Here is a 112,775-nt window from a genome sequence, read left to right on the forward strand (position 1 = left end):
TTCCGCTAAGTGTGGGTAACACTTTAACTTTGGCACATAGATGCCGTTAGGAAGGGGGCGTCCATTCCATTACCACAAAAGGTCTGTTCACCACAGAAGGCCTGCTCACAACAAAAGTTCTGTTCACCACAAAAGGCCTGCGCGGCAAAAGAAACCGCTCAGCACAAGAAACCACTCAGCAAAGATTGGTGGCACCGCGCTTCCCTGGTGGTGAGCAAGCTTGCTTGCGCTGGGCTGCGCAGCGGCCCCAAAGCCAGGCGGTGGGTTTGACCTGAAAGGACGCGGTGGATGGGCGAGGGCTGCTGCGCAGCCCAGCGCGGGGCAAGCCCGCTCACCACAAAAGGTCTGTTCACCACAGAAGGCCTGCTCACAACAAAAGTTCTGTTCACCACAAAAGGCCTGCGCGGCAAAAGAAACCGCTCAGCACAAGAAACCGCTCAGCAAAGATTGGTGGCACCGCGCTTCCCTGTGGTGAGCAAGCTTGCTTGCGCTGGGCTGCGCAGCGGCCCCAAAGCCAGGCGCTGAAGTGTTACCTGTTATTCGAACTTATCGATGCGTGTATCGGCGTAGAAAAACTCGTTCTTGTCCGTGCTCGATTCGTAGAAGTAGGCGTAATCACTCAGGTAGTACACATGTTCGACGCGGTTGTACTTATCGTCATCGGTGCGGCATGCCAAGGCCTTGGCATTCCCCAGCAGGTTGGGGTTGAGTTCGCGGGCCGGCAATTCGCGTTCGACGACGCAGCGGTTGATCTGCACCTTGTTATAGCTGCCCACCAGGCTGTTGAGTGTCGAGCGGGTGGTCTGGTAGACCACGGTTTCGCCGACCGGCAGGGCCTGCCAATTGCCGGTCAAGCTTAACTGCGTCAAGGTCGAGCTTTCCGCCATACCGGTGCCGCCGTACGTTGTCTTCGACACCAGCGATACCAGGTTGCGCCAGCTCACCGACTGGGACTCATAGCCGTCGCCGCGATGGACGATCTGCAGTTGACCACTGGCCTTGTCCTGGCTGATGAAGTGCTCGCTGGTGCTGTTGGACGTCTTGCCTTTGAGGGTCGATGTGCCGGTGAAGTGCACATACTTCAAGGTGCGCGCGGGCTTGTCCTGGTTGAAGGGCGCAAGCGCGGCCAGCACCTGGGGCTGCACCGACGACAGGGCGATGACGGCCGGCGCTTTCAGGCGCGGCTTGAAGGGGTCCAGCTTGGCGATTTTTTCGGGGGTGACGCATACGGTGTGGAACAACAGCGCATAGTCGGCGTCGCTGCCCGCGATGGGCTGTGGCGTTGGGAAACTGTCGACCCGGCCATCGCTCACGCGGTTGCGCACGTCCAGATCGTAGCCGGCCAGTTCCTTGTACGTGCCGTTGGAGCAGGACACCGCGAAGTGCTGGCGTTTTTGCGCATAAGGTGCGTCGTAGGGCAGGTCGTTGAGCACCGTCGGGTTATCGAAGGCGGCCCAGAAACGGGTTTCACCCTGCACAGTCTTGACGCTGGCGGCGTCGAGCAGTACCCAGTTATCGCGCGCATCTTTGCTGACCAGGCGCCAGTCGGGCTTGGGCGTTTCAGCACAGGCGCGGACAAATGTCTGGTTGGCGGCCAAGGTGGTATACAGCGTGTCAGACAGCTTGCGCGCCTCGGTATAGCGCCCGGCTTTGAGCGGGTACACGCGTTGGGAACCATCGAGGTACAGCAGGTGCAATTGCTTGGACGAGCACGCCGCTTCGAACTGCATAGTGCGCCGCACGCCGCCGGTAGCGTCGTGCATCAGCAGCTCGAAGCTGAGCAAGTCGCCTTCGCGCACGATGCTGTTCTCCACCAATGGTTGAGCCAGGGTGTCGGCGAGCATCTGCTCGACTTTGCCGGACTGGGTGGCACAACCGGACAGGGTGGCGATGCCACCGGCCAGCAACACAGAAGTCAAAACGCGCACAAGAACCTCATTGAGTCCATTCGGGGATGCCAGGATGACGGCCGCCGGGGGGTGATCTTTAGGATTTTTTCACTGGGGCTGGGCCTTTATGGCGGCTTCGATGGCCGCTATGTCGATCTTGCCCATGCTCATCATCGCGTCAAAGGCACGCTTGGCGGTGGCCGCGTCGGGGTGGGCGATCGCCTGGGTCAACGCCCGCGGTGTGATCTGCCACGACACTCCCCACTTGTCCTTGCACCATCCGCAGGCACTGGCCTGACCGCCGTTGTCGATGATCGCGTGCCAATAGCGATCGGTCTCGGCCTGATCATCCGTGGCCACCTGGAACGAAAATGCCTCGGTCTGAGGAAATATCGGCCCGCCGTTCAGCCCCAGGCACGGGAGGCCAATCACGGTGAACTCTACCGTCAGCACATCGCCTTGCTTGCCCGACGGGTAGTCGCCCGGCGCTTTGTGTATGGCGTCTACGCTGCTGTTTGGAAACGTCTTGGCGTAAAAGCGCGCCGCCTCTTCGGCCGTGCCGTTGTACCAGAGGCAGAGGGTGATTTTGCTGGGCATGCTCGTTCTCCAAGGTGAAGGGGTGGAGATAGTCTAGGCCACGCGCTTCAAGCCTAGCGTGCCATCAGCAGCACGGATGCCGCCGCCGACAACAACCCCACACAGCGGCGATTGAACAGCGCTTGCCAGGCGTAGAGGCAGATGGAGATCCATTTCAAGCGCAGGGCAAGCCTGCAAACCACAAATTTATAGTGCGGGTAAGGACAAGCCGTACCTCACCTCTCCCAGTTTGACGCCACCCCGCTCAAGCGGACGCTGGCTGCCGATTTCCTCTATACAGCCCACCCGGCGATAAAAACGCCGAGCCCGTTCGTTACCGCTCAGTACCCAAAGTGTCAGGCGCTCAAACCCCTGCGCCTTCAGCGCTCGCACACCGGCGTTCCACAAGGCCTGCCCGACGCCGGTGTGCCAATGGCCGGCGGCGACGTAAAGGGCTTCGACCTCACCCACATTGCCCCCGACACAGTCTTCGTCACGACTGGCGCCCACGCAGATCCAACCAACAACCTGCTCGTGCAGTTGCGCCACCCATACGCTCGATTCTCCCAACTCAAGCGCGCGCCGCCAGTTGGATTCGCGATGAGCCAGGGTTGCGTCCAGTGAATCCAAGTAGTGGGCAGGCATCAGGTCACGATAGGCGTGCTGCCAACTGTTGATATGCACCTGGGCAATGGCCCGAGCGTCGGAAGGCAGTGCTTTGCGAATCATTGATCGGCTCCTGGTGCGGACACGTATCACTAGCGGGGTATTTCAATAGGCCGTCCGTTGACGACGGAATAACGCGGGCTTGGGGCAAGCACGACGCGCAGTTTCAGGACTGTGACGCTGCTATCAGTACGGCAAATTTGCCTGGTTATCCTCCCACTTGGGACGCGGTTCAGGGTATCGTGCCGCCAACTTAACGAAGGGACGCGACGTTTCGATGAACAATAAAATGGTTACTTATGCCGCTGCAGCGGTGGGTTTGGTCGTGGTGGTGTCTCTGGCCACCAGTTGGTTCACGGTCGATGAGACCGAGCGGGGTGTGCTGTTGCGTAACGGTGCGATGGTAGGCGTGGTGGAGCCGGGCCTGTCGTTCAAGCTGCCGTTCATTGAGTCGGTACGGTTTATCAGCATTCAAAGCCAGGCTACCCAGTACGCCAATCTCCAGGCGTACAGCAAGGACCAGCAGACCGCCAAGTTGCAGGTCTCGGTGTCCTGGCATATCCCTACCAGCGATGTCGCCAAGGTGTACACCAGTTACAAGGACTTGGATGGCGTGCGTGACCGCCTGATCGCTCGTCAGGTGCCGACCCAGGTGGAAAACGTATTCGGCCAGTACAACGCGGTGTCGGCGGTGCAAAACCGCGGCAAGTTCGTCGCGGATGTGACCAAGGCCATCCGCGATTCGGTGGTCGGGCCAGTGGTGATCGACGGCGTACAGATCGAAAACATCGACTTCAGCGATGACTACGAGCGTTCGATTGCCTTGCGCATGAAAGCCGAAGTGGAAGTCAAAACCCGCGAGCAAATGCTGCAGACCGAGCAGGTGCAGGCGCAGATCCGGGTGACCCAGGCCCAAGCCGAGGCCGACTCGCAATTGGCCCAGGCCAAGGCGGATGCCGAGTCCACGCGCTTGCGCGGCAACGCCGAAGCCGACGCGATCCAGGCCCGCGCCAAGGCTCTGGCCAGCAACCAGAACCTGATCGAATTGACCAAGGCCGAGCGCTGGAACGGCGTACTGCCGACCACCATGCTGCCAAACAGTACGGTGCCGTTTATCGACGCCAAGCAGGTCGATCGATAACGTTTTGAATGTGGGAGGGGGCTTGCCCCCGATGGCGCCCGGACTGCCGACCACGCTCACGAATCAGCTGCATTCATTCAGGGAAACCCCTCACATGACCTTGCTTGCCCGGCCTATCGATCCACCGCCAGAAAGCCTGATCCGTGACTGGTACGCGAACGCGCAGTTGCTTGATAGTTTTGTCGTGCCTATCGACGCGGCTGACGTCTCCATCAATGACCTCGCCGTACGCGCCTTGGGTTCGCCGCCTGTGTGGTTCAAGGTGCTGATCGCGATCCGCGATGCTGTGATGGGGCCGTTGGGCGTGCGGACCTCCGGCGAGGTGCGTCGCGCCCATTTGGATAAAGCCCATATCGACTTTTTCCCCGTGCTGGAGCAAAGCGCTGACGAGATGGTGCTGGGGGAAAATGACAGCCACCTGGATTTTCGTCTTTCGCTGCTTCGACGACGCGACGAGAAGGGTGAAGTGCTAATTGCCACGACGGCGGTACACACCCACAACCGGCTGGGGCGTATCTACATTCTGCTGATTCGCCCGTTTCACAAGCTGGTGGTGCGGGCAACGCTGATGCGTTGCCGCCGTCAGCGCTAGCGCCGGCGGGGGGCCGTCGACGCGTGTTGCATGGAGCCTCAGAAACTGTACTTGGCCGTCAGCATCATGTTGCGCGGGTTGCCGTAGGCATCGCCGCCGTAGCTCGCCGAGTTGGCGATGGTGGAGTAGTAGCGCCGGTCGAAGATGTTGTTGGCGTTGACCTGCAGGTCGAGGTGGTCGTTGACCTTGTAGCCGGCCATCAGGTCGGTGACGGCGTAGGCGCCTTGTTGCAGGCGGTAGGTGCTGCCGTTGGCCAACGGGATATCGTTGTACAGGCGGCTCTGCCAGGAAATGTTGCCGCCCACCCGCAGTTTTTCCAGTGGGCCCTGGAAGTTGTAGCGGGTGGTCAACTTAAACAGGTGTTCCGGGACGTCGGTATCGAACTGCTTGTTGACCAACTGCGGCTTGGCGTCGTCCTTGATGGTGTGGGTGCGTGCGTAGGTGTAGCCACCACCGACCTGCCAGTTTTCGGTCAATGCGCCTTGCAGTTCGAAGTCGATACCCTGGCTGCGGATCTCACCTGATGCCTGGGAGCACGAAGCCTGCGGGCAGTTCGGAACCACCACCTGCACAGCACGGTTTTCCTGGTCGATGCGGAACAGCGCAACGCTAGCGTTCAGTGCGCCGCCCAGGTATTCGCCCTTGATGCCGACCTCATAGTTCTTGCCAACGATGGGCTTGAGCGGCGCGGCGCCGGTGTCCTTTTCTTTTTGCGGGGTGAAGATGTCGCTGTAGCTGACGTATACCGAGTGGTGATCGTCCAGCTCATAGATCAGGCCGGCGTAGCGCGTAAGGTTGCGGGTGACGTGGAAGTCGCCGTCGCCATCGCGGTTATCGTAGTCGTACCAGTCCAGGCGCCCGCCGAGGATCAACTTCAACGGGTCTGCCAGGCTCAGGCGTGTGGTGACGTAAACGCTGTCCTGGGTGGTGACTTCGCGCTGGTTGTTGGTATGGACGAAATCCGGCTTGCCTGCGGTGAGTGGCCAGTTGAGGTCGTAGGGGCTGTAGTTGTGGGTGGTCATGTCGTAGATGCGTTTGCTCGCGCCGACCACCAGTTCATGGTTGCGCCCGAATGCCTGGAACGGGCCGCTGACAAAGGCGTCGACCCCGGCCTGGTTTTCGTCGTACTTGGCCTGGTAAACCGTACGTGCCAGGGAGTTGTTGACCCAGCGCGATTGGTACGAGCCGGAAAACAGCGCGTTCTGTTCGGCGTAGTTGGCGTTGACTTGCAGGTTCCAGTCATTGGCCAGGCGCTGGCGCAGTTCGGCGAAGACTGTGTTGATTTCCTGATCCTTGTTTTCCCAATCGGTGCCGGGGTTGTAGGAGCGCGGCAGGTCGAGGTGATGGCCGTCCTGGCCGATCATCGAGGCGCCCCAGAAGTAGTTGGTTTTGTCCTTCTGGTTGGAGAAGCCCAAGGTCAGGGTGGTGTCTTCGCTCAGGTCGGCTTCGGTGACAGCGTAAAACAGGCCGTGACTGTTTTCGGCTTTGTCGATAAAGCTGTTGGCGTCGCGGTACGACGTCACCACTCGGCCGCGCAGGGTGCCGCTGTCGTTGAGCGGGCTGGACGCGTCGAGTTCGCCGCGATAATCGTCCCAACTGCCGGCTGCGCCGGTGAGGGTGACTTTCTGCTCATCCAGCGGGCGCTTGCGCACCATATTGATGGCGGCCGACGGGTTGCCCGCGCCAGTGACCAGGCCGGTGGCGCCGCGCACCACTTCAACGCGGTCGAACATCGCCAGGTTCGGCTGCGCACCCACCGACGCGCCGTTGTAGCCACTGGGGATACCGTCATACATCAGGTTATCGATGTCGAAGCCCCGGGAGGTGTAGGTCTGCCGACCAGGGCCGTCGGAGTAGTTCAGAAACAGACCAGGCGTGGCGTTGACCACGTCGTTGATGCTGGTCATCGCCTGGTCGTCCATGCGCTGACGGGTGATCACGGTCACGGCCTGCGGGGTTTCGCGCAAGGTCAGTGGCAGCTTGGTTGCGGTACTCATCGAGCCGGTGGTGTAGGACTGGGTGCCTTCGGTGGTCTGGCCCAATTGGCCTTCGCCGGAAATTTGCGTGGCGCCCAGTTCCAGCGTGGTGGCCGGTGCTTCTGCATCGGCGGCGTAAGCCAGGTGGGTGGTGGCCAGACAGACCGCCAATGTCATCAGACTGAGTGAAAAACCATTGCCGCCGTGTGATTGCACAGACATGAAACTGACTCTCCCCGAGCGCCGTCCGTGGCTAATAAGAAATATGTTGAGAACTATTCGCGTTAGTCTGGCAGATTCAGTCTGTAGGAAAAAGCCTTAGGGAAGAATTAGTTAACGAATTTTTCACATCGGCGCATGTGGCGTTTGGCCGCTACTTAGACGAAGAGGGCACGAAGTGAAGGGGCGCACACTCGTCCGAAAGGGTTGACCCCAACCGTTGGCCGGCACTGCGCCGGCCAGCGCCGCCGGTTGGTCAAAACTCCATGCGCAGGCCCAGCGTGCCTTGGCGCCCGTTGAAGGTATTGCTGTCCAGATTGCGGTTGTAACCGACCTCGCTGTACAGGCTGATGCCTTTCGCCACCTCCAGGCTCGCGCCGACGCTGAGGCCCAGGGTGGTGGACTTTTGCTCGGTGTCGATGTCCGTCAGGTGGTCAAAGGTGACGGTGTTCTGCCCCGCACTGGTGTGCCACACATTGGCCCTGGCATAGGGTTCGAACGGCATACCGCTGACCTGATACTCACCGCGCAGGCGCACGCCCAGGCGCGTGGTGACGCGGGTGTCGGCGTTGAAAGATACATCGGAAACCCCGTCGTTCTGCCGTTCCAGCTTGGTCTTGCCGATGATCACCTGAGCCTGGGGCTCTGCAATCCAGGTGTCGTTGATCGGCAGCGGCCAACCGACTTCGGCGGAGGCGGTGACGTCGTGCCCGCGGGTCTTCATCTTCACGCCATGGTCCGATTCATTGTGACCGTCGAAGCGCGTGCCCATCAGCACCAGATCCAGATATGCCTGGTTGGCGCCGATCAGCGTCCAGTACACGCCCAGACTGTCGCCGCGCAAGGTGGTGTGACCGGTGTCCTGGTCCTGGCGCGCGTCACTGAAGCCTTTGACGTCGCCCTTGAGGGTGCTGTGTCCGACGAAAAAACCGGCCCGCTGCTGCAAGCCGTTGTCGAGGACGCCGGCGTAGACATCGGTGCCCACCTGGAATCCGGACACGGAACTGTCCAACGTTGGGCTGACGGTGCCGGTGTAGCTTTGTCGGCTGCTGTTGCCATATACCCGGCCCCAACCGGCCGCGAAGGCGCCGGTTTGCTGTTGCTGAAGTTGGTCGCCCAGGCGTTCGTGATAAGTGCCCAGCATGGCCTGAACGACCTGTTGCACGGCTGGGAACAACACGGCATAAACCGACACTTCCGGGCGGTAGATGGGCAGTGGGTCGACTCCGGGGTTCGGCGGCAGCGGCGGTTCGCCAGGGATGATCCCCGGCAACGGGCCGATAATCACCGGGTCGATCGGTACGGGTGGGATGCTTGAGCGCAGGTAATAGTTTTCTGAGGTTCCCGCCGTGACGCCGCCTTTGAACAAGTAGTAATCAAAGGCGCCAGCGGACACCGGTTTGCCCAGTGTGAAGGCAGTATCGCTGCTGGTGGCACCGTTGAGGGCCTGCACCACCTGGATGCCATCCTGTAACGAGGCCGCCCCCGTGCCGCCCAGGTTAGTGACGTTGATCAGCGTATTGCCCTGCATCGTGCCCTGGCTGACCACCAGTTTGTCGCTGGGCGAACCGTCGCCGTCCAGCTTGCTTTGCAACAAGAGCTGCCCACCATTGCCGGTGTAATTGCCATTGATGGTCAAGCTGTCGGCGGTACTGGAACTGCCGGTGGTCATATCGATGGTGCCGCTGTTGGTGACGTTGACGGCTTGGCCGTCGGTGAACGGCGCGATCACACCGGTGTTCACCAACAGTTGACTGGCGCCGTCGATTGTCAGTTTGCCGGTGCCTGTGGCGCTGTCGCCCAAGGTGAGCGTGCCGCCCAGTGTCAACTGCGAGCCGTTGTCCAACTGGATGGTTTCCCAATTGGGAAACAAGCCCGGATCTGCGGCCTTGGTGTTGTCCAAGGTCAGCGTGTCATTGCCAAGGCCACCGTCGATCAGTTGGGCAGGGGCCAGTTGTGTGTTGACCAGACCTTTGAGCAGGGCTTTATCGTCGCCATCGGCCAACAGTACGAAGGAGTGCAGGTTGCCTCCCGACCACTCGAAAGTGTCATTACCAAAGCTCAGCAGTATGCGTCCGTTGACGTCGCCACCTGAGACTTCCACCCTGTCATCGCCGCCGCTGACGCTGATATTGCCCCCTACGAAGGCCGTACCCGAAATCAGAATGGTGTCCAGGCCGAAACCGGTCACCAGGTTGCCTATGATTCTGCCCCCGGACATATCGAACGTATTGTTATCCAGCTTCATGTCGACGCGGCCGATGGTGCCGCCGGACATCTTGGCGTTGTCCCCATCTTCGAAGGCGCCGGTGATGGTGCCGCCACTCATGCTGAACGTGTCGAGTCCGTCGCCCTGAGCGAGCGACGCGACAGTGCCACCGCTCATTGCAAAATCGTCGATACCGGCGCCCTGAGTGAAGGCTCCACGCACGTTGCCGCCGCTGATCTGCGCTATATCCCGGCCCCCGCCCTGGCTGACCGAGCCGGTGATATCGCCGAGGATGGAGCGGAAGATATTGCTGCCGTCACCCATGGAGAGGTTGCCCGTGATACCTGCGGTAGGTCCGTTAATGTCCACTAGATCGTTGTTGGCGCCGAACGTCACGTTACTGGTGAGCCGACCCGAGCCGCTGATATTGAGGGTGTTATTACCCCCGGTGTCGGCAAAGCCTGGAGCGGTACCGCTGTCGCAGGTGGAGATATCGTCGCCCGCCGTGTTGTTGATTGAGCAGGCGCCGTGAGCAGGCGGGGGCAAGATGATCAGGGCAAAGGTTGAGGCAATGCCCAAGTAAAACCAGGAGCGTTTCCATGTGCGCATGATCCGACCTCATTCGAGAGGGGCTTGCCCCAGTCGCCTGAAGGCTAGGGGCGGGTCATGCCATGACAACGTGATGAGCGATACGAGGCAGGGAATACGGGTTACCTGTTCGAAAACACCGGCCAATGCAAAGGGTTGGCATGGCTTTCTCGACTGCATCTGAGCCTGTGCAGTTTTTTCCACCTTAGTCACACGTCGCCTCAGGCGCCACTGTCAGAAATAACAGGTATAGACCAGTCAGTAGCTGTCTTCGGTTGGCTATGCTCATTGGCGTACGAGCGCGGCGGTATTAGGTGAATGCAGCAGTCTGGGTCCTGTGGTCGACGTGCCCTGCAAACCCATCATTTCCCTCATTCACAAGGAGAACGTCATGAGTATTCAGAAATTTTCAGTGTTACCCCTGGCCCTGATCTTGCTGGCTGCAACCTCTCTGAGCTGGGCGGCGACTTTCGATTGCGCGGTCTACGATATGAAAATCAACAACGGGCAAGGCAGTGCTGCACGCCAGGCTGATATTCCCGTTGACGCCGATACGTCCGAGGTTGCCGAGGCCTCTATTCGGGCAGATAACTCGATCTGGCAGGATGCCAGCCAGTACGTCGTCAAGTGCCGTGAGGTCAAGGAAGAAGAGTAAGCGCGATGGGAGCGGCTCGTTATGCGCTCCCGTCCCGTTTGACGATTCAGGCAAACACGATCTCAAAAGGCTCGCGCATCCGCTCCAGCAGCACCTGCGCCAGCATCGGTGCCAGGCCGATCTGCGGGTCGCCTGCCAACTGGCTGGCATAGGCGTGGGCGGCATGGAGTTTGCGCGCCACGTTCCAGGTGTCCAGGCGCACTTTGCGCGCACGCTGCCAAGGGATCATCGCGCTTTCACAGGCCGGCCAATGCCAGGCCCAAACGGGCACCTCATACAATCGCGCACCCACCAGGTCGCAGGCTCTGGCCGCGGCGCGGCCGACGCTGTCGTGGTCGCTGTTGCCATCGTTGCACCAAGTGGTGAACACCACGTCGCCAGGGTGCAGGTAACGCGCGATAAATTGGCTTAGTTGCGGTTCACGGGCGGCCAGTGCGTTGTCGCTGAAGCCGCCACGAATCCACTTCAGGCTGTGCAATGGCATGCCCAAGCGGCGCAACGCTTCAGCGCTTTCCTGGGGCCGCACCACGCTCAAACGGCTAGCCGGCCATACTTGGGAGCCAGGATGGCTGGCGCTGCCGTCGGTAATGGAAATGAGTTGCAGCGGGTGTTCCAGGTTGCTGAACAGTTGCAATAAACCACCGCAGGTAAGAACTTCGTCCCCAGGGTGGGGCGCGATGATCACCACGCGTGCGCCAGGCGGCACCAGGGTGGACGGCGCGACCGGGGCGAGCAGCGCCAACTGAGGCGCACTGTTCCAGATTTGCGGAGGGCCGCGACGGCCTTCGCTCAGAGAGGCAGGCTTCATGGATGTCACATCCTTGTCGGTTGATGCGCGGTCGTCAGCCGTTGACGGCACGACTCTTTTATCCTCACCACAGACTCCGCCGTGATGGGTGCTTGGCAATCCAACCTTGAATTACCAGCAAGGCGTCATGAGCATAGACAAGGTTGCGGCGGTTTTCAGGCAGGCCCGGTTTTTTTTTCAAGAAGCCAGCACCAGGCTCTTCAGAAAGTCGCCGAAACCGCCCCTGGCACGGGCGTCCAGGCGTGCACTGGTGATCACTTGCGGGCGGTGGCTCCACGCGATGGATGCCCCGCAGCGCTCAAGTTCGCGTACCAGATGTACGTCTTCATGACAGGCCAGGGGCTCGAACCCACCGGCGCGCACATAAGCACCGGCGCTTACCCCAAGGTTGGCGCCGTGGATATGCCGATGGCCGTCCCGTGCTTCGTAACCCTGGTGATAACGAATCTGGGCGGCCGGATCGAAACCCTCGCTCCAGGCATCCACCGTGACCGTGCCGCATACCGCGTCCACGTTCAACGCCAACTGCGCGGCCAGCCAGTCCGGTGCCACGCGGCTGTCGGCGTCGGTGCAGGCGATCCAGCGTGCGCCTTGATTCAACAAATGCCGCGCGCCGACGCCACGGGCATGCCCGACATTGCGCGCATGCACCTCCAGAGACTGCACGGGGTACGTCTGGGCGATGGTGGCGCTGGCGTCGCTGCAGCTGTCGAGCATGACCAGCACCTGCACGGGTTCGCCCAGCAAGTCCGGGTGCCGCGCAGCAACCAATGCGGCATCCAGGCACTCGGCCAACAGCGCTTGTTCGTTATGCACCGGGATCAGAATGCCGATCATCGCAAGCCCTCGAGGGTGGCGACCGAGGTACCGTCGCGGCTCCACAGGTCGAGGAGAAAATCCTGTTCTGGGTGGCTGGCCACACGGGGCATGCCCAGGCGTTGGTCCAACATGGCATGCACCTGCTCGGCGGTTAGCGGGCAACCGTCGATGGGCGGGCGCCAATGGCAGGCGAGGATCTGCCCGTCGGCAGTCAGGCTGGCCAGCGCGCACTCGATCAACCGACCCAAGTCATCGGCGTCCAGGTAGTAGCACAGTTCGCTGAGCACGATCAGGTCGAATCGGCCCGTGGGCCACTCTTGCGGCAAACGGCTCTGGTACACCTGGGCATGGGTAAATCCGAGCAACCGAGTACGCGCCAGCGTCACGGCGGCTGCGGCGGTGTCGCAACACAACAAACGATCGCCGCGAGCGGCCAGCTCAACGCTCAGCTCACCATTGGCACAGCCAGGTTCGAAGATCGAGGCGTAGCGCGGCTTGGTCAGCAGGGCCAGGGTGAGGGCGCGTTTACGCCGCTCGTACCAACGCTGACGAAAGGCCCAGGGGTCATCGTTGTCGGCGAACAGTTGATCGAAATACCGTGTGGCCACACTCATACGAATACCACTTCAAAGGGTTGCAGCAGGCGTTCCACCACATAGGGGGCCAGGACCGGCGGCAAGCCGATCTGCGGATCACCCTCCAGTTGGCTGGCGAACGCATGGATGGCGTGACGCTTGCGCGCCACCGCTGCACAGGTCAGGGGGATTTTGCGCGCGCGGTGCCAGGGCACCAGGGCGTCTTCGGCGGTTGCCCAGTGCCAGGTCCATACCGGCAACTCGTACAGCCGCGCGCCCACTGCTTCGGCGGCTTTGGCGCTGGCGCGGCCCACCGCTTCATGATCGCAATGGCCGTCTTCGCGCCACGTTGTGAACAGCACGTCGGTGGGCTTGAGGTAGCGCTGAATAAACCCCACCAACTTGTCCTCCCGCGCCGCCACTTGGCTGTCGCTCAAGCCTGCGCGCAGCCATTTGAGACTATGCAGCGGCACCCCCAAGCGATGCAGGGCCTGGGCCGACTCCTGCGGGCGCACCACGCTCAATCGCTCCACCGGCCAACGTTGCGAGCCAGGGTGGCTGGCGCTGCCGTCGGTCACCGAGATCAATTGGATCGGCCGCTCCAGCGCCGCCAGGCCTTGCAACAGCCCACCGCACCCCAGCACTTCGTCGTCCGGATGGGGCGCGATAATCACCGCGCGATGGCCTTCCGGGACCAATTCCTCAACGCTGATAGAGGGCAACGCCGCCAGGCGCGGTGACGTCTGCCAGTGCTGCAACGGCGTGCCCTGGCCGACGATCGGGTTGGCTTTCATAGCTGCCACCTCTCGTTGGATTGGCCGGCGACCCATTCGCCCAGGGCTGCCAGGTCGCGTTCGGCATGACTCTGGCGCACATACACCGGCAGATCCGCCATCAATTGAGCCATGTGCGGGTCCTGGCAATACGGCCCGGCACCGACTGCACGGCCGACATGGCGGATCACCTGCTCGACGGCGTCCTCGATGCAGGCGCGTGCCCGTTGGGCTAGCTCCCTGGCGTCGGCCTTGGGCGCGCGGTCGATGCGTTCGGCAGCGTCGCGCAACACGCAGGCGGCGGCGTGTAGCGCACTGTCCACTGCGCCCAAGTGCGCCAGGGCATGGGGCTCGGCGCGCCGCGCACAGTGCTGCTGCAGCACTTGGCCCAGTTGCTGCGCCGCGCCATACCAGCACGCCGCGATACCGACGCCGCCTTGCCAGAAACCGGGGCGGGCGAGGTAGTCGCCAGGCCCACCCACGGCCACACCGCTGGCATTGTCGAAGACAATCTCGACACTGCCGGTGGCCGCCATGCCCACGGCATGCCAGCCTTGATCGGTCACACACACGCCTGGTTGTTGCATGGGGACTGCCACCAATTGCTGGCGGTCCTGCTCATCCCAGGCGGTCAATAATCCATGACTGACCACCGCCGCGCCGGAGCACCAGGCTTTACGCCCGTGCACCCGCAAGCAATGGCCGTCGTGTTGTACACGCACCTTGGCGGTGGGCGGTTCGGCGGCCCATGTGCCCCAGGTACTGCCCTGGGGCATCGGGGGGCTGCCGAGTTCGGCCATGATCGCCAAGGCATCGGTGTGGCCTTCGAACAACTTGCACAGGCGCAAGTCGTGCGCGGCCACATCGGCCAGACGCCTGAATCGCTCCAGGGTCTGGCCGCGGCCGGGTAGCGGCAACCGGTCCAGCCCTTGGGCCACCAAGGCCTTCAGGGCTGCGCCGAGCGCCTCGGTGTCGGCGTAACCACGCCCGCCATCCAGGCTTCCCTGCCAGTTCATCTCACACCTCGTCGTCGCGCTGCAATTCGAACAGCAGCAGTGAGCGGCCGGTTACGGCGTACTCGTGATCGAAGTTAAAGCGCTCCTGAGCCTTGATCGTCGTGTCGTTGGTGTCCAGCAGGCAGGTCCAGAACTCACCTTCGGGCACTGGCGGCAGACGGAAATTGACCATGTCATGGTGGGCATTGACCATCAGCAACAAGGTGGCGTCTGCGCCAGCGCGGCGGATACCGGTTTCCTGAGCGCGGCCATCCATCAACATGCCCAGGCAACGACCATTGCTGTCTTGCCATTGCTCGGTGCTCATTTCGTTGCCATCCGGCGCCAGCCAAGTGACGTCCTTCACGCCGATGTCTTCGTTGTAATCGCCCACCAGGAAGCGGCCACGACGCAGGATCGGATAGGCCAGGCGCAGCTTGATCAGGCGCTTGACGAACTTCAGCAGGGCTTTGCCGTCGTCATCCAGGTCCCAGTTGACCCAACCGATCTCGCTGTCCTGGCAATAGGCGTTGTTATTGCCGTGCTGGGTGCGGGCGAACTCGTCACCGGCGACGATCATCGGCGTGCCTTGGGCCAGCAGCAGGGTGGCGAAGAAATTACGCATCTGGCGCAGGCGCAGGGCGTTGATTTCCGGGTCGTCGGTAGGGCCTTCGACGCCATGGTTCCAGGACAGGTTGTTATTGCTGCCGTCCTGGTTGTTTTCGTCGTTGGCTTCGTTGTGCTTGTCGTTGTACGACACCAAATCGTGCAGGGTGAAACCGTCGTGGGCGGTGATGAAGTTCACCGAGCTGTATGGCCGGCGCCCGCGATGGTTGAACATTTCGCCCGACGCCGTCATACGCCCGGCGAAGTCCGCCAATTGGCCGTCATCGCCTTTCCAGAAGGCGCGCACGGTATCGCGGAAACGGTCGTTCCATTCCACCCAGCCCGGTGGGAAGTTGCCCACTTGGTAGCCGCCGGGGCCGCAGTCCCAGGGTTCGGCAATCATTTTCAGCTGGCGCAGTATCGGGTCCTGACGGCAGGCCACAAGGAAGCTGTGGCGCTCGTCGAAACCGTCGCGATAACGCCCGAGAATCGTCGCCAGGTCGAAGCGGAAACCGTCCACATGCATTTCCGTGGCCCAGTAGCGCAGGGAGTCGGTGACCATTTGCAGCACGCATGGGTGGCTGAGGTCGAGGGTGTTGCCGGTGCCGGAATCATTGATGTAGAAGCGCTTGTCATCGGGCATCAAGCGATAGTAGGAGGCGTTGTCGATGCCGCGCATGGACAGGGTCGGGCCACGCTCGTTGCCTTCGGCGGTGTGGTTGTAGACCACGTCCAGGATCACTTCCAGCTTCTGCTCGTGCAGGTGCGCGACCATCTCCTTGAACTCGGCGATCTTGCCGCTGGCCAGGTAGCGTGGGTCGGGGGCGAAGAACGCGATGCTGTTGTAACCCCAATAGTTGGTCATGCCTTTTTCCAGCAGATGCTGGTCATTGACGAAGGCGTGCACCGGCAGCAGCTCGACCGAGGAGATCCCCAGTTGGCGAATGTGCTTGAGCACATCGTCTTCCATCAGGCCGGCGCAGGTGCCACGCACCGATTCGCCCACGGAGGGATGACGCATGCTGATGCCGCGCAGGTGGGTTTCATAAATGATCGTGCGGTCCCATGGCACCCGCACCGGCTGGTCGTTGCCCCAGGTATGGGCCGGGTCGATCACCTTGCACTTGGGCACGAAGGGCGCACTGTCGCGTTCGTCGAAACTCAGGTCGTCATCCGGGTGGCCGATGGTGTAGCCGAACAGCGCTTCGGACCATTTGAGTTCGCCCACCAACTGCTTGGCGTAGGGGTCGATCAGCAATTTGTGGTGGTTGAAGCGGTGACCGTTGGCCGGATCGTAAGGGCCGTATACGCGGTAGCCGTAAATCAGCCCAGGGTGGGCGTCGGGCAGGTAACCGTGGAAGATTTCATCGGTGTATTCCGGCAGCTCGATGCGCTCCAGTTCGACTTCGCCGCTGTCGTCGAACAGGCACAGTTCGACCTTGGTGGCGTTGGCCGAGAACAGCGCAAAGTTGACGCCCAAGCCATCCCAGGTGGCGCCGAGGGGGAAGGGCAAACCTTCACGAATCCGCGACGGCTCACTGCCCGGCGTCGATGGGGTTTTATCCGGTTTGCTCATGGTGGTGTTGCTCCTGCAAGGGGTTTTTTTTCGGGCCGAGAGCGGCCGTGCTGACGAATTTTCAGCGAACGAGATCGAGTGTGAAGTTAAACCCCCGCCGACAGCGTCGGCGGGAGGGTTGGGCGTCGAAAGGCTGGTTACGGCTTGGGCTTTTTCGGCGCCGCAGGTTTCTTGGTCGCCGGTACGGCGGGCTTGCTTGCTGCCGCAGCGGGCTTGGGCTTTGCCGCAGGCTTGGCGGTGGCTTTAGGCTTGGCGGCCGGCTTGGGTTTGCTCGGCGTCAAGGCTTCGGATTCGGCAAGCTTGCGCGCCATCTCCCAATGACGTGCGTCCTGACCATGGGGCTTGCCCTCGGACTCCCAGATCTGATGCGCCAATTCGCGGATACGTTTGTCTTCAGTGCTCATCGCAATGCTCCTCACAGAAAATGTTCAGCTTTCTTGATCATCAGAATTGATAAAGACATTGACCGGGAATTCCCCCAGGGCAGTGCTGATCAACAGCTCCTTGTTTGGTGTGACTGCGCCTGTTTGAAAAAGTCCCTTCCAGTTTTGCGTTGACGCGGCGAACGGTAATTTCACCCGGGTATCGCCCCAAACCTGCGCAGGAATCAGAGGCTGCACACCGTTTTCAAGCAGCGCATGGGACCAGCGTGGTACCACCACCACCAGCTGTTTGCCCTGGTGTTCGCGGCTGAATGCAACCACGCGGTCGGCGTGTTGACCGAGTACCTCCAGCGGTGTGTAGCTGCCGTGGCGGAACAGTTCGGGCTGGGCGCTGCGCAAGCCCAACACCTGGGCAATCAACGCCTGTTTGATGCGCCCGTCGTGCCAGTGGGTCAGCAGTTGATCGGTGCCCGGCGGGGTGTTCAGCGCTTGTTGCCGTGCGTTGAAGTCCACCGGACGACGGTTGTCCGGGTCCACCAGGCTGAAGTCCCAGAACTCGGCGCCCTGGTACAAGTCCGGTACACCCGGCACCGTCATGCGAAGCAAGGTTTGCGCCAGTCCATTCAGGGCGCCGGCCGGAGCGATGGCTTGGGCTGCGGCGGCAATCGCGGTGCGCAACGGGCGACCGGCTTCGGTCAACAGCAGGCGCGACAGGAAGGCTTCGACCGCTTGTTCATAAGCTTCGTTGGGCGCGCTCCAGCTGCTTTGCAACTTGGCTTCGCGCAGGGCTTTTTGCTGCCACTGCCACAGGCGTTGCTGGTAAGTCTCCAGCGACGCGCCAGGGTCCAGATCCAGCGGCCAACTGCCCACCAGCACTTGATAGAGGATCAGCTCATCACCGGCCGACGGCGCGCAGGCATCGTCGCGCAGCGGGGCGGCCAGACTGCGCCACTGTTCAACTTGAGCCACATACCACGGCGCGCACTCACTGAGCACCGCCAGGCGCGCGCGGGTGTCTTCGCCGCGTTTGTGGTCATGGGTCGCGGTGGCCAGCAGGTTGTCCGGGAACGCCAGCAGGCGCTGTTGGTTGACCTGATGGAAGTCGGCCAACGGCGCACTGAATTGCTCGGTGCTGAAACCCACATCGTTACGCGACAGCAGCACCGCCGAGCGATAGAACGCGGTGTCTTCCACGGCCTTGGCGGCGGCCGGGGAAGTGAGCTGCTGGAAGCGCACGCAGGCATGTTTGAGAATCTTGCGCTCGCGCCCCACTGGGCGATCACGCCACGGCTGGCCGCCGAGCCATTTTTGCAGGTGGTCGAGCACTGGCCAGTCGCCTTCGCTCAACGTGCTGCGCGCGCCGTCCATGGCCTGTTGGAACACCTTGTCATCGGCGGCGCTACGGCCACGGGCGCTGATGTAGGTGCGGTACACCGGGAAGTGCACGATCAACTCCTGCAATGCACGGCGGATGGCGCCGAGGGTCAGGTCGCGGGTCATCACGTCGTCGCGCGCCACTTGCAGCAGCGCCTGGGCCACGCTTTCGAAATCGCCGCCCAGGGAGCCGTTGAGGATCTGTTGGCGCGCCAGGCGGGCCTCTTCGATAAAGGCCGAAGGCCGCTCGCTCAGGCGCGTCCACAGCTCGGCCAGGGGCTCAAAGCCTTCGGGCTGGTGCTGCAACAGCGACAGCTGATTCATGAATTCGTAGCCCGTGGTGCCGTCCACTTGCCAGTCTTCGCGCAGGGTTTCGCCTTCGCCGAGGATCTTCTCGACAAAAATCGGCAGGTGCCGCTCGGGGGACAACGTATCGACCCGGCGGCGCAGCTTGCGGCAATAACCGCGCGGGTCGGCCAGGCCATCGATATGGTCGATGCGCAGGCCATCCACCAGGCCTTGGCTGATCAGCTCGAAAATCTTGCCATGGGTGGCTTCGAACACCGCGCTGCGCTCTACGCGCAGGCCGCCCAATTCATTGACGTCGAAGAAGCGCCGCCAGTTGATATCGTCCGCCGCCGTGCGCCAGCTGGCCAGGCGATAGGCTTGCTGCTCCAAGAGTTGATGCAGACGTTCGAAGCCCTCGGCTTGGCGACCGTCAAACTGGGCCAAGCGCTGCTCAATGGCCGGCAGTACCTCGGTGGCGCGCTCGGCCAGGGCCTGTTTGAGCCAGGCGGCTTCGGCGTAGGCATCGTCCTGATAGGCCAGGGCAGCGAAACGGTCCGCCAGTGGTTTGAGCGGTTCGTCGTTGCCCAGGATCAACGCGTAATCCCGTGGGCAGATCGGGAAGCGATGTTCGTAATGCTCGACGTAGAACGATCCGTGGTCAGCATCGAAGTGCAGGGTCAAGGTGCCGCTTTGCAGGGCTTCGCCGTAGTCGCTGCCCAGGAACGGCATCAGCAATTGGCCTTTGAGCAGCGGGTCGGGAGAGTGCCACTGGATATCGAAGAATTCGCTGTAGGGGCTCAGACGCCCCCATTCCAGCAGGTCCAGCCACCAAGGGTTATCGGCGCCGCCCACGGCCATGTGGTTAGAAACGATATCCAGGATCAGGCCCATGTCGTGTTCACGCAGGGCCGCGACCAGACGGCGCAACGCGTCCTCACCGCCCAGTTCAGGGTTCACCCGGGTCGGGTCGACCACGTCGTAACCGTGCATGGAGCCGGCGCGCGCGCTGAGCAACGGCGAGGCATACAGGTGGCTGATACCCAGTTGGGCAAAATACGGCACCAGCGGCACCGCGTCGTCCAGGGTGAAACCTTTATGGAATTGCAGGCGCTGAGTGGCGCGCAAGGGCAGTGCTTTCATCGGTCACGCTCATAGGCTTGGTTACGCGCGACCGCCAGCAGTTCGAGGCGGCGCGCGGCGTCGGCGTTGTCGAGCAGGCTCGCGGCCTCGCCCGGCAGGCGGCGGCGCCAATTGGGATGGGTATCGGTGGTGCCGGGCAGGTTGGCTTGTTCTTCGATGCCCAGGGCATCCTCCAGCGGCAACAGCACCAGCGGCGCGCGGGTGTGGCCCAGGTAGCGCACGCTGGCGTCGATCATATGGTCGGTTTCGTTGCGGATCTCATCGACGAAGTTCTGCGGGTCCTGGCTCAGGGCTTGGCGCAGCGCCTGGCGTTCGCGCAGGCGATGTTCGCTCCATTGCTCCACGGTGGGCGCGTCGATCAGGCCGAGCTGGATGTTCCAGTCGATGTCGCGGCTGTGCCACCAACCGTTGAGGGTCGGCAGGTCGTGGGTGCTGGTGGTGGCGAGGGCGTTGTCGGGCCAGTCGAGGATCGGCTTGAACTGGCCGTCGTGGCCTTGTTCGAACAGCAGCACGCGCATACCGAGTATGGAGCGGCCGATGAGTTTTTCGCGCAGGCCGTCCGGCACGGTGCCCAAGTCTTCGCCTAGCACAATGGCTTGGTGACGATGGGACTCCAGCGCAAGCAGACGCAGCATGTCGTCCACAGGGTAATACAGGTACGCACCTTCTTTGGGCGAAGCGTCCATGGGGATCACCCACAGGCGTTGCAGGCCCATGACATGGTCGATGCGCAAGCCGCCGGCATGGGCGAAGTTGGCCCGCAGCATTTCGATAAACGCACGGAAGCCATGGCGCTTGAGACCCTCGGGGGAGAACGCGGAAATCCCCCAGCCCTGGCCAGCACGGTTGAGGATGTCGGGCGGCGCCCCCACGGTGAGGTCGGCCAGCAACTCGTCCTGACGACTCCAGGCTTGGCTGCCGCCGCCGTCGGCGCCCACCGCCAGGTCAGCGATTAGGCCAACCCCCATGCCGCTGCCACGGGCGGCTTGTTGGGCGCGCTCCAGGCAACGCGCGATCAGCCATTGGGCAAAGGCGTAGAAGCCGATCTCCTCACGGTGTTCCTCGGCAAATTTTGCCAATGCCGGGCTTTGCGGGGTGCGCCACTCTGCGGGCCAGTGGCGCCAGTCGAGGCTTTCACCAGCGGCGGCGCGCATGGCTTGCACTGCTTCGAAGCGGCAATGGTTTTCCAGGGCCTCGCCGCCGGTCTGACGGAAACTCAGGAAGTCAGCATGTTGCGGGTGATGGCCGTGGCGGAAATCTTCATACAGCGCACGCAGCAAACGCTGCTTGGCCTGGGCGGCGGCAGGCCAGTCGATCAGGTCGAGCTGTTCGAGGTCGTGCAACTGATCGGCGATGCCCAGGGCTTCGATGGCATTGCGCACTTCGCGCTCGCCGAGGATACAGGCCGGTGAAGCGTACAGGCTGTTAAGAAACAGCCGACTCGATGGCGAATACGGGCTGTAACGCTGCGGGTCAGCGCTGAACATCGCGTGCATCGGGCTGATGGCCAGGGCATCGGCGCCCCGTTCGGCGGCTGCGCGGGCCAGGTGTTCCAGGGCCAGGGTGTCGCCGAAACCGCCATCGTTAAGGCGGCGCAAGCCGTAGAGCTGCGCACTGATGCCCCAAGCGCGGGCGGGTTGGCTGTCCACCGCTTCGGCCACGCTGTAGCAGTGGGTGGGGGCCACGGCCAGGGTGAACGTCTGGTCGTTGATCTGCACTTGGTGATAACCCAAGGCAATCACGCCGGGCAGCACGGCGTTGCCGTCCAGCCGCAGCTCCAGGGTTTCGCCTTGCTCCAAGTGCACGCGGCACAGGGTGTCTGGTTCGAAATAGCGCGACAGGTCCAAGCTCTGGCCGCTGTCGACGGTCAACAACGGCGGCAGGTGTTTATCGAGCTGAGCTTGTTCCAAGTCACGTAGGCTAGCGTCAACCTCGGCATCAGTGTCGGCCGGATGGCCAAGACCTTTGAGCACCGCGCGCAGGGCGTCGGGATGTACGTGTTGCGGGCGGCCGTTGGCGTCGATCCAATCGACGGCCAGGCCCGCGCGGCTGGCGAGGATTTCCAGTTTCGCTTCGCTCAAGGGTGTTCTCCGGCAGGGGATAGGGTGACGCGTGCGCTGTACGGCGGCAGGCGTGTGCCGTCGCCGGCGGGCGTTTCAAAAATAATCGGGTGCGGCGGCGTGGAATGTTCCAAGGCAGTGGCACTGAGGTTCAGATCGATCTGCAACACACTGCCGTTACCCAGACGCCAACGCGCGCTGACCGCTGCGTCGCCAAGTACCTGGGCACCCAGCGCCACACTGCCAGGCAGGTGCGGGACGATATGGCGATGACGCAGGCTTAACAGCTCGCGGTAAAACGCCACGTGGTCTTGGTCGGCCAGGGTTGGCATGGACTGTTGCAAGGTCGACAGCGCATTCGGGTCCGGGATGTGTTCGCGGCGTTCAGGGTCCTGGAACGCGGCAAAGTCGGCAAATTCATTGCGCCGACCTTCACGCACCGCTTCGGCCAGCTCGCCGTGATGGTCGGTGAAGAACAGGAACGGCTCGGCGGCGTTGGCTTCGTCGCCCATAAACATCAAAGGAATCATTGGCGACAGCAGCAGCAGGGCGGTCGCGGCCTTGAGCGCCTGGGGCGGGCAAAGCTGGTGCAGACGTTCGCCGAGGGCGCGATTGCCGATCTGGTCGTGGTTTTGCAGAAACGCAACAAAAGCAGTCGGCGGCAGACCACCGCTCGGCTCGCCGCGGGCATGGCCATGGCGAGTGGTGTCGCCCTGGTAGATAAATCCTTCACCCAGGCACCTTGCCAGTTTGGCGGTAGGGTCTTGGGCAAAGTCGCTGTAGTAGGCATCGGTTTCGCCGGTCAGCAGGACGTGCAACACGTTGTGGAAGTCGTCATTCCACTGCGCATCGAAGTCGTGCTTGAGCAGGCTGGCCTGGTTCAGTTCGTTTTCCAGCACCAGCCACACATGACGGCCGGTATCGACCTGCTGGCGCACGCGCTGCGCCAGTTCCTGCAAGAAACCGGGGTTGTCGATGGCGTGCACGGCGTCCAGGCGCAGGCCGTCGAAACGGTATTCGAGCAACCACATCAAGGCGTTATCAAGAAAGAAATCCCGCACTTCACGGCGCTCGAAATCAATGCCAGCGCCCCACGGGGTGTGCACGTCTTCCTGGAAGAAACTTGCCGCGTACTGCCCCAGATAGTTGCCATCGGGGCCGAAGTGGTTGTAGACCACGTCGAGGATCACCGCCAGGCCGTGTTCGTGGGCGCTGTCGATCAGGTGTTTGAGTTGTTCCGGGGTGCCGTAGGACGAGTGCGGGGCATACGGCAGTACGCCGTCATAGCCCCAGTTACGTTCGCCAGGGAACTGCGCCAAGGGCATCAGTTCAATGGCGGTCACGCCCATCTCGGCCAGGCGCGGCAGGTGTTGCTCAACGTTGGCGTACCCCCCCAGGGCGCCGACGTGCAATTCGTAGATCACCGCCTCGTGCCAGGGGCGGCCTTGCCAGTTGGGCTGGCGCCAGTGGTAGGCCAGCGGGTCGACCACCAGGCTCCAACCATGAACGTCCGAGGCCTGGGCCCTGGACGCTGGATCGGGCACATCCTGCTCCCCGTCGATGTTGTAGCGATACCGGGTGCCCGCCGGGCACTTGAGTTCAACTTCGAACCATCCATCGGCCTGGGGCAGCATGGCGATGGATTTACCGTTTTCCAATTCAACGCTGACATAAAACGCGTCTGGCGCCCACAAGGCGAAACGCGTGTGTTGCGCGTCCAGCATGATTGCGCCGTGGGGCCAGGTTTCCAGAGTCCGTAACGGCATCTATAGAGACCTCCCTTGATTATTTAGCTGATTTCCCCAGGGCCTTGGCCACCAGTTGTTCGTAAAGCTCGGCGTAGGGTTCGACCGCCTGGGTCCAGTTGAACGGCTGGGTCATGGCGCGGCAGCGCATGGCGTTGAGCAGGCCGGGGTAGGCGAACACGTTGAAGGCGCGGGTGAGGGCGGCTTTGTAGCTGTCCACCGTGGATTCGTTGAACAGGAACCCAGTGACGCCGTCTTCGATGGTGTCCGCCAGCCCACCGGTGTTGCGCGCCACCGGCAGTGAGCCGAAGCGCTGCGCGTACATCTGGCTCAGGCCGCATGGCTCGTAACGCGATGGCATCAGCAGGAAATCGCTGCCGGCGAACATGCGCCGTGCGTCGGTTTCGTTAAAGCCGATGCGCACGCCGATCTGGCCGGGGAAACGCAGGGCCAGCTCGCGCATGGCCTGTTCTTCTTCCGGCTCGCCGCGCCCAATAATCGCGATCTGGCCACCGTTCTCGACGATAAAGCTGGCAACCGCTTCGGTAAGGTCCAGACCTTTCTGGTACACCAAGCGCGAAACCACGGCGAACAGCGGGCCGGTGGAGTCGTGCAGCCCGAACAGATTGCGCACATGGGCGGCGTTGATCGCTTTGCCTTCCCAGTCACCGATATTGAAGTTGTGGGTCAGGTGCGTGTCGGTGGACGTTTCCCAGCTCTCATCAATGCCGTTGGGAATGCCGCTGAGCAAGCCTTGCTGGGTCTTGGCGGCGAGGAAACCGTCGAGGCCGCAGCCGAATTCGGGGGTGGTGATTTCCTGAGCGTAAGTGGCACTCACCGTGGTGATGTGGCTGGAGTACGCCATGCCGGCCTTGAGGAACGACATCTTGCCGTAGAACTCCATGCCTTCCTGCTGCAGTGCGTGGGGCGGAATCCCCAGCTCCGGCGTGGAAGCCAGACTGACCACGCCCTGGTAGGCCAGGTTATGAATGGTGAACAGCGTCGGCGTGCGTGAACCACGCCAGTGCATGTACGCCGGGGCCAGGCCAGCGGGCCAGTCGTGGGCGTGCACCAGGTCCGGGCACCAGTGGATCTGCGCCAGGTTGGCGGCGATATCGGCGGCGGCCAGGCCCAGGCGGGCGAAACGGATATGGTTGTCAGGCCAGTCGCGACCGTTGTTGGCGCCGTAAGGCGTGCCCTCGCGCTCGTAGAGCTCGGGGCAGATCAACACGTAGATGACCAGGCCATCCTTGAGGTCCATGCGCCCGATCTTGCACGGCGGCAGCGCGGCGTGGCCACCCAATTCGCCGATGATATGGATCGGGTTATCGCTTTCCATCACCTGCGGGTAACCGGGGATCAACACGCGCACATCATGCAGATGCGCCATGGCGCGAGGCAGGGCGGCGGATACGTCTCCCAGGCCGCCGGTCTTCACCAGATCGGCGAATTCCGAGGTTACAAACAGTACTTTCTTTCGATTGGGGTTAAAACTGGACACCGGCCGCACCGTGTTGAGGTCGACCAAAGAGGTCGACCCGCCAACTGGCTGACTAACACGCTCTCCCTGAATACTTACTGCGGCACTGATCATAGTTCTCTCCACGTGTTGGTCGGCTAATGGCCCGCTGCCATTAGCTCCGATGACCGCATCCTGCGGCCAGGCGCACAAGCGCATGACAAATCTGGCAAGGCGTATGCCAGTTGCACGGTTAGCGTTAAAAAGTTGGATAGACGGCAACCGGCGTAAACCGCACTGGCGCGCCTTACCTAAACCTGACCAATGGCAGAGTTGGAAAGTTTAGATTTTTTTCGCGGGGTTTTTGTTTTGGAAGGGACCCATCGGTCATCAGTCTAGGACAGATCCCAGGCAGCGTAGGGTTTCTACATGAATTTTGTAGGACAAAAAACTTGTAACCTTATGCGATGCGGAAAAACCGTTGGCGGCCGACGAGAGTGAAGGCACTTTGCACTTGTTTGCCCCAGGCAATACCGCACTCATTCAGTGGTGAGCAGGCTTGCCCTGCACTGGGCGACATCGTCGCCCCAAGAAAGGACCTGCGACCTATCTGATGCACCCTGTGCACCATTGGGGAGCGCTGCACAGGCCTGCTCGCTCCACGACGCAGTCAACCCAGCAACCGTATTGGCGCGCCCCCGGCCCAGGCGATGATGTCTTCAATCATTTGCCCATAAAACTGCCGGTAGTTCTGCTCGCTGACATAACCCACATGCGGTGTGGCCAGCACATTGGGCAGGTGCCGGAAAGGGTGATCGACGGGAAGTGGCTCCTGGCCATATACATCCAGTGCTGCGCCGGCTAAGCGGCCGGATTGCAATGCCTGGATCAGGGCCTGTTCATCGACGATCGGCCCGCGTGCGGTGTTGACGAGGCGCGCGCTCGGCTTCATCCAGGCCAAGGCTTGGGCATCCACCAACCCCCGGCTACGTTCGCTGAGCACCAGATGGACGCTGAGGATATCGGCCTGCTCAAACAACTGCTGCTTGCTGACCCAGGTCACTCCCGCCGCAGCGGCGCGTTCCGGCGTGAGGTTCTGGCTCCAGGCGATCACGCGCATGCCGAACGCCTGGCCGAACCCGGCGACCTTCTGGCCGATGCTGCCCAGCCCGAGAATCCCCAGGGTCTTGCCGTGCAAGTCGCCACCCAGACCCAACTGCCAACCCCCGGCGCGCAGGGCATTGGCTTCGGCCAGCAGGTTGCGGGTGCAGGCCATGATCAGCGCCCAGGTCAGTTCCGGTGCGGCGTGTTTATAGCTGTCGGTGCCGCACACCTGGATGCCCAGGGCCTGGGCGGCGCCGATATCAAGAGCGGCATTGCGCATGCCGCCGGTCACCAGCAGCTTGAGGCGCGGCAGGCCTTGCAGCAGGGCTTTGTCGAACACCGTGCGTTCGCGCATTACGCAAATCACTTCGAACCCTTGCAAGCGCTCGATCAGGGTCGTGGTATCCGCCGGGTAATCGTGGAGGAAATGCACCTGGCCCACGGTTGCCAGGGCCGACCAATCCACCACGCCAGCGGCGACTTGCTGCCAGTCATCAATCACAGCGATCTGTAGCGCCATTTACGCGTGCCTCCGAATGTTGGATTAAAGGGCGTTCAAGCCCTGCAACAACGCTTGATGAAACCGCGCCGGTTCTTCCATTTGCGGCGCGTGCCCCAAGCCGGGGAATTCGACCAGAGTAGCGTGGGGCATCAGCTTGGCGACCTGCTTGCCCAGCACGGCGTAGTTGCCGAGTTTGGCCTTGACCTCGGGCGGCGCCATCGCCTTATTGATCGCGGTGTTATCGGCGGTGCCGATCAGTAGCAGGGTCGGCACCTGTACGTCTTTGAATTCGTAATACACCGGCTGGGAATAAATCATGTCGTAGATCAGCGCCGAGTTCCACGCGACGCGTTTATGCCCGGGGCCGTTGCTCAAGCCGGCGTACATATCGACCCAACGCTCGTATTCCGGCTTCCAGCGCCCGACGTAATAAGTGTTGAGCTGGTACTGGCGGATGCTTTCGGCGCTGACTTTCAGCTCACGTTGGTACCACTGATCAACACTCAGGTACGGCACGCCGAGGGCTTTCCAGTCTTCCAGGCCGATGGGGTTGACCAAAGCCAGTTGCTCGGTCTGCGCGGGGTACATCAGCGCATACCGGGTGGCGAGCATGCCGCCGGTGGAGTGGCCGAGCAGGGTGGCCTTGGGGATGCCGAGTTTTTCCAGCAGTTGATGGGTGTTGAGCGCCAACTGCTGGAAGCTGTATTGGTAATGCTCCGGCTTGCTGGAGGTACAAAAGCCGATCTGGTCCGGGGCGATCACGCGGTAACCGGCGTCGCTCAGGGCCTTGATCGAGCCTTCCCAAGTGGCCGCGCAGAAGTTCTTGCCGTGCATCAGCACCACGCTGCGCCCGTTGGGCTTGCCGCTGGCCGGCACGTCCATGTAGCCCATTTGCAGGGTTTTGCCTTGGGATTCAAAGCTGAAATGCGCAAGCGGATAGGGGTATTGAAAGCCTTGTAACTCGGGGCCGTAAGTTGCGGCGAGGGCGGGGACGCTGCTGGCCATGAACAGGCCGGCGATATAAAGGACGCGGTTAGGCGGCATGGTGTCATCTCCTGAAACAGGTTTTGGGATGCTGTTGCGAGAGGATTAACGCGGGATTAACACCCACTGCAAGGTAATTGCCGCCAGCACGCCATAGCGCAGACCTTTGGCCAAAGTGACCACCACCAGAAAACGCCACAGCGGTTCGCGCATCACACCGGCCACCAGGGTCAGCGGGTCGCCGATGATCGGCACCCAACTGAGCAGCAGGGTCCAGTGCCCCCAGCGTGCGTAGTGGCGACGGGCCGTTTGCAGTTGCCGCTCGTTGACCGGAAACCAGCGCCGCTGTTTGAAATGCTCCACCCAGCGGCCCAGCCACCAATTGACCAGCGAGCCCAGTACATTGCCCAGGGTGGCGACCGCCAACAACCACCACACGCTGTAGTGGCCGCTGAGCAGCAGGCCCACCAGCACGGCTTCCGATTGCAGGGGCAGCAGCGTCGCCGCACCGAACGCGGCGACGAACAGCCCCAGGTAACCCATCAGCACCGATTAGTGTGCCGGGTAATCGGCCACCACCTCATCCGTGCCGTCACGGCGCAGTCCGATGATCTGGTAGGCATCGGCATGTCCGTCCATTTCCATGCCCGGCGAGCCCATGGGCATGCCCGGTGCGGCAACGCCTAGCAGGTCGTCGCGCTTGCGCAGCGCCAGCACCTGCTCGGCGGGCACATGGCCCTCAACGAACTTGCCGTCGATCACAGCGGTATGGCATGAGCTCAGGCGCGGCGCCACGCCGAGGCGTTGTTTGACGGCGCTCATATCGGTTTCGACATGGTCATTGACCTTGAACCCATTGTTTTCCAGATGGCTGATCCACTTTTTGCAACAGCCGCAGTTGGCGTCACGGTGTACATCGATGGGGATCAGGTCGGCGGCTTGGGCCAGGGTAGTGGTGAAGAGGGCGGACAGCAGGGCCAATCGCAGTGGGGTTTTCATCGGAGTCTCATCCAATCGGGGCGATAAGCCCGGCATTCTCCGCGCTTTTACGGACGGGACGACAGTGTAATGTTTCTAAATTATACAAAGGGCGGATGTTCCAGGCGCTGCTTCAGACGGTCCAGGGCGATGGCCGACAGTTCGTGCATGCGCTCGTGCAAGGTCGCCAGTTGCAATTCGGTTTCGTAGGTCAGCACCCGTTTAAACAGCGTGCCGTCGCGAAACGGTTGCAGGAAGTAGTGGATCGAGCCGTCAACGACCAGGGAGGTGAACACGCATTTGAATTCGTCGGGGCGCCGGGCGATCTGCACGCGGTAGCTCATGGGGACGCGTACGCCAAGCAGGTCGATCATCTCGGTAAAGCGTGAACCGGCACCCAAAGAGCCGCTGGTGCCGGTCTCTGCACCGAGGGAAGTGGGGTGCCATTCGTGCCAGCGGTCCGGTTGGGTTATGTAGTCATAGACAGTTTCAAGGGGGGCATTGATAAAGCGTTCCTGACTGATCCGCTCCAAGCGGACCGACTGCTCGACAGCGCGCATGACACACCTCCTGTGTGGCGGGAAGAAGTATCTCGAGCTGTCAGAATAGTCTGACTCCCGTGCTTTGCACGGGAGTTCTCAAACGCTGTTCAACGGACTTTGAAGCGACTCATCAGGCTGATAACCCGGCCATTGGCTTCCAGCAGGCTCTGAGTATTGTTTTCGGTGGCGTGACCGCTCTGCACCAGGTCTTCGACCATTTGTCGGATCTGCACCATGCTGCGGTTGATCTCCTCGGTCACCGCGCTTTGCTGTTCGGCGGCGGTGGCGATCTGGGTGCTGAGGCTGTGGATATGGCCGACGGAACCGGCCATTTCATCCAGGCCGGTGTTGACCCGCGCCGTGGCGTCCGCCGCCGATTGGCAGCTGGACTGGGTATTTTCCATGGCGGTGACTGAGGAACTCACCCCCGTGGTCAATCGAGCGAGCATCTCGTTGATCTGGGAGGTGCTGGCCTGGGTGCGCGCGGCCAGGGCCCGCACCTCGTCGGCCACTACCGCAAAACCACGGCCTTGCTCGCCGGCCCGCGCTGCTTCGATGGCCGCGTTGAGCGCCAGCAGGTTGGTCTGGCCGGCAATCGCGCCGATCACTTCAAGGGTTTCGGTGATGCGCGCGGCGTCCTGGCGCATGTTCTCCACCGTGTGGGTGGCGCTGGCGACCTCGCCGATCAACGCGCCGACGCTGCTGGACGCTTCTCCCACCACCACACGCGAGCGGTCGGCGTGTTCGTTGGCGCGCTGGGTGAACGCGGCGGTTTCGGCAGCGTTCTGTGCCACGGTCTCGGCAGTGGAACTCATCTCAGTGATGGCCGTGACGGTCTGATCGGTTTCCGAGGCATGACGCACCAGGATCTGGTTGGTCTGTGCCGAAGTCTGCTGCAATCGCTCAAGCCCCGTGGACATGGCTGCGGTGGCCTGGGTCACTTCGCCGATCATGTTTTGCAGGTAGACGATAAAGCGGTTTACGGAATGGCCGATGGCGCCCAGTTCGTCTTCGGCGCGGATGGTGATGCGCCGCGTCAGGTCGGCATCGCCGGTGGACAGTGCGTCGATATTGGCTTTCAGCGTCTTCATGCGCTGCACCAGTTTGCGGATCGCATACGCGGCCAGCAGCACCAGCAGCAATACCATGGGGATTTGCAGCAGGGCCAAAGTGCCGAGTACGTCATCGCGCTGCGCGGTGATCAACGAGGTGGGCAGGGCGGTGGCGAGGAACCACGGCGTACCCTCGATTGGGCGCATATAAAAGGTGCTGGCCACCCCGCCGTTATCGAACTCGCTGCGCTGCAAGCCTTGGTCGCGATGGGCCAGGGCTTTGCTGACCTGGGTGGCGAAGGCTGAGGAAGCAGTCAGTTCGCTGATGTTTTTCAACACCACCGGGCTGTTCAGGCGCGTGCTGTTGCTGATGATCTTGCCGTCGCCTTCGACGATCAGCATCTGCCCGCCGATGTCTTTTTCCTTGCTGGCCACCAGCTCGTTGAAGAAACCGAGGGTGACGTCAATCGTGGCCACGCCATAGGCCGCGCCATCGCGCTGGATCGCCATGGCGCAGTTAGTGCGTGGCTCTTGGCTGGCGTCGTCCTTGTAAGCCGCGGCCCAGGCGCATTGGCCACGCGGCGAGGCCAGGCCGCCCTTGTACCAGCTCTGGTCGTAATAGTTGGGGGCCGGGTCGCTGTTCCAGAAGGTATTGACCATCAGCTTGCCCGAGGCATCACGGTGCCAGAACGTGCTGTGCTTGTTGCGCCCCGGGGTGCGCTGGTTTGGCAGCGGCCAGATACCGCCGCCGAACACCTTCAGCTCACCGTACTGGTCGACCAGGCCAGGCAAGACCTTGTCGATGGCATCGCTGTCCAGCAGCGGGATGGTCTGGGTGATGCTGCGTTGCTGGGCCTGAACCTTGTTCAGCTCGCCCTGGATGGTTTTCGCCACCTCGTCGATGCGGTTGAGCACCACCTGCTCTTCGGTGTGGCGCAATGTCGGCGCGACCAACTGGCCGATGCCAACGATGGTCAACACGAATAACACTAGGACGAACAACACTAGAAACAGGGTATAGCGGGCTTGGATGGAGCGCAGTGGGGGCATGGGATCGTCCTTACGAAGCGTTTATTGTCGACGTGGCTTTGTTGGAGCTTCGTAGGGGTATCGGCTTGAGTAGGGCAGGCTTTAGGTACGAGGGTGCCAATATCTGCGTGCGCAAGCAGCGAGGCTTGGCGGGCCTCGCTGTTTATGTCAGATCTCCAGCATCGCCATCACCGCCTCTGGGTAGCGCAGACCGGCAGTGGCGTCGGCGGGGAAAATCCCATCCAGGGCCGACCGCTCGGACGGGCTGAGCACGATGGAAACCGCCGCTGCGTTTTCTTCCAGGTATTTGCGCTGTTTGGTGCCTGGGATCGGGATGATGTAGTCCCCTTGGGCCAATACCCAGGCCAAGGCCAGTTGCCCGGCGCTTACACCCTTATCGGCTGCCAGGCTGCGCACGCGCTCGACCAATTGCAGATTCTTCGCGAAGTTATCCCCTTGGAAACGCGGGTTGGAGCGGCGGTAGTCATCTGCGCTGAAGTCATCCGCGCTTTGCAGCGTGCCGGTGAGAAAACCGCGACCCAGCGGGCTATAAGGCACGAAGGCAATCCCCAGGTGCTGGCAGGCGGCGAGACAGCCGTTGCTTTCCTGGTCGCGGCTCCACAGCGAGTACTCGCTTTGCAGGGCGCTGATCGGGTGGACCTTATGTGCACGCTCCAGAGTGGTGGCCGACGCTTCGCTCAGCCCCAGGTAACGCACCTTGCCTTGCTTGACCAGCTCGGCCATGGCGCCGACGCTTTCCTCGATGCTCACCTGCGGGTCGATGCGGTGCTGGTAGTAGAGGTCCAGGGTGTCGACGCCCAGGCGCTGCAAAGTGCCGTCGATGGACGCGCGGATGTACTCGGGGCTGCCGTTCACACCGCGCGAGGCGGGGGTGGCCGGGTCGCGGATGATGCCGAATTTGCTGGCCAGGAACACTTGGTCGCGCTTGCCGGCGAATGCCTTGCCCAGTAATTGCTCGTTGGTATGCGGGCCGTACATATCGGCGGTATCGAAGAAGTTGATCCCCAGTTCCAAGGCGCGGTGCAGGGTGGCGATGGCTTCGCGGGTGTCGCTGCCGGGGCTGTAGAAATCGCTCATGCCCATGCAGCCAAGGCCGATGGCAGAGACGAGGGGACCGTGTGTGCCAAGTTGACGAGTGTGCATTTGTGGGACTCCAGAGTTGGGAAGGACTTCATTGTTATCCTCGACAAAACCGAGATAAAGCGGCTAAAAGCACTATCACTGTTTGTAATTTCTAAATAATCCGCACGGAGCCAGCCCTTGGATCGTTTCAACGCCATGCGTGTGTTCACCCGTATCGTCGAACTGGGCGGCTTCGCCAAAGCCGCCGACAGCCTGCAACTGCCCCGCGCCTCGGTGACCATCCTGATCAAACAACTGGAAGCGCACCTGGGGGTGCAACTGTTGCAGCGCACCACGCGGCAGGTCAGTCCCACCCCGGACGGCACCGCGTACTACCAGCGCTGTGTGCAATTGCTGTCAGACCTGGAAGAAACCGAAGCGGTGTTTTCCACCCGCCGTCAGAACCCGCGCGGCACCTTGAGCGTGGACATGCCCTCGGGCATCGGCCGCTTGATCGTGATCCCCGCACTGCCGGCCTTTACCGCGCGTTACCCGCAGATCGAACTGGACATCGGCTTGAACGACCGCCCGGTAGACTTGATCCGCGAAGGCGTGGACTGCGTGCTGCGCGGTGGCCTGGCCCTGGACGAATCCCTGGTGGCGCGGCCCCTGGCGCAGATGGACCAGTTGACTCTGGCAAGCCCTGCCTACCTTGAGCGCATGGGCATGCCCGCTGATCTGGACGATCTGGCGCGCCATCACATGGTCGAGTACGTCTCCAGCGTCAGCGGCAAGCGCTTCGGTCTGGAATTTCTGATTGACGGCCAAGTGCGCCCGTTTGACCTGCCCAAGCGCGTCGCGGTCAACAGTTCCGACGGCTACTTTGCCGCATGCGAGGCCGGTTACGGCTTGATTCAGGCGCCCCATTATCACGCGATGCGACAACTGGCCGAGGGATGCCTGGTGGAGGTGCTGCCACATTGGCCAGTGCCGAAAATGGCCCTGACCGCGCTGTACCCGCCCCATCGCCAGTTATCGTTGCGGGTACGGGTCTTTGTGGATTGGCTGGTGGAACTGTGCGCTACGCCTGACACCGGTTTGCAGCGTCAGCCCCTGAGCTTGGGGTGATTGATGGGGGCCCAGCCTGATTTTTCGGCAGGCTGGGGCGTGTGCGTTTTCTACGGTTTGACGAAAATCTGCAAGTCGCCGGGCGCATCCTCGGGGCGCAGGGGAAGGGCGGGGTCGGGGGTATGGCCTTTGACCTTCAAGCCGATCTGTGACTTCACGTGGGAGTTGTTAGAAACACCAACGCCGATGCTGCCCGTCAACTCCGCGAGACCCGGGATGCCTTCGCTGGTGTTCATGTGCGCATTGCCGACCAGCGCCACCCACTTTTCCGTCCCGGAGTTGGCCTGGATGGTTTCTGCGGCGTAATAGTTGAACTCACGTAGCCGGGTCGTTGAGCCGTTGCCCGCCGTGGTGGCCAGGTTGACGCCGCGTAGATCTTTGTGGCGCGTCAGGTAGTAGTGATCAAGGGGTAAGACTTCGATGCCGTGGGCCTTCAGCTTTTTGCACAGTTGCTCGAAGGTCGGGTTGGTACGCGGTTGCCGGGATCGACCGAGGAGGCCGATGCCGTCGTCCATCAACCCTTGGGGCATATCGATCAATCCTTCGAAATAGACCTTCGTGACACCGGCGCTCTTGAGGGTAGTGACGTTGTCGTAAAGCACCCTGAAACTTGCCATCTGACTGTGGGACTCACCCAATACCACACCGGGCGAGACCTTGAGGGTTTCCGTCAGCAGCTCGGATGCGGGGACCTGCTTGGGCACCTGTGGAATGGCAGGGCGAGGTGGCAGGCCGTTTTGGTCGATTGCCTCGTAATACTCAGCCATCTGTTCGTTGAACCGTCGCACGGTCTCTGCCTTGGTGTCCGGCTTGAAATGGTCGGCTTCCAGCCTGCCCCGCATGCTTTCCACATAGTCACCCGAGGGCAAAGGTTTTCGCGGCCGCACAGGGCGCCCATCGGTGCCCACCAGGTTATTCCGATGGCCGTGGAAATGTTTGGGCGGGTGCACGGGAGCCAGGGTGTCCAGGGGGTTGAAGCCTTCCAGGGGAGGGCCGTAAGGCGTGGCTTTGGCCGGGTCGTACGCGTAGCGCTGACCGTTGGACACAATGGTATCGGCTTCATAGACGTGGTCGTCGATTTTGAAAGTGCCATACGTGACCGGCCCGTGTTCGGCGCTGACCCGCTTGGTCAAGTCGTACCCGCCGCTTGCGCCCCTGACGCGTTTGACCCCATTGCCGATCAGCCGCGAGCCTTCCTCAACCAGGCTGCCCAGCCCGCTCAATGGATTCAATTCACTGACGACAGTGGTTCCGAGAATCTTTGCCACCTTCGCGGCTTTGCGGGTGGTGTTGGCCGCGCTGGCCGCGACCTTGGTGACCCTGCTGGCGGCCCCGGCAGCGCCGGTGACGAAACCGAAAATATCCATGCCCAGATCGAACGTCCCTTCCAGGTAATTGCCGTCACGAAAGTTCACGATGGCCGAGCGCAGCGGCACAAGGTCGAGAAAAAAATCGGCCAGCTTCCACTCGTTTTCCACGTGCTGATCGTGGCGGGTGGTGCCTTTGGCGCGCTTGACCGCATCCTCGCCATCTATGTCCAGATGTTCGACGAATACATCCGCAATGGCCTGGGTTCGCGCGCTTGAAAAGCTGGCGGGGATGGGTAGCGGAGTGCTGACGCCCTTGTTCAAGTCCAGGGCCGATTGGCTGACGTGGGCGGGGGTGAAACGCTCTATCGGATACACCAGGCTGCCGTTACGTGGCCTTGGTTGGGTCAACACCGTGTCGCGGACCCGGCTGATGGCGCCCTGTTTCAAGTCAATTTCGTAGACCTTTTCTCCATCAGCGCTTGTGGCTTTGATCAGCAGCTTGGGGTTTTTGCGCTCAAGGGTGCGACCGGTGAAGCCGGTGCTCAGCCTATAGGTCGGGTTCTGGTAGAACTCCAGTTTTGCGTATTCCAGAGTTTGCCTGTCTTCTAAAGGCAGCCGAGCGATCAGCTGCTTGACCGTTGTGGCAATGCCCTTTTTGCGCAGATCGACGGCGTGGGCGAACTGCTCGTTGAACACACTGTTGACGTCAAACGCCAGGGATTTGCCCCGTGTGGCCTCGATCACACGCGGGTCTTCGCTTTCCCACTGGTAGGCGTGCAGCCCGCTCATGGCGATATCCAGCAGCGAATGGCGGCCGGCCGGGGTGCGATTGGGGTTATACAGCGGCTCGTCATGGGGCTGGGTAGTGGCTTTGACCGTCAGCAGTTTTTCTTCAAATGGCACGTCTTCACCAAACCGCTCCTTGAGCTTGGCCAGGGCAATCGCGCGACGGCTTGGGATTTCGGTGTCGATTTGCACCGAGGCTTCTAGGCGTTCGTTGGCCTGCGCATTGAACGCGCTGCGGACCTTCTGCTTATCCGCGGGGCCGTAACGGTCAGCTTCTTGCGCCGACAATGTGCCGCTGACCAGCCCCCAGACCCGCAAGGCATCGGATTGGGCTTGTTGGGTGACGGTCAGGTCCTGCAGACCGGCGCTTTCGGCCTCCATCATGACTTGGGTAAAGGTCATGTTGGGCACCTTGCCCGGCGTCTGCGCTTCAATCGTGGCCGCCGCGACCGACAGGCTGACCCAGGCCGGGCTGCCGTAGGTGACGCTGTCGGGGATGTCTTTGATCAACAACTCGGGGGCCTTTCTGGCCAGTAACAGGTGAGCGGCAACTTTTGCCATGGCAGGTGTGGCATCGCCTTGCTCGACCAAATGGGCGCTCAACCCATCGCGTATCGCCGACGCCGGTTTGCCCCAATGCTCGGTTTGCGTCAGGTCGAAATCGGCCACCTTGTTCCACGCGGGTGCGTCGAGGGATTGCGGGTCCAGTACCAGATTTATGGCTGCCAACACATAGTCGCTTGCGCTGGTGGCGGTGGCGATGCCGTTGAGCTGAGTCTGCAGCGCTTGCCCCATGGCTTGAGCGCGTGGCGTGCTCAGGAGGGTTTCCAGCGCATTGGCCGGATCATCCATGGCCTGGGCGCTGAGCGGCTGGTTGCTGTTCAGGTATTCCAGAATTCCCAGACTCGGCCCCATGCGCGGCGGGTTTGGGTGGCGCATGGCGTAGTCCCTGGCGCTCGCCAGCACGGTGCGCTGCGCCTGTACGCTGAGTTCAAGCGGCCACGACAAGCTGCCGCCGAAGTTGCCCAAGGGATGCTCCCGAGCCCTGTCGAGCACCGCATCGGCTAGGGCGACGAGGCTGAAGTGGTCAGTGGGTAGGCGCAAGCCATATGCGGTGATGAAGGCTTCAAGCGTGAGAGGGGAGTCTCCCGGTGGGGGAAAAGCGGATGCAGGATGCGCTTGCATCGTGCTGGTTTTCAGCGCCGTGCGCACGGCCTGGGGCGTCGCCTGCGGCCCAAGGTTCTTCGCGGTTTCGTTGAGCTGTTGGCCCAGCGTCCTGAGGTTGTGCCGGTCTGCCAACGCGTTCGCCAGGGCACCTCCGGCAGGCGCGGCGCTCGATGGGGCCTGTTGTGCGATGGCTGCGGATTGAACACTGGCCAGCGGCTGCAATGGAGTTGTCTGAGGGTAGAGGGGCGGTGAAATACGCTGAGGGTTGAGGTGCAGTGCAGGAGCGGATGAAAGACTGTTCATATGCGGGTACCTTTTCCAGACATATCAAGAAAAAGCGCCTGTCTTTGGGAGGTTCCCTGTTCCCCAGGCACCCCCGTTGGTTGCGGAAAAGGCCCGCGCAAGTTCCGCCTGTGCTGCTTGCACTGTGTATGCCTTCGTGTCCGTAGCACATGGAAAAGTTACCCGGCCCCACGTAATGCCAGAGGTCACCGCCTCGAACAAGCCAAAGCCTCTCATCGTCTGTAACATAGACGCCCACCGCGCCCTGTCCGGCGCAAGGCCGTAAATACAATCTTCAGATTCAGGAAGTCGTGATGACGCAAAAGCAACGTTTGAAATATTCGATACTGATTGTCTTGGTGGTGCTGGCGACGATGTTTGGCCTGTCTTACTTGCAGAGCATCGGGTCTATCAGTGAAAAAACGTTCCAGACCATCGCCATTGCCGTCGCAGTGGTCGTGGTGGTGCTCAACGGCATCATGCGGCGCAAGGTCAAGCCGTAAGTCAGGCGTTGTTGTCGAGCACCTTGGCAGCCTCTTCGTGGAGGCTGTAGCTTTTGTCCGCATTGAGGGTGATCACGCCCTCGCTGCATAGCCGTTTGAGTACTTCGCGCACGCTGAGAAACGACAATGGAATGCCCAGCGCCAGCAAGTGGCTGTGCACGCCGCGTACCCCGAGGGTGCGCTGGTTGTCGGCGGCGGTGAGCAGGGCGTCGATGACCTTCAGCCTGATCAGGCTGGTGCGCAGACCGAAACATTTGAGCAAATGACGAATACGCTGGTTGCCTTGCTCCGGCGTCTTGCCGAAGGCGGTCGTGCCGCTGCCGAAGTTGGCATCGGCGGCCGAGAGATGTCCTTCCGTGGGCACTTGCGGGTTGTACATGCAGAAAACTCCTTATCAGAGCCTGATCAGGAAAATGATGGCGCTCTTATTCAATAAGACGAACGAGCGAGCGAAATCATGAAGCGCCGAATGTAGAAATTTCGTCGGTATCGGTTTTGTCACAAGCTGCGCGCTAAATTCCGCGGGCCGATGTGCGTTCTTACGGTGGGGTGGTCGCCCCGCGTAAAGACGTTCCATTTGACGGCGGAGTCGGTGTGATTATTAACAACAGGTTGTCCAGGGTATGTGCGCTCGGAGTATTGCTGGGCGTCAGCCTGGCCGCATCGGCGCGCGAGCAGGCCACGCAAGCCTCTGCCGAGATCCGGCGCACCGGTTTCGGCGTGCCGCATATCCGGGCCAGTGACGAGCGCGGTCTGGGCTATGGCATCGGATACGCCTATGCCCAGGACAATATGTGCCTGCTGGCTAACGAAGTGGTGACCGTCAACGGCGAGCGCGCTCGTTACTTCGGGCCCGAGCAGGCCACGCTGGAGGAGCGCAATAACCTGGCCAGCGATGTGTTCTTTCATTGGCTGAACACGCCTCAGGCGGTTGCCGCGTTCTGGAAGGCGCAGAGCCCGCAGATCCAGCAACGCGTCGAAGGCTACGTGGCCGGCTATAACCGTTATCTGCAAGAGCGGGGCGCGCCCGCCCAGTGCCAAGGGGCGTGGGTCCGACCGCTGGTGGCCGAGGACTTGGTTAAACTGACCCGCAGGCTGCTGGTGGAGGGCGGTGTCGGCCAATTCGCCGAAGCCTTGGTGGGCGCAACACCGCCCCAGGCTAGCGCCAGTGTGCAGCCCGACGTCAAGGCTTTCGCACTGGCCGCCGCGCAGCAGCAACGCTTCAGCCTGGATCGCGGCAGCAACGCCGTGGCGGTGGGGCAGGAGCGTTCGTTCAACGGGCGCGGCATGTTGTTGGCCAACCCGCATTTTCCGTGGGTGGGCGGTATGCGTTTTTACGAGATGCACCTGACCATCCCCGGCCAGTTGGATGTCATGGGCGCTGCGTTGCCGGGGTTACCGGTGATCAATATCGGTTTTAACCAACGTGTGGCGTGGACCCACACGGTCGATACGTCCAAGCATTTCACCTTGTACCGCCTGACCCTGGACCCGAACGATGCCACGCGCTATCTGCTCGACGGTAAATCCATCGCGCTGGATAAAACCTCGGTGGCGGTCCAGGTCAAGCAAGCCGATGGCAGTGTCAAAGAAGTGAACCACACGCTGTACAGCTCCCAGTTCGGCCCTGTGGTGCAATGGCCCGGCAAACTCGATTGGGACCGGCGCTATGCGTTCAGCCTGCGCGACGCCAACTTGGGCAACGACCGCGTGCTGCAACAGTGGTACGCCATGAACCAGGCCAGTAGCGTCAAGGCGCTGCAAACCTCGGTGCAGAGCTTGCAAGGCATCCCATGGGTCAACACCCTGGCCGCCGATGACCAGGGCCATAGCCTATACATGAACCTGTCGGTGGTGCCCAACGTCAGCGCGGCCAAATTGGCCCAGTGCAGCGACCCGCGCGCCGGTTTGCAGATGATTGTGCTGGACGGCGCCCGTAGCGCCTGCGCCTGGGATATCGATCCGAAGGCCGCTCAGCCGGGTATATTTGCGGCCGATCAACTGCCGCAGTTGCTACGCAGTGACTACGTGCAGCACTCCAACGACTCGGCCTGGCTGGCCAATCCGCAAGCGCCGTTAAGCGGCTTCTCGCCGGTGATCAGCCAGGACCGCATCGGCCTTGGCCCGCGCGCACGCTTCGCCTTGCAGCGCTTGCACAGCCTCAGCAACCGGCCGATCAACGCCGCTGACTTACGCAATATGGTGATGGACAACGAGGTGTACCTGGCCGGGCAGGTCATGCCGGACTTGCTGGAATTCTGCGCCAACCACCTCGCGACTGACGCGCAGACCCTGCAACCGCTGTGCGACAGCCTTAAAACCTGGGACCGCCACGCCAACCTCGACAGCGGCGTGGGCCTGGTGCACTTCATCAATCTGATGGAGCACCTGCAACAAATACCCGATGCCTGGCGCGTCGCCTTCGACCCTAGCCAACCCCTGACCACCCCACGGGGCGTAGCTATCGAGCGTCCAGCGGTTGCTAAGGCTGTGCGCGAAGCGATGCTGGCTTCCGCCGCCGACGTCGCCAAGCGCGGGCTGACGTCCACAAGTACTTGGGGGGATGTTCAAGTCTCCGGCCAAATCCCGATCCACGGCGGCCCTCAAGAACTGGGCATCTACAACGCCATGCAAAGCGTGCCCCGCAGCGACGCTAAACGTGAAGTGATCAGCGGCAGCAGTTACCTGCAGATCGTCACCTTCGACAACCAAGGCCCCCATGCTGAAGGTGTGTTGGCATTCTCCCAATCCAGCAACCCTGCCTCCCCATATTCCAAGGACCAAACCCAAGCGTTTTCCAAGAAAACACTCAGCTCGCTCCCGTTCACCGACGCCCAAATCCAGGCCGACCCACAGTACCGCCAGCAAGTCATCAAGGAGTGAACCCAACCTGCAAGCCCTTGATGCCAATGCGAAATATTTTTGAAATCAAGGGGTTGCAGGCCCCGGCAAATGAGTACATAATGGCGCCCATCGAACGCATCGAAGCTTTAAAAACTTCAATGTATTCAATGAGTTAGAGTAGAGGCAGGCTTTACACAGGCCACTCAAGTTTGCATACGGTGAGTGCCAGCAATCAGGGCATTGATCGTCTTAGGCCGAGTAGCAAAATGGTTATGCAGCGGATTGCAAATCCGCCTACGCCGGTTCGATTCCGACCTCGGCCTCCACTCTTGAAAACCCCGTAGATTAACGTCTACGGGGTTTTTTATTGCCTGCGATTTAAGAACCGTTCCGCAAGATTTGACATGCGTTCCGCAACCGCTATGGCCAGCTCAATCAGCACGTCGCCGGGGCGCTGGGCAGTCAAGTAAGCCACCTTTCTCCATCACTTTCGGCGAACGATAGGAGGTCTAGGGGTCAGTACATATCCTTCGCGTCTCGCACGAACGCAACAGACCGAATTCCCCCTTATTCTTCAATTATGACTTCGTCGTTGCTGATAACGGCTATCAAATTGGTAGAGGAACGAGGTATCGTTACCGTTTCAGTAACTGAGCTCTGGCAAAACTTTCCAATGAAAGAAAAACATTTGTGGGCTATTTGTTTAGTGGTTTTAATCGGTGGATTTGCTGTGGGCAATATTGACTTCGGACATAAATTTTTTGAAGTGCAAAGCATTCACGATCTGTTTGAGATTTTCTCTTCTGCGGCAACGGTGTTTGCAGTTTTTATAGCTTGGCGGGGAATCAACGCATGGAGGCGACAGGCTAGCGGCCAAGCTGACTTGGAGCTGGCTAGAAGATTGGCTGTGGGTGCACTTGCAGTAAAAGAATCTGCAGTTCCAGCTTGGGTAGATGCGAAATTTTCTATAAATCAATTTCCTTTTGGCGCGCAAAGTCTAAATCCTCCGTTGATGGAGAGTATTCGTGTTTCAATGGGCGCAAGAATAAAAAGCAGAGAGCAGTCTAGGCTTGAGTTTGGGGCGTTATTGCAAGAAGCAAAAGCTATCTGGGGAAGTGCTTTTACAGATAAATATAATCAATTGATTGAGTTGTGTGTGATATGTGATAGATGTGCTCAAGATTTTATAAGTTGGGCTGATCCAAACGTGGGGCCCAATGTGTACTTGAAACACCAAATGAACATGCAACAGGCTGAGGACTATTTGCGTGATAGTAATTGTCTTGATGCTGGGGGCGAAATTGGAAAAATTATTAAAAAGATGACAGAAGATGCAGACGCTGAGTTAGAGCGGCATATGCTTCGTAAATAGCACTCTGGGGAGACCCGTCTGAGAGTATTTTATTTCCTCAACCGCCCAGTTCCCAGTTGTGCCGCCCGTTCGAGTCAAGACCGACTGATACGCTGCTGTTTCACCTCCTGCGCATACCCCTTGAGCTTGCCCTGCTGGGCCGCGAGCAACTCACAAACCTTCTTCAGCACCGCTGCCTGTTTGGGCAACGCGCCATCTGCCGCCAGGGTCGCTAGCTCCACCACCGACCAGCCGATCACCGCCGCTGCATCTTCCAGGTCATAGAACAGTTCCTGCTGGGCGGTTCGAGGGCCATCCAGATCATTTATTAATTCCGCCATCTGCTTCTCCGTAATTGCGCAATAAACCGTCGGTAAAACTCAGGCAAAGAAAAGCCCGCGATGGGGAGTGCGGGCTAAAAGGGATGTTCATTAGGAGCTGCTGAATTCACCTTAGGCGATCATCTGTGAAAGGTTTGTGAAACTGCATGGCAATGTGCGCCAAAAGTGTATGCCTCGATCCGCGCCTGGCTGTACGGGGCATTCGCCGGGATAAATCACTAGTGTTCCAGGCTTGCCCCATCTTTGTTCGGATACCTCGCGATGGTCATGTCTACCAGTTTGTTGTCAGCCTTTGTGCTGTTTGCCTTTGTCTCTTCGATAACCCCCGGCCCGAATAACACGATGTTGCTGGCTTCGGGGGTGAATTTTGGTTTTCGCCGCTCCATACCCCATGCGCTGGGCATCAGCATCGGCTTTATGCTGCTGGTGATTTCAGTCGGCTTGGGGTTGGGCGAGGTGTTCAAACTGCTTCCCTGGGCCTACACCCTGCTGCGCTACGTGGGAGCGACGTACCTGCTGTATTTGGCTTGGAAGATCGCCACGGCAGGCGGTATGTCCGATAGCACGGACGAGCGCGGCAAACCCATGACGTTCCTCGCTGCCGCCGCGTTCCAGTGGGTGAACCCCAAGGCCTGGATCATGGCGTTGGGCGCGATCACCACCTATACCCCCGCTGAAGGCTATGTGACCAACGTGCTGGTGATTGCATTGGTGTTCGCCGTGGTCAATCTGCCCAGCGTGTGTGTCTGGTTGGGCTGCGGCACGGGGCTGCGCAACTTGCTGCGTGAACCGCGTTGGGTGCGTCTGTTCAACGGGGTGATGGCCAGTTTGTTGGTGTTGTCGCTGTACCCGATGTTCTTGGCAGGGTAGGCGTTCAGACCGGCGAGATGGTCGCCAACAGGCCGATGCCGATGGTCAATACCAGAAAACCGAACAGGAAGAGTGCCATCTTGGTCATAGGACCTCCGAAGGGAAGGGGAGTGGGAACGCTGGCCATTGTCCGCCCGGGCAGGTTTTCGGTACAGACGCAGATAACAAAGAAAAAACCGTATCAGATGCATCAGTCGCGCGGCTGCACCGGGCTTTGGAGGGCGTCGGGTTTTTCCAGATCAGTGCTTGAGACAGACGACGCTTTTGCCCCTAAGATGGCGCCCACGGCATCAACACAATAAGAGTGGGCCAACCCTCGATGGAAAGACGTCAATTCAGCGGTGGCATGAAGGGCAAGAACCTGCGCTACCTTAACGAAACCTCTCAACAACTGGCGTCGGTCACTCGCGTCGGGTTTCTGTTGCTCGAACATTTCTCCCTGCCGGCTTTCACCCAGACCCTCGACACCCTGGTCACCGCCAACCTGCTGCGCCCCGAGCTGTTCGCCACGCGCACCTTTGGCTGTGACGATGGCGAGGTTATCAGTGACCTGGGCCTGGTGATTCGCCCTGACGCATGCTTGGACGCGTCAGTGCTGCACGAACTGGACCTGCTGGTGATCTGCGGTGGCTTTCGCACTGAGCTCAAGGCCAGCGAAGACTTCATCCACCTGTTGCGCAGCGCCGCCGAGATGGGCGTGGGCTTGGCCGGGTTGTGGAACGGGTCTTGGTTTCTTGGGCGGGCCGGGCTGTTGCAGGGCTATCAGTGCGCCATTCACCCGGAACATCGCCCGGCCCTGGCCGAGGTATCCAAGGCCGCCAAGGTCACCAGCGAACCCTTTGTGATCGACCGCGACCGCCTGACTGCATCGAGCCCCTCGGGCGCGTTCCATATGGCGTTGGACTGGATCAAGAGCCTGCATGGCAAGGCGTTGGTGGAAGGCATCGAAGACATCCTCGCATTTGAGGAGTCACGCTACCGGCGTATCAAGCCGACTGAGAACATCAGCGTCAGCGCCCCGCTACGGGAAGTGGTCAAGCTGATGGATGCCAACCTCGAAGAACCGCTGGAACTCGACCAGTTGGCGGTCTACGCCGGCCGGTCGCGGCGGCAGTTGGAGCGCCTGTTCAAAGAGCAACTGGGCACCACGCCGCAGCGCTATTACATGGAGCTGCGTGTGACTGAAGCGCGCCGACTGCTACAGCACACCGAGCTGTCCCAAGTGGAGGTGCTGGTGGCCTGCGGGTTCGTATCGCCGAGCCATTTCAGCAAGTGCTACAGCGCCTACTTCGGCTACCGCCCCTCGAAAGAGAAGCGCCTGGTCAAGTAGCATGGGCACCGTCTGGAATTTTTCCGAGGAGTGCCGATGTCGATCACCTTGAAGGACCGCTACCGTGGCAGCTTGCTGGGCCTGGCCTGCGGCGATGCTGTGGGGACCACCCTGGAATTCAAACGTCGGGGCAGTTTTGCGCCGATCACCGATATGGTCGGCGGCGGGCCGTTCAATCTCAAGCCGGGGCAGTGGACGGACGATACATCCATGGCTCTGTGCCTGGCCGAGAGCCTGCTGCAAAAAGGCGGGTTCGATGCCCGTGACCAGATGGGGCGCTACCTCAACTGGTGGCAGTGGGGCTATTTGAGTTCAACCGGCGACTGTTTCGATATCGGCATGACCGTGCGCGAGGCGCTGACGCTGTTCCAGAACACCGACAACCCGTTCGCCGGCTCAACCGATCCCTATTCGGCCGGCAACGGCTCGATGATGCGCCTGGCGCCCGTGGTGTTGTTTTATTACCCGGACCTGCAAAACGTCCGCACCTTCAGCGTCGACAGTTCCCGCACCACTCACGCCGCCCAGGAAGCCATTGACTGCTGCCTGGTGTTGGCACAGGCCATCTGTAATGCCCTCGGCGGCGCGTCGAAAGCGCAAGTGCTGGAGTTGGCCGATGTACCGTTGACGGCACCCAAGGTGAAGGCCATTGCGGCAGGCGGGTACCGTGACAAACCCTGCGCCGAGATTGTCGGCTCGGGCTATTCGGTGGCCTCTCTGGAAGCAGCGCTGTGGTGCTTTGATCACACCGATAGCTTTGCCGATGCGGTACTGGCGGCGGCCAACCTGGGCGATGACGCCGACACCACCGCCGCCATAGTTGGTCAATTGGCCGGTGCCTATTACGGGCCAGCGGCGATTCCCTCCGAATGGCTGGGACGGTTATGGATGGCGGATGAGATCCAGGGGATGGCCGACGGATTGTGCAATGCCGCAGGTCATGCGGCCTGACACGCGCCGCTAAAAACGCTCCAGCCGATAAGGCGCCAGTGCCGGCAACCCTGCTGGCATTGGCCCGTCTGCCGCCAACCCGGCGACCATCTCTGCCGTGATCGCTGCCTGGGTCAAGCCCAGGTGCTGGTGCCCGAAGGCTAGGAGTACCTTGCCTTCAGCCACCCGATCGATGATCGGTAGCGAGTCGGGTAGCGACGGTCGAAAGCCCATCCACGGCGTGGCGTCCCTGGCGTCCAGTTCTTCGCGGAACAGCCCATGGCTTAACCGCTGCAGCTGCCACGCGCGCCGCATATTGGCGGGGCGTCCGAGCCCGGCGAACTCCACCGTACCAGCCAGGCGCAGGCCGCCGGTCATGGGGGTCATGATGAATTTGCGCTCCAGGGAGGTCACGGCGAACGGCAGGCGCTGGTGCTCATGGGGCAGCATCAGGTGGTAGCCGCGTTCGGTGTCCAGCGGGATGGCTTTACCGGTCAGGGTCGCTGTCAGCGCCGCCGAATGCGCGCCGCAGGCGATCAGCACCTGACGCGCCAGTAGCGGCGCGTGGTCGGTGAACAAGCAGACGCCCTCCGCATCGGGTTGCCCGCTGACCACACGATGCCGAAGAAACTGCACGCCCGCAGCTTCAGCGGCGCTGACCAGTTCGCCCACCACGTGGAACGGGTCGACAAAGTGCCCGGTGGCCGGGAAGAACAGCCCGCCTTGTAGGCGTTCGCTCAAGTGCGGCGCCGCCGCGCGAATCGCCTCGGCAGACCAGTATTCCACCGGCACGTTTTGCTGCTGCATGCGGTGCTGCACCCCCTGGATATCCGCCCGCGACTCGGCCCGTTCGAACACCAGCAGCGAGCCGTCCTTGCGCATCAGCTGCGGCCGATTCAGGCTGGCCAGCAAGCGTTGCCAGGCGCCCAGGCTTTGTTCGTTAAGCGCACGAAGGCCGGCCACCGTGCGCTGGTAAGGCGCCGCGCGCAGGTTGAGCAGCAGACGCGTAAACCAGGGCAGGGCGCGGGGCAGGTAGCGCCAGTCCAGGCGTAGCGGGCCCATGGGGTCCATCAGCATGGCGGGCAGACGCTTGAGAATCGAATAGTCGGCGATCGGGAATACCTGCTCGGTGGCCAGGTGCCCGGCGTTGCCATAGGAGGCGCCCATGCCCGGGGCTTGCGAATCGATGACCACCACCTGGCGGCCCTGGCGCGCCAGCTGCAACGCGCAAGCCACGCCGATAATGCCGGCGCCGACCACCACGATATCCCTACGGCTCATCGGCTATGCCTCTCTCTGTGCGTCGGCCAAGGCTTTCACGTTGCGCCGGTTGACCATCGCGGCGATCACGGCGGCGCATGCGCACTCAGGCACAATGCTGTTCCGCCGACCAGTTGGCATACCACTGGCGGAACAACGCGAACTGCTGCTCGGCATAACGCCGCTGGGCGTCACTGAGCACGTCGGTCGCATTGAAGTGCAGGTCGTAGCCTGTGTCGCCGTTGAGCACCATCAAATATTTGTAGTACAGCACCAGGTCGCAGCCCTCATCGAACGACGACAACACCGCCAGCGCGCTTTCCAGTTCGCGGGCCAGGCGTCGTGCCTTGGCATCGCCCTTGGCTGCCTGTTGGCTCAGCGTCACCAAGTGCAGCACTTCCCGCGGCAGAGCATTACCGACGCCGGTGATGGCGCCGGTGGCGTTGCAGTTGACGAAACCGTGCACCACCTGGGTGTCCACACCCACCATCAGAGTCACGCTATCGTCCTGGGAGGTGATGTGTTCGGCGGCGTAGCGCAGGTCGGCGCCACCGCCGAATTCCTTGAAGCCGATGAGATTCGGGTGCTCGCGGCGCAGTTCGAAGAACAGCTCGGCGCGGGTGGCGAAGCCGTAGTAGGGGCTGTTGTAGATCACCGCCGGCAGCTCCGGCGCGGCATTGAGGATGGCAGCGAAGTGCGCCTTTTGTGCGGTGACGGACGCACCACGGGACAGCACCCGAGGAATCACCATCAGGCCATGGGCGCCGACCTTGGCAGCATGGGTGGCGTGGGACACCGCTTCACGGCTATTGACCGCTCCCGTTCCGACAATGGTCGGCACCCCAGCCGCTACCAACCTCGCCACGCCTTCCTGGCGCTGGGCTTCGGTGAGCAACGGCCAGTCGCCCATGGAACCGCAGTACACCACTGCGCTCATGCCGGCTTCGATCAGTTCGCGGCCCTTGGCGACCAGCGCATCGAAGTCCGGTTGGCGCTGGGCGGTGCAAGGGGTCATCAGGGCCGGGATGCAGCCGGCGAAAACGCTGTCGCTCATAGTCGTACTCCTTCAAGTCAAATGGGGGTGGGCTTAAATGCCCCAGGCGAAAGGGTCTTGCTCGTCGATCAGCAGCACGCTGTCGGCGGTCATATAGGCGCGGCCGGTAATGAAGGGGATGACCCGCTCGCCGTCCCATTCGTAATGGCCCGTGAACTGGCTGCCGGTGATGCTGGCCTGGGTCCATGTCTGGCCGGGCGCGAGTGTTCCATCGGCGGCCAGGCACGCGAGTTTGGCGCTGGTGCCGGTGCCGCAGGGCGAGCGGTCGTAGGCTTTGCCGCGGCACATCACGAAGTTGCGGCTATCGGCGTCGGGGTCGCTGGCGAACAGTTCGATATGGTCGATCAGCGCGCCATCGGCGCCATGGATACCCTGGTTTTCCAGGGCCTTGAGCATCGCCCAGGTGTACTCGGTGAGGGCGTCGACGTTGTTCATCTCCAACGTCTTGCCATGCTCGGAGACCAGGAAAAACCAGTTACCGCCCCAAGCGATATCGCCCTTGACCACGCCGTGGCCGGGCACGTCCACCGCCACCTGGTGGCGAAAACGGTAGGCCGGTACGTTGCGCAGGGTGACCGCGCCGTCCTCGTGCAGCGTCGCGGCCACCGGGCCCACCGGCGTGTCAATCATGTGCACTCCCGGTGCGATATGCCCCAAATGATGCAGCGAGGCGACCAAACCGATGGTGCCGTGACCACACATGCCCAGGTAGCCGGCGTTATTAAAGAAGATCACCCCGCAGGTGGCGCCCGCTGTGACCGGTTCGCAGTACAGCGCGCCGACCAGTACGTCGTTGCCACGGGGCTCCAACAGGCAGGCGCGGCGCCACTGATCGTGTTCGTTGCGCAAGCTATCCAGTTGCGCGGCAATGCTGCCGCCGCTCAGGGCCGGGAAGCCGCTGAGGATCAGGCGCGTGGGTTCGCCGCCGGTGTGGGAGTCGATCACATGCAATCGTTTCATCAGACGCTCCAATCAATGAGTGGCCGAGGGCGGTTGCCGCCGAAAGAAAGCGATTCACAGCAGCATGTAGAGGGCGGTGGACAGTAGCGCCGAGAAGATCAGCGCAATCGGTGGGTTACTGGAGCGCCATCCACGGCCCTACAGTGAACTCACCGGCGCGCAGGCGATTGATGGTTTACGCGGCCATCGATGACGAAATCGGCACAGTTTTACCTGGCTCGACAGTGCGGCGGGCATCATGCAATCTGCTACGCGAAAAGGCTCAACCGGGGAGGCGATCATGCTGCACAGCGTATTTGCGGGCCTTTGCCAGGGGGAGGCAGCCGCTCGCCCCGACAGCCTCGAACAGCTGGTAAGCGCCGTCGCGCAGTTGCTGCCGATGCTGGATGTGATCCCCAACGCCGCGATTTTCATCAAGGATATGCAAGCTCGCTACGCCCTGGCCAACCGCACGTTGGTGCAGCGCTGTGGCCTCAAACAGCTGCAACCGCTGCTGGGCAAGACCAGCGCCGAGGTGTTCCCCGCCCAACTGGGGCCGGGCTATACCGAGCAGGATCGACGGGTGCTGGAGGAGGGCTTGGTGCTGGCAGATCAACTCGAACTGCACCTGTACGGCAGCCGCGAACCGGGATGGTGCTTGACCCACAAATGGCCGCTGTACAACCGTGGGGGCGCGATTATCGGCCTGGCCGGCATCTCGGTGGACCTGCAATCGGCCAGCGAAACCCACCCGGCCTATCAGCGCCTGGCCGCCGTCGATGAGCATATTCGCCGCCACTTCAACCGCCGCGTCACCCTCGGTGAGCTGACGCACATCGCCGGCATTTCCGTGGCGCAGTTGGAGCGTTACTGCAAGCGCGTCTTCAACCTGACGCCGCGCCAGATGATCCAGAAAGTACGCCTGGAACACGCCCACCGCTTGCTGCACAGCGAACTGCCGATCACCGAGGTCGCCTTGCAGTGCGGCTATACCGACCACAGCGCGTTTACCCGGCAGTTCAAGGCGTCCACGGGGTTTACGCCGCGCCAGTACCGGCAGGCGACGGGGGGAGGGCCCGCGTTGGCGTGATTGCGATGCAACGAATGGCGCCCGCGCCCCTCATATGCTTACGAGTCACTTTTTACGACGACAGGTATCAAGCTTATGACGGCGGCGGACAACACCCATGTGAACTGGCTGGTGGAACAATCGATGCTGCACGCGGCGCGTCAGCGCGCCAAGCTCTATTCGGGGCAGGGTCGGATGTGGCAACAGCCGTACGCACAGACGCGGCCGCGGGATGCGTCGGCGCTGTCTTCGGTGTGGTTTACCGCGTACCCGGCGTCCATCGTGACCCGCGACGGCGGCACGGTCCTGGAGGCGTTGGGGGATGAAAGCCTGTGGCACGCCTTGTCGAAAATCGGCATCCAGGGCATTCATAACGGCCCGCTGAAAAAGTCCGGTGGCCTTAACGGCACGCGACACACCCCGACCATCGACGGCAATTTCGACCGCATCAGTTTCGAGATCGACCCACAGCTGGGCACCGAGGCGCAATTGCAAGCGCTGACACGCATGGCCGCTGCCCACAACGCGGTGATTATCGATGACGTGATCCCGTCCCACACCGGCAAAGGCGCGGACTTCCGCCTGGCCGAGATGGCTTATGAGGATTACCCCGGCCTCTACCACATGGTGGAAATCCGCGAGGACGACTGGCCATTGCTGCCCGACGTGGCCGAGGGGCGCGACGCGCAGAACCTCAGCCCATTGCAGGTGGACGCGCTGCGCGACAAGCACTACATCGTCGGCCAGTTACAGCGAGTGATCTTCTTCGAGCCTGGCGTCAAGGAAACCGATTGGAGCGCCACCCCGGTGGTGGTCGGCGTCGACGGCAAGCCGCGCCGCTGGGTGTACCTGCATTACTTCAAGGAAGGCCAGCCATCGCTCAACTGGCTCGACCCTTCGTTTGCCGCGCAGCAAATGATCATCGGTGATGCGCTGCATGCCATCGACGTGATGGGCGCGAAGATTCTGCGCCTGGACGCCAACGGTTTTCTCGGTGTGGAGCGCAAGCTTGAGGGCGGCGCATGGTCCGAAAGCCACCCGCTGTCGATCACCGGTAACCAACTGATCGGTGGCGCGATTCGCAAGGCCGGCGGTTTCAGCTTCCAGGAATTGAACCTCACCGTGGATGACATCGCCTCCATGTCCCACGGCGGCGCCGACCTGTCCTATGACTTCATCACCCGGCCGGCGTACCAGCACGCCCTGTTGATGGGGGATGCCGAATTCCTGCGCTTGATGCTGCGCGAGATGCACCGCCAGGGCATCGACCCCGGCTCGCTGATCCACGCCCTGCAAAACCACGATGAACTGACCCTGGAGCTGGTGCACTTCTGGACCCTGCATGCCCATGACAGCTTCCTCTATCAGGGCCAGACCTTCCCCGGCAACATCCTGCGCGAGCACATCCGCGAGCAGATGTACGAGCGCCTGACCGGCGAACATGCGCCGTACAACCTCAAGTTCGTGACCAACGGCGTGTCCTGCACCACCGTCAGTATCATCACGGCGGCGCTGGGTATTCGTGACCTGGACGCCATCACGGCGGCCGATATTCAGCAGATCCAGCAGATCCACCTGTTGCTGGTCATGTACAACGCCATGCAGCCTGGGGTGTTTGCATTGTCCGGTTGGGATTTGGTGGGGGCGCTGCCGCTGGCGGCGGATGAGGTTGCGCACCTGATGCAGGACGGCGACACGCGCTGGATTCATCGCGGCGCTTACGACCTGGTGGACTTGAACCCGGAAGCGGAACTGTCCGCCGGTCTGATGCCGCGCTCAAAGAGTCTATACGGCAGCCTGAACCAGCAATTGCAAGACCCGCAGTCGTTCGCCTCGCAACTGCAGAAGATTCTCGCCGTGCGCCGCGCTTATGACATTGCCGCCAGCCGCCAGACTCTGGTCCCGGATGTGGAGCATCCAGGGTTGCTGATCATGGTCCACGAACTGCCGGCCGGTAAGGGCACGCAAATCACCGCGCTGAACTTCGGCGCCACGCCCATCACTGAAACCTTGCACTTGCCCAACATTGCGCCGGGCCCGGTGGTGGACATTATCAATGAGCGGGTCGAGGGTGACCTGACCGAAGACGGCGCCTTTACCATCACCCTGGATGCTTACGAGGGCCTGGCGCTGCGGGTGGTCAGCAGCACGCCGATGTAGGGGAGAGGGCCGCTTCGCGTCTCAGCGCGGGGCAAGCCCTAATGCCAGTCAGCTAAGGCTCAGTTGATCCAGCCCAGGCAATGGCTATCAAAAGTTGGAGGGGGCTTACGCCCGATGGCGGTGTGTCAGTGGCAGAGGGGCTGATTGACCCAGCGCTATCGGGGGCAAGCCCCCTCCCACATTCCCGCTCACCACAAAATACGCCCAATGGGCCCGCAGGCACCGGGGCGATGGGGTCTTCCGGAGGGCATCAGACCACGAAGCGATTGACCAACTGGTTCAGGTTCGCCGCCAGCTTCGACATCTCGCCACAGGCGCTGGCCGTCTGGCTGGCACCGGCGGCGCTTTGGGTGGCCAGTTCGCGGATGCTCACCAAGTTGCGGTCCACTTCGCGCGCGACGTGGGATTGTTCTTCCGAAGCGGTGGCGATCAGCATATTGCGTTCGTTGATCTGGATAATCGCCGCTGCAATCTGATCCAGCGAACTGCTGGCTTCCTGGGCCACGCCGAGGGATTCGGTGGCCAGCTCCTTGCTGGTGCCCATGGCCTTGACCGCGTCGTCGGATTCGTTCTGGATCGCGGCGATCATCTGCTCGATCTCCTGGGTCGACACCTGGGTGCGGTGCGCCAGCGCGCGGACTTCATCGGCAACCACCGCGAAGCCACGGCCCTGCTCACCGGCACGCGCGGCTTCGATGGCGGCGTTGAGGGCCAGCAGGTTGGTCTGTTCGGCAATGGCGCGGATTACTTCCACCACTTTACTGATGCCCTGGGCGCGGTTGGACAGGCCCTGGATCTGCTCGCTGGTGTTTTCCACATTACCCGACAGTTTTTCGATGGAGCGCAGCGTCTGCGTGACGCGCTCCAGGCCCACTTCGGTGAAGCCCTGGCTGCGTTTGGATTCCTGGGCGGCGGACTCGGCATTGCGCGCCACTTCATCCACGGCCGCGCTCATTTCGGTAACGGCGGTGGCCGCCTGATTCACTTCATCGTTTTGCGATACCAGGCCACGGCTGGACTGTTCGGTGACGGCGGTCATTTCTTCGGAGGCCGCGGCCAGCTGTGCGGACGAGTCGGAAATCTGCAGGATGGTGTTGCGCAGGTTGGTCTGCATCTGCGCCAGCGCTTTCAACAGTCGACCGGCTTCATCCGTGCCATGCACACTGACTTCTTTGGACAGGTCGCTGTTAGCAATACGTTCGGCCACCGACAGGGCATCGCCAATGGGCGAGGTGATGCTGCGGGTCAACAGGAACGCCAGGCCGGCGGTCATCGCGATCACCAGTACGATCAAGCCAATTACCAGCCAGGTGCCGGCGTTGAAGGTGTCCGTGGCGGTTTGGCCGGCTTTCGCTGCACCTTCGTTGTTGAAGTCGGTCAGGGCCTTGATCTGGCCTTCCATGGCATTGGTCAGCGGGCGGATGCCGCTGGCGACCAATTTGACGACGCCAGCGGTGTCGCCCTGCTTGAGCAGCGGCTCCAGCGCGTCCAGCTGCTTGGAATAACCGTCAGCCGAGGTTTTCACGGCGGTGAACAGGGCTCGTTCCTGATCGCTTGCAATAAGTGGTTCATAGTTGGATACCGCATCGCTGAATGCTTTGCGATAGCCCGGAAAATCCGCCAGCGTCTTCTGAATCGTTTCAGGGTCGGCGACGGCCCGCTGGGTTTCCAGGCGCAGGCGCAATACCGTGGCGTTCATCAGAGCGGTTTGGCGGATGCTCGCCATCCAATTGAGTTCCACATCCTTTTCCGAGTCACGCAACTTGCCCATTTGCAAAATGGCAATTACGCCGAGCACCAGCACTAAGGCGATGATCGCGGAAAAAAACAACGCGGCACGGGGGGCAAGGTTCAGGTTTCTCAGGCGCATGGGGCGTACTCATAAGGAGGAAAGCGAGCAGTTCTTACAAGCTATCGGCCAGACGCCGCAAAATTGAATACCCACGGGCAGCAGCGGACGACTGGTAGGGAAGAGGGTAGTCTGAAAAACCCAATCGCCATGGCGTCGACGTGAGAGCAGTCAAGGCGCCGTTTCACCCAAACCGGGGTCCACGCGCTCGCCGATATCCTTGAGGCGCGCCAGTTGGTCTACTACGCTGGGCGCTTCGTCCAGACAACTCACGAAGGTCCACAGATAAGTCATCACCGCATACACATGCCCGGCCTTCACCGCAGGCGAGAGCGCCAGCTGGGTAATCGCGACCACGAACAGCAAGGCCGCCAACAGCCCGATGGTGAGAAAGGCGATGGCCTCACGGTCCGACAAGCGAATGCGCAATCGCGACAGCACCCGGTAATGACGGCGTAGCGTATGAGCGCCGACTTGCTCCACTAGGCTGATTTCCTTTTCCAGGCGGTTGTTCAGGCGCTCATGCAGTCGTTGATTGCGCCGCGCAAAGCCTGGCACCACCATCAGACACAGCCCCAGTGCCCCAAGGCATGCCAGCCCAACCCAGGGTTCGATCGCCAGCAGCATGGCGGCGGCGCCAACGATGGAGACCAATGCGGTGGCAATCGTGGGCACGTGCTTCTCAAAGAAGTCCACAAATTCCCGTGCCAGTACCACTCTCGCGGCTGACTTGGAGGTGCTGTGGCGTTGCAGGCGCTGATTGAGGATCACCGGCACCGCAAGGTCAGCATAGATGCGGGTAAATGTTCGCGTATCCAATGCGCGTCTCGCCGCGCCGACTACCCAGAAACCCAGGACCACGGCGGCATAAAGCAGTGCGCTATTGCCATCGCCACGAATAATGGCGTCCACGGCAAACCCCGCGAACAAGGGGTAAGCCAGCAGTAAGGCATTTTCCAGCGCCACCAGGGACAGGGTGCAGAACAACTTGCCGGGGTAGGCTTTGGCGATGGCTTTGAGCGTCTGGCTGGCCGATTGTTGGCCGATCTGGCGGCTGGGTTCGTTCAGTAATGGCGGTGTGACGGACGGCATGGGGCACCTGGTGTGCGTAACGTACGGTGTTGAGGCATGGATGTACCGGCATACAGGCCGCGCGTGATGTCGAGCAGGTAGCGCGTCTCTGCGGTCATCAATAACAGGTCGGTTTGCACTTCTTCGATCACCATCTCCAGGATGATCAAGATGCAAATGGCCGGCGCCAGCAGCAGCCAGTGGTAGTAGCACTGGGTAAACAACGAGGCCACAACCCCGATGATCCACAGCGACAGCACCAGACGCGGCGCGTGTTTTTGCAGGGGAATCCAGAAGCGCTGTAGTTTCCTGAGCTTAGCGCTGCAGCGCTTTATGGAGTCTTCCAGTTGCGTCAGGTCAAGCATGGTCCGGTCGCGAATAGAGTTAGACATGGATGCAATCCGTGGGTGAATTACAACGGTGGTGTAGTTGGCCCGCTCAGCGCCCGCGCAGGTAACACACGGTTCAGCCAGGCCAGATTGATATGTTTGACTTGCACCCATTTGCCGTTCTGGGGCGTTCCTTCGCAGCTTTTAAAAGCGATACAGCGTCCTTGTGTGTCCAGCAAGGCGAAATGGCGATAGCGTTCAACGCCCTTGAATCCGAGGACAAAAAAACACATGCCTGCACCTGGGGCGGTTGGGTTTCAGATAGCGACCGGTCGTTCTGGCCACGTCAATTCGAACAGGCTGCCGCCACTCTCCAGATTGCGGCAGGTCACGCGGCCCTCGTGGGCCATGGCAATGGCGCGCACCACCGCCAGCCCCAGGCCGCTGCCGCCCTGGGCGCGGGAGCGAGAGCTTTCCCCACGCTGGAATGGCTCAAAGATATGCGCGGCGAACGCTTCGTCGATGCCCGGCCCTGCATCCGCGACGCTCAAGGTATTGACGCCGTCCAGGCTGCCCAGGCTCACCGTGACGGTGCCTGGAGTGGCGTGCCGCTTGAGGTTGTCGAGCATGGCTAGCAGGGCCTGACGAATGCGTGCGGGGTCGCAATGCACCGGTTGCCTGAGCAGGTCCATATGCAGGGTGAATCCGCAGGCTTGCAGGCCCGGTTCGAACAGACGCGCGTCAGCCTCAATCTCGTCGGCCAAGTCGGCCCGTTGGATATGCACATCCAGGTAACCATTGTCTGCCAGGCCCACGACCCGCAGGTCTTCGATCAGTCGGGTCAGGCCCTCGACCTGGCCCAGCAGGCTGTAGAACTGTGCTTGATCCGGAGGAAAGACCCCTTCGGCCAACCCTTGCAGGCGACCGCGCAGGATAGTCAGCGGGGTGCGCAGTTCATGGGCAATCGCGGCGTTCCAGAATGACTGCTCTTGGGCCATGCGCTTCAAACGTGCGGCCATGCTGTTGAAGTCATCCACTAGCACGCTGGCCTCGGCCAATGCGCGATCGGACGCCGTCGCCCGGGCATCCAGGTCGCCGTCGGCAAGGCGGCGAAGGCTGGCCGCCACCGAGTTCAACGGCATCAGAATGCGCCGGGACAATTTGATTGCCACCACCGCACCCACGGCCAAGCTGATGGCGGTGACCAAACCCATCCAGAGCCACTCGACACCGGTTGGCAGCCACTCGTCCACATCGATATCCGTGGGTGGCCAGAACATCCAGAGCAGCGCGTAAAACACATAGGAGCCGACGACCGCGAGGGCGATCACGCAGAGCACCACGGCAGACATCGACAGAATAATCTGCCGGCTCAAGCTATTGGCGGTCCTCATGGGTGGCTCCCAAACCGGTAACCCACCCCGCGGATGCTCGCCGGCACACCTTGCAGGCCCAGGTCTTCGATCTTGCGGCGCAATTTGCTGATATGGCTGTCCACCGTACGCTCCAGGCTGTCGCTCTCTGGCGAGCACAGCGCGAGCAACTCGGCGCGACTGAATACGCGCCTGGGGGCTTTGGCCAGCTGCGCCAACAAGCGAAATTCCGTCGCGGTCAGGCTTAATGCGTGCTGTTGTGTGCCGATTCGCACGCTGACTTCATGGCTGTCGACGTCGATTTCAAAACCCTCCACCCGCAACACGCGCTGGCCGCTGCCATAGCCCTGGTCGCGGGAGCGGCGCAGGACCGCCTGGGTCCTGGCCACCACCTCGGCGGGGTTGAACGGTTTGACGATGTAGTCGTCGGCGCCGATGCGCAGCCCCATCAACTTGTCCATGTCCTGGTCCTGGGCGGTCAGCATGATCACTGGGGTGTTGCCGCGGTGGCGGATCTCGGCCAGTACCATCCAGCCATCCAGTTGTGGCATCAACACGTCCAGCAGCACCAGGTCGGGCTTGAGGGTTTGATGCAGTTCCAGCGCGCGCCGCCCATCCAGGGCATGGACGGTCTGAAAGCCACTGCGTTTGAGGTACGCGGCGAGGATGTCGGCGATTTGCGGCTCGTCTTCGGCAATCAATACCAGAGCCTGGGATTGAGCGGCGAAGTCCGCTGGTGTCGAAGTCAGGTGCGATTCAGTCATGGTCGGCTCGGTGGTGCGGTTCGATGGTCGCAGTATGGCCAATTACCAGGGGGCGACGAAGCCTACTGTGCATCACATGCGTGCGCTTTCATGGGAGGTTTTATGGAGGAATGATGGAGACGCGGGATTATTTGCGCGTGCGGTGCTCAGCCGGGTTAGGCGCCGCACCGAGGCTGCAGATTGGCGCGAATACCGCTACGCTGGCGCGTCCCATCATAAACAGGAGAGTGTGATGCGTATCGAAGACCTGCCACGAGAAGGCGGTTGCCGCTGTAATCGCGTGCGTTTGCGCGTGGACCATGCACCGGTGATGACCATGGCCTGTCATTGCACCGGCTGCCAAAAGATGAGCGCCAGTGCGTTCTCTTTGAGTGCGCTATTCATCGCGGATGCGTTTACCGTCACCCAAGGTTCCCCGGTGATCGGTGGCCTGCACGGCGCGGACCGCCATTACTGCTGCCCCCACTGTATGAGTTGGTTATTTACGCGCCCCCATGGCATCGACGGCTTCGTTAACGTGCGGGCAACGATGTTGGACAGCGCGGCCGATTTTGCACCGTTCATGGAGACCTGGACCTGTGAAAAGCTGCCCTGGGCGCTCACGCCGGCGGTCGAAAGCTTCGCGCAATTGCCCGCGCCCGAGAACTTTCCACGCTTGATGCAGGCCTATGCCGAGCTGACCTCGCACTGATCTCAGTCGATCAGCGCCAGCAGGTCGGTGTCGCCCACATCCTGGCCCGCCTGGGTCAGCAGGGTGGTTACCTGGCCTCGGTGGTGGGTCTGGTGATTGAAAAAATGCACGATAAGACTGGCGAATGGTTTGTTGGCGCCATCGCCGCGCATGTTGTGGTAGTGCAGGCGCTGATCGAGGTCGCTCTCGGTCAGGCTGTGAGCCCAATCGATAATCATCTGGTCCAGCCAGGCGCGCCGTGCGGACAATTCATGCAGGTCGGCGAAGGCCAGTTGTTTGAGGTCCGGGGGCAGGGCGACGCTGCTCAATGGGGCCAACGCCGAGTAGCCGGCAGGGTGCTCGGCAAAGCGTTTGAGCCACACGGTGTCGCCCAGGATCAGGTGGTTGAGGGTGCCGAAGATCGAACCGAAGAACGCGTGACGGTCCATGCGTAAGTCAGCGTCGCTCAGCCTGCCGGCGGCGGCGTAGACCTTGCGGTTCATCCACTGGTTGTAGGTGGCCAAGAGTGTGAAATGTTCGATGCGGTTCATGTGCCATGCCCGGGGGTGGAGGACTGAGCCATCATAGTGCGTGAGCAGCGTGCCCGCATCATCGGACGCTTGGACGCAACCGCTTCAAATACCCTGCGCAGCGAGTACGGCCAGATAGATCAAAACCAGCCCGCACGTGGCATAACTGATGCGGTGCCATCGCGCCGAGGCATGCTTGCGCATCAGGTTGACCAGCGCGGCGGTCAAGAAACACGACAACACCGAGGCGAGCATAAACCCGGCAAAGAACATCAGCGTCTGCCCATGGCTCGGCGTGGCGCCGACGATGCCGGACAAGGCGCTGCCCAGCGCGCCCCAGTACACGATGTTTTTCGGGTTGGCCAGCGAGATTGCCGCGCCCACTGCCAGCGCACTCTGCCCGGAGCCGGCCGGGGCATTGTCCATTGCTGGCAAGCGCCAGGCATCCAGCAGGCTGCGCACGCCGAGCCAGGCCAGGTACAACGCGCAGATCACCGTTAGGGGCACACGCACGGCATCATGCTGGATCAACAGCGCAATGCCGGTCAGACCGATCACGGCCCATACCGCATCGCCCACCAGCGAACCGACTTGCACCAGCAACGCCGGGGTGAACCCGTGCAGCAAGCCACGGCGCAGGGTCTCGGCCAGCACCGCACCGGGAGAGAGGCAAAAGACAAAACCGAATACCAGTGCGTAAAGAAAAATCGTCAGCATGCCCGCGTTCCCATCCAGTGATGGCCGGCAGTGTGCCGCCGCGTCGCTCAGGTGTCTTGGATCAGATTGCGTTGTTCAGCGCTGCAGCACGTTTTGGTAGCGCCCCGGCGTGATGCCATAGGCGGCGCGGAAATGCCGGTTGAGGTGGCTCTGATCGGCGAAGCCCAGGTCATGGGCGACCTGGCCGGCCGATACACCGTTGCGCAGTAAGCCTTTGGCACGACGAGTGCGCAGTTGCATGGCCCATTGGCGCGGGCTGAGGCCCGTTTCTTTCTGGAAGGTGCGCAGCAGGTGGAATTTGGACAGCCCCAGCTCATCGCCCAACTGTTCCAGCGGCAGCGATTGATGCAACTGCTCGGCGAGCAATTCCTGGGCACGGCTGATCAGGCTGTTACCGGTGGCCGTGGTGCTGGGCAGGCGCACGCCGCTGAGGCTGACCACCTCGGCGAGCGCCAGGACCAGGGCGTCCTCGTTCAATTCCCGTATCAGCGCATCGGTACTCAAGGCGCCGTGCACCGCAGCCGCCAGGCGCTGAGCAAGGGCTGGCTGAAAGCACACGGCGCGATCGAATTCCACGTACGCCAGCCCCAGGTCGTGGGCCAACTGATCCGCCGTGGCATACAGGCTGACAAATTGCCAAGGCGCGCCATCAGCCGCGCCGCCGCCCTGGATTTGTCCGGGGTTGTACAGCGTGATGCTGCCCGGCCCGGCGACAAACTCACGCCGGTCGAGCCACACGTTTTCCTCGCCGATAAGATTCACGCCGATCACGCACTCGTCGTGGCTGTGACGGGCGAAGTTCAAGCCCGTGCAGTGCGTACTGCTGATTTCGTAGCTGCCCAGCCAGGCGTGGTGCATGTCGTTCATTCAATCGACTCGGTAGAAAACGCAAGCTTCTGAGCATAACCGGGCCCGGTCATTCAGATCGACCGTTGATTGACCCGTTGCGACAACTCGTCGGCACTTTCCTTGCGTTCCGAGTAGCGGTCGACGAGGTCCGGGCGATCGCGCAGCAGCACCGTGAACTTCACCAGTTCCTCCATCACATCCACAACGCGGTCATACAACGCCGAAGGCTTCATGCGGTCGTGTTCATCGAATTCCAGAAACGCCTTGGGCACCGAGGATTGATTGGGGATGGTGAACATGCGCATCCAGCGGCCCAGGACGCGCAGTTGGTTGACGGTGTTGAACGACTGCGAACCGCCGCACACTTGCATCACCGCCAGAGTCTTGCCCTGGGTGGGGCGCACGGCGCCCAGCGCCAGGGGAACCCAATCGATTTGCGCCTTGAATACCGCACTCATCGAACCGTGCCGCTCGGGCGAGCACCATACCTGGCCCTCGGACCACTGCATCAGCGTCAGCAATTCCTGGACCTTGGGGTGGTCGCTGGGAGCATCGTCCGGCAGCGGCAAACCGCTGGGGTTGAATATCCGGGTCTCAGCGCCGAAATGCTCCAGCAAGCGCGCCGCTTCCTCCACCAGCAAGCGGCTGAACGAGCGTGGTCGCGTCGAGCCGTAGAGCAGCAAGATGCGCGGCGCAGGGGGCGGCCCAGTGTGAAGAGGGGTGGAAAGGCCTGCATCGAGATTGGGCAGCGTGCTCATTGTTTGCTCCTGTCACAGTTGCGCAATGCGCTCCAGTTCAACCTTCAGTTCTGCCGGGCACAAACGCTCGAACGGCAATGCAAAAAACGCCCGGCAACGGCTTTCGATGGTTTCCAGGGTGGCCTGGAAGGCGGCATTGAGGTGTGCGTCATCACCGTGGACGTCGGACGGGTCCTCCAACCCCCAATGGGTTTTCATTGCCGGACCGAAGTACACCGGGCAGGCTTCGCCAGCGGCCTTGTCGCACACGGTGATCACCAGGTCCGGCGGGCTGTCTTCGAAGGCGTCGTTGCCCTTGCTGTACAAACCCTCGGTGCTGATACCGGCTGCTTGCAGGGTGCTCAGGCTGCGGGGCAGCACCTGGCCTTTGGGAAAGCTGCCGGAACTGACCGCTTGGAAACCTGCCGGCGCCAGGTGGTTGAACACGGCTTCGGACAGGATGCTGCGACAGCTGTTGGCGGTACACATAAACAGGACTTTCATGAAACGGCTCCTTCAGACACTCAAGCGCAAGGCGAGGGCGGCGAGGGTGATCAGCAGCACCGGCAAGGTCAGCACAATGCCGACTTTGAAGTAGTAACCCCAGGTGATGGTGATGCCTTTGCGCGCCAGGATATGCAGCCACAGCAACGTGGCCAGGCTGCCGATAGGGGTGATTTTCGGGCCGAGGTCGCTGCCGATCACGTTGGCGTAGACCATCGCATCCTTGACCACGCCCACCGCATGGCTGGACTCGATGGACAGCGCGCCGATCAGCACCGTCGGCAGGTTATTCATCGCCGATGACAGCAGTGCCGTCAGCACCCCCGTGCCCATGGCCGCACCCCACACGCCATAGGTGGCGAAGGTATCGAGCCAGGTGGCCAGGTAAGTAGTGAGACCGGCATTGCGCAGGCCATAGACCACCAGGTACATGCCAAGGGAAAAAATCACGATCTGCCACGGTGCTTCTTTGAGCACTTTGCGTGTGGAGATTTTGTGGCCCTTGGCGGCGATTACCAGCAGGAGCACGGCGCACACAGCGGAAATCGCGCTGATGGGAATGCCCAAAGGTTCCAGGGCAAAACAGCCGACCAGCAGAATGCCCAGCACCCACCAGCCGGCGCGGAACGTGGCGCGGTCGTGGATCGCGTTGACAGGCTCATCCAGGTCGGCCGGGTCGTAGCTCTGGGGAATATCCCGGCGGAAAAACCACAGCAGCACCGCCAGCGTGGCCGCGACGCTGACCAGGTTGACCGGCACCATCACCGCCGCATATTGGTTGAAACCGATCTTGAAGTAGTCGGCCGAAACGATATTCACCAGGTTCGATACCACCAACGGCAGGCTCGCAGTGTCGGCAATAAAGCCCGCGCCCATCACGAACGCCAGGGTCGCCGCCGGCGAAAAGCGCAGTGCCAACAGCATCGACATCACGATGGGCGTAAGGATCAGCGCCGCGCCGTCGTTGGCGAACAGCGCCGAAACCAGCGCGCCGAGCAGCACCATATACGCAAACAGACGTCGGCCGCGGCCTCGGCCCCAACGCGCCACATGCAAGGCGGCCCAGGCGAAGAAGCCGGCCTCATCGAGCAGCAGGCTGATGATGATCAACGCAACAAAGGTACCGGTGGCGTTCCAGATGATGTGCCACACCACCGGGATATCCGCCAGGCTGATGACACCGGACGCCAAGGCCAGGATCGCACCGAGGCTGGCGCTCCAGCCGACGCCGAGGCCTTTGGGTTGCCAGATAACCAGCACGATGGTGAACAGAAAAATGGCGATTGCGACAAGCATGAATTAACGCTCCGATGGCTCAGCAGCAGTTGCTGGCCCGTTGTGGTCTGTCGCCCATTGCACCCAGACGCTGCGCGTCGTCGTGCAACCATGGCTGGTTGGCTTGCAACGTAGTGGTCAGCACCTGATGCACCCAGTCGGGCAGTGCCGGATTGAGACGGTAGTAGATCCACTGGCCTTGGCGACGGTCCACCAGCAACCCGCCGCTGCGCAATTGCGCAAGGTGCCGGGAAATTTTCGGCTGACTGTCGCCCAGAGCATGGATCAGTTCGCACACGCAAAGTTCGCCTTCGCGCAGGATCAACAACGTCAGGCGGGCACGGGTAGCGTCGGCCAGGCATTTGAACAGTTCGGGAGGAGACAGGAGGTCTGACATGGTTCCATTCGCATATACGTTTATTCGAATATACGTATTTCCATATATCTCGGTCAAATCTTGTTTCGATTGATGTGGATCAAGTTCATGAAGATCAACCACAAGTGTTTGAAATTAAAATGAAACACTCATGTCTTAGAGTGCCTCCCCATTGCAGATGAAGGAAGACCCCGCGTGACCCGAGCCACTCGCAACCTGCGCAAAACCCTGGATTCCGTCGCGGAAAATAACGAAACCGCGGCGTTCGATCTGATGCGCGCCGTGGAAAAACTCGGCGACGAGGTGTTGCGTCAACGCTTGCTCAACACCATTCACCGGCTCAACCAAGATGCCTACGAGTTGCGCGAAGCGCGGGATTCGGTGGAACAGGTGTCCGTGAAGCTCGCCTGAGCAATATCGTTCAAGACAGGCGCCTCGGCGCGCTGGCATGCTTGGCGACTGTCCGTCGATGAGCCGTTTTTATGCCTGCTGCCTTACCCCGTTATGCGTTCGCGCGCGGTGCGATCGCCGTTATTCCGTTATCCCTGGCCTGCGCGCCCTGGGGGCTGCTCGCCGGCTCCATGGCCATTGATGCGCAATTCACCCCGTTGCAAGCCCAGGGGCTGTCGACCATCGTGTTCGCCGGTGCTGCGCAGTTGGTGGCCATTGGTATGGTCAAAAGTGGCGCCAGCCTGATATCGATCGTGCTGACCACCTTGCTGCTGACCTCTCAGCATTTGCTCTACGGCATGCACCTGCGGCCAGTGCTTTCTCCGTTAAGTACCCGCTGGCGTATCAGCCTGGGGTTCTTGCTGACCGATGAGTTCTTCGCGTTGGTCAGCCACTACGACCGCCAGACCTTCAATCGCTGGTACGCCCTGGGCGTGGGGCTGACCTTCTATATCATCTGGAACCTGTTCACCCTGGCCGGCATTGTGCTGGGCAAGAGCATTCCGGGCCTGGACCAGCTAGGGCTCGAATTTTCGATTGCCGCGACCTTCATCGCGTTGATAACCCCGGTGGTGCGCGATGTACCAACGGTGGTGTGCGTGGCGGTGGCGTTGCTGTTTTCGGTCTGGCTGAGCTTTTTGCAGTGGGAGTCGGCCGTGGTGGTGTCGGGTTTGCTGGGCATGGGCGCCGGCTTTGCCTGTAAGCGACTGGGGGTAGGGCAGCGATGATTTACCTGATGATTGTGGCCATGGGCCTGGTGGTGTTCTTCAACCGCTATCTGTTTATCGAACCGCGTCTGCCGGTGCGCCTTAATCGCGGTGCGCGAGAGTTTCTAGGGTTTGCGGTGCCGGGCATGCTGACGGCGATCTGCGGGCCGATTATTTTCCTGGCCGACCATCACCTCAACCTGAGCCCGACCAATCCGTATTTGCTCGCCGGCCTCTGCGCGGTGGGGTTAATGGTCTGGACGCGCAATGTGTTGCTCACCGTGTTGCTGAGTATGGCGGTGTTCTATTTGCTGCGCTGGTGGCTGTAAAACCCAGGCGAAAAAAAGCCCGCGGGAGAGCGGGCAGAAGGAAGACTTCATAAAAATGAGCCAGGCCAGTGTAGGTGGCTACGGCGCGTATCACAGTGAGAATAAATTTATCCTGCCAAAGCAAAGCGGCCCCAATCGGGGCCGCTTCAGGGCATCAGTTTTTTGCGTTGAGCTTGCGCAGCTCTTCGTAGGTGGCCGACTGGACGAACCAGAAGCCGGAAATGATGCACCACGTCAACGTTCCCCCTACCAGCACCGCCAGGCCCGACAGGAAGCTGGCGCTGAACATCGACACCAGACCGATCAACCAGACGAAGGCCAGGGCGATGTACAAAACCGTGTTGTTAACGCTGATAACGAAATCTTTCATGACGCTTCCTTGTAGAAAATAACCGGTCGGCCTCATCAGTGAAGCCGACCGCGGCATCATAGTGCCATGTTTGTGCCGATGCCACTCCAGCCTCGATCAGGCACCACCAGAGCAACGTAATAGTCTTTGGCGGGTGCCCGTAAATGGTAGAGTCGCGTTTTTTCCAAGGAAGCGATGGCATGCGGAACGTGGTATTGGGCGCATTGGCACTGGCGGTACTGAGCGGTTGCGCGGGTTCGAAGATGAACGAGGCACGCACCGGCGCACCCTACAAAACCCTGGCATCGGACAAGGCCACACTGGTGGTTGCCGAGTGCATTCAGTTCGGCTGGCAGGATGAAAGTGTGTTCGGCGTGGACGCCGGTGGCTTCAAGGAACCGAGCGAGGCAGGTGGTTTCACCGTGTACACCACTGGCGGCGATTACTTCGTCGACATTCAGAGCGTCGGCGCAGGTTCCAGCGTCAAGTACTACGCCGCCGAAGATACGATGCCCGCCAAGCGTCGCTTGGCCGCACTGGCGACCTGTCTGTAGTCCCTTGCCTTAGTCATATTCGGAAACGCCCGGCGGGACAGGCTTTGGGCATTGGCTTATGATTCACCTCGCTCGCCCGGGGTGATGGCTCTTTACCGGTACACGGACGTCGAGGCCGTCGCGCCGGGCGAGCATCCCTCCTTGATCAGCGTGGCATGTAGCCCAAGTGCCAACGCCGCGGAATCTTCAACGACACCAACCCCAACACCGCCGCCAATGCAGCGCTGACCCAAAGCGCGCGCAGGCCCATGTGCTGCTGCAACACTGCACCGATCACGGCGCCGACAAACATGCCGCCCCATGGAATCAGTTGCACCCGCCAACCGCTGCGACGTTCGCCCAGCAGCCAACGGCCCAGCCCGCGACCGAAACGCGAAAGTGCGCCGGTCACATAGGTCAGGCCCACCGGCAGACCGTTCACTTCCTCGACCGCCGCGTTAAGCATGCCCATGGCCACGATGGCAGCCAGTAGCGCAGGCAACATGTCTTCGAATGGCCAGAAGGCGCCGCAGCACAGCAACGCAGCGATATACAGCAGCAGCGGCAGGGCGTGGCGCCGGCTGAATCGGCTGACCACAATCCCCAGCGCGTTCCCCAAAACAAAGGTGGAGACCAGCAACAGTAGCCGTACGGTCAGGCTGTGGTCGCCGGCGCCGATAGCCACCGCCAGGCGGGTGGTGTTACCGCTCATGAACGAAACGAAGTCGCCGCTGGCCATAAAGCCAATGGCATCCGTCATACCCGCCAGCACCGATAAGCTGCCCACCAGCATCATGCCGATGCGGCCTCGCCATAAGCGTCGATGAGCCAGTGCAGCGTTGGCGTACGGTTTGCGGGGCGCAGGCAGCATGGACGCGGGTTCCTCGGTGAGATTATCCGGCCACTACGGTAGGACGCTTTGACCTTACGCGCAATGATCTCAGACAGCTTCCAGGCACCATCCTGTGGATGTCCACTGCAACCGATGGGTCGGGCCGATGGCCTGGATAAACGCCTCGTCATGGGATACCACCACCAATGCGCCGGCAAACCCTTGCAACGCCTGTTCGAAGGCAAGCACCGACTCCAGGTCCAAGTGGTTGGTCGGTTCGTCCAGCAGCAATAATTGCGCCGGGATCTCACGCCACAGGGCAATCGCCATCGCGGCCTTTATACGCTCGCCACCGCTGAGCTGCGCGACCGGCTGAGTCACACGCGCAGCGTTCAGTTGCAGCAAAGCCAGGCGAGTACGCAGCTCGCCTTCGGCCAGCGGCGTTTCGAGCAGATTGAGGTGCTCGATAACCGAACGTTGGTCCTCCAGAAAGGCCAGTTGCTGATCGATGTAGGCGGTGGGCACCGGCACCCAACACTCACCGCTGACTGGGTGGGAATCGCCCGCCAGCACTTTGAGCAAGGTGGATTTGCCGCAACCGTTAGGGCCCTGCACGATTACTCGCACGGGGCCCATCAAACTGAGCGTCAGTGCGGGTGTATCCAACCATGGTAGGCATGCATCCACCAACCTCAGCACCAGCCGCCCCTTAGGCACCGTCGACGCAGGCAAGGCGATCAATGTCGGCGACTGTTCCTCCACGCGCTCATGGGCTTGGCGGACCTGAGTATCCAGTTGTTGTTTACGCGCGTATTGCTCACTGCGCACGCTGCTGACCACTTCGCTGGCGGTGCGCTTCCAGCGCGCCTGGGTAAACCGGTCCACATTCGCGGTTTGTGCGTGCTGGTGCGCATGGGCGGCATTGCGTTGCAGTGTATCGTGGTCCTTTTGTAGACGACGGCGTTCGCGACTGCGCTCCAGGCGCGCCTGTTCCAATGCCGCGACGGCGGCCTGTTGCTCGGCGTCGCGTTGCCGGCGATAAGTCTCGTAATTACCGCCATAGACGAGAAGACCGAGGGGCGACACTTCGACGATGCGCGCCAGGCTATCGAGCAAGGGCCGATCGTGACTGACCACCACCAAGCCGCCGCGCCACTGGCCCAGCGCTCGCATCAGCCAGGCGCGGCCATCGCTGTCGAGGTGGTTGGTGGGCTCGTCGAGTACCAGCACCTGTGGCGACGCCAACAGGGCGCCAATCAGCACTACCCGCGCCAGTTGGCCGCCACTGAGCTGTTCGGCCGATGAATCCGCCGCCAGTGACCCCAGACCGGCTTCATCCAGGGCCGCGCGCAGACGTTCGGGTAGATCCCAGCGATTGTCGATCAGGTCAAAATCGTCGATGTGCGCCGCGCCCGCAGCCATGCGTTCCAGCGCTGCCAGCACGTTGGCAGTGCCGCTAAGATCGGCAACGCTCATTCCCGGATTGACCACCACCCGTTGCGGCACATAGACCGCGCTGGCCGAGCGGGTGATCGAGCCGGATGACGGCACAAGCACCCCGGCGATCAATTGCGCGAGCACGCTTTTGCCACGGCCATTGCGTCCCACAATACCGGTGGAGGTGTGATCGATGGACAGGTTCACGTCAGCCAGCAAGGTTTCGCCATTGGCGAACTGGAAGGTAACGTGTTGCAGGGAAATCATTGCGGGCAGCCGTTTGACGTGAGTCATCAGCACCTCCAAAAAAATGTCGGACAGGCCAACTAGCGCGCATGGCGCTGGTTGCGGATACATTTTGGAAGGCTTAGTGGTTCACGTCGGCGGTCGTCCTAGAGAACAGGAGGGCGGCAGAGCCTAACCTGCCTTGGCCTTTTGCGGCAAGTCGGCGGCCAGTCTTTCCAGGAACATCGCCAGTGCAACTTCCTCGGCTTTCAATCCTTTGCGCACTCGCGGCTTGGGCAATTTCGACAACTCGCCAAGGCTGAAATGCTCCAGCACCGCCGGGTGGATGTAACACTTGCGGCACACCGCCGGAGTATTACCCAGCTGTTTGGCGACATCCTTGACCATCGCCACCACATGGCGCTTGGCATCGGATTCGGGCTGCCACTCCAACTCGCGCAGCACCGCCAACGCCATGGCGGTGCCGGCCCAGGTGCGGTAGTCCTTGGCGGTGAAGTCTTCGCCGGTGAGGCTGTGCAGATAGGCATTCACATCATGCGAGCTGACCGTGTGGCGCTCGCCGTTCTCGTCCAAGTACTGGAACAGGTTCTGTCCCGGCAATTCCATGCAGCGTTTCACCACATTTGCCAGGCGGCGGTCCTTCACGCTGAGCTGGTGCTCGACGCCGCTCTTGCCGCGAAACTGGAACTGGATTTCGCTGCCTTTGACGTCCACATGACGGTTGCGCAGGGTGGTCAAGCCATAGGATTTGTTGTCGCGGGCGTATTGGGTATTGCCGACGCGGATCAGGGTGGCGTCCAGCAGCATCACCACGGTAGCCAGGACTTTCTCGCGGGTGAAACCGGGCTCGGCCAGTTGTGCTTCCAACTGCTTGCGCAGTTTTGGCAGGGCATTGCCGAAGGCTTGCAAGCGCGCGTACTTGTCGGTGTCGCGCACTTCGCGCCAGCGTGTGTGGTAGCGGTATTGCTTGCGCCCACGGGCGTCGCGGCCGGTGGCTTGCAGGTGGCCGCGCGGGTCGGCGCAGATCCACACGTCGGTGTAGGCCGGTGGCACCGCCAGGGCGTTGAGACGTCGGATCTCGTCAGCATCGGTGATGCGTTCGCCCTTGGGGTCGAAGTACTGGAATTTGCCGCGCACTTTCTTGCGGCGAATGCCCGGCTGGGTGTCATCAACGTAATGCAGGTCGCGAGGCAGGTCGGCGGGCAGCGCGGAGTCGGGCATGGGTCAGGTTCCTTGGCAACAAAATCAGGCCGGTATGTCTGATGGACCGCAGCTGTGTGCGGTCGTGCCAAAAGGTTTGCTAGGCCAGCACCGCCACGGCCTTGATCTGCGCCCACAGAGGCTGGCCGGGATGCAATTGCAACTGATCGCGGGAAAACCGTGTGATGCGCGCCAGTAACGGTGTACCACCGGCGTCCAGGCGCACCAGTACATGGGCGCTATTGTCCGCGGCGATTTCCTCGGTGACGGTCACCGGCAAACGGTTGAGGATGCTGCTGTGTTCTTCGGCCTGCGGGCTGAGGCTCACGTCACGAGCCTGCACCTTGACCCGCAGGGCCTGGCCGATGCCCAGCGGTGCGTGGGCCACGCGCATGGTCGAGGCACTGCCCGGCAACTGCAACGTGAGTAATTGGTAGTGCGCATCGTAGGCAGTGACCACGCCGTCGATCACCACACCGGCTTCGTCGCCACGCGCCAGGGGCAGGTCCAGGCGCGCCAGCGTGTCGCCGATGGGACCGCTGGCCAAGGCCTTGCCGTCGCTGAGCAGCACGATGTGATCGGCCAGGCGCGCCACCTCATCCTGGGCATGGCTGACGTACAGCACCGGGATGTCTAACTCGTCGTGCAGGCGTTCCAGGTACGGCAGGATTTCGCTTTTGCGCTGGCTGTCGAGGGCGGCCAGGGGCTCATCCATCAGCAGTAAGCGCGGGCTGGTAAGCAATGCGCGGGCGATGCCGATGCGCTGGCGCTCGCCGCCGGACAGGTGCTGCGGGTGACGTTCGAGCAAGTGGCCGATGCCCAGCAGTTCGGTGGCCTGAGCCATGTCCACCCGCCGTTGCGCGCGCGGTGTGCGCTTGAGGCCGAAGGCCAGGTTGGCGCGCACCGACAAATGCGCAAACAGGCTCGCTTCCTGGAACACATACCCCAACGGGCGCTGGTGCGGTGGTACGAATAGGCCGCTGCGGCTGTCTTGCCAGACCTCATCGTTGATCCGCACAAAGCCGTCGCCGGCCCGCTCCAACCCGGCGATGCAGCGCAGGCAAGTGGTCTTGCCCGAGCCGGAATGCCCGTACAGCGCAGTGACGCCGCGCCCGGGCAGGTGCAGGTCCACATCGAGAGCAAAGCCGGAGTACGACAGTCGCAGGCGTATTTCCATCATCGATATCAGTTCCAGCCCATGTTGGTTTTACGGCTGGAGTAGAGCGCCAGCAACACAAAGAACGCGAACACCACCATGGCGCCGGCCAGCCAATGGGCCTGGGCGTATTCCATGGCTTCGACATGGTCGTAGATCTGCACCGACACCACGCGCGTCTTGTCCGGAATATTGCCGCCGATCATCAGCACCACACCGAATTCACCCACGGTGTGGGCAAAGCCCAGAATGGAAGCGGTGACAAACCCTGGCCGCGCCAGGGGCAGGATGACGCTGAAGAACGTGTCCCACGGCCCGGCGCGCAGTGTCGCAGCGACTTCCAAAGGCCGCGTGCCGATGGCCGAAAAAGCGTTTTGCAACGGCTGCACCACAAACGGCATGGAATAGATCACCGAGCCAATCACCAGCCCGGCGAAGCTGAATGTCAGGGTGCCCAGCCCCAGCCACTGGGTGAACTGGCCGAAGTAACCGTTGGGCCCCATGCTCAGTAGCAGGTAAAAGCCGATCACCGTCGGTGGCAGCACCAGGGGCAGGGCGACGATCGCCCCCACCGGCCCGCGCCACCAGGAGCGCGTACGTGACAGCCACAGGGCAATTGGAGTGCCGATGACCAGCAGGATCACGGTGGTCAGTGACGCCAGTTTGATGGTCAACCAGATCGCAGAAAAATCGGCACTCGATAGGGGCATTTACAGCTCGTAACCGTAGGATTTGATAACGGCAGCGGCTTTCGGCCCTTTGAGGTATTCGACCAGCGCTTTGGCAGCGGCGCTGTCTTTGCCTTTGTTGAGGATCACCGCGTCCTGTTTGATCGGGTCATGCAAGGCCGCGGGGACGATCCACGCCGAACCGCTGGTGACTTTGCCGTCTTTATAGATCTGCGACAAGGCCACAAAGCCCAGCTCGGCGTTGCCAGTGGAAACGAACTGATAGGCCTGGGTGATGTTCTGGCCTTCGACGAGCTTGTCCTTGACCTGTTCGCTCAGGCCCTGTTTGGCCAAAACCTGGGTGGCGGCCAGACCATAGGGCGCCGCTTTGGGGTTGGCGATGGACAAGTGCTTGAACTGATTGCGTTTTAACACCTCACCGTTGGCATCGACATAGCCAGCTTGAGGCGACCACAGCGCCAAGGTGCCCACGGCGTAGGTGAAGCGCGAGCCTTTGACTGTATCGCCTTCGTTTTCGAGTTTCTGTGGGGTGCTGTCGTCGGCGCTGAGGAACACTTCAAAGGGCGCGCCGTTCTTGATCTGGGTGTAGAACTGGCCGGTGGCGCCGTAGGACGCGACCAGTTTATGGCCGGTGTCCTGTTCGAAGCTGGCGGCCAGCGCCTGGATCGGTGCGGTGAAATTGGCCGCCACCGCCACTTGGACTTCATCGGCGTGGGCCGAGCCGAACACGAGGGCGGTAGCCAGGACGGCCAGGCGTGAGGCATGAATCAGCATGAAGCAGCTCCTTGGAATGCACGGCGTGGTTAATCGCTATGTACGGGACTATATAGCGGTTAGCCACTGCCGGTACAGTGCAACGTTGCCGCAACGGATTACGTGAGTTTGGCCAGCGCCTGCTCGGCCAATTGACGCGTCAGTTCATAGGTGCCGATGTCACGGCCCAGACGCAAGGCCTGGCCTGACCACAGGTTGCTGAAACCGCCTTCATCCTTTGCTTTGAGCGGCATCAAGGCGCCGCCGGCGCGGGGAAATGCCGGCGCTGCGGGATTCATCGCGCCCAATTCGCGCATGACTCGATTGACGATGCCTCGCGCCGGGCGGCCGGTGAACAGGTTGGTCAAGGCGGTTTCACTGGCCTGGGCGTGGCGCAACCCATAGTGATGGGCCGCGCTCACATTGGCTTCGGGGGTAAACAGGTACGCCGTGCCGACCTGCACCGCCGAGGCGCCCAGGGCGAACGCTGCGACGATGCCCCGCGCGTCGCCGATACCGCCCGCGGCGATCACCGGCACGCTGACGGCGTCGACGATCTGCGGCACCAGCGCCATCAGGCCGATCTGAGTGTTGAGGTCATCGCTAAGGAACATGCCCCGGTGACCTCCAGCCTCGATGCCCATGGCGATGATTGCATCGCAACCGTGGGCCTCTAGCCAGAGGGCTTCTTCCACCGTGGTGGCCGACGACAGCACTTTGGCCCCAGTGGCTTTGACCCGATCTAACAAAGCTTTTTCCGGCAGCCCGAAGTGGAAACTGACGACCTCGGGGCGGAACGCCTCTACCACCTGACACGCCTCGTCGTTGAACGGCGCACGGTTGGACACCGGCGTCGGCGCCTCGAAATCGGCGCCCAGTTCGCGGTAGAACGGTTGCAGCAGGGCTTTCCAGCGTTGGTCGCGAGCCTCGTCCGGCGCAGGCGGCTGATGGCAGAAGAAGTTCACGTTAATCGGCCGGTTGCCGGCCGCACGGATGACGCTGAGGCTTTCACGCAGTTGCTCGAGACTCAGCGCGGCGGCGGGCAACGAGCCCAACGCGCCTGCCTGGTTGGCGGCAATCACCATGGCGGGCGTGGTGCCGACGGCCATGGGCGCCTGGATAATGGGTACCTCGATGCCGAGCAAGTCGAGAATCCGTGTGTCAGGCCAGGTGCTCATGGATGGGGCTCCAGCGAAGGTCAGTGGTTTCGCTGTTTTTAGCAGGGCGTATGCCACGCGGCCAGTCTGTTTTATTCACTGGACGCTGTGGACGTTTCGTGCAGTGCTATCAGCTTTTGCTGTTACGTTCGCGCTCAAGCAATGCCTGCTTGCGTGCAACGCCCCAGCGGTAGCCGGACAGCTCGCCATCGCTGCGCACCACCCGATGGCAAGGGATTGCCACCGCAAGGCTGTTAGCGCCGCACGCCTGGGCCACGGCACGAAACGACTTGGGTGCGCCGATGCGCTGGGCGATCTGCGCATAACTGGCGGTGCTGCCCACTGGGATATCCCGCAAGGCTTGCCACACACGCTCCTGAAACGCGGTGCCACGCAGGTCCAACGGCAAATCCAGGCCCAGCGCGGGCGCCTCGACAAAGCCGACGACCTGGGCCACCAACCTTTCGAACGTCGCATCGGCGCCCACCAGTTCGGCCTTGGGGAATTGGTCTTGCAGGTCGCGCAACAGTTGTTCGGGGTCGTCACCCAGCAGGATCGCACAGACGCCTCGACTGCTCTGCGCCACCAAAATCGCCCCCAGCGAGCACTGCCCGACGGCGAACCAAATAGCGTTGTGAGCGCCGCCGGCCTTGTAGTCGCTGGGTTTCATGCCAAGCAGCTGATCGGCCGCTTCATAAAAACGACTGTTGGAATTAAAACCGGCGTCGTACAGCGCAGCCGTCACGGAATGCTGGCCCTTGAGCCCGTCGCGCACTTTGCGGGACCGATGGGCATTGGCGTAGCCCTTGGGCGTCAGGCCCGTCACGGCCTTGAAAACGCGATGGAAATGGAACGGGCTCAGACCGGCTCGGTCAGCGAGGGTATTCAGACTCGGCGCAGTGGCGGCCTGCTCGATATGCCGGCATGCGTCGGCCACCAATTGGGCGTGGTGGGCGGCCAGTTGGGTCTGGTCGCCGCTCGCGCGTTTGCTGGGGCGATAGCCGGCGGCTTCGGCCTGCGCCGGGGTGTCGAAAAACTCAATATTCTCCGGGCGCGGCAGCCGCGAAGCGCTGCTGGGGCGGCAATAGACACCGGTGGTCTTAACGCCATACACAAACCACCCATCAGCGTTGCTGTCGCGGGCCACAATGGCAGCCCAGCGGGGATCTTGTTCGATAGTCATGCTTGGCACTCTTGACGGCTCCCGGGCAGATTAACCGCGCCGAGACCGCCTGGCACTCCGAAGCTTGCGGTCAAATCAACCGGCGGTGCGTAGCGTCAGGTTGATGCGTTGCGGGCCCATCACCGGATGCACCCCGTCTTTGATCGGCATCACCCCATGAAAGCGCAGGCGGTCCACACCGCCCCAGACCACCACATCGCCATGGAACAGTGAGATTTTCTGCGGTTTGTCAGCACGGGCATGGCCACCGAACAGGAAGATCGCCGGCAGGCCCAGGGATATTGACACCACGGGCGCTGCGTAATCGCGCTCGTTTTTGTCCTGGTGCAGCGACATCTTGGCCCCGGCCACGTAGCGGTTGATCAGGCAGGCGTCGGGGGCGAACGCGGCGAAACCGGCCTCGGCCGCTGCCTCTACAGCCAATGCCCGCAAGGCTTCGGGCAAGGCGGGCCAAGGCTGTTGGGTGCGCGGGTCGAAGGGGGTGTAGCGATAGCCGGTGGTGTCGGTGGTCCAGCCCAGGTCACCACAACTGCTCAAGGCTGCCGACATGGTAAAGCCACCGGGGGTAACCATTTGGCGAAACGGTGCTTGCGCCAACACGCGGCGCAGTTCCGGTAGAAGACGATCAATCCAAGGCAGGGCGTAGCCTCTTAGCACGTAGGACTGTTCGCCGATCTGCTCACGCCCTGCGGGTTGCTGCAAGGCGTGGTCGGCGAACAGGTCCGCAGTGGGGCCGGGCATGGGCTTAGAGTGCCTTGCTCACAGTGATGTCGGTAATTTCATCACTGGATTCATGAATTTTCGCCAAGGCTTGCTTGGCTTCTTCCAAGTCGTTGCTGTGCAGGTGGGCAAACTCGAAACGGCGCTCGCCGTTGAGCTTGTACTTGATCACGTATTTGGTGGTGGCAGTCACGGTTATTTCCTGTGGAAGGGCGGATCAGCTCAGCTTGGAGCTGGTACGACGCACGATACGAATCTTGTGGGACAGCGCAGGTTTGCGGGTCACGCTGATGGCGCGGCGGGTGACCACATCCAGGGTGATGTTCCAGAAACCGGTGCTCGGCGCGGTGATCTTCGCAGGGAATTTATCGAACGCACCGCCATGGTAAGTGTGGCGGCCGCCGTTTTTGAAGCTGCGAAAGTTCGCGTCGCTCATCAGACGGATATTGCAGGTTTGCGAGCATTCGATGACGACAATATCTCCCTCGTTGAGGTGCTCGCGCTGGTGGATAAATTTCATGGGAGTGTCTCCAGAAGGGCTTTTTCTGAAAAATCAGAATGATACGTAGGTTAAGATGGAGTTTATCAGCCCCAGCGCGTTTATTATCGGCCCGTCTTCAACGGCGTCGACAATTTAAAACAGTTATTTACCGTGTGATCAGGGATAAATCCTACGTGTCCGGGAGAAATTTACCATCCCCGCTGTCGTAGGGTCTTTATCGGAGGTTTTTATATGAAGTGGAGTGTGTTGGTTCTGGCCTTGGCGTTGGGTGGATGTGCTTCGGTTGCAGACATCAAGCAGACCCCGCCAACGTTGGCAGTGATTTCCGGTAAGAAGCCGCAGGAATACGCCGCATGTGTTGTGCAGAAACTCTCCACTACCCGTCGGCCACCGCAGATCGAGCCGCACAAGGAAGGCGTCAGGGTGATCGTGCCGCAGAAGTTCTCGGCCGACCCATCGGCGATTTTTGAAATCGAGGAACGCTCCAGCGGCAGCAGCATCAAGCTCTACGAGAGCATGTCGAATGTGCCGATTCGTCCGGGCGATGTGAAAAAAGCCGGTGAGGACTGCATCTCCGGCTGATCCTTTGAGCCTCATCATCAGACTTCGAATCCGATAAAAGCCTGGCCCTGCCGCTGCAGTGTCAGGCTTTTTTATTCTCGGCGTTAATATTGTGGAAGCAGGGCCATTGCCCTACGCTTTGTAAGGTTTATGCCGTAAGGGCATCAACTCATAACAATAAAAACGGAGTCGTGATGAAAGCTCTGCAACGAGTGCTGATAAGTAGCGCGCTGCTTTTGCTGATGGATAACGCCCAGGCGCTGGATGGTAAGAAAATTTTTATGGAAGGCGGTGCGCAGCCGGGCGCCATGCCCTGTGTGGCTTGCCATGGTGCGGATGGTTCAGGCATGGCGGCGGCTGGTTTCCCGCGGTTGGCGGGGCTGACGGCAGCCTATGTACGCAAGCAGCTGGAGGATTTCAAAAGCGGTAGCCGTAGCAACCCGGTGATGCGCCCGCTGGCAATTGCCCTGACACCGGCGGAGGTGGACGCACTGAGCCAAGCCATCGCCGCGATGCCGGCGCCAGCACCGGCTGCGCTGCACCGCAGCGAAATGCCGACCACAGCCGCGCAGCAACTTGCCTGGCAAGGCGCGTGGGAGCGGCTGATTCCTGCGTGCGTCAGTTGTCACGGTCCGGCCGGCAGCGGCATCGGTGACGCGTTCCCGCCACTGGCCGGCCAGCCCGCGACCTATCTGGCTGCGCAGTTGAGCGCCTGGCAGAACGGCACTCGCCGCAACGATGCCAATGATCTGATGGGACACATCGCCAAGTCACTGACCGCCGAGGAAGTCCAGGGTGTCGCTCAGTACTTCGCGTCATTGAACGTGGAGGTCAAGCCATGAAGGCGCATCTGATCACTCCCGCTGTCGGGCTGTTGATGGTCCTGCCAAGCCATGCCGCAACCATCGCCATGGAAGACCAATCCCAGTTAGTGCCCCATTCGGTCGAATCGCCAGCCAGCGTGTTCCAGCCACCGGCGGAAAAAGACTTGCCCGACAATGCCTATGGCAAGTTGGTCAGGCAGGGATATGCCTTGTTCGTCGACACCAAGCGTCTGGCCCCGCAGTTTGTCGGCAACGGCCTCAATTGCAGCAATTGCCATCTCAACCAGGGCCGCCTGGCCAACTCGGCGCCGTTGTGGGCGGCCTATCCGATGTATCCGGCTTATAGAAAGAAGAACGACAAGGTCAACACCTACGCGGAGCGGTTGCAGGGCTGTTTCCAATTCAGCATGAACGGCGGCACCCCGCCGGCCGCCGACAGCCCGGAAATCACCGCTTTATCGGTGTACTCCTATTGGCTGGCCAGTAAGGCGCCGCTGGGCGTCGAGCTGCCGGGGCGCGGGTACCCAGAGGTGGCGCAACCGGCAGACGGTTACAGCTTGGCTCGGGGCGCACAGGTCTATGGAGAGCAGTGTGCGGTGTGTCATGGGCCGCAAGGCCAAGGGCAAAAGGTAGGCGACGACTACGCGATGCCACCGCTATGGGGTAAGGATTCCTACAATTGGGGCGCGGGCATGCACCGCATCAATACGGCCGCATCGTTTATCAAACACAATATGCCACTGGGTAAAGGCGGCAGTTTGAGCGACCAGCAGGCCTGGGATGTGGCGGCCTACGTCAACAGCCACGAACGGCCGCAGGATCCGCGCCTGGTGGACGGCTCGGTGGAGAAGACCCGACTGAAGTTCCACGCCAACGACGGCGTCAATTTGTATGGCCAAACCGTAGAGGGCGTGCTGATCGGGCAGGGCATCCGTTAGACTGTCGACCATTCAATGCAAAAATGCCGTGCGAGCCCGGGTTCGCGCGGTATTTGTCTTTTTCTGGAAGCCAGTTATGAAACGTGAAGATGTCAGAGCCCGCCATGCCGAGGGTCAGATCTCGGCCACCCATGTCATCCAGAATCCTGCCGACCTCGGCGAGTGGATCGTTTTCTTCAAAAAAAGCGGTGGACGCAGTTTCTTCCTTGTGGACGATCAGGACGAGGTGGAGTCGTTCCAGCGCCTGGACGATCTGATCGAGACCATTCGCGGACTGGGCATCAAGTTCGCCGACATTCAGCTGTAAGCGCCGACGCTTATTTGCACACCACGACGACGCTGCGGCTTTTGTAGTTGCCAACGTCCTGGCCCAGGGTTTTCTCGCTTTCCTTGAGCGACGGCGTGCCTTCGGTGCCGACAATACGGTAGCCGGTGCCTGCACATGAAGCGTCGGCCTTTTCGTAACAGCTGGCCCAGGAATTGGCTTCGCCGGAACAGTCAATGGTCAGGCCTTGTTCGCCGTTTTTCAGGTAGACGTCCGAGGTGGTGGTGCAGCCGGCGAGTGCCAGTGCCGCAGTAAGTGCCAGAATCTTGTTCATAGGTGTTCGTCATCAAGGGTGTAGGAGGGGAGCGCTGACACTGTCGTGGGGCGTTTGGCGAAGATTATAGCGAACTGCCATCTGCGTACAGACAAACACAAAAAAGCCCCATTCTCAGGGGCTTCATAGGTGAAAGCTGACGCTCACTTACCTTTAGGGCGCTTGCTCGAAGCGTGGCCGGCCTCATCCACGAACACTTCGGCCACTGCGATCGCCTCACGTTCGGTGGCGAAGGTGCCAGCGACGCTGTCGCCGTGGAAGTTGATCAAATGCCAGCCGTCCGCGCGCTGGGTAATCAGGTAGCCGTTCACACCTTTGGGTTCTGACATCTATTAACAATCTCGTGGTCTGGTTCAAGGCCGCAATGATAGCGCCAAATGTCAGGGTTCAGGGCAAGTTAATCCAGTCAATGTTCCAGCGCGCCAGCGTGATAAAAAGGCTTCAGCAGATTGAAACAATAAGCAGTGGGTATTTTTGCCGAAGTAACGGCAGTGCTGTTTGTAAGATAAGTGGAACTTACGCTGAGATTTTTTCTCTATGATGACATCGCAACGCCAGCAGGACCCATTGTAAGGTGGCTGCGGCCTGATTAGACTGCGCCGAATTCCGTACGCATAGCCCTTTGTAAGGACCCATATGATCAAGAAATGCTTGTTCCCAGCAGCCGGTTACGGCACTCGCTTCTTGCCAGCGACCAAGGCCATGCCCAAAGAGATGCTGCCGGTGGTGAACAAGCCACTGATTCAGTACGGTGTGGAAGAAGCTCTGGATGCCGGTCTGAATGAAATCTCCATTGTGACCGGTCGCGGTAAGCGCGCCCTGGAAGACCACTTCGACATCAGCTACGAGCTGGAAAATCAGATCAAGGGCACCGACAAGGAAAAATACCTGGTCGGCATCCGTAAGCTGCTTGACGAGTGCTCGTTCTCCTACACCCGCCAGACGCAAATGAAAGGCCTCGGCCACGCGATTCTGACCGGCCGTCCGCTGATCGGTGACGAACCGTTCGCCGTGGTACTGGCGGACGACCTGTGCGTAAACCTGGAAGGCGACGGCGTACTGACCCAGATGGTCAAGCTGTACCAGAAATACCGCTGCACCATCGTTGCCGTGATGGAAGTGAACCCGACCGAAACCAACAAGTACGGCGTGATCGCCGGTGATGATATTGGTGATGGCCTGATCCGCGTACGCGACATGGTCGAGAAACCTGCACCGGAAGATGCTCCATCGAACCTGGCGATCATCGGTCGCTACATCCTGACCCCGGACATCTTCAAGTTGATCGAAGAAACCGAGCCAGGCAAGGGCGGTGAGATCCAAATCACCGACGCTCTGTTGAAGCAAGCTAAAGACGGCTGCGTGATTGCCTACAAGTTCAAGGGCCAGCGTTTCGACTGCGGCGGCGCGGAAGGCTACATCGAAGCCACCAACTTCTGCTACGAGCACTTCTACAAGACTGGCAAGGCGTACTGATTCACGCCTGTTCGCCGGTTTTAAGAGAAAGCCACCTTCGGGTGGCTTTTTCGTTTTTCAGCCCCATGTAAGTCGGTATGCTGGTGTCCTGCCGAGGAGAGTGAAATGGCCTACGATTTTGATCTGTATGTAATTGGCGCCGGTTCCGGCGGTGTTCGCGCGGCGCGTTTTGCCGCAGGGTTTGGCGCCAAGGTTGCCGTCGCGGAAAGCCGCTATCTGGGCGGCACCTGTGTGAACGTGGGCTGCGTGCCGAAAAAGCTCTTGGTGTACGGCGCGCATTTTGCCGAAGACTTCGAACAGGCCAGCGGCTTTGGCTGGTCCCTGGGCGAGGCGAATTTCGATTGGGCGACATTGATTGCCAATAAGGATCGCGAGATCAATCGTCTCAATGGCATCTATCGCAACCTGCTGGTCAACAGCGGCGTGACCCTGCACGAAGGGCACGCGCGATTGGTGGATCCGCATCAGGTGGAAATCAATGGTGAGCGCTTTACCGCCAAGCACATCCTGATCGCCACGGGCGGCTGGCCGCAGATTCCGGAGATTCCAGGGCGCGAACATGCCATTGGCTCCAATGAAGCGTTTTTCCTCAAGGAGTTGCCTAAGCGCGTGCTGGTGGTGGGCGGCGGTTATATCGCCGTTGAGTTTGCCGGGATTTTCCATGGCCTGGGCGCTCAGACTAGCCTGCTGTATCGCGGTGATTTGTTCTTGCGCGGCTTTGACGGCTCGGTGCGCAAGCATCTGCAGGAGGAGTTGACTAAACGCGGCTTGGACCTGCAGTTCAACGCCGATATCGAACGCATCGACAAACAAGCCGATGGCAGCCTGAAGGCCACGCTCAAGGATGGCGGTGTGCTGGAAGCGGACTGCGTGTTCTATGCGACCGGTCGGCGTCCGATGCTGGACAACCTGGGCCTGGAAAACACCGGGGTCGCCCTCGACGAGCGTGGCTTTGTGCAGGTCAATGACCAGTATGAAACCACCGAGCCTTCAATCCTGGCCATCGGCGATGTGATTGGTCGCGTGCAACTCACTCCGGTTGCCCTGGCTGAAGGCATGGCCGTAGCGCGTCGCCTATTCAAACCCGAGCAGTATCGCCCAGTGGATTACGCGATGATTCCGACAGCGGTGTTCAGCCTGCCGAATATCGGCACTGTAGGTTTGACAGAGGAGGAGGCGAAGAAAAACGGCCATAACGTTCAGATTTTCGAAAGTCGCTTCCGCCCGATGAAACTGACCCTGACCGACTGCCAGGAAAAGACCCTGATGAAGCTCGTGGTAGATGCCGATACCGACAAGGTGTTGGGCTGTCATATGGTCGGCCCGGACGCGGGCGAAATCGTTCAGGGCCTGGCGATCGCGCTCAAGGCGGGCGCGACCAAGCGGCATTTTGACGAAACCATAGGCGTGCATCCTACGGCGGCGGAAGAATTCGTCACCATGCGCACGCCAGTGGCCGACTGATCAGTCGGAGGGCTTGGCCTCTGGCGCCGTTGCAACGACGGCGGCCAGACGCAAGGCTTCGATACTGGCCTGGGCCTTGAGCAGGTCCAGTTCCAGGGCTTTATTGGCTTGCTGGTATTCAGTCAGTGCTGCCTGTCGCGACTGACTGTCCAGCAGCGCCACGCGCAGACGCTCTTGAAGCAAGGTGCGCTCGCCGTCGATACGGTTGAGCTGTTCGCTGAGCTGGCGGCGCTCGGTCTGATCTTTCTGGAATTTTTCCTGCAGTGCCGCCAGCTCTTTCGCTGTGACCCGCTGTTCGATCAGCAGCCGCTCATTATCCCGATGCAATTGAGTGATCTCATCCTGACGCACCATGGCGCTTTGCTGGGCCTGGCGTAGCTCTGCCTGAACTTGCTGCAATTGGCTTTCGTGACGCCGCTGTTCCTGCTCGCGCTGTTCCTTGATGGCGCTGCGGTAGTGCTCCAGGGCATCCCGCGCGTGGGTGTGTTTGTCTTCCAGCGAGCGGATCTGCTCATCTTTGTCGTTGAGGCGCAACTCGTAATCGCTGCACGCCTGGCTGAGCCCGGCATTGCGGGTCTGCTCGGTTTGCAGGCTGGTGCTGGCGGTTTGCAAGGCTGCGCTTTCTTCCGCAAGAGCGGCGGCTTGAATGTCGAATTGCTGCTGAAGCTGCTGATGGGCGTCCTGCAGGGTTTGCAGTTGGGCGTGCAGGGCGGTTTTCTCTTGTTCGAATTGCGCCAAGGCCAGGTCGATCGGCTCCTGAGCCTTGTCTTTGAGGCGCTGGGCCAGCCGCGCGACCAGCTCGCTCAGCTCTTCGTCGATGGGCGCCTCGGTGATGGTGACGCGTGATTCGCTCTCATCCAACTCCTTCAAGTAGCGGTGAATGGTGGTCTTGGAGCCGGTATTGCCCATTTCGATGCGTACTGCATCGATGCTGGGGTGTTCGCCTCTGGCGATGATCGCCAAGCGTGCCGTTTGAACCACTGCTTTATTGATGCCGCCGCGCGCCATGAGGTCTCCGTCGATTTAGTACTGTGGTACGTAGTATGTAGTTACGTACTCTAACATGGATTATTTCACGTTAAAATTATGGATTTAACAGATGGGATATTGGCGTATTATCCCGCGTCATGCGCGTCTCCAGCGCAAATGTCCCCGTTTCCAGTACGAATAGGCCCTCCATGAGCGATCTGGATCAATACCTCAACGCCGCCACTCGCGATAACACGCGCCGTAGCTACCGCGCGGCCATTGAACATTTTGAAGTGAGCTGGGGCGGCTTTCTGCCGGCCACCAGCGACAGCGTGGCGCGCTACCTGGTCGCGCACGCGGGTGTGCTGGCGGTCAATACCTTGAAGTTGCGGCTCTCGGCGTTGGCGCAGTGGCATACCAGCCAAGGCTTTCCTGATCCGACCAAGGCGCCGGTGGTGCGTAAGGTGCTCAAGGGCATCCGTGCGGTGCACCCCGCGCGGGAAAAGCAAGCCGAGCCGCTGCAACTCCAACAGTTGGAGCAGGTGGTGGCATTTCTTGAGCAGGAGGTGCAGGAGGCGAGCGAGTCCCAGGACACGGCACGGCTGCTGCGGGCCACGCGCGACAGGGCGTTGATCCTGCTGGGCTTCTGGCGTGGCTTTCGCAGTGACGAGCTATGCCGCTTGCAAGTGGAGCATGTGCAGGTCACACCGGGGGCCGGAATCAGCTTGTATGTGCCGCGCAGCAAAAGTGATCGCGACAACCTGGGCAAGACCTACCACACCCCGGCTCTGCTGCGCCTGTGCCCAGTGCGGGCCTATGGCGATTGGCTAAGTACGGCGGCGTTGGTGCGCGGGCCGGTGTTTCGTGCTATCGACCGCTGGGGCAATGTAGGGGAGGAGGGCTTGCATCCCAACAGCGTCATCCCGCTGCTGCGCCAGGCACTTGAGCGCGCCGGCATCCCGGCCGAGCACTACACCAGCCATTCGCTGCGACGGGGCTTCGCTACGTGGGCCCATCGCAATGGCTGGGATATGAAGTCATTGATGAGTTATGTCGGCTGGAACGACATGAAATCCGCCATGCGCTATGTTGAAGCGACGCCCTTTCTTGGTATGACGCTGGCTAATCAGCCATTGATTTAAGTTTTCTTCTATTAATAGGGTGACCTGATAGAGAAAACCAATCATCAGCATCAGGTTTGCCAATGAGCCATCTATCGAGAGACTGGGTAGGATTCACCTCATCAACTTCTTAACCCCTGACGGAGAGTCAACGATGCCTATCATCAACAGCCAAGTAAAACCGTTTAAAGCCACTGCGTTCAAAAACGGCAGCTTCGTAGATGTGACCGACGCTGACCTGAAAGGCAAATGGTCTGTGGTGTTCTTCTACCCAGCCGACTTCACCTTCGTTTGCCCAACCGAGCTGGAAGACCTGGCCGACAACTACGCCGAATTCCAGAAACTGGGCGTCGAGATCTACAGCGTGTCCACCGACACCCACTTTGCCCACGCAGCCTGGCACAACACTTCGCCAGCCATCGGCAAAATCCAGTACACCATGATCGGCGACCCAACCCTGACCATCTCCCGCAACTTCGACGTGCTGATCGAAGAAGCTGGCCTGGCAGACCGTGGCACTTTCGTGATCAACCCGGAAGGCCAGATCAAAATCGTTGAACTCAACGACGGCGGTGTTGGCCGTGACGCTTCCGAGCTGCTGCGCAAAATCAAGGCCGCTCAGTACGTTGCCGCTCACCCGGGTGAAGTGTGCCCAGCCAAGTGGAAAGAAGGCGAGGCCACCTTGGCTCCGTCCCTGGACCTGGTCGGCAAGATCTAAGTCTGTGAAGTCTCTAGGGCGGGTTCCCGCACCTGTGAAGTAAGCTGCAACCGCCCTCAAAACGCCCGGGCGAGATTCGCTCCGGCGTTTTTTTTCGACTGTAATAAACCGAATGAACAGGAAATCGCCCGTATGTTGGACGCCAATCTTAAAGCTCAGTTGAAGTCATACCTGGAACGGGTCACCCAGCCGATCGAGATCGTCGCCTCCCTCGACGACGGTGCGAAATCCCAGGAAATGCTGGCTCTTTTACAAGACGTAACCAGCCTTACCACGCTGATTACGCTGAAAACCGATGGTGACGATGGGCGTAAGCCGTCGTTCTCCATCAACCGCCCGGGTGCCGAGATCAGCCTGCGTTTTGCCGGTATCCCCATGGGCCATGAATTCACTTCGTTGGTGCTGGCCCTGCTGCAAGTCGGTGGCCACCCGTCGAAGGCCAGTGTCGAAGTGATTGACCAGATACGCGCCCTCAAAGGCGAGTTCAGCTTCGAGACGTACTTCTCGCTGTCCTGCCAGAACTGCCCGGATGTGGTCCAGGCGCTGAACCTGATGGCAGTGCTCAACCCGAATATCCGCCACGTTGCTATCGACGGTGCGCTGTTCCAGGCTGAAGTCGATGAGCGCCAGATCATGGCGGTGCCCAGTGTTTACCTCAACGGGGTCAACTTTGGCCAGGGCCGTATGGGGCTGGAAGAAACCCTCGCCAAGCTGGACACCAGCGGCGCCGAAAAAGCCGCTGAGAAAATCAGCGCTAAAGACGCCTTTGATGTGCTGGTGGTCGGCGGTGGCCCGGCGGGCTCCTCGGCGGCTATCTATGCTGCGCGTAAAGGCATTCGTACCGGTGTTGCCGCCGAGCGTTTCGGTGGCCAGGTGCTGGACACCATGTCCATCGAAAACTTTATCTCGGTACAGGAAACCGAAGGGCCGAAACTGGCCAGTGCTCTGGAAGCCCATGTGCGCCAGTACGACGTGGACATCATGAACCTGCAGCGTGCCAGCAGCCTGATCCCGGCAAAAAATGCCGGCGAACTGCACGAGATCCGCTTCGAAAGCGGCGCTACCCTCAAGTCCAAGACCGTGATTCTGGCCACCGGTGCACGCTGGCGCGAAATGGGTGTGCCGGGCGAGCAGGAATACAAGGCCAAGGGCGTGTGTTTCTGCCCACACTGCGACGGCCCGCTGTTCAAGGGCAAACGTGTGGCAGTGATCGGCGGCGGCAACTCCGGCGTCGAAGCGGCCATCGATCTGGCGGGTATTGTTAGCCACGTTACGCTGCTGGAATTCGACAGCAAGTTGCGCGCCGATGCAGTCCTGCAGCGTAAGCTGTACAGCCTGCCGAATGTGGACGTGATCACCAGTGCGTTGACCAGCGAAGTGAAAGGCGATGGGCAGAAAGTCACCGGCCTGGCGTACAAAGATCGCGACAGCGGCGAGTTCAAGACTCTCGACCTGGAAGGTATCTTCGTACAGATCGGCCTGCTGCCCAACACCGATTGGCTCAAAGGCACGGTGGAGCTGACGCCGCGTGGCGAGATCATCGTCGATGCCCGTGGCGAGACCTCACTGCCTGGCGTGTTTGCCGCCGGCGACGTCACTACTGTGCCGTATAAGCAGATCGTGATCGCCGTGGGCGAGGGCGCCAAGGCCTCCTTGAGCGCATTCGACCACCTGATCCGCACCTCCGCGCCAGCATAAATACAGGCCCGGAAATGCAAAACCCCATGAGCGATCATGGGGTTTTTTCGTTTACATCGGTGCGGGTTGAATAATCTCGACCCAGTAACCGTCCGGGTCTTTGATAAATGCCAGGCTTTTCATGCGGCCATCGGTCAGACGTTTCTGGAAGTCACAGCCCAGGGCTTCGAAACGCTCGCAGGCGGCAACGATATCCGGTACCGAGATGCAGATATGGCCAAAACCACGCGGATCAGTGTTGCCGTTATGGTAGGCAAAGTCCGCATCGTTTTCGGTGCCGTGGTTGTGGGTCAGTTCCAGGATGCCGGGAATCGACTTCATCCACTGAGTACGCTCGGCCGCGTCGGCCGGGATCTGGGATTTATCCACCAGCGCCAGGAAGTACAGGCTGAATTCAGCTTCCGGGAAGTCGCGCTTTTCAACCAGGGAGAACCCCAGGACGCGGGTGTAGAAATCCAGCGAGCGGGTGATGTCCTTGACCCGCAGCATGGTGTGGTTGAACACGAAGTTCGTGGTGGCGGTATCAGGCTGGGCGGTGACGCCCGGGAAAGTGTTCAGTTCGTGCAGGCTCATGGGCCCTCCAGAAAAAAATGGGGCAAACGCGACTCCAGCGTGGAGTGCTCCCTTGGCTTGCGGCAAGCATTTATGCAGCTGGGCCATGATACGCAAGGCCCGTCCGCCGCGCCAAATGAAAAAGCCCGCGTAGGCCTTGCGACCGGTAGGTGGCGGGCCTCACACTTTGCCGCTGGTCCCTGGGGTGTTTTCGCAATGATTGACTGTCGTAAACCGCTGTTGATTGCTGTATGTGTGCTGTTGACCAGTCAGTGGGTGTTGGCTGGCGAGCCGGAAGTTCATTGGCCCAGCGGCTGGCAAATCGAAGAGGTGACGCCCGATGGCGATGCCACCGTAAGCGCTCAGGCCGTGTCCCGACAGCGGGCGATCAAGAATGACGAGAATGGCCAGACTTTGATGGTCATAGAACTGACCGCTACGCCGATAGAAGCGGGACATAAAGTTAATCTTCAAGGCGTTTTGCTGGAGATGCGTAAGTCTATTCAAAAAGACTTCGCCAAAGGCGGCTATCAAAGCGTGTGCACCAAGATGCACCCTACGACCTTGAGCCGCCTCGACGCACTGGAAACTACTTGCGTGATCACCGAGAACGGGCGGCATGTGTTGTCACAAACATTGGTGGGTGCGGTCGATACTGACAAAGCATATGTATTTTCATACGCCGGCCAAGCCCAAGCCTATGACACAAGCAAGAACGAAGTCAGTTCGGTGCGCGATAGCCTGAAACTCTAAAGCATGTGCGACGAACGTTTTTGAACAAAATGAACTTTTATTTAAGTCCGCTTGCGAACCCTTGAATAACAAAAGCCCCGCGTGTGCGGGGCTTTTTATTAGTGCGTGTGGATCACTTGCGCAGCCAGGATTCAACGGTTTCCGCGCCGTGCTCTTCTTTCCAGGCTTTGAGGCCACGGTGGTTGCCACCTTTGGTTTCGATCAGTTCGCCGGTATGCGGGTTCTGGTAAACCTTGACCACGCGTGCGCGGCGCTGTTTAGGCGCGGAGGCGACCGCGCTGGCCTTGCTCAGGCTAGGATCCAGGATCGCGATGATATCGCGCAGGCTCTTGCCGTAGGTCTTCATCAGCCCTTGGAGTTTTTCTTCGAATTCGATTTCTTTCTTCAGGCTAGCGTCGTTCTTCAAGGACTCCAGCTGGGCCAGTTGCTCTTGAAGGGCTCTTTCTGCTGCGCGAAATTCGGCGAGTTTGGACAAAATCGGTACTCCAATAGTGTAGTTGGCTGATATCAACTGGGAAAAAAGCTCCAACCCAAGCGCTTTAAGGTGACTCTAAGACTCTAAGAAGAAGCATCCTGCGAGTTCAGCACAGGCAAGAAAAATTGTAGTAGTTAATCCGTCACGAGTAAATCATGTCCTTTGTCTCAGTAACATTATTTGCGCATCACTAATGCATGACTATTGAATCGCTGGCCAAGGATTTAATGAATTCATCGCACGGTAAGGGTCTGCCGAACAGGTAGCCTTGAAGATAGTCTACCCCGCGAGCGGCCAGGTATTCGCACTGCTGCGCTGTTTCTACCCCCTCGGCGACAATGCCCAAATCGAGCTTGCCAGATAACTCTATGATGCTGTCCAGAATATGGCTGGAGAGTGCATCCACGCCGATCATGGCGACAAAGCTCTGATCGATCTTTAAGTAGTCCACATTGAAGTTGCGCAAATAGCCTAGGCTGGAATGGCCGGTGCCGAAATCATCAATGGCGATCATCACCCCAAGCTCATGCAAGGCGTCGAACAGGCGTCGCGTGACGTCGGTGGGCTCGATCAACTCGCGTTCGGTCAGCTCCAACACCAGAATGACCTGGCCGGGGACGAATGCGGCGAGGAATTCACGGCAGTCGTCCACTAGTTGCAGATCCTGGCAGTGGCGCGCGGTAATGTTCACACCGATATGAAACCCCGGCGCAAAGCGCGAGGCATGAGGCGCCAATTGAGCGGCGGTCTGCCAGAGCAGGGCGCGGGTCATGGGCACGATCAGGCCGCTATCCTCGGCCAGCGGAATGAACAGATCCGGCCGAACCAAGCCCTCCTTGGGGTGCTGCCAGCGCATCAGCACTTCACAGCCGGCCCATTCGCGGGTATCGCCGCGCACCACGGGTTGAAAATAAGGAATGAACTCATTGGCGCCCAACGCCCGTTGCAGCTCATGGGTCGGTGCCGAGGAGCGCTTTTGCAGCCAATGGGCGAATAGGCCCGCCAACATGCCAAAAAACACCACCAGGCTGAACAGCGCAGGATAGCGAGCTTGCATATATCGCCACACTTCACCCGCTGGCATGCCGGCGTCGACGCTGTAGTGATAACGCTTCGACACCAGGTGGTGATGAGCCACCGCAAATACCGGTGGCAGTGTCTCGTGGACCCGGCCTTGATCGTCGAGCCAGTGCGGCCCGACCTGCAGGATCAATTGCGCATACCGGCTGATCAGGCGCAGCGCGTTGGTCAGGTGGTACCCGTCTATGGAGGCGAACGCGGCCTTGTCGCCGTCTACCAGGCGGTAGACCAGCAGCGCTGTGTCAGGCGTGACCGGGTTGCCATTCATCAACCAAAGGCGCCCGTCTACGTAATCGTCTGGATTGACCGGCGAGACGTGGTCACCGCCGAACAGTGACGTGCAATAGATATTCTTTTGCCAGGACAAGGTGGTCGCCCGCACGAATGGCCGGCGTGTCACTTGCTCACGCAACGCCAACTGCGTGCCGTTGTCGCACGGTTGCCCGGCCAGGGGCAGCAGCGATTGGGCGGCGAGGGCGGTGTTGTCGAGCATCAGATCGAACTGGCGCACGGCTTCCTGCGCTGTCTGCGCACTACTTTGCTCCAAGGTGCGTTCGGCCTGCCAATGCAGAATAAGCACGCCTAGCAGGATCGGCTGCAGCGCGCATATTAGGCTGATGCAGTAACGGGTGATCGGCTTTCGAGGGCCTTGGACACTGAGAGGCATGGGTTCTGGGGCCTATTGCGCAGAGAGCGTGACCGGCGAAACGCTCGGTAATGCTCCGATGATAGATGGCTGGGTTCGAATATGCTCGCGTGATCCAGGCTTCGTGCGTTGTCGATATTGGCCAGGTGGTTGACGTATCTACCTGTGCAACAAACCTCTTGCACGCGCCAGGGCAATGGGGATTTGATAAGAGTACGGACAAACCAGGTTACGCTGTGTAGAATCGATTTACGCATACAAGAATATGACTTGCGCTCACGCAAGCCTAAAGCCGTCAGAGACTGATGTAACCATGAAGCGACTCGGCTCCCCCCTCATCTTTGGTGACTTCCTCGCCCGCAGCGTGCGAGGCCTGTCCTGCGCGCCACCCCTGCACCTCATCCTTGCTGGCAATTGATTTTTCTTTAATCAGACTCTTTATTTCAAAGAGCAGGATGAGGCACCGAACATGACCGACCAACACGCAAACCCAATGGGCCTGATGGGCTTTGAGTTCATCGAATTCGCATCGCCGACGCCCGGCACCCTGGAGCCGATCTTCGAGATCATGGGGTTCAGCAAAGTCGCCACCCACCGCTCCAAGAATGTGCACTTGTATCGCCAGGGCGAGATCAATCTGATCCTCAACAACGAGCCCAACAGTATCGCCTCCTACTTTGCCGCAGAGCACGGCCCGTCGGTGTGCGGCATGGCGTTCCGCGTCAAGGACTCCCAGAAAGCCTACAACCGCGCACTGGAACTGGGCGCGCAGCCGATCCATATCGAAACTGGCCCGATGGAGCTTAACCTGCCGGCGATCAAAGGCATCGGCGGCGCGCCGCTGTACCTGATCGATCGTTTCGGTGAAGGCAGTTCGATCTACGACATCGACTTCGTCTTTCTCGACGGCGTAGACCGCAACCCGCAAGGCGCCGGTCTCAAGGTTATCGACCACCTGACCCACAACGTCTACCGCGGGCGCATGGTGTACTGGGCCAACTTCTACGAGAAGCTGTTCAACTTCCGTGAGGCGCGTTACTTCGACATCAAAGGCGAGTACACCGGCCTGACCTCCAAGGCCATGAGCGCTCCGGACGGTATGATCCGCATCCCGCTGAACGAAGAATCGTCCAAGGGCGCCGGGCAGATTGAAGAGTTCCTCATGCAGTTCAACGGCGAGGGCATCCAGCATGTGGCGTTCCTCACCGATGACCTGGTCAAGACGTGGGATGCGTTGAAGAAAATCGGTATGCGCTTTATGACCGCGCCACCGGACACCTACTACGAAATGCTCGAAGGTCGCTTGCCGAACCATGGCGAGCCGGTGGACCAGTTGCAGGCCCGTGGAATCCTGTTGGACGGTTCTTCGATCGAGGGCGACAAGCGTCTGCTGTTGCAGATCTTCTCGGAAACCCTGATGGGCCCGGTGTTCTTCGAGTTTATTCAACGCAAGGGCGACGACGGTTTCGGCGAAGGCAACTTCAAAGCCTTGTTCGAATCCATCGAGCGTGATCAGGTTCGGCGCGGTGTGTTGACCACCGACTGAACCCACGCGTAGAAAAAAGCCCGACCAGAGTTGACCCTGGTCGGGCTTTTTAGCGCCTGCGTGTTACGGCTGGCGCTGGCGTACCAAATGCTTGAACCCTTCAAACACCAGCACCATGACCGCGATCCAGATCGGAATGTAGGTCAGCCATTGGCCCGCCTTGATCCCTTCGCCCAGCAGCAGCGCCACTACCAGCAACAGCACCGGCTCGACATAACTGAGCAAGCCGAACAGGCTGAAAGCCAGCAAACGACTGGCGATGATGTAGCTCACCAGTGCCGAGGCGCTGATCAGGCCGAGGATCGGAATCAGCGCATAGAGTTTCGGTTGCGCATCCATCACTGCAAAGCCCTGTTCGCCGCTCTGCACAAACCACCAGGCCACGGGCAGCATCAGCGCCATGTCCAGCCACAGGCCGCCCAAATGATCGGTCTTGAGGTATTTGCGCGCAATGAAGTAAAGCGGGTAACCGATGATCACCACCAACGTCGCCCAGGAGAAACCACCGGCCTGGTACAGCTCGTTCAGCACGCCGAGGGCAGCGAAAAACACCGCGATCTTTTGCAGATACGACAATTGTTCGCCCCATACCAGGCGCCCGGTCAGCACCATGGTCAGCGGCAGCAGGAAATAACCCACCGACACATCCAGGCTGCGGCCATTGAGAGGCGCCCACATGAACAGCCACAATTGCACCCCCAACAGGGCCGACGACACCACCACGCCAGCGATCAAACGAGGCTCGGCCGCCAACCTGCGCAGCAGTTCCCGTACTTGCCGCCATTCGCCGCTAACCACCATGAACACTGTCATGCACGGCACGGTCAACAACATGCGCCAGCCGAAAATCTCCAGGCCGCTCAATGGCGTGAGCAAGGACGTGAAGTAATACATCACGGCAAACAACACCGAGGCCGACACCGATAACACCACACCTTTAGACACGCTGTCCTCGCCAAAACCGATTCAATCAAAAGAGGAGGGGATTATGGTGCTTTCGGCGCGCTACGGCTGCTCTGTTTTGGGGCAAATCGCACAAAAGTTTGCCGCGCTGCACTTTCAAAGCGCTTACAGCGGCGTCCGCCCCGACACGAAATGGCCCACATCGTTGAATCCCGGCGTAGACGAATGCCCCGGCGTCACCAGCGAATCGATGAACGCCTCATCTTCCGCCGTAATCTTCACCTGCAGCGCGCCGGTGTAGGCGTCCCATTGCGCCTCCGTGCGCGGCCCAACGATAGCTGAACTCACCGCGGCGTTGTTGAGCACCCAAGCGATGGCGAATTCCACCATGCCCACGCCGCGCCCTTGGGTGTACTGCTGGATCTGCTGGGCGATGCGCAGCGACTCCACGCGCCATTCTGTTTCCAGGATGCGCTTGTCCTGACGCGCGGCACGGCTGCCGGCCTCAGGGGTAACGTCCGGCGCGTATTTGCCGCTGAGCACACCGCGCGCCAGCGGGCTGTAGGGCACCACACCGAGGCCATAGGCTGCGGCAGCGGTAATCTGCTCGACCTCGGCCTGACGGTTGACGATGTTATACAGCGGCTGGCTGATCACCGGTCTGTCCACCCCCAGGCGCTCTGCCACGCGAATGACCTCGGCAATGCGCCAGCCACGGTAGTTGGACAGGCCCCAGTAACGGATCTTGCCCTGACGGATCAGGTCACCGATGGCCGACACCGTTACTTCCAGCGGTGTGTGGTGGTCTTCACGATGCAGGTAGTAGATGTCCAGGTAATCCGTGTCGAGGCGGCTCAGGCTGGCGTCGAGGGCATTGAAAATCCGTTTGCGGCTCAGGCCACTGCGGTTGGGCAACCCATCCGGCGGGCCGAAACCGACCTTGGACGCCACCACCCAGTCCTGGCGCTGCCGGGCGATGGCTTCACCCACCAACTCTTCAGAGCGCCCGCCGGTGTAAACATCCGCGGTGTCGATAAAGTTGATGCCCTGGTCCCAGGCCTTGTCGATGATGCGCAACGAGTCCTCGGTGTTGGTCTGTTCGCCAAACATCATGGTGCCCAGGGTGAGGGCGCTGACCTTCAAACCGGAGTGGCCCAGAGAACGATAAAGCATAGAGAACACCTCAATGTCGCGGGATAGAGCCTATGCAATACCAGATCGCGGCACCGCCGAACAAGCCGGTTATGGACATGAATGCGGTTTATGCCATCGCCTTACAGCAAACCGCCGCCGTCGATGTCGATCACGCTGCCGGTCATGAAGGCATTTTCCATGGCCAGTACATACCCGGCTGCTACTTCGTAAGCCTGTCCCACGCGTCCGACCGGCAAAGCGTGACCGACTTTGGCATACATGGCCTCGCGTTGATCTTCCGACAACCCCGCATACGCCGGTGTGTCGATCACGCCGGGGCTGACGACGTTGACCCGACGCGGTGCCAGCTCCTTGGCTAATTGTTTACCCAGCGCTTCGGTCGCAGCGTTAATGCCGATTTTGATGAATTGCCCAGGCACTAACTTGCGCCCCAACTGCCCGGACGTAAGGACGATGCTCCCATGCTCATCGAGGAATGGCAGTGCCAGTTGGATAGCCCGCAACGCGCCCCAGAGCTTGACGTTGAAATTGTCTTGGGCCAGTTGCAGGTCGGTGTCCTGAAGATTTTTCGCCTGTACGGCGGGGCCGGCGGTGTAAACCAAATGATCAAAGCGGCCCACGCTCTCGAACAGGCGTTGCAATGACGCATTATCCGTCACGTCCACAGGTTCGCTGCGCAGGCCGTTGTGGAGCGCCGAAGACAGGCGTCGTCCAGCCAGCACCACCTGCGCGCCTCGTGACCTGGCCTGCTCGGCGACCGCCGCGCCGATGCCGCTGCTGCCGCCAATCACCACCACGGTTTTGCCATTGAGGGGAGATGTCATGGGTACTGCCTCGCATTAAAAAAAGGGATATTCATCCTCTCAGCTTGGCAATGTCGGAAAAATAGCGGTAAATCGACAAGATCATTAAAGGATTTTTATCAGTGAGCTCGATTCTCGACCTTGAAGTCTTTGCCCGTACGGCGGATACCGGGAGCCTATCCGCCGCCGCACGCTCCCTTGGCCTGACACCCGCTGCCGCGAGCATTGCGCTCAAGCGTCTGGAAACACGCCTTGGCGTTCGCCTGCTGGCTCGCTCTACGCGCAGCATGCGCCTGACTGAAGAGGGCCGCTGTTACCTGGACAGCGTGCGCCTGGCGCTCGCCGCTTTGTCTGAAGGGGAACAAGGGCTGAAGCGGCACGGCGAAGGCTTGAACGGTGTACTGCAACTGGCCGCTCCCTCGGATTTTGGGCGCACGGTTTTGCTGGAATGGTTGGATGACTTCAAGCAACAGCACCCCCATATCCGCCTGCAGTTACTGCTTAACGATAAGAACGCCGACCTGTTCCGCGAGACCGTGGATATTGCCCTGCGCTTTGGCGTACCAAATGATTCCAGTCTGGTGGCTTTACCGATCGTAGCGCACCACCACCGCGTGGCCTGCGCCAGCCCTGCGTACTTGGCCCGACAGGGGACCCCTCGTGAGCCTGCCGATCTGGCGCAGCACAGCGCGCTGATTTACATGCGCCATGGCCGCCCTAATAACACATGGAGCTTTCGCAAAGGCGATGTGGTGCAGGAAGTGCCCGTGCATAGCGATTATTTGTGCGACGACGGTGAAGTGGCGCGGCGGTGGGCGCTGGCGGGGCATGGGGTGACCTATAAAGCTGGGCTGGATGTAGTAAGGGACATAAGGGCCGGCCGTTTGGTGCCGTTGTTCGAGGGCTGGCAAGGTGAGCCAGCGCCGCTGAACCTGATGTGTCCCCATCGCGCGCAGGTGTCGGAAAGAGTCAAAGTGTTCCAGGCATTTTTGCAGCAACGCTGCCATGCGCTGTTGAACGACGTACGAAATGATCAATAAGGACGTCCAGGCCACATCCTTATTCAAACATCCTCGTCAGTCGGTGAACCGCTCAGCCTGGGGCTTGGCCGTAGTCCTGAATATTCAGTTGGCCTTTGGCTGAATAAACCGGCAGGTGGGGGTGATTGAATTCAACCTTGAAGTACGCGATCGCGTGTCCGGCATGTGGCATTTTTTTGATGGTGAGTTGACCGCTGGTTGCATACAGATGCTGATAGGCAAACAGGTTCGTCAAAATGCCGATTCGTGGATCACTCAAGACAACCTTGTATGTGCCTTCTCTGACCTTGGTGTCAATTTGCACTGCAAAGAAGTGCTCGGTATAGGGGAAAACATGGGTCCACCCCTGGATGTTGTAATAAGGGTCGATACCCAAGTGCTCAAAAGTATTGATGGCCAGGTTCTCAGCCTTGAACGAGCGCGTAGGTAGCATCTCGCCGCTGAGATCAACCTGAAATTTTCCGGTGCCATTGTGCACGTCACAAGTGCCCCGGGAGACCATCAACTGGGCTTCCGGTTGGTTATACGGCTGGGCGGTAAAATTGAACGTTGCGACGATACGGTTTTTCCTCAAGGTGACGGTAATTTCACCTGATACGGCTGCAAAGGTGGTGTTGGCGGTAAATATTGCTGCGCTGGCCGTGGTTACCTTACGTGTGCCGTCGAAGCTGTAGGTGTGGGGCTTGCCATTATCGCGAAGGCTTAAGGGCAACAAGCAAGTTAGCAGGATACTGGGTTGAGAACCCTCTGCACTCTGACGTGCAGTAATGACCCACTGGGCATCTGTCTTATCCAGCCTGACCGTGTCCGCTTTGAATGCCCGCGTGATCACGCCGGACATGTTCGCGCTGGCCGTGCCTTCGGCCAGATGCGAATTTCTGGGCAGTTGAAGAATCTCCATGACGCAGTCCTCATCCAAGTGGGTGGCGCCTGGAGTATGAGAACAAATAAAAGCAGCGGGTACTGTCAAGGTTGACAGGTTTAAAAAGCAAAAAGCTTATAACGGTTATGCAGGCTCAGGATGCGCCAGCCCCGGCGCATCCTGAGTCATGGCTTATGTGCGCAATGAGCGAGTCATGCGCAATGCCAATACACTGCCCGCCACAATCACTGCCGCCAGCAGGTACAGGGCCATATCCGTGGAGCCGGTGGCATCTTTCACAAAGCCGACGATATATGGGCTGAGGAAGCCTGCCATCTGGCCCATGGAGTTGATCAACGCCAGCCCACCGGCGGCGGCACCCGCGCTGAGCATCGCCGTCGGCACCGGCCAGAACATCGGCAGGCCAGTGAGCGCGCCCATGGTGGCGATGGCCAGGCCGAGGATCGCAATGGCCGGCGTGGTAGCGAAATTCACCGCGATCACCAGGCCCACCGCGCCCATCAGCATGGGCACGACCAAGTGCCAGCGCCGCTCTTTGCGCAGGTCGGCGGAGCGGCCCACCAGCAGCATAAACACTGCCGCCAGCAAATACGGGATCGCACTGAGCCAACCGATCACCAGGTTATCGCTGAACCCCAGGTTCTTGATGATCGACGGCAGCCAGAAGTTGATGGCGTACACGCCGCTCTGGATGCAGAAGTAGATCAGGCCAAATGCCCAGATCGCCGGGTTCTTGAACACTTCGGCGAGGGAGTCGCTGGTGGTCTTGGGCTTGTTCGCCAGGTCCGTGGCCTGGTCGGCTTCCAGCACCGCGCGTTCCTGGGGCGTGAGCCATTTGGCGTGGGCGAAACTGTCGCTGAGCAGGAAGTAGGCGAGGGCGCCCAGCACCACGGTAGGGATGCCTTGGAGCAGGAACATCCACTGCCAACCGGCCAGACCGCCCTGGCCGGCGGCGAAGTGGTTGAGGATCCAGCCGGAAAACGGGCTGCCCAATAGGCCCGACACGGGGATCGCCGACATAAACAACGCCATGATCCGCCCGCGACGGAAGGTTGGGAACCACTGCGAGAGGTACAGCACCACGCCGGGGAAGAAGCCGGCTTCGGCCGCACCGGTAAACAGGCGCAAGGTGTAGAAGTGCGTCGGCGTGCTGACGAACAGCAGGCAGGTGGACAGCGTGCCCCACACGATCATCATCAGGGCGATCCAGCGCCGTGGGCCGAATTTGCTCAGCGCCAGGTTGCTCGGTACGCCGCACAGTACGTAACCGATAAAGAAGATCCCGGCCCCGAGGCCGTACACGGTTTCGCTGAACTTGAGGGCGTCGAGCATCTGCAGCTTGGCGAAGCCGACGTTGACGCGGTCGAGGTAATTGAACAGGTAGCAGATAAAAATGAAGGGGATCAAGCGCAGGGTCACGCGCTTGTAGACAGCGTTTTTATCGTCATCGTTGGCCTGGGTGACAGCGGCGCTCTGTGACATGGCGTTCTCTCTTTATTATGATTTTTCGCGATGCGAGGGTAACGTTGATCGCCCCAAGAGTCTCGGCCAGGTAGCAGGGGGCTGTCTTTGTGCTCGCGCACAGTGAAGGTGCCTTTGCGCTGTGCCGATGACCAACCACGCCTTGCAGGAAGTTAACCCCATGTTCGAGCTGGATCATGACCTGGCGCAGGAGATCGTCGATCGCACCATGGCCATCCTGCCCTATAACGTCAACGTCATGGACAGCCAGGGCTTGATCCTGGGCAGCGGCGAGCCCGAGCGCATCAACACTCGCCATGAGGGCGCGCAATTGGTCTTGGCGAATGGTCGTGTGGTCGAAATCGACGGCCACACCGCCAAGCACCTCAAAGGCGTGCAGCCCGGCATCAACCTGCCGCTGATGCACGATCAACGCCTGATCGGTGTGCTGGGCATCACTGGTGAACCGCAACTGCTGCGCACCTACGCCGAATTGGTGCGCATGACCGCCGAGATGCTGGTCAGCCACCGTCACCAACAAGCCGAACAGCAATGGCGCCGCCAGCGGTGCGACGACCTGCTGGCGCTGTTGCTTGCCGAATCCGGCGACTCGCCGCGCCTGGTCGACGAAGCCCAGCAACTGGGGCTCAAGCCGCATCTGTCGCGTACGCCATACCTGTTCGAGCTGGGCGCGGGCGCCTCCGCGCAGGACCTTGGTGCCTGGCTGGCTGCGCGTTATCCCGACAGCTGGTGCGTCAGCTCGGCGCAGTTTTCATTGTTGTGGTGCCGACCGGCCGGGCTCCCGGTGGACAATCCCAAGCTGCTGGAAAAACTCGCCGGCCACGGCTGGCAGATCCAGCGTGTGGCGGTGGGTGGCCAGGCCGACGGGCTGGCGGGGCTGCGCCGTTGCTATCGGCGGGTCGGGGACCTGTTGGCCTATGGCCGGGACATCCTGCCCCATACGCAAGTGCTGACCCTCAATCGCTATCGCCTGCCGGTAATGCTGTGGCGTCATCGCAACGACGACGCCCTCGATGAATTGCTCAACCCGCTACGCAAAGTACTGGCCAAGGACGGCAACGGCCAATTACTGGCAACTTTGCGCAGTTGGTGCGAGCACGACGGGCAAAGCCAGGCGTGTGCCGACGCTTTGGGCATCCATCGCAACAGCCTGCGTTATCGCATGGAGCGCATCGCCGAACTCAGCGGTGTCGACCCGCTGACCCTCGATGGCATGCTTGCCTTGTACCTGGGCGTGCAGTTGCTGCCCCAGGATTTGTCGGAATGAACAACAAACCTGCGCCGCACTTGTGCATCGGACCGGCGTTATTGCCGCAGCCAACTGGCAGCATGGGCGTTATAAAAAACGGAGAACGCCCATGAAGATCATCATCGCCCCCGACTCGTTCAAGGACAGCCTGAGCGCCGCAGGCGTTGCCCAGGCGATTGTCGAGGGGTTGGCCCAGGTTTGGCCGGACGCGCAGATGATCCAGTGCCCGATGGCCGATGGTGGCGAAGGCACGGTGGACGCGGTGCTCGCCGCCTGCCACGGCGAGTTGCGCCGCCAGACCGTGCGCGGCCCGCTCGGCGCCCCGGTGGACGCACGCTGGGGCTGGTTGGCCGACAGCCACACCGCGATCATCGAAATGGCCGAAGCCAGCGGCTTGCAACTGCTGCCGCCGGACCAGCGCGACGCGTGCCGAACCACCACCTTCGGCACCGGTGAACTGATCCGCGCGGCGCTGGAGGCGGGGGCTCGGCGCATCATCCTGGCCATCGGCGGCAGCGCCACCAACGACGGTGGTGCAGGGGCGATGCAGGCATTGGGTGTGCAAATGTTCGATGCCGACGACCAGCCCCTTCCACCTGGCGGCTTGGCCTTGGCGCAATTGGCGCGCATCAACCTGGACAGCCTTGACCCCCGCGTGGCCGAGGTGCGTTTCGAGATTGCTGCCGACGTCAATAACTCCCTCTGCGGCCCCCACGGCGCCTCGGCGATTTTCGGCCCGCAAAAAGGAGCGAGCCCGCAGCAGGTGCAACAGCTCGATGCTGCCCTCGGCCATTTTGCCGACATCTGCGCCAGGGTGCTGCCTACCGATGTGCGCGACGAACCCGGTAGCGGCGCCGCTGGCGGCCTGGGCTTCGCTGCCAAGGCGTTTCTCGGCGCCCAGTTCCGCGCGGGGGTGGAGGTGGTTGCCGACTTGGTGGGCCTGGATGCCGCCGTGCGCGGTGCTGATCTGGTCATCACCGGCGAAGGCCGCTTCGACGCCCAGACCCTGCGCGGTAAAACCCCGTTCGGCGTGGCCCGCATCGCCCGGCAACACGGCGTACCGGTGATCGTCATCGCCGGCACCCTCGGTGAAGGCTACGAGCAGATGTACTCACACGGCGTCGACGCCGCCTTCGCCTTGCCCAGCGGGCCCATCAGCCTTGAGCAGGCGTGCAGCGAGGCACCGCGCTTGTTGCGCGAGCGGGCGGCGGATATTGCGCGGGTGTGGCGCGTGGCCGCCGGGCGCTGACGCCACAGGCCGAACATGGGACAATCCGCGCCTTTTCAGACACGGAGAGTCCCCATGTTGCGCCCCGTACTCCTGGCCCTGCTGGCCGGTTCCTCTGCCCAAGCCTTTGCACAACCCGCTAGCGAACGCGTGCCGCTGCTGCGGGACATCAAGGAGTGGGTGGTCGGTTGCGACAACCTGCGCAACTGCCACGCCCTCAGCGCACCGAGCGGAGCCAATGAAGAAGATTACAGCTCACTGACCTTGCATATCTGGCACAAGGCCGGCCCTCAGGGCTACTTGCGCCTGCGCTTCGACCATCGGGGGGAGACGGCGGACCTGTCGACCCTGCAACTGGACGGCCAGCCCCTGGGCAATGACTTGACCCAGGCATTGCAGGTGGAGTTGGACGACCAGGGCGGCGATCCCCATGTGCAATCCTTTGGCGTACTTGACGACGCCGCCGCGCGCCGATGGTTGCAACGCTTGCGCGATGGCCAGCGCTTGCAGCTGCCCGGCGATGCCGATGCCCACGTTTCCCTGAGTGGGTTGAGTGCATCGCTGTTGTTGATGGATGCGGTGCAAGGCCGGGTGGATAACGTCACCGCACTGGCACGACCCGGCAAAGGTGCGGCGAGTGCCGTGCCGGCGCGTTTGCCGACGCCGCTGCTGCGTCCATTCCCCGGTGCGCCGGCGTTGACCGCCGAGGAGCAGCAAGCTTTGGTGGCCGAGGCCCTCAAAGGTGAAACGGCGCAAGAAGACTCGCCGCCACCCGAAGCCAGTGCCGGTGCGTTGACTGCCTCGCAGGCCATGACCGTGTTGAGCTACGACTGCGCGGCCTACAACTGCGAATACGAGGTGGTGCGTCGCGCGCGCCAGGCACCATATGCCCAGACCGCGTTGCAACTGGAGTCGCTGCCTTTGGACGGCGCCGCGCTGCAAGGCTCGGTGGGCTACGACCCAGCCACCGGCACCCTGAGTTACTTCTACAAGCAACGCGGGCTCGGCGATTGCGGGGCCGGGGCGGTGTGGTTGTTTGACGGCAAGGCTTTCCAGCTCAGCGAGTTTCACATGATGTCGCGCTGCACCGGGGTGGCCTACGGCGACTGGCCTTCGTTGTGGACAACCGCTCCAGCGCCCTAGGCAGCGGACGGTCGGCGCCTCTACACTGGCCGACCACATGTCTTTCAAAGGATGAAACCCATGCACGCGCCTGAACCCCATATCGTCATCCAGCGCTTTACCGAGGCCCACCTTGACGGCGTCGCGGCGCTCTACAACGAGCCGGCGGTGTGCCGTCAGGTACTGCAGATGCCGTTCCAGTCGATTGAAGTGTGGCGCAAGCGTTTGGTGATGGACGACGAACGTCGCCTGCAACTGGTGGCATTGCACGGCGGCGAGGTGATTGGGCAGTTGGGGCTGCAACAGTACCTGCGCGTGCGCCAGGCCCATGTCGGCACCTTTGGCATGGGCGTGGCAACTGCCTGGCAGGGCAAGGGCGTCGGCTCGCGGCTGTTGAAGGCAGCCCTCGACGTGGCCGACAACTGGATGAACCTGCACCGCGTCGAGTTGACGGTATTTGCCGATAACCAGGCCGCGCAACGTCTGTACCGCTCGTTCGGTTTCGAGGTGGAAGGGGTGCTGCGCGACTACGCCCTGCGTGACGGCGTCTACGTCGACACCGTCAGCATGGCGCGTTTGCGTCCTTCGACTTAATCCTGCAAGGCAAACGCCACCGCGGCCTGCGCATGCAACGCGGTGGTGTCCAGCAGCGGCAGGTTGGTGTGTTCCGGCTTGATCAACAGGCCGATTTCCGTGCATCCGAGGATGATCGCCTGGGCACCACGGGCAGCCAACGACGCAATGATGCGCAGATAGGCGTCGCGCGAGGTGTCGCTGATGATCCCCACACACAACTCTTCATAGATGATGCGGTGCACGCTCTGGCGCTCCTCGGCCTCCGGCACCAGCACGTTCAAGCCATGCTCGGCCAGGCGCGCCTTGAGGAAATCCTGCTCCATGGTGAACGCCGTGCCCAGCAGGCCGACGTTGAGCGTGCCGGCCGCCAAGGCCGCCTGGCCAGCGGCGTCGGCGATATGCAGAAACGGAATCGAGATCGCCGCTTCGATACGCGGCGCCACCAAGTGCATGGTGTTGGTACACAGCACCACGCAGTCCGCGCCGCCGGCTTGCAGTCGTCGCGCCGCGTCTTCGAGGATCTGCGCCGCGTCGTCCCAGCGCCCATCGTGCTGCGCCTGCGCCACCGGGCCGAAATCCACGCTGTACATCAACACCTGCGCCGAGCGCAGCGAGCCGAGCTGGTCACGCACGCGCTGGTTGATGATGCGGTAGTACTCGGCGCTGGACTCCCAGCTCATGCCGCCGATAAGGCCGATGGTGCGCATGTGATGCTCCTGATAGGGGGGAGCTCCACCTTACTTACCGACGGTTGATTAGTCATACGCAGTTGCCCGCCAAATGACCGGTGCAGTTTTTGTCATCTCGGCTTGATCAGTCGAGTGGGCGCACCATTTCCCCAGGATTGGCTATACCTACAGCTCCGCCCTTCGATGATGACTGCCAGGGAGTTCAATGATGAAACTAAGGCTAATGGTCAGTACGTTGTGCGTGGCTTCGCTTGGGATTGCAGGCTGCGCCAGCCAGGTCACGCAACCGGATGAATATTCGGGCTTTCTTTCCAACTACAGCCAACTCAAGCAAGCCAAGTCACCGTCAGGCGTCGAAGTGATGCGCTGGGTCGATCCCCAACTGGACCTGAGTCGCTATAACGCGGTGTACATCGAACCGACCCAGTTCTATCCCAAACCCCAGGCCACCGCGAAAATCCCTGACAGCACCCTCAACGGCATTAACACCTACTACAACCAGGCGCTCAAGCGTGAGCTGGCAAAATCCTTGCCTTTGGCCAATGCCCCAGGCCCAGGCGTAATCGTGGTGCGCGCGGCCATCACTGCCGTCAGCAGCAAGACCGAAGGGCTTAAACCTTATGAGTTCATCCCGGTAGCACTGGTGGCGGCGGCGGTCAGTACCGGCACCGGCATTCGCGATCAAGAAACCACCCTCGGCACCGAGGCGCAGTTCCTCGACGGCGCCACGGGGAAAGTCCTGGCCCAAGTGGTGCGCAAAGGCACCGGCAAGCCCTTGGAGAACGACGCTCAGGTGATGAAAGCCGATGACGTGAAAAACGTGATCGACGGCTGGGCTTCAGACCTGCATCAGTCCTATGTGAAATTCAAAAAGCACTAAAACGCATTGCGTGCCGGCCGGTTGTAATAGCTGAGCAGGACGTCGTAGCGGCGGGTGACGAGGTCATAGTCGTCACTCAGCTGTTGCGGGGTGGCGTGGTTGAGCCAGTCTTGAAGCATGCCTTGCAGGGCAGCAAGGTAGGTATCGGCGGGGGTTCTGAGGGTGTACCAAAGGTGCAGCGTTTCTTCAGTGAGTTCTTTATCCGGCATCTGATCGACAAAGGCTGCGGCACTTTCTTGGGCACGCTGAACCGAAGCGGTCAACGCAGCCAGGGCTTGGGGTGTCAGGTCGGCAGCGCGTACCCCTTGGTCGATCCGATCGATCGACTGGCGCGACGCAATCATGTAATTGAGCAGGTGCCAATGCAGGTCTCGGCCCAGACGTGCTTCCAGTAAATCCAGCTGTAGGGGGCGCAAACGCAGCTCCTCACGCGTCAGATCGTCACGCAGAGCCGCGGATGCCGACAGGTAGCCGCCACCGTTACGGCTTAGTTCTGCTTTCAACTGGTCAAGCATGACGTTGCCAAATAATTGCTGCTGCGGCGTTTTCGCGCCGGGGGTTTGGTTGGGGCTGAGCAGCGTGCCGACGTCGCTGATTCTGCGAAGGGTCTGCAAGTACTGCTGCGTGGCCGTGATCAATGGGCTGCCGGGGGCCTGGCGTTCCAGCTGGAGGGTAATAGCAGGGGTGCATATCTGCTTTTGGATCAGGCGGGCTTGCGGCTCGGCGTTGTCGCCAAATTCTTCCCGAGGCAAGTTCGCGGCGCCGGAGCGCTCAGCCGTCCGGACTGAGGCGTCGACCTGAGTCAGCAAGTAGTAGGCCAGCCGAGTATCGCGGTCCACGCGGTTAACGCAATCGATGATCGGCGCAAGCGCGCCGGCCGTTGCAGTCTGGGGGCTGTCCAATTGGTTGAGCCACCACTGCACAATCTGCAGTTGTTTGCTGGCGCCGGCCAGGCTGAACAGGCACAGGATCAATACCACCCCGACGGGGTACAACATGATTGGCTTCATCACTCAGCCTCCTGACCGTACCACTGTGCCTGGGTCGCGGGGGCCTGGCAGGGTTGTGCTGTTCTCGGCATGCGGCTGCACACGCGCTCTGTCCACTGTTGCAGGCCTTGATTGCGGCCCACCTGATAATGACTGTCAAAGCTTTTGAGCGCTGCAAACATCATTGTCAGGAGCAAAGTGACAAGGCCCCATACACCGATGGTCTTGCGCGGATGGCGGGTGGACCATTCTTTGTAGCCCGTGCGGGCTTGACGCTTACCCGCACCGATCACGACCAGGGTCGCCACCATCACCAGGCCCGCAACCGCGCCGAATTGAACACTGATGGCCACGCTCATGATCGCCCCCGGCAACAGATCGCGCAGCGGCAATAACGGCAGGCGGGTAGGGCAGAGTCGCGTCGGTAGTCTGACGGCGAGGCTTTCATCCAGGACGCGGACCCGATGTACCAGCGGACGCCACACTTGCCAGGCCAGGGCGCCGCCCACGACATAGGCCATCGACCATACCAACGCGTGCCCCAGTGTGCTGACCAGGACTCCTGAAAACCACGGCGCCTGGAACAGTGCACCTGTCACACAGCCCAGCACTGTCGCCAGCGCCAGCGGCCAAGCGTCGACAGCCGCTTCCCACTCCTGCCAGAAATAAGCCGTACCGCCGGGCAGGGACAGCGCAACGTCGGGATGATCGGCTTTAATGCGCGCGGCCAGCGCTCGGCACGCCTCCCAGTCGGCCTCGCTCAAGCGCTGGGCGAATGCACGTCGCTGCCCCAGTGTCATCGGCGCCAACAGCAAACGAGCGGCGCGCTGTTGCGCAGTGTGCGGCGGCGCGACAGCCAGCGCACGCTGGTGGGCAATGAACGCCGGCCCTTGCTCACGCCGCAACAGGTGCTGCCATTCATCCTCGGGGCAGGGGTTTTCGCCACCGTGCGGCCAGCCCTGCCCGGCGCGGACGGCCTCGAACAACGCAGGCAACCAGAAGTAGCCGTCGCATAGCAACGTGGCAAGTGTCTGGTTGAACCATTGAGCGTGCGCCGGCTGGCGCAACCAGGCGTGCTCGTCACGCCGGGCGTACGCATCGAGGAAGTCCGTTTCATTACGTTGTGCAAGTGCCAGCGCCAATTGGCTGCGCAACGCCTGCCTGCATTGAGAGGCAAGGGCATCCAGCCATTGCGCTGGCAGCTCCAGGCGCTGCCAGGCACTGAGCCAGTGGAAGGTGTCAAACGCCCAGCGAAGCTCCTCATCGCTCACGGCGTCGTTGCTGATACAGCGTTGGAGCAGCGCCACTTCGAATGCCAGGCCGTTACCTTGGGCCAAGGCCTGCTGATAGCGCTGGGGCAGGGTGCCGTCCACCGGTTCTGGTGCAGCCATTTCGACCGCAACGGCGGCAGACGCGTCGTCCACGACCGATTCTTGCCAGCTCAGGGCCGCTTCATACGCTTCGCGCAGGCGCTGGAAACCCTCGGGATCATCATCCGGCCGGGTTTTCTTGAGCAGCGCCGCGTAGGTGCGCTTGATGGTGCGGCTATCGGCATCCGGGGGCAGATCAAGGACATCCCAGCAAGTCATGTGCGGTGCAGCTCCGTGAGGAATCGCGCGCACCTTACCCGTTTTAGCAGCCAATAAACCAGCGGTAGTACAGGTTGGCGCTGTCGGCCTGATATCGGAAAGTGACGTGCTCGGTCCGGACTCGCCGGAGCCGAGCTCGCGGTGTTACTTGAGCGGGGTCAACGGCGGCAGTTTCCATTGACCGCTGCCTACCTCAGGCTTGGGCAGGTAAATCCGCAGCACGGCGTAAAACGGACCGGGGGGAGCCGGCAACCAATTGCTCTGTTCGGCTTTGGGCGGTTCGTGATGTTGCAAGGCCAGGGTCAGGCCGCCATCGGCATCGCGCTTGAGGCTGGGCAACATGCTTGAATTGATCAAGTAGCGCTTCTTGTGGTTGGGCACCAGTTGCTGGGTCTTGGCGCTGTACATGGTCAGCGACCAGAACGCGTCCGCCGGTGGCAGTTGGTCCTTGTTGAAATGCAGTGTGTAGCTATGACGTGCCCCGTTCGCCGGTTTACCTTCGCTGTCGACGACATAACTCAGGTAGGCGGTTTCGTCGCTGGAGGTGCCGAAGATGCCCATGTTGGCACCAGCGTAGCGGTACAAGTAGTTGTTGTTGAGGTGATCACGACTGCCGTACAGGTCGCCGTTAGACACCTGGTGGGTGTCGATCTTGTCTTTTTTGAACGCGGCAAACTCGGCCTTGCCGTCGGCAATCCCTTCTTCCAGGGCCTTGCGTTGTTCGGCGCTGAGCTGGTTGAACTTGAAGGGCGCACCCGGGGCGACGCCAATCTTGGCAAAGCGCGCCAGCAGGTCTTTCTCGCTGTCCTGGGGGGCGGCGAACGCCAGCATGAAATTCAGGTAGCGGAACAGTTGCGGGCTGTCGCTCATAGTGGCGGTGGGTTTTGGCCACTGGACCTTTGGCACATTGGCCGGTGCGGCTTGCTTGACGTAGCTGCTCAGCGGCTGGACTTTATAGCCGCTCTGAATCTGCTTCACCTTGCCCAGGTCTTTCTCGTCGAACAACTGCGTGCGGTACAGCGCGTAAGCGATATTGCTCTCGCTATAGACCACGCGATCGATGTCCACCGGCTGCTGACCTTTCCAGTTTGGCCCGGCGATCATGTAGTGGCCGCCGTTGTTACCCGTGCTGCGCGTGCCCAGGTAGGCGAAGTTCTGCGTGTAGAGGTCGATCAACTGCACCGAGTAGTAACGATTGTCTTCAATCTTGGGCAGGGTCAGCACCAGCGGTTCGCGGCGCAGATCCATCCACACGAACGAGTAGGGCGTGTCGGCGTTTGGGCTGACGAACGCGGTGTCCTTGGGCGTGAACACCTGGGCGGTATTGCCGATGTGGTTGAACGGCGCCTTGAAGTTGGCGCCGCCCTTGTCGACGGCTTGGGTGTAGAGAGATTTGTACATTTCCACCACCGGAAAACCATACAGGTAGGCTTCCTTGGCGATGGCCCGCGCTTCACTCGGGGTGGCGGTGAAATCGGCCCAGGCGCCGCTGCTCAGGAGGATCGAGAGGCTCGCTAACAGCAGGCGCGTCGGTTTTCTGATCATGTTGTTGCGTCTCTTAGGGAACTGGGTGATGTCATTGAGTTTCCAGCTTTTATCGAAGTAGGCCTCGTGCGCGGGTGCGTACGGCAGGTAATCGCTGGCCGGCAGAGTTTGCACCCAGTTTCGCTGGAAGTCTTTTGGCCTGTACGACCGATTGATCGATGGGATAGTGTCTACGCGCCTATCGCCCTGCGCGATAAGAGCTAATGGCAGGCGTTGAAGGTACGGCGCAGGCGAGGAAATGAAGGCAGTCAGCCAATGATGGACTTGACCTTGTCACGCAGTTGATCGATGGAAAACGGTTTGCCAATCACATGCATGTCCGCCGGCGCGTCGATGTTTTCGGCATAGCCGCTGGCAAACAGGATCGGCAAGCCGGGCCGCAGTGCGCGTACTTTGGCTGCCAGTTCTTTGCCGTCCATGTCCGGCAGGCCCACATCGGTCATCATCAGCTGAATCAGCTGGCTTTCATCATTGACCATGCCCAGCGCCTCCGCTGCGTCGGCCGCCTCAATGACCGTGAACTCCAACTCTTCGAGGACATCGACGATCAACATGCGCACGATGTTGTCGTCTTCGACTACTAGGATGGTGGAGGAGGCTGCGGACATAGTGAGGTTTCCCGAAAATTGGAGGTGCAGGTCGTGTGAATGCAAAGACCATCCTCTAGTGAGTCGTGTCGATCGCAGCAAGTTCCCCTGGCGCGCGTATTGTGACGGGAGTCTGCGCGAATGTCTTGCCCGGATGATGCGCGGCAGCAAGTCGGCCCCGGCGCGCTGGGTGCAGCAACGTCGGGGCCGCAGGCACGGCTTATAGGACCGCAGTGGAGAGGCTCGATACGTCGACATTACCCGTACGGTCTGGGGTCAGGTCTGTGGGGGAGAATTGACTTATCTGATACTCGGGAACAGCGGAATCGCGCTTATAGGCGTCAAGTCGATAGGGCGATATACCCCTGTTCAACGTGCGCTCCAGACCATTCTTCATCGAATCGGGCGAATCAAACGTGACGTACCCATAGTTGGGATCGAAATAGAACCATTGCTTGCTCGCACCGTCGACCTTTACACCCGCGAGCAGCGCGTGGTGTTCCGATGCGACTCTAAGCGTGGTTGATTCGGTGGCATTGGCCAACTCCGAGATAATGGTGGTATAGGGCACACGCCGAGGCGTCTGGCCCATGTGATAAAGGGTTTCCGTGCCGGTGACCTTTTGTAGGGTCTCTATATTTTTGATAAAAGCGGCATTGCTTGGCACGTTCGGGTTAGCGGCGGCGGTGTAGAAATTGCTCAGCAGTGTGTGTTCTTTACCGGTGCCGATGGCAAGGGCCATGGCGTTGGAAATGCCTGCACATTCGCCCTCGGAGCCCATATTGACCAGGCTGAGATAGAAGTCCTGGGGCATCCGATGCAAATGCCCGCCTGCTGCGGCGATATCTTTTTCAAAGTACGCCAGGCGGTGGAAAGATTCCGCGATAGCTTTTTGCTTGATGGCTTTGGCCAATGTGCCCATGTCTTCGGGAGAGAAACAGTACTGCGACAGGCGCTGCAGATCGGGAATGTTCAGGTTGGGTGAATAACCGGGAATATCACTCGGATTGCCGTAGTCGAAACCTTGGTCAAAGGCTGCACGGTTTTCCTTACGCATGCCGTGGTTATATTTGGCGATAAAGTTCTTATGCTCCTCCTTGGTCAGGCGGGTGACAGCGCTTTGAGCGTTTTCAGGCTGGAGCAGGTTGTAAATGCGGTCGAAAAAGCCGTGGAGCGGCGTATCTCGGGTTGGCGGCACCGCAGGTTTGAAGTCCGCCAAGGCGGGGCCGTACGGCTGTTGCCGGGCAACGTCGTAGGCATGCCATTGGTTGTTGTGCAGCACCGCGGTGGTCTCCACGGTTCGGTCCGCGAGGGTGAACGTACCCGCCGATAGCGTGGCGTAGCCTTTGTTGGCCCGGACCAAGTCATACGCGCCCGTTGCGCCGCGCAGGGCATTGACCCCTTGGGTGACCAGGGACACCCCTGTGTTAGCCACGGCACGTGTGCCTTTGGCAATCGTTCGCCCTACCGCCTGCGTAACCCGTGCAGCCCCGACCAGTAAGTCGCCGGCCCCGCTCACGGGGTTGAAGGCGCCGATGGCGGCGGCACCGATCACCTTCGCCGTGTTGAGGGCTTTGACCGTCGTCGACGCCGAACTCTTGACGGCCTTGGCCACTTTGCCCGCCGTTCCCACTCCAGCGGTCACGAAACTGAACATGTCCAGTGCCAGGTCCGTGGCGCCATCGGCATAGTTGCCATTCTGAAAGTTGACGATAGCGGACCTGAGCGGCACCAGGTTCAAGAAAAAATCCGCGAGCTTCCATTCCACCTCATTTTGCTTGTCCAGAGGGGTGACCCCCTTGGCTTGCTTGACCACCTGTGCATTGTCGATATCGAGGTGTTCCACAAACGCATCGGCAATCGACTGAGTGCGCGCCGAGGTAAAGGTGGCTGGTGCCAGCGTGCCATCCGCGGGCTTGAGCGCAAAATCGCCGGCTGCGACGCTCTTGGGCACGAACGCCTCAATTTTTTCTTCGTGATTGGCGTTGCGCTCCCGGCGCCGGGTCAGTTCGCTCTCGGGCACCTTATTGATCGTGCCGCGCTTACTATCCACTTCATACACCGTCACGCCGTCCGCGCCGGTGGCCTTGATCAACAGCTTTTGATCCGTGTGGTGCAGGGTGCGGGAGGTAAAATCCAATCCCAGTTCATAGGTTTTCTTCTGGAAGAACTCCAGCTTGCCGTGCTCCAGATTCTGGCGGTCGGCGGGCGGCAACTGGGAGACAAGCTGTTTGACCAGCGTCCCCAAGCCCTGCTTGTGTGAATCGATGGTCTGTTTGAATTGCTCGTTGAACGCCTTGTTCACGCCCAGCGCGAGCGGCGCGTTGACCGCTGCGATAGGAATGCGCGGGTCGGTGGTTTTCCAGGTGTAATCGCGCAGCTCCATCATGGCGATGTCGAGCAGCGAGTACCGCCCGGCCGGTCGTCGATTCGGGTCATAGAGCGGCCCCTGATAGGGGGTGCTGGTATCGTCTACGCTCAGCAGTTTTTCTTCGAACGGTACGTTATCGCCAAAGGCCTCGCGCAGCTTTTGCAACGCGATCTGTTTGCGGCTGGGCAGCTCGCTACTCAGTTGGGCCGAGGCGTTGAGTCGTTCGGATTGCTGGGCGTTATAGGCGCTTCTGGCGCTGTCCAGCTCATCAGCGGTGTAACTGTCGTTCTCGCGCTTGGGCAACATACCGTTGACCACCGACCAGTCCACTAAAGCCCCTCTCTGCGCACCTTCGGGGGCCAACGCGCCGGACCCTTTTGCTGCCTGCATGACTTGCGCAAACGTCATATTGGCTACCGTCCCCGGGGCTTGCGCCTCCACTGCCGCTGCGGCGATACAGAAACTGGCCCAGGCCTGGCTGCCATAGGTGAGCGCGGCCGGTATCTCTTTGACGAGCAGTTGAGGCGCCACCCGCGCCAGTAGCAAGTGCGCGGCGAACCTCGCTGTTGCATGGGTGGCGCGACCTTCCTTGACCAAGTGCAGGCTGAGCCCGTTGACGATATCGGACGGCGCCTTGCCCCAGTGCTGCTCACTGGCCAGATCGAATCCGGCCACATGGTTGCGATGGGGGACGAACATCGAGTCCAGGTCCAGGCCCATGTTGATGGCCGCGAGCACGTAGTCATTGACGCTGCCAGGGGTGTCAGCGCCACCCAATTCGGTTTGGATCGCCTGGCCAAGCGCCTGGGCGCGAGGGGATGCCACCAGTTTTGCCAGGGCGTTGGGCGGGTCTCGTAGCTCGGCGTCGGACAACGGGGTCTGTTCGAGCAGATAACCAAGGGCACCTTTGCGCGCATCCTCCAGCGGCAGACCGGGCAGACCTGCGGTATTTTTGTCCACCAGCGTGCCGATTTTGCTCTGGTCGGCAACGCTCAAGGGGATCGGCCAGGACAGCCCACCGCCGAAATTGCCCAGGGGCGACTGCAGTGCCCGCTGGGCCACTGCCTCGGCCAAGTACACAACGTAGTGGCGGCGGGTAGGCTGCGCCAGGCGTTGTTCGTTGATAAACGCGTCAAGGTTCACGGTGGTAGCAGTGCCAGAGGCCCGGTGGCGCGGCATCGACCGCGCTTTTAACGCGGCAGCCACGGCCTGTTCATCGGCGTCCGCCGGCAGTTCCTTGACCAGGCTGAAGAGCGCCTGTGCCAATTCGTGCCAGTTACGCTGGTCGGCCAGGGCCTGTTGCAGGCTCTGCGTGCCGGAAGAGGAGGACTGTTCAGGCTTTGCAAGAGCCTGAGCCGTGCTCGCGCCCGACGGTAATCGGGAAACCGATGCCAATGGTGGATTTACCAGGACAGAGGGAGTGGGCAAACGTGGGGTGTTGACTGCATTCATCGCGGGCTACCTGTTGGTCATGGTTGGAAGTGCCTTGTTGACGAACATCCCTGTACCCGAGGCGTGTCATTAGGTGTCCGTTGCAGACAAGAGCGTTCCGCAGAACCGTTTGCCCAAGTTGTCAGCCTATATGTAGATAAATACGAGCAAACATCGCGCGGCGAGGGCGCTAAAGGTGGCTAACCGCCAGGTTTTGTTCCGCTCGTTGCGTCAGAAACATAGCCCTCACTGCCACGTTTGGGGCAAACTCCCCGTTTTTCCGTATTTGGCCAAGGCATGCCCATGACTCCCGCTTCGTCCGTCGATGAAAAGAGCTTTCGTACCCTCCTGAGCCGAAACGTGGCATTGCCCCTGGGTGTGGGCGTGCTCAGCGCGGTGTTTTTCGTGTGCCTGATCACCTATTTGCTGTCGGTGATTCAGTGGGTGGAGCACACCGATCGGGTCATCAACAACCTCAATGAGACGTCAAAGCTGACAGTCGATCAGGAAACCGGCATGCGCGGTTTCCTGATCACCGGCGACGAGCACTTCCTCGATCCGTACGAGGTGGCCAAACCGCGGATCATGTCCGACCTGCGTAACCTGCAGGAACTGGTTGCCGATAACCCGCAACAGGTCGACCGCCTCAAGCGTCTGGAGGCGCTGCAACTGGAGTGGAACAAGTACGCCCAGACGATGATTGATATGCAGCGCCAGAGCGGCGACTACCGCAGCGCCGTCAAGGCCGGACGTGGCAAGCGCCTGACCGATGAGATCCGCAAGGAGTACGACGAAGCGGTGGCAATGGAGCAGCAGTTCCGGATCACCCGCAATGCCGACGTGACCCGTACCACAGTGATCAGCGTCGGCCTGTACCTGGTATTCGTACTGGGTTTGAGCGGTTTTCTTGCCTATGTCGGGCGTAAAAATCTAGTAGCTCTTTCAGAGAGTTACAGCGCAAACCTCGCGTCACAGCAGAAGATTGCTCGGCGTTTGGAGCAGCAAGCGTGGCTGCGTAATGGCCAGACCGAACTGGCCGAGCAGGTGCTGGGGCAACTGACCCTGAACATGCTGGGACGCAATATCCTGCAGTTTTTTGCCCAATACATGGGCTCGGTGGTCGGCGCACTGTATGTGCGCGAAGAACATGGCGGCCTCAAGCGCATCGCCACCTACGGTTTCTCCCGCGAGCAGGAGCAGCAGGAGCAAGCGATCTACAGCGACGAAGGCATTGTCGGCCAGGCCGCGCAGTTGGACCGCCTGATCCGCCTGGACGATGTGCCGGTGGATTACTTCAAAGTCAGCTCGGGCCTGGGCGAAGGCGCTACCCGCAGCGTGCTGGTAATGCCCACCAGTGATGATGATCGCATCAACGGCGTAATCGAACTGGGCTTCCTGCGCCCGCTACAGGAGCGCGATACGGAATTGATGGAGCTGATCGCCGGCAATATCGGCACGTCCATCGAGGCCGCGCGCTATCGCCAGCGTTTGCAGGAGGTGCTGGCCGAAACCCAGCAGCTCAACGAGGAGCTGCAAGTCCAGCAGGAAGAGCTCAAGACCGCCAACGAAGAGCTGGAAGAACAGTCGCGCATCCTCAAGGAGTCTCAGGTTCATCTGGAGACCCAACAAGCCGAACTGGAGCAGACCAACGAGCAGTTGGCCGAGCAGACCCAGACCCTGGCTGAGCAGCGCGACGCCATGGATCGCAAGAATATCGAGCTGAACCAGGCCCAACTGGAGCTGGAGGACCGCGCCGAAGAGTTGCAGCGTTCAAGCAAATACAAGTCCGAATTCCTCGCCAACATGTCCCACGAGCTGCGTACGCCACTCAATAGT

General features: G+C 60.8%; 105 protein-coding genes, 1 tRNA gene and 2 pseudogenes (1 of these 108 running past the window's edge). 36 read left to right on the top strand and 72 right to left on the bottom strand.

Features of this window, described 5'->3' with window-relative positions; all coding sequences use genetic code 11:
• Positions 1–536: 536 nt before the first annotated feature.
• From ACFZPT_RS05410 to ACFZPT_RS05425, 4 genes and pseudogenes are all read right to left on the bottom strand, one after another.
• Complete coding sequence (locus ACFZPT_RS05410) at positions 537–1,928, bottom strand: hypothetical protein (RefSeq protein WP_034113857.1); 1,392 nt, start codon at positions 1,926–1,928, stop codon at positions 537–539.
• Positions 1,929–1,997: 69 nt separating this feature from the next.
• Entirely contained in the window at positions 1,998–2,486 is a 489-nt protein-coding gene (locus tag ACFZPT_RS05415) for a VOC family protein (protein WP_034113856.1), read from the bottom strand.
• Positions 2,487–2,539: 53 nt separating this feature from the next.
• Positions 2,540–2,656, bottom strand: a pseudogene (locus ACFZPT_RS05420) (LysE family translocator); the annotation flags it as partial.
• Positions 2,657–2,672: 16 nt separating this feature from the next.
• Complete coding sequence (locus ACFZPT_RS05425) at positions 2,673–3,194, bottom strand: GNAT family N-acetyltransferase (protein ID WP_034113855.1); 522 nt, start codon at positions 3,192–3,194, stop codon at positions 2,673–2,675.
• A 226-nt stretch (positions 3,195–3,420) separates the two neighbouring features.
• On the opposite strand from ACFZPT_RS05425, the gene ACFZPT_RS05430 reads away from it, so the two are divergent.
• Together ACFZPT_RS05430 and ACFZPT_RS05435 are read left to right on the top strand one after the other, a co-directional pair.
• On the top strand, positions 3,421–4,272 hold the full coding sequence (locus tag ACFZPT_RS05430; RefSeq protein ID WP_371264013.1) for an SPFH domain-containing protein: 852 nt from the start codon (positions 3,421–3,423) through the stop codon (positions 4,270–4,272).
• Positions 4,273–4,366: 94 nt separating this feature from the next.
• On the top strand, positions 4,367–4,864 hold the full coding sequence (locus tag ACFZPT_RS05435; RefSeq protein WP_034113853.1) for a DUF2867 domain-containing protein: 498 nt from the start codon (positions 4,367–4,369) through the stop codon (positions 4,862–4,864).
• A 38-nt stretch (positions 4,865–4,902) separates the two neighbouring features.
• Here ACFZPT_RS05435 and ACFZPT_RS05440 read toward each other — a convergent pair whose 3' ends face one another.
• Together ACFZPT_RS05440 and ACFZPT_RS05445 are read right to left on the bottom strand one after the other, a co-directional pair.
• Complete coding sequence (locus tag ACFZPT_RS05440; protein WP_034113851.1) at positions 4,903–7,062, bottom strand: TonB-dependent siderophore receptor; 2,160 nt, start codon at positions 7,060–7,062, stop codon at positions 4,903–4,905.
• Between the two features lie 253 nt (positions 7,063–7,315).
• Complete coding sequence (locus tag ACFZPT_RS05445) at positions 7,316–9,877, bottom strand: autotransporter outer membrane beta-barrel domain-containing protein (RefSeq protein WP_034113849.1); 2,562 nt, start codon at positions 9,875–9,877, stop codon at positions 7,316–7,318.
• Positions 9,878–10,247: 370 nt separating this feature from the next.
• On the opposite strand from ACFZPT_RS05445, the gene ACFZPT_RS05450 reads away from it, so the two are divergent.
• Positions 10,248–10,511 (top strand): hypothetical protein, encoded by a 264-nt coding sequence (locus ACFZPT_RS05450; RefSeq protein ID WP_034113847.1) that lies wholly within the window; start codon positions 10,248–10,250, stop codon positions 10,509–10,511.
• 46 nt (positions 10,512–10,557) lie between these two features.
• Here the strand turns inward: ACFZPT_RS05450 and ACFZPT_RS05455 are convergent, their stop codons facing one another.
• The 19 genes and pseudogenes from ACFZPT_RS05455 to ACFZPT_RS05545 all read right to left on the bottom strand — a co-directional run bounded on the left by ACFZPT_RS05455 (position 10,558) and on the right by ACFZPT_RS05545 (position 32,467).
• Complete coding sequence (locus ACFZPT_RS05455) at positions 10,558–11,319, bottom strand: PIG-L deacetylase family protein (RefSeq protein ID WP_099311728.1); 762 nt, start codon at positions 11,317–11,319, stop codon at positions 10,558–10,560.
• Between the two features lie 177 nt (positions 11,320–11,496).
• Positions 11,497–12,156 carry a glycosyltransferase family 2 protein gene (locus ACFZPT_RS05460; protein ID WP_034098108.1) on the bottom strand — a complete coding sequence of 220 codons (660 nt, stop codon included), beginning with the start codon at positions 12,154–12,156 and terminating at the stop codon, positions 11,497–11,499.
• The gene (locus ACFZPT_RS05465) at positions 12,153–12,752 is read right to left on the bottom strand and encodes an SAM-dependent methyltransferase (RefSeq protein WP_034098106.1); all 600 of its coding nucleotides are present in this window, start codon (positions 12,750–12,752) and stop codon (positions 12,153–12,155) included. Before ACFZPT_RS05465 ends, ACFZPT_RS05460 begins: the two co-directional genes overlap by 4 nt.
• Positions 12,749–13,507 carry a PIG-L deacetylase family protein gene (locus tag ACFZPT_RS05470; protein ID WP_034113843.1) on the bottom strand — a complete coding sequence of 253 codons (759 nt, stop codon included), beginning with the start codon at positions 13,505–13,507 and terminating at the stop codon, positions 12,749–12,751. Before ACFZPT_RS05470 ends, ACFZPT_RS05465 begins: the two co-directional genes overlap by 4 nt.
• On the bottom strand, positions 13,504–14,502 hold the full coding sequence (locus ACFZPT_RS05475) for an acyl-CoA dehydrogenase family protein (RefSeq protein ID WP_034113842.1): 999 nt from the start codon (positions 14,500–14,502) through the stop codon (positions 13,504–13,506). The genes ACFZPT_RS05470 and ACFZPT_RS05475 overlap by 4 nt, the downstream gene beginning before the upstream one ends.
• A gap of 1 nt (position 14,503) precedes the next feature.
• On the bottom strand, positions 14,504–16,663 hold the full coding sequence (gene glgX, locus ACFZPT_RS05480) for a glycogen debranching protein GlgX (protein ID WP_034113841.1): 2,160 nt from the start codon (positions 16,661–16,663) through the stop codon (positions 14,504–14,506).
• Between the two features lie 137 nt (positions 16,664–16,800).
• Positions 16,801–17,067, bottom strand: a complete 267-nt coding sequence (locus ACFZPT_RS05485) for a DUF2934 domain-containing protein (protein WP_034113840.1) — start codon at positions 17,065–17,067, stop codon at positions 16,801–16,803.
• A 24-nt stretch (positions 17,068–17,091) separates the two neighbouring features.
• Positions 17,092–19,848, bottom strand: coding sequence for a malto-oligosyltrehalose synthase (locus ACFZPT_RS05490; RefSeq protein ID WP_034113838.1), 2,757 nt, complete (start codon positions 19,846–19,848; stop codon positions 17,092–17,094).
• The gene (gene malQ, locus ACFZPT_RS05495) at positions 19,845–21,929 is read right to left on the bottom strand and encodes a 4-alpha-glucanotransferase (protein ID WP_034113836.1); all 2,085 of its coding nucleotides are present in this window, start codon (positions 21,927–21,929) and stop codon (positions 19,845–19,847) included. The genes ACFZPT_RS05490 and malQ overlap by 4 nt, the downstream gene beginning before the upstream one ends.
• Positions 21,926–23,674 carry a malto-oligosyltrehalose trehalohydrolase gene (gene treZ, locus ACFZPT_RS05500; protein ID WP_034113834.1) on the bottom strand — a complete coding sequence of 583 codons (1,749 nt, stop codon included), beginning with the start codon at positions 23,672–23,674 and terminating at the stop codon, positions 21,926–21,928. Before treZ ends, malQ begins: the two co-directional genes overlap by 4 nt.
• Before the next feature lie 19 nt (positions 23,675–23,693).
• Positions 23,694–25,247, bottom strand: coding sequence for a glycogen synthase GlgA (gene glgA / locus ACFZPT_RS05505; protein WP_080758739.1), 1,554 nt, complete (start codon positions 25,245–25,247; stop codon positions 23,694–23,696).
• Positions 25,248–25,782: 535 nt separating this feature from the next.
• Positions 25,783–26,736, bottom strand: a complete 954-nt coding sequence (locus ACFZPT_RS05510; protein ID WP_034113832.1) for a D-2-hydroxyacid dehydrogenase family protein — start codon at positions 26,734–26,736, stop codon at positions 25,783–25,785.
• Between the two features lie 24 nt (positions 26,737–26,760).
• Positions 26,761–27,762: an alpha/beta fold hydrolase gene (locus ACFZPT_RS05515; RefSeq protein ID WP_034098088.1), complete on the bottom strand. Its 1,002-nt coding sequence runs from the start codon at positions 27,760–27,762 to the stop codon at positions 26,761–26,763.
• Between the two features lie 45 nt (positions 27,763–27,807).
• The gene (locus ACFZPT_RS05520) at positions 27,808–28,251 is read right to left on the bottom strand and encodes a YqaA family protein (RefSeq protein ID WP_169902629.1); all 444 of its coding nucleotides are present in this window, start codon (positions 28,249–28,251) and stop codon (positions 27,808–27,810) included.
• A 3-nt stretch (positions 28,252–28,254) separates the two neighbouring features.
• Positions 28,255–28,701 carry a DUF411 domain-containing protein gene (locus tag ACFZPT_RS05525; RefSeq protein ID WP_034098086.1) on the bottom strand — a complete coding sequence of 149 codons (447 nt, stop codon included), beginning with the start codon at positions 28,699–28,701 and terminating at the stop codon, positions 28,255–28,257.
• Between the two features lie 80 nt (positions 28,702–28,781).
• Positions 28,782–29,240, bottom strand: coding sequence for an SRPBCC family protein (locus ACFZPT_RS05530; RefSeq protein ID WP_034113830.1), 459 nt, complete (start codon positions 29,238–29,240; stop codon positions 28,782–28,784).
• 89 nt (positions 29,241–29,329) lie between these two features.
• Positions 29,330–30,175, bottom strand: coding sequence for a methyl-accepting chemotaxis protein (locus ACFZPT_RS05535; RefSeq protein ID WP_371918464.1), 846 nt, complete (start codon positions 30,173–30,175; stop codon positions 29,330–29,332).
• A gap of 15 nt (positions 30,176–30,190) precedes the next feature.
• Positions 30,191–31,324 (bottom strand): annotated as a pseudogene (locus ACFZPT_RS05540) (cache and HAMP domain-containing protein); the annotation flags it as partial.
• Between the two features lie 147 nt (positions 31,325–31,471).
• Complete coding sequence (locus tag ACFZPT_RS05545) at positions 31,472–32,467, bottom strand: aldo/keto reductase (protein ID WP_379555077.1); 996 nt, start codon at positions 32,465–32,467, stop codon at positions 31,472–31,474.
• A gap of 117 nt (positions 32,468–32,584) precedes the next feature.
• On the opposite strand from ACFZPT_RS05545, the gene ACFZPT_RS05550 reads away from it, so the two are divergent.
• Positions 32,585–33,514, top strand: coding sequence for a LysR family transcriptional regulator (locus ACFZPT_RS05550; protein WP_034113824.1), 930 nt, complete (start codon positions 32,585–32,587; stop codon positions 33,512–33,514).
• 50 nt (positions 33,515–33,564) lie between these two features.
• Here the strand turns inward: ACFZPT_RS05550 and ACFZPT_RS05555 are convergent, their stop codons facing one another.
• The gene (locus tag ACFZPT_RS05555; RefSeq protein WP_318253198.1) at positions 33,565–37,080 is read right to left on the bottom strand and encodes a membrane-targeted effector domain-containing toxin; all 3,516 of its coding nucleotides are present in this window, start codon (positions 37,078–37,080) and stop codon (positions 33,565–33,567) included.
• Between the two features lie 293 nt (positions 37,081–37,373).
• On the opposite strand from ACFZPT_RS05555, the gene ACFZPT_RS05560 reads away from it, so the two are divergent.
• A complete protein-coding gene (locus tag ACFZPT_RS05560; protein ID WP_034098077.1) occupies positions 37,374–37,562 on the top strand; it encodes a hypothetical protein in 189 nt (62 codons plus the stop codon).
• A gap of 1 nt (position 37,563) precedes the next feature.
• Here the strand turns inward: ACFZPT_RS05560 and ACFZPT_RS05565 are convergent, their stop codons facing one another.
• Positions 37,564–37,941: a hypothetical protein gene (locus tag ACFZPT_RS05565; RefSeq protein ID WP_034098075.1), complete on the bottom strand. Its 378-nt coding sequence runs from the start codon at positions 37,939–37,941 to the stop codon at positions 37,564–37,566.
• 215 nt (positions 37,942–38,156) lie between these two features.
• On the opposite strand from ACFZPT_RS05565, the gene ACFZPT_RS05570 reads away from it, so the two are divergent.
• The 3 genes from ACFZPT_RS05570 (at position 38,157) to ACFZPT_RS05580 (ending at position 41,778) form a co-directional block, all read left to right on the top strand.
• A complete protein-coding gene (locus ACFZPT_RS05570; RefSeq protein ID WP_034113822.1) occupies positions 38,157–40,445 on the top strand; it encodes an acylase in 2,289 nt (762 codons plus the stop codon).
• Between the two features lie 213 nt (positions 40,446–40,658).
• Positions 40,659–40,732 (top strand) — tRNA-Cys (locus tag ACFZPT_RS05575).
• A gap of 347 nt (positions 40,733–41,079) precedes the next feature.
• Complete coding sequence (locus tag ACFZPT_RS05580) at positions 41,080–41,778, top strand: hypothetical protein (RefSeq protein WP_143506399.1); 699 nt, start codon at positions 41,080–41,082, stop codon at positions 41,776–41,778.
• A 74-nt stretch (positions 41,779–41,852) separates the two neighbouring features.
• Here the strand turns inward: ACFZPT_RS05580 and ACFZPT_RS05585 are convergent, their stop codons facing one another.
• Entirely contained in the window at positions 41,853–42,098 is a 246-nt protein-coding gene (locus ACFZPT_RS05585) for a hypothetical protein (protein ID WP_034113820.1), read from the bottom strand.
• 261 nt (positions 42,099–42,359) lie between these two features.
• On the opposite strand from ACFZPT_RS05585, the gene ACFZPT_RS05590 reads away from it, so the two are divergent.
• The 3 genes from ACFZPT_RS05590 to ACFZPT_RS05600 all read left to right on the top strand — a co-directional run bounded on the left by ACFZPT_RS05590 (position 42,360) and on the right by ACFZPT_RS05600 (position 45,249).
• Positions 42,360–42,968 carry a LysE family translocator gene (locus ACFZPT_RS05590; RefSeq protein ID WP_034098069.1) on the top strand — a complete coding sequence of 203 codons (609 nt, stop codon included), beginning with the start codon at positions 42,360–42,362 and terminating at the stop codon, positions 42,966–42,968.
• Positions 42,969–43,314: 346 nt separating this feature from the next.
• The gene (locus tag ACFZPT_RS05595) at positions 43,315–44,298 is read left to right on the top strand and encodes a GlxA family transcriptional regulator (protein ID WP_047882161.1); all 984 of its coding nucleotides are present in this window, start codon (positions 43,315–43,317) and stop codon (positions 44,296–44,298) included.
• A 36-nt stretch (positions 44,299–44,334) separates the two neighbouring features.
• The gene (locus ACFZPT_RS05600; protein ID WP_034113819.1) at positions 44,335–45,249 is read left to right on the top strand and encodes an ADP-ribosylglycohydrolase family protein; all 915 of its coding nucleotides are present in this window, start codon (positions 44,335–44,337) and stop codon (positions 45,247–45,249) included.
• Positions 45,250–45,258: 9 nt separating this feature from the next.
• Here the strand turns inward: ACFZPT_RS05600 and ACFZPT_RS05605 are convergent, their stop codons facing one another.
• The 3 genes from ACFZPT_RS05605 to ACFZPT_RS05615 form a co-directional block, all read right to left on the bottom strand.
• Positions 45,259–46,509 carry an FAD-binding oxidoreductase gene (locus tag ACFZPT_RS05605; protein WP_034113818.1) on the bottom strand — a complete coding sequence of 417 codons (1,251 nt, stop codon included), beginning with the start codon at positions 46,507–46,509 and terminating at the stop codon, positions 45,259–45,261.
• An 85-nt stretch (positions 46,510–46,594) separates the two neighbouring features.
• Positions 46,595–47,542, bottom strand: a complete 948-nt coding sequence (locus ACFZPT_RS05610; protein ID WP_034113817.1) for a dihydrodipicolinate synthase family protein — start codon at positions 47,540–47,542, stop codon at positions 46,595–46,597.
• A 33-nt stretch (positions 47,543–47,575) separates the two neighbouring features.
• Positions 47,576–48,502: a 4-hydroxyproline epimerase gene (locus tag ACFZPT_RS05615; RefSeq protein WP_379555075.1), complete on the bottom strand. Its 927-nt coding sequence runs from the start codon at positions 48,500–48,502 to the stop codon at positions 47,576–47,578.
• A 280-nt stretch (positions 48,503–48,782) separates the two neighbouring features.
• Here ACFZPT_RS05615 and ACFZPT_RS05620 point away from each other — a divergent pair, with 280 nt between their 5' ends.
• Together ACFZPT_RS05620 and treS are read left to right on the top strand one after the other, a co-directional pair.
• Complete coding sequence (locus tag ACFZPT_RS05620; protein ID WP_034113813.1) at positions 48,783–49,571, top strand: AraC family transcriptional regulator; 789 nt, start codon at positions 48,783–48,785, stop codon at positions 49,569–49,571.
• Between the two features lie 75 nt (positions 49,572–49,646).
• Positions 49,647–51,710: a maltose alpha-D-glucosyltransferase gene (gene treS / locus ACFZPT_RS05625; RefSeq protein ID WP_034113811.1), complete on the top strand. Its 2,064-nt coding sequence runs from the start codon at positions 49,647–49,649 to the stop codon at positions 51,708–51,710.
• A gap of 250 nt (positions 51,711–51,960) precedes the next feature.
• On the opposite strand, the gene ACFZPT_RS05630 is transcribed toward treS, so the two are convergent.
• From ACFZPT_RS05630 to ACFZPT_RS05650, 5 genes are all read right to left on the bottom strand, one after another.
• Entirely contained in the window at positions 51,961–53,580 is a 1,620-nt protein-coding gene (locus tag ACFZPT_RS05630; RefSeq protein WP_034098056.1) for a methyl-accepting chemotaxis protein, read from the bottom strand.
• A 150-nt stretch (positions 53,581–53,730) separates the two neighbouring features.
• Positions 53,731–54,651 carry an ABC transporter six-transmembrane domain-containing protein gene (locus ACFZPT_RS05635; protein ID WP_034113809.1) on the bottom strand — a complete coding sequence of 307 codons (921 nt, stop codon included), beginning with the start codon at positions 54,649–54,651 and terminating at the stop codon, positions 53,731–53,733.
• Positions 54,624–55,022: a hypothetical protein gene (locus ACFZPT_RS05640; RefSeq protein ID WP_034113807.1), complete on the bottom strand. Its 399-nt coding sequence runs from the start codon at positions 55,020–55,022 to the stop codon at positions 54,624–54,626. Before ACFZPT_RS05640 ends, ACFZPT_RS05635 begins: the two co-directional genes overlap by 28 nt.
• Before the next feature lie 254 nt (positions 55,023–55,276).
• Entirely contained in the window at positions 55,277–56,353 is a 1,077-nt protein-coding gene (locus ACFZPT_RS05645) for an ATP-binding protein (RefSeq protein WP_034098050.1), read from the bottom strand.
• Positions 56,350–57,096, bottom strand: coding sequence for a response regulator (locus ACFZPT_RS05650; RefSeq protein WP_034113805.1), 747 nt, complete (start codon positions 57,094–57,096; stop codon positions 56,350–56,352). Before ACFZPT_RS05650 ends, ACFZPT_RS05645 begins: the two co-directional genes overlap by 4 nt.
• A gap of 232 nt (positions 57,097–57,328) precedes the next feature.
• Between ACFZPT_RS05650 and ACFZPT_RS05655 the strand changes: the two genes are divergently transcribed.
• Positions 57,329–57,787, top strand: coding sequence for a GFA family protein (locus ACFZPT_RS05655; protein WP_379555074.1), 459 nt, complete (start codon positions 57,329–57,331; stop codon positions 57,785–57,787).
• Positions 57,788–57,789: 2 nt separating this feature from the next.
• On the opposite strand, the gene ACFZPT_RS05660 is transcribed toward ACFZPT_RS05655, so the two are convergent.
• The 7 genes from ACFZPT_RS05660 to ACFZPT_RS05690 form a co-directional block, all read right to left on the bottom strand.
• Positions 57,790–58,317, bottom strand: a complete 528-nt coding sequence (locus tag ACFZPT_RS05660; RefSeq protein WP_034098044.1) for a DinB family protein — start codon at positions 58,315–58,317, stop codon at positions 57,790–57,792.
• A gap of 84 nt (positions 58,318–58,401) precedes the next feature.
• Entirely contained in the window at positions 58,402–59,013 is a 612-nt protein-coding gene (locus ACFZPT_RS05665) for a LysE family transporter (protein ID WP_034098042.1), read from the bottom strand.
• 75 nt (positions 59,014–59,088) lie between these two features.
• Positions 59,089–59,880: an AraC family transcriptional regulator gene (locus tag ACFZPT_RS05670; RefSeq protein ID WP_034098040.1), complete on the bottom strand. Its 792-nt coding sequence runs from the start codon at positions 59,878–59,880 to the stop codon at positions 59,089–59,091.
• A gap of 53 nt (positions 59,881–59,933) precedes the next feature.
• Entirely contained in the window at positions 59,934–60,620 is a 687-nt protein-coding gene (arsH, locus tag ACFZPT_RS05675) for an arsenical resistance protein ArsH (protein WP_034098037.1), read from the bottom strand.
• A gap of 12 nt (positions 60,621–60,632) precedes the next feature.
• Positions 60,633–61,103, bottom strand: coding sequence for an arsenate reductase ArsC (locus ACFZPT_RS05680; RefSeq protein WP_034113803.1), 471 nt, complete (start codon positions 61,101–61,103; stop codon positions 60,633–60,635).
• Positions 61,104–61,115: 12 nt separating this feature from the next.
• Entirely contained in the window at positions 61,116–62,399 is a 1,284-nt protein-coding gene (locus ACFZPT_RS05685) for an arsenic transporter (RefSeq protein ID WP_034113801.1), read from the bottom strand.
• A gap of 19 nt (positions 62,400–62,418) precedes the next feature.
• On the bottom strand, positions 62,419–62,775 hold the full coding sequence (locus tag ACFZPT_RS05690; RefSeq protein ID WP_034098032.1) for a metalloregulator ArsR/SmtB family transcription factor: 357 nt from the start codon (positions 62,773–62,775) through the stop codon (positions 62,419–62,421).
• 174 nt (positions 62,776–62,949) lie between these two features.
• Here ACFZPT_RS05690 and ACFZPT_RS05695 point away from each other — a divergent pair, with 174 nt between their 5' ends.
• The 3 genes from ACFZPT_RS05695 to ACFZPT_RS05705 all read left to right on the top strand — a co-directional run bounded on the left by ACFZPT_RS05695 (position 62,950) and on the right by ACFZPT_RS05705 (position 64,240).
• Entirely contained in the window at positions 62,950–63,165 is a 216-nt protein-coding gene (locus ACFZPT_RS05695) for a hypothetical protein (RefSeq protein WP_003191339.1), read from the top strand.
• 71 nt (positions 63,166–63,236) lie between these two features.
• Positions 63,237–63,932, top strand: a complete 696-nt coding sequence (locus ACFZPT_RS05700; RefSeq protein WP_034113799.1) for an AzlC family ABC transporter permease — start codon at positions 63,237–63,239, stop codon at positions 63,930–63,932.
• Positions 63,929–64,240: an AzlD domain-containing protein gene (locus ACFZPT_RS05705; protein WP_034098028.1), complete on the top strand. Its 312-nt coding sequence runs from the start codon at positions 63,929–63,931 to the stop codon at positions 64,238–64,240. The genes ACFZPT_RS05700 and ACFZPT_RS05705 overlap by 4 nt, the downstream gene beginning before the upstream one ends.
• 154 nt (positions 64,241–64,394) lie before the next feature.
• On the opposite strand, the gene ACFZPT_RS05710 is transcribed toward ACFZPT_RS05705, so the two are convergent.
• A complete protein-coding gene (locus tag ACFZPT_RS05710; RefSeq protein WP_034098026.1) occupies positions 64,395–64,610 on the bottom strand; it encodes a hypothetical protein in 216 nt (71 codons plus the stop codon).
• A 179-nt stretch (positions 64,611–64,789) separates the two neighbouring features.
• Here ACFZPT_RS05710 and ACFZPT_RS05715 point away from each other — a divergent pair, with 179 nt between their 5' ends.
• A complete protein-coding gene (locus ACFZPT_RS05715) occupies positions 64,790–65,143 on the top strand; it encodes a hypothetical protein (protein ID WP_034113797.1) in 354 nt (117 codons plus the stop codon).
• A gap of 145 nt (positions 65,144–65,288) precedes the next feature.
• On the opposite strand, the gene ACFZPT_RS05720 is transcribed toward ACFZPT_RS05715, so the two are convergent.
• From ACFZPT_RS05720 to ACFZPT_RS05770, 11 genes are all read right to left on the bottom strand, one after another.
• Complete coding sequence (locus ACFZPT_RS05720) at positions 65,289–65,993, bottom strand: YoaK family protein (protein ID WP_034113795.1); 705 nt, start codon at positions 65,991–65,993, stop codon at positions 65,289–65,291.
• Positions 65,994–66,062: 69 nt separating this feature from the next.
• Positions 66,063–67,685 carry an ABC-F family ATP-binding cassette domain-containing protein gene (locus ACFZPT_RS05725; protein ID WP_034113793.1) on the bottom strand — a complete coding sequence of 541 codons (1,623 nt, stop codon included), beginning with the start codon at positions 67,683–67,685 and terminating at the stop codon, positions 66,063–66,065.
• A gap of 123 nt (positions 67,686–67,808) precedes the next feature.
• Complete coding sequence (locus ACFZPT_RS05730) at positions 67,809–68,858, bottom strand: DNA topoisomerase IB (RefSeq protein WP_034098018.1); 1,050 nt, start codon at positions 68,856–68,858, stop codon at positions 67,809–67,811.
• 79 nt (positions 68,859–68,937) lie between these two features.
• The gene (modC, locus tag ACFZPT_RS05735; protein WP_034098016.1) at positions 68,938–70,017 is read right to left on the bottom strand and encodes a molybdenum ABC transporter ATP-binding protein; all 1,080 of its coding nucleotides are present in this window, start codon (positions 70,015–70,017) and stop codon (positions 68,938–68,940) included.
• Positions 70,018–70,022: 5 nt separating this feature from the next.
• The gene (gene modB / locus ACFZPT_RS05740) at positions 70,023–70,703 is read right to left on the bottom strand and encodes a molybdate ABC transporter permease subunit (protein WP_034098015.1); all 681 of its coding nucleotides are present in this window, start codon (positions 70,701–70,703) and stop codon (positions 70,023–70,025) included.
• Positions 70,704–71,456, bottom strand: coding sequence for a molybdate ABC transporter substrate-binding protein (modA, locus tag ACFZPT_RS05745; RefSeq protein WP_034113791.1), 753 nt, complete (start codon positions 71,454–71,456; stop codon positions 70,704–70,706).
• A gap of 98 nt (positions 71,457–71,554) precedes the next feature.
• Positions 71,555–72,613 carry a nitronate monooxygenase family protein gene (locus ACFZPT_RS05750; protein WP_034113790.1) on the bottom strand — a complete coding sequence of 353 codons (1,059 nt, stop codon included), beginning with the start codon at positions 72,611–72,613 and terminating at the stop codon, positions 71,555–71,557.
• A 109-nt stretch (positions 72,614–72,722) separates the two neighbouring features.
• Positions 72,723–73,775, bottom strand: a complete 1,053-nt coding sequence (ada, locus tag ACFZPT_RS05755; RefSeq protein WP_034113789.1) for a bifunctional DNA-binding transcriptional regulator/O6-methylguanine-DNA methyltransferase Ada — start codon at positions 73,773–73,775, stop codon at positions 72,723–72,725.
• 75 nt (positions 73,776–73,850) lie between these two features.
• A complete protein-coding gene (gene alkB / locus ACFZPT_RS05760; protein WP_034113788.1) occupies positions 73,851–74,516 on the bottom strand; it encodes a DNA oxidative demethylase AlkB in 666 nt (221 codons plus the stop codon).
• 4 nt (positions 74,517–74,520) lie between these two features.
• The gene (locus ACFZPT_RS05765) at positions 74,521–74,688 is read right to left on the bottom strand and encodes a hypothetical protein (protein WP_098100993.1); all 168 of its coding nucleotides are present in this window, start codon (positions 74,686–74,688) and stop codon (positions 74,521–74,523) included.
• Between the two features lie 24 nt (positions 74,689–74,712).
• Positions 74,713–75,015, bottom strand: coding sequence for a DUF1883 domain-containing protein (locus tag ACFZPT_RS05770; RefSeq protein WP_003191319.1), 303 nt, complete (start codon positions 75,013–75,015; stop codon positions 74,713–74,715).
• 213 nt (positions 75,016–75,228) lie between these two features.
• On the opposite strand from ACFZPT_RS05770, the gene ACFZPT_RS05775 reads away from it, so the two are divergent.
• The 4 genes from ACFZPT_RS05775 (at position 75,229) to ACFZPT_RS05790 (ending at position 77,627) form a co-directional block, all read left to right on the top strand.
• Positions 75,229–75,579: a hypothetical protein gene (locus ACFZPT_RS05775; protein ID WP_034098008.1), complete on the top strand. Its 351-nt coding sequence runs from the start codon at positions 75,229–75,231 to the stop codon at positions 75,577–75,579.
• Positions 75,580–75,752: 173 nt separating this feature from the next.
• Positions 75,753–76,400: a c-type cytochrome gene (locus ACFZPT_RS05780; RefSeq protein ID WP_034113787.1), complete on the top strand. Its 648-nt coding sequence runs from the start codon at positions 75,753–75,755 to the stop codon at positions 76,398–76,400.
• A complete protein-coding gene (locus tag ACFZPT_RS05785; RefSeq protein WP_034113786.1) occupies positions 76,397–77,320 on the top strand; it encodes a c-type cytochrome in 924 nt (307 codons plus the stop codon). Before ACFZPT_RS05780 ends, ACFZPT_RS05785 begins: the two co-directional genes overlap by 4 nt.
• 76 nt (positions 77,321–77,396) lie before the next feature.
• On the top strand, positions 77,397–77,627 hold the full coding sequence (locus tag ACFZPT_RS05790; RefSeq protein WP_034098003.1) for a hypothetical protein: 231 nt from the start codon (positions 77,397–77,399) through the stop codon (positions 77,625–77,627).
• 10 nt (positions 77,628–77,637) lie between these two features.
• Here ACFZPT_RS05790 and ACFZPT_RS05795 read toward each other — a convergent pair whose 3' ends face one another.
• Positions 77,638–77,919 carry a hypothetical protein gene (locus tag ACFZPT_RS05795; RefSeq protein WP_034098001.1) on the bottom strand — a complete coding sequence of 94 codons (282 nt, stop codon included), beginning with the start codon at positions 77,917–77,919 and terminating at the stop codon, positions 77,638–77,640.
• Positions 77,920–78,062: 143 nt separating this feature from the next.
• Complete coding sequence (locus tag ACFZPT_RS05800; protein WP_016969599.1) at positions 78,063–78,248, bottom strand: hypothetical protein; 186 nt, start codon at positions 78,246–78,248, stop codon at positions 78,063–78,065.
• A gap of 307 nt (positions 78,249–78,555) precedes the next feature.
• Here ACFZPT_RS05800 and galU point away from each other — a divergent pair, with 307 nt between their 5' ends.
• Positions 78,556–79,395, top strand: coding sequence for a UTP--glucose-1-phosphate uridylyltransferase GalU (galU, locus tag ACFZPT_RS05805; RefSeq protein WP_003173830.1), 840 nt, complete (start codon positions 78,556–78,558; stop codon positions 79,393–79,395).
• Between the two features lie 105 nt (positions 79,396–79,500).
• Complete coding sequence (gene gorA, locus ACFZPT_RS05810; protein WP_034113784.1) at positions 79,501–80,859, top strand: glutathione-disulfide reductase; 1,359 nt, start codon at positions 79,501–79,503, stop codon at positions 80,857–80,859.
• Here gorA and ACFZPT_RS05815 read toward each other — a convergent pair whose 3' ends face one another.
• A complete protein-coding gene (locus ACFZPT_RS05815; protein WP_034113782.1) occupies positions 80,860–81,867 on the bottom strand; it encodes a DNA-binding protein in 1,008 nt (335 codons plus the stop codon). It lies immediately after the preceding gene.
• A 170-nt stretch (positions 81,868–82,037) separates the two neighbouring features.
• On the opposite strand from ACFZPT_RS05815, the gene ACFZPT_RS05820 reads away from it, so the two are divergent.
• The 3 genes from ACFZPT_RS05820 to ahpF all read left to right on the top strand — a co-directional run bounded on the left by ACFZPT_RS05820 (position 82,038) and on the right by ahpF (position 85,365).
• Positions 82,038–82,970, top strand: a complete 933-nt coding sequence (locus ACFZPT_RS05820; protein ID WP_034113781.1) for a site-specific integrase — start codon at positions 82,038–82,040, stop codon at positions 82,968–82,970.
• 133 nt (positions 82,971–83,103) lie between these two features.
• A complete protein-coding gene (gene ahpC / locus ACFZPT_RS05825; protein WP_003191303.1) occupies positions 83,104–83,667 on the top strand; it encodes an alkyl hydroperoxide reductase subunit C in 564 nt (187 codons plus the stop codon).
• Between the two features lie 132 nt (positions 83,668–83,799).
• Positions 83,800–85,365: an alkyl hydroperoxide reductase subunit F gene (gene ahpF, locus ACFZPT_RS05830; protein WP_379555070.1), complete on the top strand. Its 1,566-nt coding sequence runs from the start codon at positions 83,800–83,802 to the stop codon at positions 85,363–85,365.
• Positions 85,366–85,416: 51 nt separating this feature from the next.
• Here ahpF and gloA read toward each other — a convergent pair whose 3' ends face one another.
• Positions 85,417–85,938, bottom strand: a complete 522-nt coding sequence (gene gloA / locus ACFZPT_RS05835) for a lactoylglutathione lyase (RefSeq protein ID WP_034097989.1) — start codon at positions 85,936–85,938, stop codon at positions 85,417–85,419.
• A gap of 195 nt (positions 85,939–86,133) precedes the next feature.
• Here gloA and ACFZPT_RS05840 point away from each other — a divergent pair, with 195 nt between their 5' ends.
• Positions 86,134–86,670, top strand: coding sequence for a DUF4946 domain-containing protein (locus ACFZPT_RS05840; RefSeq protein WP_034113778.1), 537 nt, complete (start codon positions 86,134–86,136; stop codon positions 86,668–86,670).
• A 112-nt stretch (positions 86,671–86,782) separates the two neighbouring features.
• On the opposite strand, the gene ACFZPT_RS05845 is transcribed toward ACFZPT_RS05840, so the two are convergent.
• Together ACFZPT_RS05845 and ACFZPT_RS05850 are read right to left on the bottom strand one after the other, a co-directional pair.
• Positions 86,783–87,145, bottom strand: coding sequence for a histone-like nucleoid-structuring protein, MvaT/MvaU family (locus ACFZPT_RS05845; protein WP_034097985.1), 363 nt, complete (start codon positions 87,143–87,145; stop codon positions 86,783–86,785).
• Positions 87,146–87,335: 190 nt separating this feature from the next.
• Entirely contained in the window at positions 87,336–88,892 is a 1,557-nt protein-coding gene (locus ACFZPT_RS05850; RefSeq protein ID WP_034113776.1) for an EAL domain-containing protein, read from the bottom strand.
• A 448-nt stretch (positions 88,893–89,340) separates the two neighbouring features.
• Between ACFZPT_RS05850 and hppD the strand changes: the two genes are divergently transcribed.
• Complete coding sequence (gene hppD / locus ACFZPT_RS05855; RefSeq protein ID WP_034097982.1) at positions 89,341–90,417, top strand: 4-hydroxyphenylpyruvate dioxygenase; 1,077 nt, start codon at positions 89,341–89,343, stop codon at positions 90,415–90,417.
• Positions 90,418–90,480: 63 nt separating this feature from the next.
• On the opposite strand, the gene rarD is transcribed toward hppD, so the two are convergent.
• The 3 genes from rarD to ACFZPT_RS05870 form a co-directional block, all read right to left on the bottom strand.
• On the bottom strand, positions 90,481–91,362 hold the full coding sequence (gene rarD / locus ACFZPT_RS05860) for an EamA family transporter RarD (RefSeq protein ID WP_034097981.1): 882 nt from the start codon (positions 91,360–91,362) through the stop codon (positions 90,481–90,483).
• A gap of 123 nt (positions 91,363–91,485) precedes the next feature.
• The gene (locus tag ACFZPT_RS05865) at positions 91,486–92,493 is read right to left on the bottom strand and encodes an aldo/keto reductase (protein ID WP_034113774.1); all 1,008 of its coding nucleotides are present in this window, start codon (positions 92,491–92,493) and stop codon (positions 91,486–91,488) included.
• Positions 92,494–92,594: 101 nt separating this feature from the next.
• On the bottom strand, positions 92,595–93,299 hold the full coding sequence (locus ACFZPT_RS05870; RefSeq protein ID WP_034113772.1) for an SDR family oxidoreductase: 705 nt from the start codon (positions 93,297–93,299) through the stop codon (positions 92,595–92,597).
• A 101-nt stretch (positions 93,300–93,400) separates the two neighbouring features.
• On the opposite strand from ACFZPT_RS05870, the gene ACFZPT_RS05875 reads away from it, so the two are divergent.
• Positions 93,401–94,318, top strand: coding sequence for a LysR family transcriptional regulator (locus ACFZPT_RS05875; protein ID WP_034113770.1), 918 nt, complete (start codon positions 93,401–93,403; stop codon positions 94,316–94,318).
• A gap of 52 nt (positions 94,319–94,370) precedes the next feature.
• On the opposite strand, the gene ACFZPT_RS05880 is transcribed toward ACFZPT_RS05875, so the two are convergent.
• Together ACFZPT_RS05880 and ACFZPT_RS05885 are read right to left on the bottom strand one after the other, a co-directional pair.
• Entirely contained in the window at positions 94,371–95,219 is an 849-nt protein-coding gene (locus tag ACFZPT_RS05880) for a hypothetical protein (RefSeq protein ID WP_034113768.1), read from the bottom strand.
• A gap of 153 nt (positions 95,220–95,372) precedes the next feature.
• The gene (locus ACFZPT_RS05885) at positions 95,373–96,683 is read right to left on the bottom strand and encodes an MFS transporter (RefSeq protein WP_034113767.1); all 1,311 of its coding nucleotides are present in this window, start codon (positions 96,681–96,683) and stop codon (positions 95,373–95,375) included.
• A gap of 160 nt (positions 96,684–96,843) precedes the next feature.
• On the opposite strand from ACFZPT_RS05885, the gene ACFZPT_RS05890 reads away from it, so the two are divergent.
• The 4 genes from ACFZPT_RS05890 (at position 96,844) to ACFZPT_RS05905 (ending at position 100,876) form a co-directional block, all read left to right on the top strand.
• The gene (locus ACFZPT_RS05890) at positions 96,844–97,950 is read left to right on the top strand and encodes a sugar diacid recognition domain-containing protein (RefSeq protein WP_034097970.1); all 1,107 of its coding nucleotides are present in this window, start codon (positions 96,844–96,846) and stop codon (positions 97,948–97,950) included.
• A gap of 91 nt (positions 97,951–98,041) precedes the next feature.
• Positions 98,042–99,181 (top strand): glycerate kinase, encoded by a 1,140-nt coding sequence (locus ACFZPT_RS05895; protein ID WP_034113766.1) that lies wholly within the window; start codon positions 98,042–98,044, stop codon positions 99,179–99,181.
• Positions 99,182–99,235: 54 nt separating this feature from the next.
• Positions 99,236–100,303, top strand: a complete 1,068-nt coding sequence (locus tag ACFZPT_RS05900) for a DUF1176 domain-containing protein (protein ID WP_034113765.1) — start codon at positions 99,236–99,238, stop codon at positions 100,301–100,303.
• Between the two features lie 60 nt (positions 100,304–100,363).
• Positions 100,364–100,876 (top strand): GNAT family N-acetyltransferase, encoded by a 513-nt coding sequence (locus ACFZPT_RS05905; RefSeq protein WP_034097965.1) that lies wholly within the window; start codon positions 100,364–100,366, stop codon positions 100,874–100,876.
• On the opposite strand, the gene ACFZPT_RS05910 is transcribed toward ACFZPT_RS05905, so the two are convergent.
• Complete coding sequence (locus ACFZPT_RS05910; protein ID WP_034113763.1) at positions 100,873–101,565, bottom strand: aspartate/glutamate racemase family protein; 693 nt, start codon at positions 101,563–101,565, stop codon at positions 100,873–100,875. The genes ACFZPT_RS05905 and ACFZPT_RS05910 overlap by 4 nt on opposite strands.
• Positions 101,566–101,755: 190 nt before the next feature.
• Here ACFZPT_RS05910 and ACFZPT_RS05915 point away from each other — a divergent pair, with 190 nt between their 5' ends.
• Positions 101,756–102,427 (top strand): DUF3313 domain-containing protein, encoded by a 672-nt coding sequence (locus ACFZPT_RS05915; protein WP_034113762.1) that lies wholly within the window; start codon positions 101,756–101,758, stop codon positions 102,425–102,427.
• Here ACFZPT_RS05915 and ACFZPT_RS05920 read toward each other — a convergent pair.
• From ACFZPT_RS05920 to ACFZPT_RS05940, 5 genes are all read right to left on the bottom strand, one after another.
• Positions 102,424–103,437 (bottom strand): DUF3829 domain-containing protein, encoded by a 1,014-nt coding sequence (locus tag ACFZPT_RS05920; protein WP_034097961.1) that lies wholly within the window; start codon positions 103,435–103,437, stop codon positions 102,424–102,426. The two genes, ACFZPT_RS05915 and ACFZPT_RS05920, sit on opposite strands and share 4 nt — an antisense overlap.
• On the bottom strand, positions 103,437–105,005 hold the full coding sequence (locus tag ACFZPT_RS05925) for a J domain-containing protein (RefSeq protein ID WP_034113760.1): 1,569 nt from the start codon (positions 105,003–105,005) through the stop codon (positions 103,437–103,439). The genes ACFZPT_RS05920 and ACFZPT_RS05925 overlap by 1 nt, the downstream gene beginning before the upstream one ends.
• A 144-nt stretch (positions 105,006–105,149) precedes the next feature.
• Entirely contained in the window at positions 105,150–106,550 is a 1,401-nt protein-coding gene (locus ACFZPT_RS05930) for a DUF1254 domain-containing protein (RefSeq protein WP_034114310.1), read from the bottom strand.
• Between the two features lie 248 nt (positions 106,551–106,798).
• Positions 106,799–107,158, bottom strand: a complete 360-nt coding sequence (locus ACFZPT_RS05935) for a response regulator (protein WP_034097955.1) — start codon at positions 107,156–107,158, stop codon at positions 106,799–106,801.
• Between the two features lie 199 nt (positions 107,159–107,357).
• Positions 107,358–110,960 (bottom strand): hypothetical protein, encoded by a 3,603-nt coding sequence (locus ACFZPT_RS05940; protein WP_143506401.1) that lies wholly within the window; start codon positions 110,958–110,960, stop codon positions 107,358–107,360.
• A 282-nt stretch (positions 110,961–111,242) separates the two neighbouring features.
• On the opposite strand from ACFZPT_RS05940, the gene ACFZPT_RS05945 reads away from it, so the two are divergent.
• Positions 111,243–112,775 carry the 5' portion of a response regulator gene (locus ACFZPT_RS05945; RefSeq protein ID WP_034113758.1) on the top strand. Its footprint extends 1,965 nt past the window's final position, so the window shows 1,533 of its 3,498 coding nt (coding positions 1–1,533); the start codon lies at positions 111,243–111,245; the stop codon falls past the right edge of the window.

The sequence above is a fragment of the Pseudomonas sp. MD330_10 genome, from assembly GCF_042610415.1.
GTDB lineage: Bacteria > Pseudomonadota > Gammaproteobacteria > Pseudomonadales > Pseudomonadaceae > Aquipseudomonas > Aquipseudomonas rhodesiae.

Bases quoted from the DNA above. Each gene is read 5' to 3' on its own strand.
- ACFZPT_RS05415 (WP_034113856.1), bottom strand. From the start codon at position 2,486: ATGCCCAGCAAAATCACCCTCTGCCTCTGGTACAACGGCACGGCCGAA.
- ACFZPT_RS05425 (WP_034113855.1), bottom strand. From the start codon at position 3,194: ATGATTCGCAAAGCACTGCCTTCCGACGCTCGGGCCATTGCCCAGGTG.
- ACFZPT_RS05430 (WP_371264013.1), top strand. From the start codon at position 3,421: ATGGTTACTTATGCCGCTGCAGCGGTGGGTTTGGTCGTGGTGGTGTCT.
- ACFZPT_RS05435 (WP_034113853.1), top strand. From the start codon at position 4,367: ATGACCTTGCTTGCCCGGCCTATCGATCCACCGCCAGAAAGCCTGATC.
- ACFZPT_RS05440 (WP_034113851.1), bottom strand. From the start codon at position 7,062: ATGTCTGTGCAATCACACGGCGGCAATGGTTTTTCACTCAGTCTGATG.
- ACFZPT_RS05445 (WP_034113849.1), bottom strand. From the start codon at position 9,877: ATGCGCACATGGAAACGCTCCTGGTTTTACTTGGGCATTGCCTCAACC.
- ACFZPT_RS05450 (WP_034113847.1), top strand. From the start codon at position 10,248: ATGAGTATTCAGAAATTTTCAGTGTTACCCCTGGCCCTGATCTTGCTG.
- ACFZPT_RS05455 (WP_099311728.1), bottom strand. From the start codon at position 11,319: ATGAAGCCTGCCTCTCTGAGCGAAGGCCGTCGCGGCCCTCCGCAAATC.
- ACFZPT_RS05460 (WP_034098108.1), bottom strand. From the start codon at position 12,156: ATGATCGGCATTCTGATCCCGGTGCATAACGAACAAGCGCTGTTGGCC.
- ACFZPT_RS05465 (WP_034098106.1), bottom strand. From the start codon at position 12,752: ATGAGTGTGGCCACACGGTATTTCGATCAACTGTTCGCCGACAACGAT.
- ACFZPT_RS05470 (WP_034113843.1), bottom strand. From the start codon at position 13,507: ATGAAAGCCAACCCGATCGTCGGCCAGGGCACGCCGTTGCAGCACTGG.
- ACFZPT_RS05475 (WP_034113842.1), bottom strand. From the start codon at position 14,502: ATGAACTGGCAGGGAAGCCTGGATGGCGGGCGTGGTTACGCCGACACC.
- glgX (WP_034113841.1), bottom strand. From the start codon at position 16,663: ATGAGCAAACCGGATAAAACCCCATCGACGCCGGGCAGTGAGCCGTCG.
- ACFZPT_RS05485 (WP_034113840.1), bottom strand. From the start codon at position 17,067: ATGAGCACTGAAGACAAACGTATCCGCGAATTGGCGCATCAGATCTGG.
- ACFZPT_RS05490 (WP_034113838.1), bottom strand. From the start codon at position 19,848: ATGAAAGCACTGCCCTTGCGCGCCACTCAGCGCCTGCAATTCCATAAA.
- treZ (WP_034113834.1), bottom strand. From the start codon at position 23,674: ATGCCGTTACGGACTCTGGAAACCTGGCCCCACGGCGCAATCATGCTG.
- glgA (WP_080758739.1), bottom strand. From the start codon at position 25,247: ATGATCAGTGCCGCAGTAAGTATTCAGGGAGAGCGTGTTAGTCAGCCA.
- ACFZPT_RS05510 (WP_034113832.1), bottom strand. From the start codon at position 26,736: ATGGCGCTACAGATCGCTGTGATTGATGACTGGCAGCAAGTCGCCGCT.
- ACFZPT_RS05515 (WP_034098088.1), bottom strand. From the start codon at position 27,762: ATGCCGCCTAACCGCGTCCTTTATATCGCCGGCCTGTTCATGGCCAGC.
- ACFZPT_RS05525 (WP_034098086.1), bottom strand. From the start codon at position 28,701: ATGAAAACCCCACTGCGATTGGCCCTGCTGTCCGCCCTCTTCACCACT.
- ACFZPT_RS05530 (WP_034113830.1), bottom strand. From the start codon at position 29,240: ATGCGCGCTGTCGAGCAGTCGGTCCGCTTGGAGCGGATCAGTCAGGAA.
- ACFZPT_RS05535 (WP_371918464.1), bottom strand. From the start codon at position 30,175: ATGATCGGCGAAGTGACCCAGGCCACCGCAGCCATGTCCACGGGGCTT.
- ACFZPT_RS05545 (WP_379555077.1), bottom strand. From the start codon at position 32,467: ATGCACACTCGTCAACTTGGCACACACGGTCCCCTCGTCTCTGCCATC.
- ACFZPT_RS05555 (WP_318253198.1), bottom strand. From the start codon at position 37,080: ATGAACAGTCTTTCATCCGCTCCTGCACTGCACCTCAACCCTCAGCGT.
- ACFZPT_RS05560 (WP_034098077.1), top strand. From the start codon at position 37,374: ATGACGCAAAAGCAACGTTTGAAATATTCGATACTGATTGTCTTGGTG.
- ACFZPT_RS05565 (WP_034098075.1), bottom strand. From the start codon at position 37,941: ATGTACAACCCGCAAGTGCCCACGGAAGGACATCTCTCGGCCGCCGAT.
- ACFZPT_RS05580 (WP_143506399.1), top strand. From the start codon at position 41,080: ATGAAAGAAAAACATTTGTGGGCTATTTGTTTAGTGGTTTTAATCGGT.
- ACFZPT_RS05585 (WP_034113820.1), bottom strand. From the start codon at position 42,098: ATGGCGGAATTAATAAATGATCTGGATGGCCCTCGAACCGCCCAGCAG.
- ACFZPT_RS05590 (WP_034098069.1), top strand. From the start codon at position 42,360: ATGGTCATGTCTACCAGTTTGTTGTCAGCCTTTGTGCTGTTTGCCTTT.
- ACFZPT_RS05595 (WP_047882161.1), top strand. From the start codon at position 43,315: ATGAAGGGCAAGAACCTGCGCTACCTTAACGAAACCTCTCAACAACTG.
- ACFZPT_RS05600 (WP_034113819.1), top strand. From the start codon at position 44,335: ATGTCGATCACCTTGAAGGACCGCTACCGTGGCAGCTTGCTGGGCCTG.
- ACFZPT_RS05605 (WP_034113818.1), bottom strand. From the start codon at position 46,509: ATGAGCCGTAGGGATATCGTGGTGGTCGGCGCCGGCATTATCGGCGTG.
- ACFZPT_RS05610 (WP_034113817.1), bottom strand. From the start codon at position 47,542: ATGAGCGACAGCGTTTTCGCCGGCTGCATCCCGGCCCTGATGACCCCT.
- ACFZPT_RS05615 (WP_379555075.1), bottom strand. From the start codon at position 48,502: ATGAAACGATTGCATGTGATCGACTCCCACACCGGCGGCGAACCCACG.
- ACFZPT_RS05620 (WP_034113813.1), top strand. From the start codon at position 48,783: ATGCTGCACAGCGTATTTGCGGGCCTTTGCCAGGGGGAGGCAGCCGCT.
- treS (WP_034113811.1), top strand. From the start codon at position 49,647: ATGACGGCGGCGGACAACACCCATGTGAACTGGCTGGTGGAACAATCG.
- ACFZPT_RS05630 (WP_034098056.1), bottom strand. From the start codon at position 53,580: ATGCGCCTGAGAAACCTGAACCTTGCCCCCCGTGCCGCGTTGTTTTTT.
- ACFZPT_RS05635 (WP_034113809.1), bottom strand. From the start codon at position 54,651: ATGCCGTCCGTCACACCGCCATTACTGAACGAACCCAGCCGCCAGATC.
- ACFZPT_RS05640 (WP_034113807.1), bottom strand. From the start codon at position 55,022: ATGTCTAACTCTATTCGCGACCGGACCATGCTTGACCTGACGCAACTG.
- ACFZPT_RS05645 (WP_034098050.1), bottom strand. From the start codon at position 56,353: ATGAGGACCGCCAATAGCTTGAGCCGGCAGATTATTCTGTCGATGTCT.
- ACFZPT_RS05650 (WP_034113805.1), bottom strand. From the start codon at position 57,096: ATGACTGAATCGCACCTGACTTCGACACCAGCGGACTTCGCCGCTCAA.
- ACFZPT_RS05655 (WP_379555074.1), top strand. From the start codon at position 57,329: ATGCGTATCGAAGACCTGCCACGAGAAGGCGGTTGCCGCTGTAATCGC.
- ACFZPT_RS05660 (WP_034098044.1), bottom strand. From the start codon at position 58,317: ATGAACCGCATCGAACATTTCACACTCTTGGCCACCTACAACCAGTGG.
- ACFZPT_RS05665 (WP_034098042.1), bottom strand. From the start codon at position 59,013: ATGCTGACGATTTTTCTTTACGCACTGGTATTCGGTTTTGTCTTTTGC.
- ACFZPT_RS05670 (WP_034098040.1), bottom strand. From the start codon at position 59,880: ATGAACGACATGCACCACGCCTGGCTGGGCAGCTACGAAATCAGCAGT.
- arsH (WP_034098037.1), bottom strand. From the start codon at position 60,620: ATGAGCACGCTGCCCAATCTCGATGCAGGCCTTTCCACCCCTCTTCAC.
- ACFZPT_RS05680 (WP_034113803.1), bottom strand. From the start codon at position 61,103: ATGAAAGTCCTGTTTATGTGTACCGCCAACAGCTGTCGCAGCATCCTG.
- ACFZPT_RS05685 (WP_034113801.1), bottom strand. From the start codon at position 62,399: ATGCTTGTCGCAATCGCCATTTTTCTGTTCACCATCGTGCTGGTTATC.
- ACFZPT_RS05690 (WP_034098032.1), bottom strand. From the start codon at position 62,775: ATGTCAGACCTCCTGTCTCCTCCCGAACTGTTCAAATGCCTGGCCGAC.
- ACFZPT_RS05700 (WP_034113799.1), top strand. From the start codon at position 63,237: ATGCCTGCTGCCTTACCCCGTTATGCGTTCGCGCGCGGTGCGATCGCC.
- ACFZPT_RS05705 (WP_034098028.1), top strand. From the start codon at position 63,929: ATGATTTACCTGATGATTGTGGCCATGGGCCTGGTGGTGTTCTTCAAC.
- ACFZPT_RS05710 (WP_034098026.1), bottom strand. From the start codon at position 64,610: ATGAAAGATTTCGTTATCAGCGTTAACAACACGGTTTTGTACATCGCC.
- ACFZPT_RS05715 (WP_034113797.1), top strand. From the start codon at position 64,790: ATGCGGAACGTGGTATTGGGCGCATTGGCACTGGCGGTACTGAGCGGT.
- ACFZPT_RS05720 (WP_034113795.1), bottom strand. From the start codon at position 65,993: ATGCTGCCTGCGCCCCGCAAACCGTACGCCAACGCTGCACTGGCTCAT.
- ACFZPT_RS05725 (WP_034113793.1), bottom strand. From the start codon at position 67,685: ATGACTCACGTCAAACGGCTGCCCGCAATGATTTCCCTGCAACACGTT.
- ACFZPT_RS05730 (WP_034098018.1), bottom strand. From the start codon at position 68,858: ATGCCCGACTCCGCGCTGCCCGCCGACCTGCCTCGCGACCTGCATTAC.
- modC (WP_034098016.1), bottom strand. From the start codon at position 70,017: ATGATGGAAATACGCCTGCGACTGTCGTACTCCGGCTTTGCTCTCGAT.
- modB (WP_034098015.1), bottom strand. From the start codon at position 70,703: ATGCCCCTATCGAGTGCCGATTTTTCTGCGATCTGGTTGACCATCAAA.
- modA (WP_034113791.1), bottom strand. From the start codon at position 71,456: ATGCTGATTCATGCCTCACGCCTGGCCGTCCTGGCTACCGCCCTCGTG.
- ACFZPT_RS05750 (WP_034113790.1), bottom strand. From the start codon at position 72,613: ATGAGCACCTGGCCTGACACACGGATTCTCGACTTGCTCGGCATCGAG.
- ada (WP_034113789.1), bottom strand. From the start codon at position 73,775: ATGACTATCGAACAAGATCCCCGCTGGGCTGCCATTGTGGCCCGCGAC.
- alkB (WP_034113788.1), bottom strand. From the start codon at position 74,516: ATGCCCGGCCCCACTGCGGACCTGTTCGCCGACCACGCCTTGCAGCAA.
- ACFZPT_RS05770 (WP_003191319.1), bottom strand. From the start codon at position 75,015: ATGAAATTTATCCACCAGCGCGAGCACCTCAACGAGGGAGATATTGTC.
- ACFZPT_RS05775 (WP_034098008.1), top strand. From the start codon at position 75,229: ATGAAGTGGAGTGTGTTGGTTCTGGCCTTGGCGTTGGGTGGATGTGCT.
- ACFZPT_RS05780 (WP_034113787.1), top strand. From the start codon at position 75,753: ATGAAAGCTCTGCAACGAGTGCTGATAAGTAGCGCGCTGCTTTTGCTG.
- ACFZPT_RS05785 (WP_034113786.1), top strand. From the start codon at position 76,397: ATGAAGGCGCATCTGATCACTCCCGCTGTCGGGCTGTTGATGGTCCTG.
- ACFZPT_RS05790 (WP_034098003.1), top strand. From the start codon at position 77,397: ATGAAACGTGAAGATGTCAGAGCCCGCCATGCCGAGGGTCAGATCTCG.
- ACFZPT_RS05795 (WP_034098001.1), bottom strand. From the start codon at position 77,919: ATGAACAAGATTCTGGCACTTACTGCGGCACTGGCACTCGCCGGCTGC.
- ACFZPT_RS05800 (WP_016969599.1), bottom strand. From the start codon at position 78,248: ATGTCAGAACCCAAAGGTGTGAACGGCTACCTGATTACCCAGCGCGCG.
- galU (WP_003173830.1), top strand. From the start codon at position 78,556: ATGATCAAGAAATGCTTGTTCCCAGCAGCCGGTTACGGCACTCGCTTC.
- gorA (WP_034113784.1), top strand. From the start codon at position 79,501: ATGGCCTACGATTTTGATCTGTATGTAATTGGCGCCGGTTCCGGCGGT.
- ACFZPT_RS05815 (WP_034113782.1), bottom strand. From the start codon at position 81,867: ATGGCGCGCGGCGGCATCAATAAAGCAGTGGTTCAAACGGCACGCTTG.
- ACFZPT_RS05820 (WP_034113781.1), top strand. From the start codon at position 82,038: ATGAGCGATCTGGATCAATACCTCAACGCCGCCACTCGCGATAACACG.
- ahpC (WP_003191303.1), top strand. From the start codon at position 83,104: ATGCCTATCATCAACAGCCAAGTAAAACCGTTTAAAGCCACTGCGTTC.
- ahpF (WP_379555070.1), top strand. From the start codon at position 83,800: ATGTTGGACGCCAATCTTAAAGCTCAGTTGAAGTCATACCTGGAACGG.
- gloA (WP_034097989.1), bottom strand. From the start codon at position 85,938: ATGAGCCTGCACGAACTGAACACTTTCCCGGGCGTCACCGCCCAGCCT.
- ACFZPT_RS05840 (WP_034113778.1), top strand. From the start codon at position 86,134: ATGATTGACTGTCGTAAACCGCTGTTGATTGCTGTATGTGTGCTGTTG.
- ACFZPT_RS05850 (WP_034113776.1), bottom strand. From the start codon at position 88,892: ATGCCTCTCAGTGTCCAAGGCCCTCGAAAGCCGATCACCCGTTACTGC.
- hppD (WP_034097982.1), top strand. From the start codon at position 89,341: ATGACCGACCAACACGCAAACCCAATGGGCCTGATGGGCTTTGAGTTC.
- ACFZPT_RS05865 (WP_034113774.1), bottom strand. From the start codon at position 92,493: ATGCTTTATCGTTCTCTGGGCCACTCCGGTTTGAAGGTCAGCGCCCTC.
- ACFZPT_RS05870 (WP_034113772.1), bottom strand. From the start codon at position 93,299: ATGACATCTCCCCTCAATGGCAAAACCGTGGTGGTGATTGGCGGCAGC.
- ACFZPT_RS05880 (WP_034113768.1), bottom strand. From the start codon at position 95,219: ATGGAGATTCTTCAACTGCCCAGAAATTCGCATCTGGCCGAAGGCACG.
- ACFZPT_RS05885 (WP_034113767.1), bottom strand. From the start codon at position 96,683: ATGTCACAGAGCGCCGCTGTCACCCAGGCCAACGATGACGATAAAAAC.
- ACFZPT_RS05890 (WP_034097970.1), top strand. From the start codon at position 96,844: ATGTTCGAGCTGGATCATGACCTGGCGCAGGAGATCGTCGATCGCACC.
- ACFZPT_RS05895 (WP_034113766.1), top strand. From the start codon at position 98,042: ATGAAGATCATCATCGCCCCCGACTCGTTCAAGGACAGCCTGAGCGCC.
- ACFZPT_RS05900 (WP_034113765.1), top strand. From the start codon at position 99,236: ATGTTGCGCCCCGTACTCCTGGCCCTGCTGGCCGGTTCCTCTGCCCAA.
- ACFZPT_RS05905 (WP_034097965.1), top strand. From the start codon at position 100,364: ATGCACGCGCCTGAACCCCATATCGTCATCCAGCGCTTTACCGAGGCC.
- ACFZPT_RS05910 (WP_034113763.1), bottom strand. From the start codon at position 101,565: ATGCGCACCATCGGCCTTATCGGCGGCATGAGCTGGGAGTCCAGCGCC.
- ACFZPT_RS05915 (WP_034113762.1), top strand. From the start codon at position 101,756: ATGAAACTAAGGCTAATGGTCAGTACGTTGTGCGTGGCTTCGCTTGGG.
- ACFZPT_RS05920 (WP_034097961.1), bottom strand. From the start codon at position 103,437: ATGAAGCCAATCATGTTGTACCCCGTCGGGGTGGTATTGATCCTGTGC.
- ACFZPT_RS05925 (WP_034113760.1), bottom strand. From the start codon at position 105,005: ATGACTTGCTGGGATGTCCTTGATCTGCCCCCGGATGCCGATAGCCGC.
- ACFZPT_RS05930 (WP_034114310.1), bottom strand. From the start codon at position 106,550: ATGATCAGAAAACCGACGCGCCTGCTGTTAGCGAGCCTCTCGATCCTC.
- ACFZPT_RS05935 (WP_034097955.1), bottom strand. From the start codon at position 107,158: ATGTCCGCAGCCTCCTCCACCATCCTAGTAGTCGAAGACGACAACATC.
- ACFZPT_RS05940 (WP_143506401.1), bottom strand. From the start codon at position 110,960: ATGAATGCAGTCAACACCCCACGTTTGCCCACTCCCTCTGTCCTGGTA.